Genomic DNA, 115,343 nt, shown 5'->3' with positions numbered 1-115,343 from the left:
GCCGAAGATTACCCCGAGCGACGTCAGAATCGACCGCACCTTGTGCAGAAGCAGATTGTGCAGCGAGAGCTTGAAGAGATCGCGGACGAGCATCATTTCGCCACCTCCGCCGCTTTGGCCGCTTTCTCGGCCGCCTGCCGCTCCTGTTCCCGGATCTCCCACTCGAAGAGCCGGTCGTCGATCCGGCCGTCGCGCAGCCGGATGATCGTGTCATAATGGGGACCGAGCGCGGGATTGTGCGTCACCATGACGATCGTCACGCCCTGTCCGCGGTTGAGTTCGTGGAAGAGGTCCATGATTTCATTGCTGGTTTTCTCGTCGAGGTTTCCGGTCGGCTCATCCGCGAGGATGAATGCGGGGTTGTTCGAGAGCGCCCGCGCAATCGCGATACGCTGGCACTCTCCGCCCGAGAGCTGCGTCGGCTTGTGTCCGAGGCGGTGGCCGAGTCCGACCCGCTTCGCAAGTTCAAGAGCCCGTTTGCGGCGAATCCTGCCCGGAATCCGGCCGTAAACCATCGGCACTTCGATGTTCTCCTCGACCGACAGGTGCGGGAAGAGATTGAAGCTCTGGAAGATGAAGCCGATTTTCCGGTTCCGGATCGTCGCCTGGTCGACATCGGAGAGCTGGCTGACCTCGGTATCCTCAAGAAAATATTGACCGCTGGTCGGCACATCGAGCATCCCGAGGATGTTCAGCAGCGTCGACTTGCCGGAGCCGGAGGTTCCGATGAACCCGACGAATTCCCCGCGTCTGACCGTCGCATGAATTCCCTTGAGAACCGGGACCTGGAGTTCCCCGGTGATGTAGGTTTTACGAATATCGATCAGACGGACGATATCGTCGCCCGTTATCGCCTTGTCCGCCGCCATTATTGCGAATCCTGCGTTTTCTGGTACGGGCGGTAGAGGTAGACGACGTCACCCTCTTCGAGTCCGCTCGTGATCTGCACGAAATTGTCGTTCGATTCGCCGATGGTCACGTCGGCCTCTTTGGGACCGGTGAGGCTGCTGCGGTAGACGAAGAATCGATCGTTATCCTCAAAAACCGCCTCGACCGGCACAAAGATCGTATTCGGAATCGTCTTGGTCACGATGTTGATCTGAACACTCATGCCGTTCACGAGTTTCGGCGACTGCTGGTCGAGTTTGATTTTCGACTTGTAGATTTTCGGAGACGAGGCGTCCCAGTTCACGAGATTGACCGGCAGCGTGTCGATATGCGAAATCGCACCGCCGAATTTTTCGCCGGGCAGCGAATCGGGCGAGATCACTGCGCGGTCTCCGATGTTGATCTTCGAGCGGTACTGTTCCGGCAGATCGAAGTCGACCACGAGATTCGACATCTCCGGAATCGTGATGAGCACCTGCCCCTTGTTGATATCGATACCGGGTTTCACGTCGAGATTTCCCCAGCGCCGGTCCGGATCCGCATAGATCACGACGCCGTCGACCGGAGCGCGCAGCTCCATCATGGTCATATAGTTCTTATAGCGGTTCAACTGTTCGGTCGTGCGGCGGACGCGGCGGCGGTAGTTCTCGATCGATTTGTCGGCCTGGACGATCTTCGACTCGGTCGAGATCTTGACCTTGCGCAGATTCAGTTTCGCCTGTTCGTAGGCATTGTAGAGACGGGTCAGTTTGCTCGGATTGTCGTAACGGCGGAACACCCGGAGATTGTCCTCAGCGGTGGTGAGGGCGTTCTCCTTTTCGTCGATCACGGCCTGCGCCTCTTTGAGCAGCTGCCGTTTTTTATCCTCGGCGTTCTCGTCTTTGGAAACCTCGACCTCGCTGTCGCGCGTGGTGGCGTAATCGTTTTTGGCGGTTTCGAGCGCGGCTTCCGCGTTGGAGATCGCAAGGTCGAGGCTGTCGCGCGTGCTGGAGCGCTCGAACCGGCGGTATTTGCGCATTGCGTCATCTGCCTGGAGCAGACTCTCTTCGGCGGCCTGAAGATCGGCCGCATTCGTGCTGATCTGAATCTTCTTCGACTCGATCGCGAGATCGAGCTCCTTTTTGAGGTTGTCGAGCTCGATCTCGAGATTCTCGATCTGCTCCTTGAGTTCGTCCGTCTCAAACCGGGCCAGCAGATCGCCGGCTTTGACCTTGGTGTTTTCGTCGATGACCCAGAGCAGTTTCGTCCGGTAATTGGCCTGCAGCGAGAGTTTGTGTTTCTGGCTGGCGTTCACATATCCGCCCTGAAGCAGACCGATGATGAGGTCGTCGCGCCGGACCTTGAACGTACGGTCCATGTCTTCGGCGTCCTGCGCTTTTTTCGCAGCCTCGGCTTTTTTCGCCATGAGTTTCGGGCGGAATACGCCGAACCACACGCCGGCGCCGATTCCCCCGATCACCAGGAGGACGATCAGCCATGTGAGTTTTTTCCGGCTGAGTTTCATGCTTACTCCTCTTCGGTTACGGCTTCCGCGGCCGGATCAGAGGCCGCGTCATTCTTCTCAACGTAAACTTTGACGGCCGGTTTGTCGTCGATCAGACCCGGCTCTTTCGAGGGTTCGGTGACTTCAGGACCTGCGGGGGATTCTTCAGTCGCATTGACCGTAACGGGTCTGCTTTTGAACTCCTGCCGCTTCTTCGCCTCCGCGCCCGGAAGTGCTCCAACGACCTCGTCGCGGAACCGCTTGAGCGAGCGTTCACGCATCGGGAAACTGTCGGCATTGGTGACGATTTCACCGAGCTTTTCGCTGACTTTGGCGTTGTTGTCGAAGTCGTAGTAGATTCCGTTGGCGACCTGATGATCCGGCTGAATGATGTGGATCTTCAGGAAGAACACGAGCTGCGTAACCTCCTTGGACTCGTTCTTGCCGGTGAAGAGTTCGCCGATGTACGGCAGATCCGAGAGGAACGGCACGCGCTCCTGCTGCAGCGTGGTGCGGTTGCTGTAAAGTCCGCCCATCATCACGACCTGCTTGTCCTGCATGCGGATGTAACTTTCGACGCTGCGGGCGGAGATGACCGGCACGGAGTAGTTGGCGCCGCCGCTGGAGATATTCTCGTAACGCTGGACGTTTGAGACTTTCGGATAGACGCGCAGCGTGACGTTGTCCCGGTTGATCATGCTCGGTTCGACTTCGAGCGTCACGCCGACCTCTTTGAAGCTCGTACTCATCTGGATGCTTGTTCCGGTGTTGGTCGCCTCCTGGATCGGGATTTCCTCACCGGTGACGATCCGGCTGGTTTCATTGCGGGAGATGAGGATGTTCGGGCTCGAGAGCACGGTCGCGTCTTCGGCGGTTTCGAGCCACTGGAATGCGATGTTCATCGAGTCCTTGCCCGCGTATGGCGTGAAGTTGCCGGTCGCGCCGGACGTGGAGGAGGTGGTGTTGCCCGGAACCTGGGTCTGAGCGCCCGCCTGATAGCGGTTCCCCTGGAACATGAGTGAGAGATTCCGCTGCATGCCGTCGCTGAACATGACTTCGACGACTTTCGCTTCGATCAAAATCTGCGGCGAGGGGATGTCCATCGCTTCGAGAGTATTCTGATAGCTTTTGTGCTCTTCGGTCGGAGCGTTGGTGATAAGTGCATTCTGTTCTTCGAGCGGTTCGACGTACGTTGACCCGGTGATGATGCCGTCGAGTGCCCGGTACATCGGTTTGGCCGAGGTGAAACGCGGCCGGAAGATCAGTGTGGAGCGGCCGTTTGTCCCGTCGATGATCTTGCTGTACGGCGGCAGGATCTGCCGGTTGGAAACCTGAACGACTGAAACCGGCTCGTCATTGGTGAAGAGTTCGGTGAGCTCCTCGATCACGGAACGGACGTTCTGCTTCCCACGCGCGTAATCCTCTTCCGTACGGACGATGGGCTCCTCCTCTTCCACGGCGGCAGCCGCGGGCGCAGTGAGCATCGCCAGAGCCATGACCGAGCCGCAGACGGCGGCTGCGGGTTTCACCAATCGAGTCTGCCTGAAATGCATTTTCCTCTGTAACCTTCCCTTTGCTGTTTTATTCTGAAAATCCCTGATTCGATCTGACGGTGGCGGACGACGGGAACGGCAAAAAAAACGCATTCCCCGATCCAGTTAAAAAAGTTATACCAACATTGCATAATTGCAAGTTTATTTTTGAGTATTTTCCGTTTTTTTCGTGTCTTTTCCTTACATTTTATATTTATTAAGCGAATGTTGAAAATCAAGGAGCCCGAAAAAATGTAAAAAAATCATAAAAGAGGCTTTACTTTCCTTGAAAACGTGTTATTTTCAATCAGTAGCATGAAGTTCATTCCGGAACAACTTGATCCCATCACCCGGGCGTTTGTGGAATCGCACCCCGGCGGCTCTGCCATTGAGGTTTCGAGCCGCTGGCAGCAGCTCCGCTACATTCTGATTGCGGCGGGCTTGCTGTTGCTGCTGAAATTCCGCTGGGACTACTTTTTGTTTCTGGTGACCGCGTTTTTAATGTTCTGGTATGCGGCGGCGGTGATTTTCCGGGGCGGAGCTGCGATTCTGTCGTGGTTCGGCCGCGGCGAGGAGATCGTCACGGACGAGGAGGTCGCGGCGGTGACGGATGAGGAGCTGCCGCTCTACACGGTGTTCCTGCCGCTTTATCATGAGGCGAACATCGCCGCGAAGATCGTGCGCAACATCGGCAAACTCGACTATCCGCAGGAGAAGCTCGAAGTCATGCTGCTGCTGGAGGCCGATGACGCGGAAACCCGCACCGCCCTCGAAACGAGCGGGCTGCCTCCGTATTGCCGGGTGATCACGATTCCCGATCTGCCGCCCAAGACCAAGCCGCGCGCCTGCAACTTCGGTCTTGCCCGGGCGCGCGGGGAGTTCTGCGTGATCTACGACGCGGAGGATGCGCCCGAACCGGATCAGCTCCGGAAAGCGTATGTCGTTTTCCGGCGGGACACGGAGAAAAAGGTGCTCTGCGTTCAGGGCAAGCTCAATTATTTCAACAGCCGCTACAATCTTCTGACGCGGTTGTTCACGGTCGAATACTCGACCTATTTTGATTTGACGCTGCCGGGGTATCAGCTCTTCCGTCTGCCGCTGCCGCTCGGCGGCACGAGCAATCACTTCCGCACGGAGATCCTGCGTGGAATCGGCGGGTGGGATCCGTTCAACGTGACCGAGGATTGCGACCTCGGTCTGCGGATCTACGAGTACGGCTACAAGACGAAACTCATGAACTCCACCACCTATGAGGAGGCAAATTCCCAACTCTGGAACTGGATGCGCCAGCGGTCGCGCTGGGTCAAGGGGTTTGTTCAGACGCATCTTGTTCACTACCGCAATCCGCTCCTGACGGTGAGGCGGCTCGGGTTGTATGGGGCGTTCGGGGGCTTCCTCGCGGTCGGAGGCAGTGCGATGATGATGTTGACGAACCTGATGTTCTGGGGGGTGCTGCTGCTTTACGGGGCGTTGCTGGTGCATGGCGTCTGCTCAGGAGTTTCGGTGTTCGACCTGATTGTCGGGCCGCAGCAGACGGGGAATTACGACGGTATCCGGATCGGTGGAGTGGCGCTGCGGGCGTGGCCGCTGGTTTATTACGGGACGGGGGAAGATCCGTTCTGGTCGATTTTTTCTCAGATTTTTTTTCTGGGGGCCTTGATCATGTTCTTTGCGAATTTTATATTCATCGGTATCGGGGTTGCCGCGTGTATCAAGCGGAAATTTTACCGGCTGATTCCTGTCGCGCTGCTGATGCCGTTCTACTGGCTGCTGATATCGCTGGCGGCGTGGAAAGGATTCGCCCAGATTTTCACAAAGCCGTTTTACTGGGAAAAAACCAAACACGGATTGACCGAATTCACCGACTCATGTAAGGAGGAAACCGCATGAAAAAACAATCTTTTACCCTCATCGAGCTGCTCGTCGTGATTGCGATCATCGCGATTCTGGCGGGGATGCTGCTGCCGGCCCTGAATCAGGCCCGGGAGCGGGCGAAAACCACGACCTGTCTGAACCAGTTGAAGCAACTCAGCCTCGCGTGCGAAATGTATCGCAACGACTACCGCGACCGGATGCCGCCGTGGATCTCGACACTTTACCCGAGCTACATGAGTTCGCTGGATGTTTATCACTGCCCGAAAGACGGCAACGATCCCGGCGCGGCCCTGACCGCGTGGATTGCCCGACCCGACAAGAAATATGACGAAGCCTATGACGTCCCCGGGAAAATCGGCTCCTACGGCAACCCGACCAATGACGATGTCGAAAAGATCAGTTACTTCTACGAGTTTACCGAGTCCCCCTGCGGATTTGCCGAGGAAGTCGGGGAGACCGGCACCATGACCTGGAACGAATACAAGACCCGGAATGTCAAGAGCGACACCTGCACGTTGGAGGGCCCGTTCAAGGATCGCAAATATTCGTCGTTCCTCAGCAACTTTCCGGTCGTCCGCTGTCTCTGGCACATGGGGGACAGCGACAGGCCGGTCCTGAACGTCTCCTACAACGGCAATACGTTCAACAGCATGCTGCAGTGGGAGGACGGCACCTGGTGACCGTCCCGTTCCGGAATGTGTCCCGTTCCCTCCGGTTTTGGGGAGCGGGATTTTTTTTGGTGTTCACAGAACGCGCACCCGGCCGTCGGAGATGGAGATCCTGCGGTGGAAGTCGATCGTGGCGATGGGGAGCGTATGCCCGAAAGGAAAATTCGCGAGGACCGGGCCGTTCACCTGTTCCGCCGTCCGACGCAGCAGCGCGTACAGTTCCGGGAGCGGGGCGCAATCGGAGAACTGGCCGAAGAGCACGCCCGCGCAACGCGCGAAAATGCCGTTCTGCTCGAGCATGGTCAGGGCGCGGTCGAGTTTGTAGAGCGGTTCGTTCAGATCCTCGAGGATCAGAATCCGCCCGGAGACGTCCGGCAGATAGGGCGTCCCGCACAGTGTCGCGGCGACGGTGAGGTTGCCGACCAGCGGGAGTCCGACGGCGTCTCCGGGGCGGAGGAGCTGATAGCGGCCGTATTCGGGAGCTGATTCGATTTCGTAGGAGTCCGGGCTGAATGCGAGCGCATGAAAGCGCGCGGTGAAGCTGGAGGCGGAGGATTCGGCGAGTTTGCCGAGCATCGGCCCGGCGATCGGGCGGCCCGCGCCGAAACGTTCCATCGCCCAGTGGAGTGCGGTAATGTCGCTGAATCCGGCCAGCGGCAGGTCGGCTCTGCTTTTGAGCGCCTGCCAGTCGAGCAGCGGCAGCAGATGGGCCGAGCCGAATCCGCCCCGGACTGCGAGCAGCAGTTCGACTTCTGGATCGAACCAGAGGGCGGAGAGGTCTTCCGCGCGTTCTTCGGCGCCCGCCGCGAGGTAGGCGACGGGGGAGGGGCCGTTGACGTGGCTTCCGAACTTCAACTGTTTTCCCGCCGCGCGCAGAAAAGCGACGCCGGTGTCGAATTTGTCCGGCTTGAGTTTTCCGGCCGGGGCGATGATTCCGATGGTGTGAAACGGATCGTACATGGGTGGATTCCTCCGGATTCAGACGTTGCGGCAGTTTCGGCGATAGTCGCGCGGCGTGCAGCCGTTGCGTTTCTTGAACAGGCGTGAAAAATAATTGCTGTCGGGGATTCCGCATTCGGCCGCGACATCCGCGATGGAGAGTTCCGGCTTTTCGCGCAGCAGCAGTTCCGCTCCGGAGAGCCGGAGGTCGTTGAGATAGTTCAGCGGGGATTTGCCGACGGCGCGGCGGAATGCGCGGTTCAAGGTGGCCGGCGACATGGCGGCGCGTTCGGAGAGCGCTTTCACGGAGAGCGGTTCGCGCCGGTGCTGCTCGAGGAAACTCACGACTTCGCTCAGGCGGAAGAGTTCATCGTTTTCGCGATAGAGCGCCGAGCTGCTGCAGAGACGGGAGATCCGTTCGATCAGCCGCATGAAGAGAGTGACCGCGCGAAAGTCATGACCGGAATCCTCGGATTCGAGCTCCCGGCGCAGGCGCTCGACGATGAGCGCGAGTTCGTCGAGCACGCTCTTGCCGAGGCGGAAATGCTTGCGGAAACCGAACTGCCTCCGGAGTTCCGGTTCGAGTTCAAAAAAGGCGCGGAATCCGGGCTCGTCTGTGAGATCGAAGAGCGGCAGCTTGAGTTTTTCGGGAAAATAGAGGATGTTGTAGAGGGCGAAATCGTGCTCGACCGCATAGCCGTGCGGGTTGCCGGGCTTGATGAGAAAGATGTCGCCGGCGGAGAGGGTGTAGGACTCTGCCGGCGTGATATGGCGGCACTCTCCGGCGATGACGAGCACGAGTTCGTGAAAATCGTGCTCGTGCAGTCCGACGGTATTCTGATGATCGAACTTCAGAACCTTGAGCGGGAGAGTTCCCGGCGGGAAATGGTGCTGTGATTTCATGCTGCCTCCATTCCGGGCGGGGAAGTGGAGTGATCCGCCGCCCGGACGGGGAGGGTTACCCGACGATGTCGAGGAGTTCCACTTCAAAGATCAGAGCCGCGTTCGGCGGGATCGCTTCGCCCGCGCCGCGTGCGCCGTAGGCGATGGCGGCGGGGATGTAGAGCTTGTATTTGCTGCCGACGGGCATGAGCTGAAGCGCTTCCGTCCAGCCGGCGATGACCTGGTTGACGCCGAATTCCGCGGGTTCTCCGCGGTCGACGGAGCTGTCGAACTTGGTTCCGTCGAGCAGAGTTCCCGTGTAATGGACGCGGACGACGGAGGAGGCGGCGGGTTTTGCGCCGGAGCCCTGCCTGAGAACTTCGTACTGGAGTCCGCTTGCGGTGACGGTGACGCCGGGGCGTTTGGCGTTTTCCGCCATGAAGTTCTTTTCCGCGAGGGCGTTGGCGGCTGCGGCCTGTTCCACCTGTCTGCGGGCGGCCTCCTGCATCTGCTGCTGGAGAAGCTGCATGGTTGCGACATACTCCTGGCGGGAGAGGCGCGGGTTGCCGGCGGCGAAGTCGCGCAGGCCGTCGATGGTCGCGTCGAGGTTGAGTCCGACGGGATTGCCCTTGAGGTATTCGCCGAGATTCATGCCCATGGCATAGCTCATCTTGTCGTTCTGATTGGCAAACGGTTCGCTCATGATGCTCCTTGATCGATTTGATGATGGGAAATTCCGAAATTGAGATACAGTACCGCGGGGAGGGCGGCTTTTCAAGTCGCCGGGCGGGAAAATCGCGCGGTTTTTGGCAATTTGAGGCGGAAAGCCGGTGATCCGTCACTTTTCCGTCATTTCACCTCATGGGCGATTTGGGAAAAAACGGATAAGTGACGGATAATTTTTGAAAAAAGTTCCGGAGAGCGGATTGAAAAATGGAATTCACGCTCTTATAGTAGAATCGGTGGAAAAAGGAATTTCTTTCCGAGATGGAACGAATGAGTCGTCGTTTGGGTAAAAAACTGGTTGGAATAGAGGTTATGAAAGAGAGAGGCCGTCGAAGATTCACGCTCATAGAGCTGCTCGTGGTGATGCTGCTGATGGGACTGATTATGTCTCTGATGCTGCCCGCCTTCAACAGGATGATCCGCGGGAACCGGGTCGATCAGCTGGCGTCGGGGCTGAAGCTCGGGTTGGAGCAGGCGCAGTCGCAGGCCGTCCGGAGCCGGAAGTACGTGGCGCTGGTGCTGCCGAACGACCGGAGTGCCTGGGAAGATGAGTCGCTGAGTCTGGTGCAGCCGTTCAGTCACGGCGGTTTCCGTCTCGCATATGTGAAATCCGGTACCAGCGGCTGGGAGTTTGTCCGCTGGGTGGATGGGCAGGAGTGGAAGAACGCCCCGGACGGCGCGATGCTGGTCCGCGTGATGGCGAAAGATGACAGTGATTACAATGACTATAAAATGGGCGACGGCGTCAAGGATGTGGCGAAATCCACCGAGTCCGACGATGAATTTGACGCGCTTGCCGATCTGAAGAATCTGCGTTACGGCAATCTGGACAGCAATGACGGCACCACACCGAACTCGGCGGATGTGAAGTGCTGTCTCGTGGTGTTTTCCCCCTACGGCGGGCTGGTCGGGGATCAGGATCTGCGGCTGGTGATCGCCGAGGCGGTTCCGAATGGAGACACAATTGTCTATCCCACGAAAGATGCCGACGGCAATCCGGTCAACTGGAAGATGCTTTCGATCAATAAATTCACCGGCCGGGTCGAGTATTATCCGCTTCCGGAGTGATGAAAGGGATTCGATGAAATGAAAAAGCGATTGGTCAAACACTGTTTCAATATGGTCGAAATCGCGCTTGCGCTCGCGGTGCTGGCGATCGGCATGTCGAGTATTCTCGTGCTGTTCCCGGTCGGGATCAACGCGAACAAGTCGGCGATTGCGGACAACAACCTCGCGGATATCGGCGAGTACCTGATGGGATTTCTCCGGGCGGGCTGCGCCGCCGAATGGGCGAAGATCGCGGATGACCGGAAGAGCACGGTCGAGGCGGGGGAGACTCCATCGGCTCCCTCGCAAAGTGAGTTTTTCTTCTCGAATAAGATCGCCACAAGTTACAATCAGGTCAAGGATCTCGGCGAGCCCAGGAGCGGCACGAAATACGAGGGGATCGACCCTCTCAGCGATGACTATAAGAAAGGCGGCGCCCGGAGCATTACGGACAATCTCTATCTGCTCCAGAGCAGCGGCAGTTCTTATGAGAACAGCGCGTTCCTCTACAAGCAGATGACGGGGGATATCGTCGATTTTGCGGCGGTTGTGAAAGTCTGGAGAGAAGAGTATTCGTTCTATGCGCTGGATGCCGCTGATAACGATTATACGGAAGTGACTGTGAACCCCTCCAGTTACAGCAGCGACTCGGTCAACCAGTATGCGACCGTGCTCTGCATCGAGATCAGCTGGCCGGCGCAGGCACCTTACGATCAGCGGGAGAAGCGGCTGTTCCGGCAGGAGATTTTCAATGAGGCTTACCGGTATTATGATTGATAGAGAAACAGGAGTTTGAGATGAGAAAGCAGGCAATCAATACGGCGAAGCGCCGATTCACGCTGGTGGAGCTCCTGGTCTCCATGGGAGTCCTCCTGATTATCCTCGGATTCATTCTGCAGTTCTTCGTCGGCTCCCAGCGGCTCTGGCAGTCGATGGAACAGCGGAACAGCCTTTATGCGGATGCGCGCGTCGCGATGGATGTGATGACGACGATGCTGCAGAATTCGTTTTACAGCGAGGGCGGAATTCCGTTCCGCATCAACCGGAGCAAAGAGTATCGGCACAAGATCTACTTTGCGACGCAGTCGATGCAGAATCTGCCCGGCGGACGGCTGAAGTACGTATCGTTCCAGCTCGGGGACGAGTCGAAATCTCCCTCCACCGGTCAGGATGATGAACTCAAAATCGCGGTTTTCTGCAGCGAGGAGAGTGATTTTACCAAATATTTCCCCCCGTACGGACTCGAGCCGGTTACGGATTTCAACGCGGCTCTGTCGGGGGTGGTCGACAAGCTCGACGGGCAGCTCAAGAATACGACGGAAGATCCGGACCGGTCCGAACCTTACGGTTCCGTGCTCGTGCGCAACGTGACTTCGTTTGAGATCACTCCCTACGAGCTTGATTTCGACGCCGCCACCGGGTTCAGGAAGATTTCGGACTCCACGACCAACTACGATGAGTTTCCGTTCATGGTGGAATTGAAATTGACGATGCTTTCCCCGGCGGATTTCACGATCTGGAAATCGATGAGCGGCAGTGATGACGGCAATACCGAGGAGATCGAATCGACCGACAACGCGCGCGTCCAGTTCCGGAAAACGCATGCCTACACGTTTTCACGCACGGTTTTCATCGGCGAACAGTCACGAATGAACATCAAAGAATAACAGGATTGATCGGCTATGAAAAAGAGAAGAACATACCAGCAAAATCAGCGCGGAGTTGCCCTGTTGTTCGCACTCGGGGTTCTTTCGCTGCTGCTCATCATGGGACTGGCGTTTGTGGCGAATTCGCTGCTGGCGCAGAAGATCGCGAACAACAACAGCAGCCGCAGTCAGGCGAAGATGCTTGCACAGTCGGCGATCAGCCGCATGGCGATTTCCCTGATGTATTACCAGTACAAGGCGACGAATCCGCCGACCGGAGCGGCTTATACATCTTTCATACCGGCCAACTTCATGGATGTCCGCAGTTATTACGACCTCGTCGGCACGGCGGGCGGGGAACCGAATCACTTGGACATCGCCGCTGCGGACGGTTTGCGTAACGAGGATTCCAAACTGATTCCCGGCACCTGGCTTACGACTTACGATATCGCATCCGACCTGCGGGGCGAGTGGTCCTACATCACGGCGGAGGATGAGGACGGCGAGGACAGGATCGTCGGCCGGGTTGCGTATCAGCTGATTCCCATGACCACCACGGCGCAGATCAATCTCGATCACAATCTGCGCGGCGTTTACAATCAGGGCGACCCGTCGCGGAAGCCGTGGCGGATCCGGATCGGCGCGGACATCAACGAGCTCAATCTCAACGAGACCACCGTTTTGAACGGGTGGGAGACCTCCGAGGCTCCGGCGAACGAGGATGACATGGAGGCCTCGACATTCGATGCGTTTTTCAATGCGTATAAAGATACGCTTTTCGCCACGGACAAGGAGAACAAAGAGGCGTGGTTGAGACGCTGGTTCATTGATGGAACGGTCGCAGCTGATCCCGAGTATTATCTTTACAACCCGTCCGGGCAGTCCCGGGAGTATTATCACCGTTTCAACCTCGGCGAACTCGATTCCGATGCCGGGACGATTTCCGACGAGTGGTATGACCGGTTCGACGGGCTCTCTGCGAGCGGCTGGAACTCCAAAGAGGTCGTTGAGAAACTTGCGGGGGACAGCATCGAATTCAAGATCACCGACAAATGGACCCCGGCCGGAGTCGGTCTGCCGTTTCTGAAATTCATCGGGAACTCCTCCGGCAGCTTCGAGTCGCTCGCGGTCCGCCGGCATCAGATCGCCGCGAATCTGAACGACTACTGCGACAGCGATTCGATTCCCACCTCCGACGTGAGCGCCGAATTGTGGAAAGAGAATCTCAATACTTCCGATATCTCAACCGGATGGCCGAAGTATACGGGCAATGAAAAAACTCCGTACATCAACGAGTTCGCATTCGGTTTCAACATCAATCCGACCGTGGAGAACACCACCTCCGCCACCGGCATGAAAATCAAGGCGGACGTGAACGCCGATCTCGCGGCGGAACTCATCAGCATTTACGAGGAGACCCCGTCGGATCCGTATACGCTCTACGTGAATCTCCCGGCTTCCGGGTTCACATTCAATCTGGAAGTGAAAGCGAAGATCAAGATCACATACAAGGCGACCGAGACCTCCCCGCAGGAGGAGACGACGGTGACCGCGGAAAAAACGTTCCCGATCAAACTTGCGACCGGCACGGAAGAGTCTCCGGTTTCCGACATCCGGGAGATCGTGTTCGCCACGGGTCTCTGGAAATCGGGTTATGCCGTGAATCACCTGAACCTCTCGCTTTCGGATTCCACGGTCGAGTTGTCCGGCGACGAGAATGGAGTGATTTCCGACGTCGTCACCGGGAAATACTCCTCGAGTGTCGAGCTCACGCATGTGAGTTTCGCGGTGAAGCCGTTTGACTTCAAGGTTCAGGGCATGACATTGACCAAACAGGAGAGTGTCGGAGCTGCGACGAAGGAGGTCGGTGTCGACTTTGTCCGCTGGGATAAGAGTTACACCTCCCCGGAAATTTCCCTGTTCCAGAATGTCGAGGGCTATCAGGCGAGCGGCGAGAATGCCGGTTTTATCGATATCAATGCCGGAGGAACCGGCACGTTCGCCGTGGATGTCAAGGATCAGAAGATCTATCTTGCCGGCATGCAGGCGCGCGATCCGCGCCAGAATCTGAACGTGAAAGAGAATCTCAAGGGTGATGGTTACGATGAGGATGCCAGCGACTGGCGGACGTTCAGCGACATCGCCTGGGTCGAATACGACAGTGACAAAACCACCTCCACGCCGGATGCGAATCCTTACGATGATGGTGTGCTTTCGATGAAAGTTGATTTTGCGGCAACTTCCCTCGATTCCTCCTGGGGGGACGGACTCGTGAACAAGGATGTCTCGAACCCCTCCGGACGGGAGACGGAATTGAATGAAGCCTCGGTTGAAGTCGTCGTCGGCGATTACGAGACCGTCGAAGATCCGGCCTGGCAGACGGATGCGGATACCTCCACGGACAGTCACCTCTCTACCGCGTATATCCGGAATGCGCCGATGCGTTCGCTGTGGGAGCTGGGCGTGATCCATCGTGGAAAAGCGTGGCAGACGATCAACTTGACGAACGCCATGCGTCCCGGTGCCGAGACCGAGCCGATCCGGAATGAGGATATGCGTCAGCCCGGCGACGGAGATTCGACCTGGGAGGAGAGCGGTACCTCGTTCGCCGGCGGCGACGGCGGTCTGCTGGAGCAGGTGAAAATCGCCGACGGCGCCTACTGCTACGGCAAGCTCAACGTCAATATGCTGTCGAATAATCTGACGTTGAATCCGGATTACACGACGTGGGATGACCAGATGGGCAGTGCGCTCTTCTACAACATCTACCGCGGACAGTCGATCGGAGATCTGTTCGGCGATACATTCCCCGGGGATGGTCAGCCGATCCCCGGTACGCAGATCTCGTGGGGAGCTGCCACGGATTCCGCCGTGGTGGATGCCATGAAGCAGGCGGTCGACAAGTTCAGCGCCACTTATCCGAATTACAAGGATCCGTTTGAAAACCGCGCCCAGTTCCTCGCCTGGAAAACGGATGACGAGCGCTGCCTCGCGAACGGTTTCGGGATCGTCACGAACTACGACACTCTCCCGGATGCCCAGCGTGAAGAGATCATCGGCAAGACGATCAACCTGATCAAGGGGAGCAACAGTGTCTCGAATATGATCCGGTTCGTCGTGGTCGCCCAGACGATCCGGGACCTGAAGGGGCCGATCTCCCGGATCAAGTACGACGGATCCGTCGAAACGAAGAGCGATTGTGATTACGGTCAGTTCGACGTGGAAGAGGACGACAGCACGTTCCCGGCGGATTTCCCCGCGAACGACAAGTATCTCTACTTCGACGAGATCACGGGCGAAGTCAAGCTGCTTGTGACGATGGAGAACAATCCGACGACGGGGCAGATCATCGTCCGGCAGATCGAGTATATCGAGTGACGGGAGGCATTTCCTGCGGGCGGGGGAGGCGGCTCCTCCGCCCTTTTTTCTGTCAAGGAAAGGATCAACAATCGTGAAGAATCAATTCGAGGATCTGACGCGGCGGGTGATCCGCAGCTCGATCGACTGGAGCGGTACAGGGCTGCGGCTCGACGATTATCTGGCCGCCCGTTTCACCTATCGCAGTCTCGATGAGTGGCGTGAGCGGATCGCGCGCGGCGAGATCATGGTGAACGACGCCCCCGCGCGACCGGAGCAGATTCTGGCGCTGCACGACAAACTCGAATATTTTCCGGGAGACCTGCCCGAACCGGAGGCGGAGCTCACGTATCGAGTCGCCTATGAGGATGAGGAGTTGCTGATCGTGGATAAGCCGGGGAATCTCTGTGTGCACCCCTCCGGGCCGTTTTTCCGTCATACGCTCTGGCATCTGCTCTGTACGAAGTACGGGCGGATTCACCTTGTGAACCGGCTCGACCGCGAGACCTCGGGGCTGCTGATCGCCGCGAAGAATCCGGCGGCCGCGGCGAAACTGTGCAAACCCTCGTGGCCGATGCGGAAAGAGTATCTCGCCCTGGTGTTCGGAAGTTTTTCCGAACGGGTGGAGGCATACGGTTTTCTGATCAAAGATACATCGAGCTCGGTGCGCAAGAAACGGCGTTTCGTCTTCGGGCAGCGCCCGCCGGAGGGTGCTTTGGAGATCGAGTCGGCGCGGACGGTCCTGATTCCGGAATTGTGCGGAGCGAAAGGCTCTCTCGTGCGCGCCGTGCCGGAGACGGGGAGACTGCACCAGATCCGCGCGACGCTTTTCTCGCTCGGGTATCCGCTTTTCGGCGACAAGCTCTACGGGCCGGACGATGCAATCTACTTGAAAATCCGTTCCCGGGAGGTCACGCCGGAGGATCGCGCGAAGCTGATTGTGTCGCGTCAGGCGCTGCATTCGACTCTGCTGGAGGTGCGGCATCCGGTTTCAAATGAGCTTATCCGGGTGGAATCTCCGCTCCCGGAGGAGTTGGCAGCTTGCATTCCGGGAAAAATCGGCTTATATTAACGTATCCTTTAACCTTAAGAGAGGAGGACTTGAGATGAAAAAACAATTCCTGGCCATGGCGATTCTCGCGTTTCTGGCGCTTGGAGTGTCGGCGGCTGAACCGGCACCCGCGGCGGCCGCCCCGACGCAGGTCCCGGCCGCGGCGACTAAGATGCAGCCGCAGAGTTATCCATGGACGTTCATCAATCTGCAGTTTTTCCCGGAAGTTCCGTCGGACGCCGGGGTCACGGAGACTTACGGCGTCAAGGTCGGGGCGCCGATTTCCGGAGGAGAAGCTCCGGTGAACGGGGTCGAGGCATCGGTGCTCTGGGCCGGCAGCAATGAGGTGAACGGGTTGCAGTGCAGCCTCATCACCTGCCAGGCGGAAGAGGTAACGGGGATTCAGTTTTCGCTGGTCAACATGTCCGTGAAAGTGTGCGGACTGCAGCTCGGGATCGTGAATTTCGCCGACGACGAGACGTTTCAGATCGGGCTGCTGAACTTTGTCGAGAACGGGCCGATCTTCTGTCTGCCGATTGTGAATTTCAATTTCTGAAGAGCTTCCGGAGGAGTGAACGATGAAAAAGTTTCTGGTATTTTCGCTGATGGTCGGCTGTCTGGCTGGAGTGTTCGCTGCGGAAGCGGCCTCGGTTCCTGAGCCGAAAGTGCAGGCCAAAGCGTTCGGCAATTACAACGATCCCGACACGCCGCAGCCGCTGGACAAGTGGACGTTTCTGCAGATCGTGTTTCTGCCGAACGTCCCGAATTCGACGTGGAATTCAAATGTGTACGGGCTCAAGACCGGCTGGGTCGCTTCGGGCGGCGTCGGCCGGGTGTTCGGGCTCGAGGTTTCGTGGGTCTATTCCGGTACCGACACGATCAACGGCGGGCAGGCGAGCTGGGTTGCGGTCAAGAGCCGTGATCTGAACGGGCTTCAGGCGGCGTTCGTGACGGCGCTGAACACCGGTTCATTGAACGGCCTCCAGGCGACCGGCCCCTATGCTCTGGCAGGTGATGTACAGGGGGCGCAGTTCGCGTTCATTTCGCAGGCGAAGAACTTTATCGGTATTCAGGGCGGGCTCGCGCTGGCGTTGTCGAAAGGGTTCACCGGATTTCAGGCCGGGGCCGTCAGCATTGCGGACGGGCCGTTCACCGGCGTGCAGTGCGGTTTCGTGAACAAGGCCGGTGAGGACGGCGGCGCGCTGCAGCTCGGGTTGCTGAATATGACGAACGGCAAGGGCGTGCAGTTCGGCGCGATCAATTACAACAAGGATGCCTGGATTCCGGTGTTTCCGATTCTGAACTTCAGTTTCTGAACATCCGATTCGGAGGAACTATGAGCGATCCGGAAGACGATCCCAGATTCAAAGAGCTGATGCGGCAGATCGAAGCCGTGGATATCCCTGATTATCCGGATTGGAAGCGGGGGTTGCGATGGGGGCTTTCCGCCGGGATTACGGTGGGGATTCTCGTCGCGCTCTTTCTGCTGGTCAGCGGCCGGATTGAGGAGTTCGGCCGGCGGGTGATTGAATACGGCTGGACGGTTGTGGTGATTGCCCTCGTCGTGTTTTTCACCGTCGGGGCGATCGGTGCATTCCGGCCGCAGAATCTGCGATGAAGCCGATTCTCGCCTTTGAGGCCGGGACGCTGACGCTTTCCGGTATGGATACGGCGGAGCTGCCTGAACAGCTCCGTCGTTTTCTGCGTTTTGATGAACGGACGCGGAATTTTCGGGGGCGGGGATGCGACTACGCCTCGATCGTGTTCGGACTTCAGGGGGCGGGAATCGCGTTTCGGGATGCGGCCCGGGCGTTTGCGCCGCTGGAGGATCTGGCGCTCGCGGTGGAACTTGTGCCGCGGCCGCACCAGAGAGCCGCTTTCGAGGCCTGGCGTTCAGGGCTCTTCCGCGGGGTTGCCGCGTTGCCGACGGGCAGCGGCAAGACGGTGCTTGCGGTGATGGTGACGGCTTTCCTGAAGCGGCCGGCGATCTATCTCGTGCCGACGATCGACCTGCTCGGGCAGTGGGTGGGGGTGTTGGAACACTTTTTCCAACGTGAAATCGGTATGCTCGGCGGCGGGGAGCATGAGATTCGGGACTTGACGGTCAGCACCTATGATTCGGCGGTGTTGAACATGGAGTTCATCGGCAACCGTTTCGCCCTGCTCGTGGCGGACGAGTGCCACCACCTGCCGGGGCCGGAGACGCGGCTCGCGGCGGCGATGGCGATCGCACCGTACCGGCTCGGGCTCTCGGCTACGCCGGAGCTGCCGGAGGATCGCGCCGCCGTGCTCGAGGATCTGATCGGGCCGATCGTCTGCCGGGTCGGGATCGGAGAGCTCGAGGGGAAGGTTTTGTCGCACTACCGGACGATTCCGGTTGCGGTCGAACTTGATCCGGAGGAAGCGGAGGCGTATGCGCGCAACCGCAGGGTGTACACCGATTTTCTCGCTGCGAACCGGTTGAATTTCCGGTTCAAATCGGAGTGGGGGCGGTTTCTCGGGCTGTGTGCGCGCCATCCGCACGGTCGGGAGGTGTTCCGGGCGTTTCTGGAACAGCGGCGCATCGCGCGCGGCGGCGAGGCGAAGATCCGCATGGTCTGGGAGATCGTGAGCCGGCACGCGGGCGAGAGGATCATTATTTTCACGGCGGACAACGCGACGGCTTACGATCTCGGCCGCCGGTTCTGCTGGCCGGTCATCACGCACCGGACGAAACCGGGTGAGCGCAGGGAGTTTCTGAATCTCTTTCGCGAGGGCCGGTGCACGGTGCTGGTCACGAGCAAGGTGTTGAATGAGGGGGTGGACGTTCCGGCGGTCGCGGTCGGGATCGTTCTTTCGGGGTCGGCGAGTGTGCGCGAGCATGTGCAGCGTCTCGGCCGGATTCTGCGCCCCGCTCCCGGCAAGGAGCAGGCGCTGCTGTATGAACTGGTCAGCGCGGGTACCAGCGAGGAGAGTGTGAGCGCCCGCCGCCGCGAACATGAGGCTTATTCCAAATGAAGAAGATCGGTGTGACAGACCGCCCGGAACTGCTCGCTCCGGCGGGGAATCTCGAGACCGCGCTTGCGGCGTATGATGCCGGAGCGGATGCGGTTTACTGCGGGCTCGGGAGGTTCAACGCCCGCGAACGGGCGGAGAATTTCACCCCCGATTCGCTTGCGCGGCTGCTGGAGTACGCGCATGCGCGCGGCCGGAAACTTTATCTCACGCTCAATACGCTCGTGAAAGAGCGCGAATTGCCGGAAGTGGCGGAATACCTCGCGGAACTCGCGAAACTCGGGCCCGACGCGCTGATCGTGCAGGACCTCGGGGTGCTCGCACTCGCTCGGGAATATTTTCCGTCGCTGACGTTGCACGCTTCTACGCAGATGGGAATTCATAACTCGGCTGGAGTCGCCGCCGCGGCGCGGCTCGGAATCCGGCGCGTGATCCTCGAACGACAGGTCACGCTCGACGAGCTCCGGGCGATTGCGGAACAGTCGGAGCTCGAGCTTGAGGTGTTCATTCACGGATCGCTCTGCTGTTCGCTCTCGGGGCAGTGTCTGCTCTCCTCGGCGACCGGGAGTGGCAGCGGCAACCGCGGCAAATGCAAGCAGCCGTGCCGCCGCCGGTACGAAATCGGCGGGAAGAGCGGGTTCTTCCTCTCGCCGCGCGATCTGTATGGAGTCCCGCTGCTGCCGGAGCTGCGGCGTATCGGCGTCGCTTCCCTGAAAATCGAGGGGCGGCTGCGTTCGCCCGATTATGTCTGGAAAACCGTGAAAGCGTACCGGCTGCTGCTCGACGGTCCGGTCGATTCGCCCCCCGGACTCCTTGCGGAGGCGGAGCAGCTGCTGCGCTCGACGGCGACGCGGCGCGCTTCAAACGGTTACTTCTTTGCACGGGAATACCGGACGCTGGTCGATGCGGAGCGCCTCGGGTCGTTCGGTGTCGTCGCCGGCCGGGTCGAAAAGCGGACTCCCGGCGGAATTACGGTTTCCGCTCTGGAAAAACTCCATCTCGGCGACCGGCTCCGTTCCGTTCCGCCCGAGGGGGGGGAGGGGGAGAGTTTTACGCTGATTTCGTTGCGGAGCCGGGGCGCGGAGGTGGTGAAAGTACGTCCCGGAACGCTCTGTTTCATCCCCGGCAACTACTCGGCACGTTCCGGCTGGCTGCTCTACAAGATCGGCGAAAACGGGTATGATTTCAGCCGCCAGGCGGCATCGCTGCCCGCAGGACGGCATCCGCTCAAGGTGTCACTGCAGTTGAGCGCGTCGAAATGGTGCGGTTCCATCGCGGAACTGCCTGGGGAAGAGTGGGAGCGCGAAGTCGATTTCGCCCCGGCCGGAAACCGTCCGTTTTCAATCGGGGATGCGTGTGCGGCGTTCGGTTCTGCCGTGCCGGAACCGTGGAGCGCACCCGATGTCGATGTGAAAATCGCGGGCGCCTTTTTCGTTCCGGCCAGCGTGCTCAAGTCGCTCCGACGCGAATTCTGGGCGTGGGCGGCGGAACGGTTGACGCCGGAGCTCGCCGATTCTGCGGGGGCTGCCGCGCTGGAACTTTTCGCACGCGAGTCCGCCGCACCGGTCGCCGCAGTTGCGGAGTGGCAGTCTTGCGGGGAGGAGTTCGTTCTGCCTGGTTTCGTGCCGGAGGGGGAGCTCGCCGCACTGCGGGAGAAGCTCCGGGCCGCATATGGGGAGGGAGTCCGCACGTTCCGGATCGGCGGCATATATGGATTGGAACTGTTGCGGGAGCTGCCGCCCGATTGCCGGATGGTGGCCTCGTTCCCGTTGCCCGTGTGCAACTCCCGCGCGGCGAAAGAGCTGCAGCGTTGCGGCGTTTCTGCCGTTGAACCGTTTGCCGAACTTGACGAATCAGCCTGCGAGGCGTTCCGGGCGAATTCTCCTCTGCCGTTTGCCGGGCCGTCCGCCGGAGAGACCCCGGTGCTGGTGACCCGGTTGCCGCTGCCGGATCACAGTGTCTGGGTCGACGGGCGCGGCCGCCGGTTTCACGTGAGGCGCGGAGAGGGAGTGTCGAAGCTCTATCCCGATTTCCCGCCCGACTTCCGGAAACGCGAGTGGCTGTAGCCGCTCCCCGAGGGGGTCACGCCTGGCGGCAGAATGCGATGAACTCCTCGGCAAAACGCAGATTTTCCCCCGGCAGATAGATGAAATTGAGCTCCCGTTCGATCGCTCCCTCGGTGAAACGGCCGCACTCGAGCCAGCCCGCCGCAAGCTCGTCGCGGATCGCGAGTTGCGAAATGACCGTGATGCCGATCCCCTGCCGCACGAAGAGTTTCAATGCGTCGAAGCTGTTTACTTCCAGAACATTGCCTGGATTCGGACGGGGCAGGTCATTCTGTTTCAGAAATCGCTCGAAATGGTAGCGCGTGCCGGAACCCGCTTCGCGCAATATCAGCCGTTTCCCCTCGCGCAGATACGCTTCGAGCGAAAACTCCGCCGGACATGTTCCGGGAGCGAAAGCGGGAACAAGTTCATCGCGGCAGAACGGAGTTGAGAAGAAAAATTTCTGCTCGAACGGACCCTCCACCAATGCCACATCGAGCTTCTGCGTGGTGAGCAGCTCCTCGATGCCGTGCGTATTGGCGATTTTCAGTTCGAGGCTGTTTTCCGGATGGCGTTTCATATAAGCCGACATGAGTCCCGGCAGCAGATACCCCCCCGCGGTGAGTGTTCCTCCGACGGTGAAGTTGCGGACCCCGGAGGCTGCGCACTGAACCGAGCGAACGAGCTTCTCCGCGCCGGCGAAAAGCTGTTCGCACTCCTCGGCCAGAGCTTTCCCCGCCGGAGTGAGCTTCATGCGCCGTCCGTCCCGGACGAAGAGCCGGACGTTGAGCTCTTTTTCGAGCAGAGCGAGCTGGTGCGTCACGTTCGGCTGCGTCATGCCGAGCACCGTCGCGGTCTCCGTAAAGTTCCGGAGCTGTGCCGCCATTCGGAAGATTTCCAGTTTTCGATCGATCATCGTTGCCTCCCGAATTACTTTATACCTATAATTATAATTTATCAATAGATAATCGGCAATAATTTTAAATTTTTAAAACAGTGGTTATATTATACGACAACGTTTCACCAAACCATAAGGAGCCCGGGTATGAAACCGAATCTTGAATTCCGCATCAAACAAGGGGTATTTCTGGCGCTTGCCGCCGCATTTTTCATTCTGCCGTGGGTATTCCCCCAGCTGCGGAATCACGCGCCCGGGGTGGCGGTGATCTGCGGCGTGATCTTCGCGGTGGCATGGGGGAATCCGTTTGAGGCCTTGACGGCGAAACTGACCTCTCCGCTGCTGGGAGCGGCGATCGTGGGGATGGGCTGCGGCATGAATCTTGTTGAAGTGCTCAAGGCCGGTGCGCACGGAATCATCTACACGCTCGTGGGAATTGCGATGGGACTCGGGCTCGGCGTGCTGCTCGGCAAGCGGCTCGGTTTGCAGAAGAACACGATGTATCTCATCAGCGTCGGCACCTCGATCTGCGGCGGCAGCGCGATTGCGGCTGCGGCTCCGGTTCTGAAAGCGAAAGCGCACGACATTGCGATCGCCTCGGCGGTGGTATTCACGTTGAACGCGGTGGCGCTGCTGGTGTTCCCGGCGGTTGGTCACGCACTCGGGATGAGCGAGTATCAGTTCGGTTACTGGTCGGCGCTCGGCATTCACGACACGAGTTCGGTAGTCGGCGCTTCGATGGCCTATGGACCGGAGGCGCTGGAGGTCGGCACGACCGTGAAACTCGCCCGGGCGCTCTGGATCATCCCGGTGACGATGTTCCTCTCGATGTTCGTCGCGGAGGCGGCGGAGGGGGAGAAGCGGAAGATCCGGTTCAAGGTTCCGTGGTTCATCCCCGGCTTCCTGATCGCGTCGGCGCTGGTGACCTGGATTCCGGGGACGGTCGAAGCGGGACACTTCCTCAAGGAGCTCTCGAAGTACATGATGATCGTGACGCTCTTCCTCATCGGCGCGAATCTGAACCGCGCGAAGCTCAAGGAGCTGGGTCTCAAGCCGGTGATTCACGGCGTGGTGCTCTGGATCATCCTCGCGTCGGTCTGGTGCGCGGCGATTCACTTCGGGCTCGTGAAGTAAAAGTCACTCCATGGCCGCGAGGTAGGTGTAGATCTTCGTGTCGATGCCGACACCCTGCGCTTCCTGCGCGGCCACGAACGCAGCCAGTTCCGCGCGTCTGACGCGGAACACTTCGATGTGTTCACACTCCTCGGGATGAGATTCGACGGTTTGACCGCGGTAAGCGTCACCGTCGATTTCTATTTTTACCATGCAGATGGTTTCTCCGGTGAGGCCGGGAGAACTCCAGCCGGGACGGGAACAGCCGATGACTCTGCCGCGGTAGCCGGTTTCTTCATAGAGTTCGCGGACGGCGGTCTCCTCGGGTGTTTCGCCGGGGTCGATGAGTCCGGCCGGAAATTCGAGCATGAGCCGTCCGGCGGGCGGGCGGAACTGACGGACGAACAGCAGTTCATCGTCCGGCACGATGTGCGCGAGAATAAAGGCGGCCGCCCCGTTTCCGGCGCGGTCGCAGGCCTCCCAGCGGCGGAGTTTGCCGCTGCCGTCGTTGTATTCGAGTTCGCTCAGGGTCAGGAAACGGCCCTCGCCGAGCACTCTCTTCCCAATGATTTCCGGTTTCATTTTGCTCCAATATTGTGAATTTTCTTTAAAATGCACTTGCAAAATGAATAAATCAAGTTAATTTATGATAAAACAGCGTGCTTTGTCGCTGTCGGGAGAAAGAATCTCTCCCGTTCAAAGCTCTTTATCCAGACGGGGTCGCCGGATTTTTTCGGGAGACTCTATTCAAGACAAACGGCCACCGGAAGTTGTGTTTCCGGGCTGGGGATTGACGAGACGATTTTCTATGATTCTGGGAATAACCGGTGCGTTCGGCTGCGGGAAAAGTTCCGTGCTTGCCGCGTTCGCTGCGCGCGGATGGCGGACGGCCGACGCGGATTCACTGTGCCATGGGTTGTATGCCGAGCCCGGGGGTGCGATTGCCCGCAGACTTGCGGAGCGCTGGGGTGTCGGCGTTCTGGCGTCGGATGGAACGGTCGATCGACGCCGGGTCGGAGAGATCGTCTTTGAGAAGCCGGAAGAGCTTGAGTTTCTGACCGGGCTTCTCTATCCGGAGCTGTCGCGGAAACTCGAAGAGCTGATCGACGGCTGCCGAAAGGACGGCGCGGACGGCGCTTATGAAATTCCGCTGCTCTACGAGGCCGGTTACGAGGGACATTTCGATCGTGTCGTCGCTGTCTGGGCCGCGCCGGAGATTCGCCGCGCGAGACTGCGGGAACAGCGGCATTTCTCCGACGTGGAGATCCGCCGGCGGGAGGCGCGCCAGTTGTTCGCGGATGCGAAACTCGAGCGGGCGGACATCGCCCTCATCAACAACGGCGACATTCGTGAACTGGAACTCCAGGTGGAGCGGCTGATCGAGGACTGGAAAGCCGCCACTTCCCCGCGGCTGGATGCGTAAGCGTCCGCGATTGCGATATTTATGATGAACATTCAAATTCAATAAGATGCAGGAACAGCAACATGAACGACTCCGATGAACTCATTCCGATGAACGACGAAAGCTCCGCGGGCGAGGCCGCTCCCGGTCCGAAAAAACGCGGGCGGCGTCCCGGTTCGACGAAGAAGAAATCCGTCGACGTGACGGCGGAAGCACCCTCCGCGCCGGGTTCTCCGTCTGCAGCGGACGAACATGCCGCAGCCCCGGTTCCCCGCCGCCGCGGCCGTCCTCCGCGCCGTCCGGTCGGTCCTGCAACGGAACAAGTTGTCGCAGAAGAGCTTCCACATATCGCGGAACCGACTGCGGAGGAGGTCATGCGCGAGCTTCTGATCGAGGAACTCGATTCCGCGTCAACCGGGAGAACCCCGGAGCGGCCGCTGCCGGAAGAGACTGCTGGGAATCCCCCCGCGCGACCGGAGCGGGAAGAGAGGGGGGAGAAAACCGATCGGCCCGACCGGTTTGAACGTCCCGATCGCCAGCAGCGTTTTGACCGCCAGGAGCGCGATCATCGACGCAACGGGAACGGAAACGGGAACGGGAACGGGAACCGCCGTGACCGGGATGTGCCGCGCGATCATGTGGTTTCTTCGCTGAATATCTCCGAACTGCAGGAGAAATCGATGCAGGAGCTTGCCGCGATGGGTGCGGAGCTCGGCATTGAGGGGATCGGCGCTCTCGACAAGTCGACGCTCGTGTGCGAGATTCTGCGGGCGAATGCCGAAAAGTGCGGGCAGATGTACGGATCGGGTTATCTCGAGGTGCTGCCCGACGGCTTCGGATTTCTGCGCAGTGCGAGTTACTGCTATCTGCCGTGCTCGGAGGATATTTATCTCTCGCCCTCTCAGATCAAGCGGTTTGCGCTCAAGACGGGTGACTTTGTCGCGGGACAGATCCGCACGCCGCGTGAAAAGGAGCGTTTCTTCGCGATGCTGAAAGTCGAGAGCATCAACAACGATTCGCCCGAGCGCAAGAAAGAGATCATTCCATTCAACAGCCTGACCCCTTATTTCCCGACGCAGCGGCTTGTGCTCGAGCGGGATCCGAATGATTTTTCGACGCGGATCGTCGATCTGGTGACTCCGATCGGCAAGGGACAGCGCGGACTCATCGTCGCCCCGCCGCGCACCGGCAAAACCGTGCTGCTCCAGAAAATCGCGAACAGCATCCGGGCGAACAATCCCGAGGTGAAACTCATCATCCTGCTTATCGATGAACGTCCGGAAGAGGTGACCGATATGAAGCGCAGCGTCGATGCGGAGGTTGTGAGTTCGACGTTCGACGAGCCGCCCGAGCGCCATGTGCAGGTCGCCGAGATGGTGATCGAGAAAGCGAAGCGGATGGTCGAATACAAACATGATGTTGTGATCCTGCTCGACAGCATCACGCGCCTGGCGCGCGCTTACAATACGCTCCAGCCGCACAGCGGCAAGATCCTCACCGGCGGCGTCGATGCGACTGCGCTGCACAAACCCAAGAAGATCTTCGGCGCGGCGCGCAACATCGAGAACCACGGAAGTCTGACGATCATCGCGACCGCGCTCATCGAGACCGGCAGCCGCATGGACGACGTGATCTTCGAGGAGTTCAAGGGCACGGGCAATATGGAGCTGCATCTGGACCGCAACGTCTCCGACCGGCGCATCTATCCGGCGATCAACGTCGAGAAGTCCGGTACGCGCAAGGAGGAGCTGCTGCTGCACCCGGATGAGCTGAGCAAGGTCTGGATGCTGCGCAAGGCGATCAACGGCGTCCCGGCGGCGGAGGCGATGGAGCTTCTGCTGGGACGGCTGAAGAAAGTCCGGAGCAACATCGAGTTCCTGCTGACGCTGCAGCCGAACAACAACTGATTCCCGGCCGGACGGAAGCCGGGGAGGGGGCATTCATGAGCGAGAACAGAAAAAAAAGTTCGATGTCGACCTATCTGCTGCTTTTGGTTCTGGTGCTGATTTTCGCCGGAGCAATGGTGCTGCTGCTGCCGGTTTACCGCAGCTACCGGATGAAGCAGGCTGAACTCGGAACTCTCACGGAAAAATTGAACGATCACCGCGATGAAAGTGCCCGGCTCAGTGCGGAAGTCGCCGATCTGACCCGTTCGCCCGAAGCGGTTGAAAAAGTCGCCCGGGAAAAGTTCGGACTGGTCAAGGAGGGGGAACAGGTCATCCGTTATTCGGTTCCGGCGACGGAGGAAAAATGACCGGAAACGGCGCACTGTTTCCGTTCGGATAAATAATTTGCATTTTTCCGGTTTTTTCCTGTTGATTTTGCCGGAGAGGTTTCTATATTATGGAAAGGACGTTTTTTTCAGCCGTTTTCGGCCGGAGGAAATGTCCGGATTTCGGATCGCAATACCATGGGGTTTATTTTTTTAGAAGGGAAAGAACAGTGAAAAAGAGCAAAGGCGTTGTGCTCGGAGCCGCGGCTCTGTGCGTGGGAATGTTCGGCGTTGCCGGTTGCAGCAATCAGGTAATGGCTCAGCGTGAATTCGTTCCGACGGATCAGGGAATGACCGGAGGCTATCAGGATGGCCAGGTTACTCCGATGCCGCAGGTGTCGCAGAGTGTGCCGCAGCAGAACGTTCCGCAGCAGCCGGCGGCTCCTGTGCTGCAGCGTCCCTCTGTCCCGCAGTATGTTCCGATGGAGAAACTCTCCTCTTCGCCGGTGAGCGAGGTTTCTGCCCAGGGGAGTACCGGGGCTGTGAGCACCGCCAAAGGCGGCACTACGCATGTGATCAAGGCGGGCGATACGGTCGGCCATCTTGCGAAGCGTTACGGCGTCTCGACCGCTTCGATCATGCAGGCGAACAACCTTGATGAGGCGAAAGCCCGTCGTCTGCGCATCGGCCAGAAACTTGTGATTCCCGGCTCGACCGGTGCGGTGAAAGTCTCCAGCCGGAGCGGTCGGAGCGGAGCCGCCGCGGGCATCGCCGCGACGACGAAGAAAGGCGGGCTCAATGCCGACGGCACCTATACCGTGCAACCCGGCGACTTCCCGGGGAAAATCGCCCGCAAGCTCGGCGTGAAAGAGTCGGAACTGATGAGAGCGAACAATCTGACTCAGGAATCGGCAAAGCGGCTTCAGATCGGTCAGAAACTGGTTGTTCCGGGCAAAGGCAGCGCAACTTCGGTCGCGGCGACGCCGGTGAGCCGGCCGGTCTCGACGCCGGTGTCGCAGCCGTCGACCCAGAAGAGCGAACAGGATAATGAACTCGATCGGATTCTTGCCGGCGGAGAGTCCACGGAGACTTCCGGGGCGCAGCAGGTGACGCCGAGCGCGACTTCGACGCCTGCCGTTCCTGCGGACAACGGCGCCGCGGTGGTGGAGGAGTCGGTCGACATCGTCGTCGGTGAGTCGACGCCGAAAGATGTCACGGAGGATATCACGGTTGAGGAGTTCGCCGCGAAATACAACACCACCGTTGACAAGCTCAAAGAGCTCAATGTCGGTCTGATTCCGGCTGACGGCAAGCTGACCAAGGGATTGGTGCTGTTTGTTCCGGCCCAGAAATAACGTTCCCGCAACGTATGTTTCCAAAGCGCGTCGTTGATTCGGCGCGCTTTTTTTCTGTTAACAAAAGCCCCCCGGAGAGAACCCCGGGGGGAGAACATGAATCGATCGAGTAGTTGCGTGGCTGTGGATTACGAGTGATTGTCCCGCTGCTGCTTTCTGACGTTCGCCAGGGCTTTGCGCATTTTGCGTTCCTGGCGGAGCCGGGAGAGTTCGATGGCCGCGAGCCGGCGGGTCTCCTGCAGGTCGACCGAGGGGGCGGGCAGCTTGATTTTCATCGACTCGAGCTCTTCCAGGATGATCTGCGAGACGGCGAGGTTGCGAAACCACTTGCAGTTGGCCGGGATCGCGAACCACGGGGCGATTTTGGTGGAGCACTTCATCATCGCCATTTCAAACGCCTCGGTGTATTCGTCCCAGAACTGTCGCTCCGGGTAGTCGTTGGCGGAGATCTTCCAGTGCTTTTCCGGACGTTTCAGGCGGCGGACGAAGCGGTGGAGCTGCTCCTCCTTGTCGATATGCAGAAAGAATTTCACGATGCGGGTGCCGTTGTGACTGAGCAGCTCTTCAAACTCATTGATCGCCTGATAACGATACTCGAGCTGTTCCGGCGTCGCGAATTTGTGGACGCGCTCAATCAGCACGGCCTCGTAGTAAGAGCGGTTGAAGATCACGACTTCGCCGCGGCGCGGCACGACCGGGTGGACACGCCAGAGGAAGTCGTGCGACTGTTCGAGGCTGGTCGGCGTTTTGAACGACTGGACGCGGCATCCCTGCGGATTCATCGCTGAAAAGACGTTGTTGATCGTGCCGTCCTTGCCGCCCGCATCGGGTGCCTGCAGCACGATGAGCAGCGACTGCTTCCCCTCGGAATAGAGGTCGCTCTGAAGCCGCGCGATGCGGTGATTGTTCTTCGCAAGCAGTTCGAGGGCGGCCGCCTTGTCTTTGAAATCGAACGTCTCGGACGGATTGCGCTTCGAGAGATTGACTTTCATCCCCGGTTTGATGATGAAAGCGTTGTAGAATCGGTTCATGCTGCACTCCCCGTTCAGAATTTTCTGAGCAGATTGAGATTGTGCTCGATGAGTTTGTTCAGCGTGGCGACCGAAGCCGCGGAGCGTCCCTGATCTTCCGGAGTGTTGAGGCAGTAGTCGACGAGCCGTTCAACGGTCGAAACCGCCACGTGCATGCGGGTGTCGCTCGAAGCGTAATAGAGGAATACCGTGCCGTCGTCGTCCTCGATCCAGCCGTTTGAGAAGAGCACGTTTGAAACGTCTCCCGTGCGCTCCTTGCGGACCGGGGCGAGCAGATACCCGCCGGGGCTCGCGATCTTCTTCGACGGATCTTCGAGCGAAGTCATGTACATGTAGAGCACGTAACGCAATCCGTCGGCACAGCCGCGCACGCCGTGCGCGAGGTGAAGCCACCCCTGCGGCGTTTTGATCGGGGCGGGACCCTCGCCGTTCTTGACCTCCTTGATCGTGTGATAGGCGCGCTCGTCGATGATGGTCTCGGATTTGATTTCGGCGTTTTTGATGTCGTCGACGAGTGCCCAGCCGATGCCGCCGCCGGAACCGGCGTCGATGAAGCCGTCCTGCGGGCGCGTATAGAAAGCGTATTTCCCGTTGACAAATTCAGGATGCAGCACGACGTTGCGCTGCTGGCTCTTCGATTTGAGGTCGGGAAGTCGTTCCCAGTCGGTCAGGTTTTTCGTCCGGGCGATACCGGCGGCGGCGACGGCGCTCGAGAGATCTCCCGGCTCGGCATTCGGGTCGCGCCGTTCCGTGCAGAAGATGCCGTAGATCCAGCCGTCTTCATGGCGGGTCAGGCGCATATCGTAGACGTTCGTATCGGGAACGTCGGTCTCGGGCATCGTAATCGGAAAATCCCGGAAGCGGAAATTGTCGATTCCGTTCGGACTTTCGGCCACGGCGAAGAACGATTTGCGATCTGAGCCTTCGACGCGGACGACAAGACAGTATTTTTTTCCGTACTTGATGGCGCCGGAATTCATCGTCGCATTGCAGCCGATGCGCTCGAGCAGCAGCGGATTGGTTTTCTTGTCGAGGTCGTAACGCCAGAAGACCGGCACGTGACGGGCGGTCAGGACCGGATACTTGAAGCGGTTCAGCACGCCGTTCCCGGGCAGGATTTCGTTCGGACGCGAGACCAGTTTCTCGTGTTTCCTGAACAGCAGATCGACATTCTTGTAAAAACTCATAATCACCTCCCGGTTGTTGGCTTCGGCTTGCGGGCGTTGCCGCATTGGATTTCCGCCCTCTTTCTATAATATTCTCCCGAAATTCCGAAAATACAAGAAACCAAACCGAAAAATAACATTCCGGGTTGAAAAAAACTTATGCGCGGCTATCTTTAATAAAATCTATATTCTGTGAACGACAGGGGGAGGGTTTTCCGATGGAGAGGAAAAATTCCGGTGCGGAAGCAGTCAATTCCGGCGGGTATAATTTCGGGACATTCGGGGGCGTCTATACGCCCGCACTGCTCACGATTCTCGGGCTGGTGATGTACATGCGCACGAACTTCGTGCTCGGCAGCGCGGGGTTCGTGAATACGCTCATCATCCTCGGCGTCGGAGCGAGCATTTCGCTGGCGACGACGCTGTCGATCGCGGCCATCGCGACGAACACCGAGGTGCGCGGGGGAGGGGCCTATTACCTCATCAGCCGCGTGCTCGGACCGTCGTTCGGCACGTCGATCGGGTTGACGCTTTTCGTTTCGCAGTCACTGGCGATTCCGTTCAACATCCTTGGCGCGTCGGAGTCGCTGGTGACGCAGTGGCCGGAGCTGCGCCCTTATTTCCCGCTGCTGAATCTGTCGCTCGGCGGCATACTGGCGTTTTTCGTCTGGAAAGGAGCGGACTGGGCGATCCGGGTACAATATGTCATCATGGCGGTGCTCGGGATCTCGGTGATGGTCTTTCTGCTCGGACCGATCGGAAACTTTTCTCTGGAGAATTTCGTGTCGAATCTCGGACCTGCGGAGGGAGTGGTTTCGATGATTCCGCTTTTCGCGATCTTCTTCCCGGCGGTGACGGGTATCATGGCGGGCGTGAACATGTCCGGCGACCTGAAAGAGCCGCACCGGTCGATCCCGCGCGGAACGCTCGCAGCACTCGGAACGGCGGTGGCACTCTATTTCGTGCAGATCTTCATCGCGGCAGGCTCTTTCCCGCGTGAGGAGATGATCCGTACACCGTACCAGATTCTGACTTCAAACGCGCTCTGGGGGCTCTGGTTCATGGTGCTGGCGGGCGTGCAGGCGGCGACGCTCTCGACCGCGCTCGGCTGGATGCTCGGTGCGCCGCGCGTGCTGCAGAGCCTCGGCGTGGACAATGTGTTGCCGGGAATCCGGGTCTTCCGCAAGGGGGTCGGGCCGCAGAATGAGCCCCGCCGCGCGATTGTGGTGGTGATTCTCATCGTGCTGCCGATCCTGCTCTGGGCGGGGATGCTCGGGCGCAGCGAATCGGATGTGGAGCATTCGCCGATCAATCTCATGAGCGAACTCGTATCGCTCTTCTTCCTCTTCACCTATGCGATCATCAACATTGCGGCGTTCGTGGAGTCGCACGGGGCGAATCCGTCGTTTCGGCCGCGTTTCCGTTTCTTTCACTGGACGGTGGCGGTTTACGGGGCGGTGGCCTGTTCGATCGCGGCGTTTCTGATCGACCTCTGGCTCTCGGTGGCGGCGATCGTGATCATCGGCGGACTCTACTTCTGGTCGAAATACCGGAATCTCGAGATGGAGTATGGAGATGCGCGGCGCGGATTTCTCTATTCGCGGATTCGTTCGATGCTGCTGCAGCTGCCGCGGTTGCCGCTTCACCCGAAGAATTGGCGTCCGACCATCGCAGTTCTGGTCGAAGAGCCGGAGAAACGGAGTGATCTCGTCGAGTACGCGCTGCTGTTCAGCCAGCACCGCGGCATCCTGAGCATGATTCAGATCATCGAACTGCCCGGATGCCTCGAATTCGGAGAATTGCGCACGAAGCGGCTGCGCGCTCTGCGCGAACTCTGCCGTGAACGCGAGTGGCAGGTGTTTCCGACTGTGGTCGTCGCGCCGGAATTCGATGTGGCGTTGCACACGGTGCTGCAGAGCCATTCACTCGATCCGATCCGGCCGAACATCATCATGATGGGGTGGCCGCACCAGAAAGAGCGGGTTCGGCCGTTTTTCACGCATCTGCAGATGATCGTGAACGACTTCAACCGCAGTGCGCTGCTGCTGGCGAACGGGTCGGATGCTTCGGCGCCGAAGCGGTTCGACGGCGGTACGATCGACATCTGGTGGCAGAGCCAGAAAGGGGGATCGCTCATCACGATTCTCGCATATCTCGTGCAGCTCGACCGGAACTGGCGCAAGAGTGTATTGCGCATCTTCCTGATGGACTCGAAAGCGGAGGAGAAACGAATCCGGCAAATGCTCGAACGGGCCCGGATTCCGGCGGAGATCGTCCGTATTGCGCCGGGGACGAAACTGCACGTGGTTCTGCCGCGTTTCTCATTCAACGCGGAACTGGTATTTATAGAATTTCCGGATTACAATGCGCGTGACGAGCGCAGACAGCGCGTGAACCACTATCTGATCGAGCGTGAACTTAAGAACATGCCGCCGTGTTTCCTCGTGGTCTCCAACGGCGAGGCGGATCTGCTCGCATGAGTTCCCCGCCGGAACAGAGCGCCTGGATGTGTGCCGCGCACGCGCTGCTTGCGGGCGACGCCGCCGCGCTTGAGGCGGCGTGTTCCCGGCTGCCGGGAGCCGCGGCGCGGGCGCTCCGGACACTTGCGACTCTTTCGGGAAGTGGCCGTGGCGTCCCTCCCGCCGCTCTGCCGGCGCAGGTGGAGTGGGTCGGGGACGAACGGTTTGCGGCGTTCTTTGCGCGCGACGGTGTCGTGTTCGGCTGTGAGACGCCCGGGCGTGAACTTTTGACGGGGTGCTACATCGCTCCGGGCGGCCGGGCGGAGTTCCGGCTTGAGGCCGGGGAGTGCCGCTTTGTGATTCTCCGGATGGAGGCGGAGCGTGCGTAAGATCATCCACATCGACATGGATGCGTTCTTCGCGTCGATCGAACAGCGCGACCGGCCGGAACTGCGCGGACGGCCGGTGGTGGTCGGCGGATCACCCGAGCGGCGCGGCGTGGTCTCCACGTGTTCATACGAAGCCCGCGTGTTCGGGCTGCACTCCGCGATGCCGATGAAAACCGCATTGCGGCTCTGTCCGCAGGCGGTGCTGCTCGACGTGGATATGAAGAAATACCGGCGCGAATCCGCGAAGATCCGGGAGATTTTTCACCGTTACACCGACCTGGTCGAACCGGTTTCGATCGATGAGGCGTATCTCGACGTGACGGAGAACCGGTTCGGCGAAGCGAGCGCGACGAAACTTGCGCGTGCGATTCAGCAGGAGATCTTCGCAGTGACCGGTCTGACCGCGTCGGCGGGAGTCTCATTCAACAAGTTTCTTGCGAAGATCGCGTCGGACGCGCGCAAGCCCGCCGGTCTCACGGTGATTCCCCCGGAAAAGGCGCTGGCCTATCTCGACACGCTTCCGGTGGGGAAGTTTCACGGGATCGGCCGGGTTTCCGCCGCGAAGCTGACCGGCATGAACATCCGGACCGGGCACGATCTCCGGCAGCTCGACGCCTCGACACTGCAGGCGCTTTTCGGCAAGACGGGGCTCTTCTATTACAACATTGTGCGCGGAATCGACAACCGGCCCGTGGAGGTTGAGGAGGAGCCGAAGTCGGTCGGACACGAGATCACGCTCGCCGAGGATTGCACGGATCTGCGCGCGCTCCGGATCATGCTGCGGCAGCTCGCGCACCGCGTTGCGCACCGGCTTCAGGCGAAGAATCTCGCGGGCAAGACGGTGACGATCAAAGTTCGTTATGGCAATTTTGAAACGGTAACGCGGTCATTTTCGGCGCATGCTCCGGTTTGTGACGGGGCTGAGATCGGTGAGATTGCGATTGGACTGGCCGCGAAGACGGAATGGACAACGCGGCCGATCCGGCTGCTCGGCGTCACGGTCGGGAATTTCGTCGGACCGGAGATCGAGCCGGGGTATGAGCAGCTTCTGCTTCCGTTTCCGTGAGCTCTCCGCTCAGGTCGCCGCGACGCGGTGGAGAAAGCAAACCGGTGCGCAGCCGAAACCTCGCGTTTCATCGGGTTTTCCCGCCATCGGGGCAGTGCTGCGGATGGTGTCGCCCGTACGTCACTTCAGTGTGCCATCCGTCGCGCGATGTCGCCAGCCGGTCCGGATAAGCCATTCGCGATATCCCTGTCGATGGCGTTCGAGAAACGCCGGGTCCGGTGTGAACTCCTGATTTTTCCGGAAGTGTTCGGTCGCCTCCGCGAGCGACTCCATGCCGAGTTCGCGGCGGCGGCGGTCGACCTCGGCAACCGGATCGTGCAGCACGGGGGAGAGTTTTCCGTCGTCATCCCAGTCGAACTGCGTGCCGTACCGCTGCGGCAGCCCCTCGTACATGCGGATACGGTCCTCGAGGCGGGCGAGGTTGCGTGGATCGATTTCACCAGCGGGGAGCTTTTGCAGGATTTTCAGCATCCGGCGCATGAATTCCGGACGGCTGATCGCGTGCTGGATCACGAGCCACGCCGCATCGGCCGCTTCGCTCCCGACTTTCGAGACGGAGGGATAGCCGAATTCTGCGATGATTTTCTCCAGTTCCGCCGCATTTTCGAGATGAACTTGTTCCATCTCGGGGCAGTATCCCTCGAAAAGCCGCCCCGCTTTGAGCAGATGGCGGCGCATTTCCTCATCGTGGTCGCGGAGCGCGACAAGACGCGCCGCAACCGTTTCCCCTTTCGGTGCAGGATCGCTCATTTCCCCTCCGGAAAGAGCTCCAGCGCCTTGCGTGCGACACGCTCCCCGAAGATGCGGAACAGCGCTTTGCTCTCCTCGAAATTCTCCCGCAGCGCGACTGCTCCGAGGTGCGTGTAGGGCGAACCGCAGGCGCCGCCTCCCGAATAGACCAGCATCCCCTTGACCAGCATATGACAGAGCAGCGTCTGGAGCGCAATGTCCGCACCGCCCTGCGCGAAATTCGCCGTGGCGAAGACCGCTCCGAGTTTGCCGCCGAGCGGACAGGGGGCGGGTTCGTCGAACCACTTCTTCCACTGCCAGCAGGTGCTGGCCAGGTAGGTCGGCGTGCCGAAAAAGACCGCCTTGCTCGCGTCGAGAAACTCCTTGTCGATCGCATCGAGCGGGAAGAGACCGACTTCGACGCCGGGCACGGCGCGCGCTCCCTCCGCAACGATCTCCGCCATGGTGCGGGTGTTGCCGGTCTGGCTGAAGTAGAGAATGGAAATTTTCATGATGACTTTCTCCTTTGATTCCGCTTCGTGTTGTATAGTGTACCACATTTTCGCGAAAAAGCAAAGGAGAAAAGTGTTCATCGATTGTGGAATCTGCTTTTGAGCGAGCGCGAGTTTCCCGGTTTCTCCATCGGGACATGGCCCGGGTCCCAGCCCGGATTGTAGACGGCCGCGTCGAGTGTCCCGAACACACGCTCGACCTCGGAGAACAGTGTCTCGACCCCCGCTCCCGTGCCGAGGCCGCTGCGGCAGCATGCTGCGCCTTGCCCGTCCCGCCCGGGCGCGTCCCCCGCGTTTTTCCGGAATTCTTGCCCTCGCAATCACCGGAAAAGATCATTTTTTATTTTGGATTCGGTCTGTGGTAGTATGAATTTTATAAATCGCTGGCCGGAAACGGGAAAACGAAAGAAATGGGATCTCCTCTTTCCGGCGATTTCGGGGAGAGAAAAACGGACCGGGGGAGGTGCTTGGAACATCCTCTCCCGGTCCGCGGCCCGGACCGGCCGGGGCGTCAGCCCTTGAGCACCGCCAGCGGCGTCAGGCGGACCTGCGGCTCGATGAGATCGAGTTCGGCAGCGATCACCTCGTCGATCGCCTTGTACGCCTGCGGTGCTTCGGAGAGATCGAGCACGCCTTTCGCTTTCCCGTGTTTCCGGTACGGTTTCCACCGTTCGCAGACGATGCCGGCCATCGCGCGGTCGCACTCCTCCGCGCTGAGGCCGGTACAGGCGGCGATGCGGCTCATGCGGCGGCCCGCCCCGTGAGAGCAGCTCATGAACGATTCGGGATTCCCGAGTCCGCGCACGATGTAGCTCGCCGTTCCCATCGAGCCCGGGATGATGCCGAGCTCTCCGGACTTTGCACTGGTCGCGCCTTTGCGGTGGATGCAGAGCTTTTCACCGAAGTGCTCCTCGAACGCCGCGTAGTTGTGGTGGATGTCGATCTCGCGCAGGAAAGCGGTTTCCGGAACGAATTCCAGAAACGTCGATTTCATGATATTCATCATCCTGCGGCGGTTTTCCCGGGCATAGCGCAGTGCGAAGAGCATGTCGCGGAAGTAGTTGTGCCCCGCCTCCTCCTGGATCGGCAGAAACGCCAGTTCGGGATCGGCGAGTTTCACGTGGTAACGCTCATTGAGTTTCCTTGCCTTATTGTGATAAAACTCCTCGATCCGTTTCCCGAGGTTGCGGCTGCCGGAGTGGATCATGAGCCAGACTTTCCCGGCGTCGGATTTCTGGATTTCGATGAAATGGTTTCCGCCGCCGAGCGTCCCGAGGTTGCGGCGGTCGAGAGTATTCGCGAAATCCGCCGTCTTCCCGTACTCTTCAAGATACGATTCAAACCCCTCCCAATTCTGCGGCCGGTCGTGCGAAACTCCCTCGCCGATCCGTGGGATTTCGAGGAGGTCTACGCGAAACTCTACGACTTCAGCCGTTCGCACGACTTCAACCCGGAGGAGAACGACTGCTTCATCCACATCACCACCGGCACGCACGTTGCACAGATCTGCCTCTTTCTGCTGACCGAGTCGCGCCATCTGCCGGGAAAACTCGTGCAGACCCAGCCCTCCCGCCGGAATCCCGCCCGCGGTTCCTGCACGGTGATCGATCTCGACCTCTCGCGTTATGATCTGATTGCGAAGCGGTTTGCGTCGGAACGGCGCAGCGGTCTTGAATTCCTGAAGTCGGGTATCGCGACGCGGAACGCGCGATTCAATGCGCTCATCGAAACGATCGAGCGCGTCGCGATCCGTTCCGGAGATCCGATTCTGCTCTCCGGTCCGACCGGCGCAGGAAAGTCCCAGCTTGCGCGGCGGATCTACGAACTGAAAAAACAGAACGGGCAGATCAAAGGGGCGTTCGTCGACGTGAACTGCGCGACGCTGCGGGGAGATCAGGCGATGAGCGCGCTCTTCGGCCACCGGAAAGGAGCGTTCACCGGAGCGGTCGCGGACCGCCCCGGGCTGCTGAAAAGCGCCGACGGCGGAATCCTGTTTCTCGACGAAATCGGGGAGCTCGGGCTTGATGAGCAGGCGATGCTGCTGCGGGCGGTCGAGGAGAAGAGCTTTCTGCCGCTCGGATCCGACCGGGAGGAGTCGAGCTCGTTTCAGCTGATCTGCGGGACGAACCGGGAGTTGCGCACGGAGGTGGCGGCGGGCCGTTTCCGCGCCGACCTGCTTGCGCGCATTGACCTGTGGAGCTTTGAACTGCCGGGGCTCGCGGAGCGGCGCGAGGATATCGAGCCGAATCTCGATTACGAGTTGAACCGCTTCTCCGAAAAGAGCGGCAAACACGTGACTTTCAACAAGGAAGCGCGGGTGAGATTCCTGGAATTCGCGCTCGGCTCTTCCCATCCGTGGAGCGGCAACTTCCGGGAGTTGAACGCGATGGTGACGCGCATGGCGACACTCGCGCCCGACGGCCGGATCGACCTTGAGACCGTGCGGGCGGAGATCGGGCGCTCCTCCGCCGCGGCCCGGAGTTCCGGCGGGGACGACGCGGAACTCGCCGCGCTGCTGGGGGAGGATTACGCGGAAAAATTCGACCTCTTTGAGCTCGCCCGGCTGAAAACGGTCGTCGAAATCTGCCGCCGGTCGAAAACGATGGCGGAAGCGGGGCGCAGGCTGTTTGCGGTCTCTCGTCGCGGGAAGAGTTCCGCGAACGACACGGACCGGCTGAGCAAATACCTCGCCCGCTTCGGTCTCGAATTCCGGAGTCTCGCCCGGATGGAGCCGTAGCCGGAGTTTTTTTCCGGCCCGGCTTGCAATTACTTCGCGAGGATGCTATTTTTCTCTGAAAAGTGCAGCGTTGGAGAACGTTCGGATGAGAAACAAGATGCCCTCGCTGTTCGCATTCGGTCTGGGTATGATGCTGTTCTACGACGGCACAGGACTATTATGGGGCGCGGAAAAAGAGATGGAGCAGTGTGAGACGGTTCAGAAAGACCGCATTGCAGCGGAGCAGGGCGATGCCGACGCGCAGAACCGGCTCGGAACGGCGTATATCGACGGCTCAGGAGTCAAACAGGATTTCGCCGAAGCGGTGAAATGGTTCTGTCTTGCGGCGGAGCAGGGAAATCCCCGTGCCCAGTGCAATCTCGGAGTGGCTTACGCGAACGGCGACGGCGTGGAACAGAGTTTCACGGAGGCGGTGAAATGGTTCCGTCTTGCGGCGGAGCAGGGGGATCCGGGCGGTCAACTGAATCTCGGCAACGCTTATTGGTATGGCGAGGGAGTCGGGAAGAGTTTTGTGGAAGCGGTGAAATGGTTCCGTCTTGCGGCAGAGCAGGGAAATGCCCGGGCACAGTGCAGCCTCGGGGTCGCTTATGCGAACGGCGACGGCGTGGAACAGAGTTTTGCGGAGGCGGCGAAATGGTATCATCTTGCTGCGGAGCAGGGAAACGCCCCCGCCCGGCGCAATCTCGGCAGAATGCGGGAATACGGTCAGGGGATGGCGCAGGATCTCCCCGAAGCTGTGAAGTGGTATCGATTGGCAGCGGAACAGGGCGATTCCGAGGCCCAATTTTGTCTTGGCAGGTTGCATTCCTGGGGAAAAGGGGTGAAACAGGATTACTCGGAAGCGGTCAAATGGTTTCGCCTGTCTGCGGAGCAGGGGCATTCCGGCGGTCAGTGTGGTCTCGGTTTGGCTTACGCGAACGGGGATGGCGTGGAACAGAGTCTCGTGGAGGCGGCGAAGTGGTATCGGCTTTCGGCAGAGAAGGGCAATGCGCAGGCGCAATGCAATCTCGGTGCATCTTACGCGAACGGGGATGGTGTGGAACAGAGTTTCGCGGAAGCGGCGAAGTGGTATCGACGTGCTGCGGAACAGGGGAACGCCGGAGCGCAATATCGGCTCGGTATGGCGTATATCTCCGGAGACGGCGTGGAACAGAGTTTTTCGGAGGCAGTGAAGTGGTTTCGCCTGTCTGCGGAGCTGGGCCACCCGACCGCGCAATACAATCTCGGTGTCGCTTACGCGAACGGGGAGGGCGTTGAAACGGATGACGCAGAGGCGGTCAAATGGTTCCGTCTTGCGGCGGAACAGGGAGAAGTCCCGGCGCAGCTCGCTCTCGGGGAGTTGTATTTTTACGGGAACGGGGTTGAACGGAATGTCACAGAAGCGTTGAACTGGTATCGCCTTGCGGCGGAACAGGGCGATGCGTCGGCACAATGCAATCTCGGACTCGCATATCATTTCGGAATGGATGGAAAGACGGATTTCACGGAGGCGGCGAAATGGTATCGTCTTGCTGCGGAGCAGGGCAATTCCGAGGCGCAATGCAATCTCGGTGTGCTGTATGCCGAAGGGAAAGGTGTCAAGCAGAGTTATCTGGAGGCGGAAGCGTGGTATCGCCGGTCTGCGGCTCAGGGCTATGCCGCGGCCCGGTACAATCTGGGTACCATGTACCTGCATGGCCAGGGGGTCCCGGAGAACGCTGCCGAGGCGGCAAGATGGTATCGTCTTGCTGCGGAACAGGGATATGCCGATGCACAGGAGGTGCTCGGTATCCTGTATCTCAACGGCAATGGAGTCCCGTTCGATTGTGCGGAAGCGGTCAAGTGGCTGCGCAAGGCCGCCGGGCAGGGCAGCGAATCGGCGAAGGAGGTTTTGGCACAGCTCTGAAAAGAGCAAAGGAAGCAGCATCGAAGCAGGTATTCAAACTCTTCCAAAACAGGAGACGGCAGAATGAAAACGTCGGAATTCGTTGTCGGTAAGAGAAATCAATCATCTTGCACTCCGTATTTTTTGTATGGTTTCCGGAGGTGGCTTCCCGGTGCGACGGCCTTGCTTGTGCTGTCGCTCTGTGCCGGAACTCCATGTTTTGCGGAGGAGATCATGGCGGAAGCGGTCGAGCGGCAGGTCAATCTGACTCCCGCGCAGAGACTTCAGACGGGGGTGGCCGGATTCCGGGAACGGGTCGACTCCCGAGGCCGCATCGTTCGGAGAATGTTCATCGGTCCGGACGGCAGGCCCTGTTTTGACTACTCCGGCGTGGCGGGATGGGAGGCCGATTACAACGACCGGGGGCAGCAGACTCGGATCTCGTATCTGTCCACTGACGGCAAGTCGTTGATGTTGAGCAAAGAGGGTGTGGCCGAGATCCGGAATTCCTACGACTCCCGCGGCTTTCCGGTCCGCTCTCTCTTTTTCGGCGTTGACAGGAAGCCGTGCTACGCGGCCAATGGCATCGCCGGTTGGGAGGCCGAGTACGACAGCAACGGATTCCAGACGCGGAACGCCTGTCTGGACAAAGACGGCAACTCTTTGATGATGAGTCGGGAGGGGGTTGCCGAGTATCGGAATTCCTATGATGAGAAAGGGCGCCTCGCCGGGAAAGCGTTCTTCGACACCACGGGGAAACCGTGTCTCGCGGTAAACGGCGCCGCCGGGTGGACGGTCGAATATGACGGGAGCAACTGTCCCGTCCGAACCTCCTATTTCGGGCTCGACGGGCACTCGCCGATTTTGACCGTGGAAAAGGTGGCAGGATTCCGCGACTCGTATGACGCGGCGGGCCGCCTGGTCCGGCGTGAATTCTTCGGACTCGACGGGAAGCCGTGTCTCCATTCCGCAGGCTGTGCCGGATGGACTGCTGCCTACGACGTACAGGGACGGCAGACCGCCCTCACGTATTTCGATCTGAGCGGGAAATCCGTGAAATAACGTTTCCCCGCCGCAAGCCGGTTTCTTGAAAAAAAAACACCCGGTGCGCGAAAAAATCGAATTTTTTTCGTTCCGGATGTTGATTTTGCTGTTTTGACGTTTATTATAACTGTATACACTTTTATCCCGCAACCAGACAAAAGAGGTGGAAAATGGTCAATGTGATGCCGAAAATCGGGATCCGCCCGGCAATCGACGGGCGCCGCAAGGGAATCCGTGAATCGCTCGAAGTCCAGACGATGAACATGGCGAAAGCCGCTGCGGAACTCATTGGAACCCTGAAATATCCGAACGGCAAACCGGTCGAGTGCGTGATCGCCGATACGACCATCGGCGGCGTGAACGAGGCCGCCGCCTGCGCAGCGAAGTTCGCGCACGAAAACGTCACCGCCACGCTGACCGTCACCCCGTGCTGGTGCTACGGCTCCGAGACGATGGATATGGACCCCCTGACCCAGAAAGCGGTCTGGGGATTCAACGGCACAGAGCGTCCCGGCGCGGTCTATCTTGCGGCGGTGCTCGCCGCCCATGCGCAGAAAGGGCTCCCCGCGTTCGGCATCTACGGGCGCGACGTGCAGGATGCCACTGACACTTCGATCCCCGATGATGTGCGCGAGAAAATCCTCCGTTTCGCCCGGGCCGCCGTCGCGGTCGGCATGATGCGCGGAAAATCCTACCTCTCGATGGGCAGCGTCGCGATGGGCATCGCCGGTTCGATCGTCGAGCCGGACTTCTTTGAAGAGTACCTCAACATGCGCTGCGAATCGGTCGACATGTGTGAATTCATCCGCCGCGTGAACGAGAAGATCTATGATGAAGAGGAGTTTGAGCGCGCCCTGGCCTGGACGAAAGCCCATTGCAGACAGTATCGTGATGTCTACAACGGCGCGAACGGCAAGACCCCCGAACAGCAGGAACAGGTCTGGGAGTACGTCGTCAAGATGGCGATGATCGGTCGCGACCTCATGGTTGGAAATCCGAAACTCGCCGAGAAAGGTTTCCGGGAGGAAGCCGAGGGGCACAATGCGATCGCGGGCGGTTTCCAGGGGCAGCGGCAGTGGACCGACCACATGCCGAACGGAGATTTCATGGAGACGATTCTGAACTCCTCGTTCGACTGGAACGGTATCCGCGAGGCGTTCGTCCTCGCAACCGAAAACGATGCGCTCAACGGCACGGCGATGCTCTTCGGTCACCTGCTCTCGAACAGCGCCTCCGGGTTCAGCGATGTGCGCACCCACTGGAGCCCCGAGGCTGTGAAGAAAGCGACCGGTTACGATCTTGAAGTGCCGGGGCTGATTCACCTCATCAATTCCGGAGCGACCACGATGGACGCGACCGGCTGCGCGACGGCCGGCGGCCGGCCGGCGATGAAGCCGTTCTGGGAACTCTCCGAAGCCGAAGCGGAGGCGTGTCTCGATGCGACTTCCTGGGTTCCGGCGAACCTCGGTTACTTCCGCGGCGGCGGTTTCTCAAGTCGTTTCCTGTCGAAAGGCGGCATGCCGATCACCATGTCGCGCCTGAACCGCGTGAAAGGACTCGGCCCCGTGCTGCAGATCGCCGAGGGCTACACGTACGAACTGCCGGAAAATGTCCATAAGATTATCGACGACCGCACCGATCCGGGCTGGCCGACCACCTGGTTTGTTCCGAACCTGACCGGCAAGGGCGCGTTCAAGGATGTGTACAGCGTCATGGCGAACTGGGGCGCGAACCACGGCGCGTTCAACTACGGACACATCGGGGCGGATCTCATCACGCTCGCGTCGATGCTGCGCATTCCGGTCTGCATGCACAACGTCCCGGAGGAGAAGATCTTCCGCCCGGCGGCGTGGAATGCGTTCGGCATGGACAAGGAGGGCGCCGACTACCGCGCCTGCGCGAACTTCGGACCGCTCTACCGCTGATTTTGCGCGACGATCGGGGAGGGGGAATTCTCTCCTCTTCCCGGTCTTTCCCGGAGTCAAGCCTCATCGCAGAGATTGCGCTTTGCGGTGAGGCTCGTTTCCGCATAATCCGAAACCGCAACCGCGACGATACAGCCGACTGCAACTACATTCCGGCAGGCTCTTTTCTGTATGGTCCGCAGTTGCGTTGCGAGTTCAGCGGCGTTCTTCCCGGATGTCGACTGCAAGTTGTCCGGCATTGGTGTCAAACGGGATTTCCACCAGAAACACGGTGCCCGGTTCGACCCGGGAGACGGATCTGAGACCGTGGGCGAATGTGATCAATTTGGCAAACTGACTTTCCCCGGCAGCGAGGCGGATCAAAAACCGATACTCTCCTCCGGTTTTCCGCTCGAGCCGGAAGAGAAAACGCAGTGCACGCTCAGTCATCTGCAGTCGCACGGAGAATGCTTCTGAATCGAACTTGAGCGGGATTCCGATTTTTTCATACTCTTTTTCCGGCATATCCAGCAGGAACGGCAGAGGTGGAGGCGGAACGGGAGACGGCAGGTTGCGGAATACGACGAATTCGTACCCGTACCAGTTCGCAAACGTGACCGGGGCCACCGCCGGATTCTCCTGAAGTGTTTTGTGAATCCGCTCACTCTCCGCTCCCGGTTGTGCTTCCAGCAGATAAAATGCTCCGGGTTCGGCCGGCTCCTCCGGTGCGCGGGTCGGATGATCGAACAGCAGCTGCGCCCGCAGACGTTGCGTGGCGTGCACCGTCACGCCGGGCGGCAGGGAGGATTTCAGATAATCGATGACCTCGCCGCTCTCCGGTCGTTCGGCAATGACGGAAAAAGGATACTTCCCGAGAATGGCGCTCCTGCCGGTCAGCAGATAAAGTGCGAAAACTCCGAAAATCGCTGCGGCAAACGCACCGAACAACCGGCGTCGGTCTTTCGCTGCAAACAGCTTTCCCGCCCCGAAAACCGCCGCCGTCACTGTCAGGCAGTTCAACTCGACTCCATACTGCAGAACCGTGTTCTGCAGATCGCGGCTCGATTGCAGGCAGACTCCGGCCAGCAGCGGCAGCCCCGCAAGCAGCAACTTCGGAGAGCGACGCAGAAAAAAGAGGAACGGTAAAGTCAGAAACAGTACAAATTCCAGATTGTTCGGCGCCAGCAGGGTACGCCAGAACGCTCCGGGGCGGAGAATCGGCGAAAGCAGCACCTCCAGAGGCGTGTTTCCGAGCTGGGTGTAATGGAACATCTGCGTGTAATTTTCTCCCGAGGCCGCCGCTTCCGCCGGGATCACCCAGTGGCTGAGGCAGTAGAAGAGCAGCACCATCGCACCGGCGAGCAAAAATGCCCGCAGAAACTTCCGCTCCGCCGCGAGCACAAGTGCATAACCGAACCAGAATATCGTCGCCGTCTCCTGAATGCAGAGCGTGAGAAGTGCGATCAGCACTGCCGCCAGATGTCGCTTCTGCTCCCGGAACAGGAAGAAAAGCAGAAAACAACTTGGCAGCAGATTGATCGGATGAAATCCGTAAAACAGCGACAACGATTGATTGCTCACGACCGGAGTGAAGAAAAATAAAACGGAAAATGCCGCCGCCGCAGCGGGAGGCAGCTTCAACTCTCTGCCCAGCAGATAGATCAGCGGAACGGCCGAATAGATCATGGCGCTGTTCAGAAGAAATACGGTTTCCGGAGCGGGAAAGAGACGGAGTGCGGCCGTCATCAACAGAGTCACCGCTCCATTCCAGTGTCCTCCCGCCACAAGCCAGTCATGCAGCGTCGCGGTTCCGGAAAACGCGAGTTTCAAATAGTGTTCCGCGTAAATCCCCCAGTCGGAATAGTAGAGAAAGAAGCGCTCATAAGCGCATTTCTGCATGTGAAATCCCCAGAGACAGCCTGCCGCCGCCAGGAGAAGCGAAAAGATCAATCCGCCCCTCGACGAGAGAGCGGGACGACGCTCCCCCGCGGAAGCCGGACAAGACGCGACTCCTGCACCGTGACGGTAAAATCCCCAGAGGGTGAAGCCCGTCGCGGCAAGAAGAGGCAACACGGTCGAACTGACCGGAATCAGCAGCAACACTCCCGCTCCGATGAGCGGAATCCACTCTTCGGCGCTGCGCCGGAGCTCCTCCGCGCCTCCGTTCCGGAACGGCAGTGCGATCAGCAGAAGAAATGCCGCCGCTGCCGCCAGAATCGTCCCCCAGACCGGAACCGGCCGGTGGTAAAGTACCCGGTAAATCGGGTCATAAACGGCGAGACTCCAGACAAAATAGCGAATCGCCACGGCCGCGGCAGCCGTTTCCGCCAGGAGAATCGCGACGACTCCGGTTTTGCCGAATCTGCTCAAAGTCCGCTTCCTCCGTGGCGCAGTGGCCGTTCCGATCAGTTGATTCCGCGCAGGAAGTAACGTTTGAAGAACCGTTCCGGGTCGAGTGAACGTTTCGCATGGCGCAGTGATTCCTCGTTCATATCCTGTTCGCGGTTCATGAATTTCGCCTTGTTGCGCAGTTTGATTGCGAGCTGCCACGTGAGGGTCTGCGGCGCACCTTTCGCACTGTGGTCGGCTTTTTCAAAGTGGATGTCCACCGTATCCGGCGAAAGCATGCTGTAAACCGAAAATCCGGCCGCATATCCCGGCTCCGCGTAGAGAATGATTCCTCCGAGCTTGAGCTCCTCGAAATGCTCCCAGGCGCGGTTCATCGCCAGATCCTCTTCCTCGAGGAATTCACACGGAGGAAGCCGCGAGTTCAGCTCTTTCGCAAGTCGCGCTGCAATCGGAATTTCCTCTTTCGTGATCGGGCGCACCGCGGCGTAAGGCCAGTTGGTCTGGAACTGCTTGACCAGATTGTGCTTCTTCCGGAGTTTCGGGCCGGAGAACGTCGCGATTTTCTCGATCGAATAGAGATAATCGATCGCCCCCTCATCGTATTCCAGTTCAAAAAAGCGGTCGCAGTCGGGATGACGGTCGAGGAATTCCTCCGGTACGTCATAGATTCCACCCTCCGTGAGCCCCGCTTCCACGAATGCGTCGGAGATTTTTCTGAGTTCTTCCGGTTCGGTCCACGGCCCGATCGGATAGTGGATCGTCCGGCTCACCTGTTCGTAGACGACGATGCGCCCGTTCAACTCGATGAACTCAATGCCGTAAGGCTGTTGATACATGTAGAGATTTGCAAAACTGCATTCACAACTCTGAGACGGCTGTTCTGCGAGTTTCGACTCGAAATAATCCCGGTCGGAAAGTTCTACCGGACGGAGAGATTTCAGATTGATTTTCATTCTTACGATGACCAGATGCTGTCTTCCTGGAGCATGACGCCGGTCCCCTTGGCCACCGCATTGAGCGGCTCTTCGGAGACAAACACGGGCAACCCCGTTTCTTCCGTTAAAAGTTTGTCGAGACCGCTCAACAGCGCGCCGCCTCCGGCGAGCATGATTCCGCGGTCAATAAGATCAGCCGCCAGATCCGGCGGACACCGCTCCAGCGTTGCCCGGACCGCCTCAATGATCGTCGTCACGGGCTCCTGAAGCGCCATTCGGATTTCCGCTGCGGTGATCCGGACGGTTTTCGGTACGCGGGAGACAAGGTCGAGACCCTTGACTTCCAGACTCTCGTCGTCTTTCACCGGATAAGCGCTGCCGATCCGGATCTTGATCTCTTCCGCGGTCAGTTCGCCGATCATGAGATTGTAGACTTTTCTGAGGTGCTGGGTGATTGCGCTGTCGAGCTCGTCACCGCCGACCCGTACGCTCTTTGCTCCGACGATTCCCGAGAGCGAAATAACCGCGACTTCGGTCGTCCCGCCGCCGATGTCGACGATCATGCTGCCCGCCGGTTCCGCAACGGGCAGCCCGACGCCGACAGCCGCGGCCATCGGCTCCTCAATGAGCACGACTTCTCCCGCTCCGGCCCGTTTTGCCGAGTCCTTGACTGCCCGCTTCTCAACCTCGGTGATCCCGGAAGGCACGGCCACGAGCACACGCGGGCTCAGCAGCCGTTTCCGCCAGGGAACGTAACGGATCGCTTTCTGGATGAAGTAGCGGAGCATCTCTTCGGTAATCTCGAAATCCGCAATGACGCCGTCTTTCATCGGGCGGATCGCCCGGATGTTGCCCGGGCATTTGCCGAGCATGCTCTTGGCTTCGCTGCCGACGTTCAGCACTTCGTGGGTGCTTTCCTTGATGGCGACGACCGACGGTTCGTTCAGAACAATCCCGAGGTCCCGCACGTAGACCAGACAGTTCGCTGTCCCGAGGTCAATTCCGATGTGGGTCGAGAAAAGTTTTGCCACGCATTGAGTGCTCATCGAACCTGAATCCTGAATTGTATGGATTTGATACACAAAAATTCTTAATTGATATAATAAACCTTGTTTTGCTCGAAAATGCAAGCACAAACTCGGATTTTCTTGCAAAAGTGCGCAGATTTTCGGCCGGGAGATTGAAAATCACTCCGTTTCATGATATTTTACCCGGACAAAACAAATGTTGTTTTCTTTTTCTATTGTGGTAAGGAGATCGCGCAATTATGGAGGCGCGCCCGGTTCATTTTCTGGATATCCGGCGGGAGTTCCCGTCGCCGCAGTTCGAGGTGATTCCGCTCCGTCACGACATGTGGCGCAACGGAATGGTCGTGCGTATGCCGAACCATCTCGGCGACGCGGTGATGGCTCTGCCGGCGCTCGGACAGCTGCGGAAGATCGTTCCCGCGAACTGCGCCCTTTTCTGCATTGCTCCGGCCGGGCAGAGGGCGCTTTATCATGCGCTGCCGTTTGTGGACGGCGTGCTCGGTCTGGAACAGGTGCACAAGGCGTGGAGTCGGGAAGAGTTCCTTGCGTTGCGGCAGCAGCGCTTCGGGATCGGGGTGCTGTTCAACAACTCGTTCCGGGATGCGTTGACCATGTATCTGGCCGGAGTCTCGAATCTTTACGGAGCGAAGGCCCGCTGCCGATCGTTTCTGCTGCGGCGTGCTTTCGCGTTTCCACCCCGGCCGGATCGGGCGCCGGCGGAGATCCACCATGCGAACCGCTATCTTGCAATCGCTTCCGCTCTCGGCGCCCCCGCCTGGGACGGCGCACTGCCGGAGTTCCGGCTGACGCCCGAGGCTGACGAATTGCCCGCTCAGATCACGGCGCTTTGCGCTCACCCGAAATTGCTGACGATCGCCTCCGGCGCAGCTTATGGCGCGGCGAAACGGTGGCCGGGCGAGTGTTTCCGGGAAGTGGCCGCGCACTGGATCGCACAGGGGGGAATCGCCGTGGTGCTCGGTTCGGAGTCCGAGCGTGCGATCGGTGACGAGGTCATTGCCGGACTTGACGCGCGCAAGGCATATAACCTGTCCGGGCGGACTTCCCTGATCGAACTCATGCATCTTTTGAAAAATTCGGTGCTCTGCGTGGCGAACGATTCGGGAATCATGCATCTTGCCGCCGCACTGGGACGCCCCGGCGTCGCGGTATTCGGACCGACTGACTACACCGCGACCGGTCCGATCGGCGCAAACTGGCATCTGCTTTACGAGAAACTGGAGTGTTCTCCCTGCTTCCGGCGCGAGTGCCCCTCCGGGGATCAGAAGTGCATCCGGGCGATCACGCCCGCGATGGCGATCGCCGAGATGGATGCGATTGTTGCGGAACGAACCTGCCGGGTGCGGAAAACCGCGGCGCAGTAGCGCCGACTGCGGGAGGCTCAAGTGGATCGGCTCGGGTGCATGCTGTTTTATATCAGTGGCGGCAGCGGGGCGGATGCGGAGATGGTTTTCACCCTCTGCGGCGAAGAGCCGTTCCACTGGAACGCCTTGAAACCCGTGACGGTCTATGGTTTCCCGAACGGGTTCGGATATGAATCCGGGAATCCGCCGCTGCTGCGGCTGCGGGTCGATGCGGCGGGAATCTGGCTTGAGGCGTGCCGCTGCACGTTTCCCGATCCTCCTCTCGACCGGGTGCGGGTATTCACGCGGGAGGAGGCGGGGAGGCGTTTCCGCTGTTTCCGTTTTGTCTGGGCGCCGGACGGCAGACGGGTCCGGCTCGAGGCCGACGGCGAAATCGTGGCGGCAGCCGACCTTGTGAAGAAAAAACTCATCGTGCGCGGCGGCGATGGTCGCGCCGCCTCTTCCGGCGGCTGGTCTCCGCAGGGGCACGACTGGGACGACTCTCTGCTGGAAGAGTTCGACCGGAGTCCGGAGAAGCCGCTGTGCAAGCCGCTCTGGCGTCCTGTGCGGAAGCTCACGGCGCCGGTTCGGCTCTATTTGTTTCTGACGACTTACTTCGGGCTGGTCACTTTCTGGATCGCGGTCGGTCTGGCGGGCGCGCGTTACGTGACATTCGCTCAGGCGCTGTTCGGCTGGATCGCGCTGCGTTCCGCAAACCGGATTGTGCAGTGTTTCGCCAATCCGTGGAAGATCCGGATGGAGGCGGCGATCCCGAACCCCGGAGAGCCGTCTCCGCAGGAGCGGGATGCTGCCGTAGCCGCACGCAACCGGTTGGTGACGAAGTATCTGCTTTATCTGCTTCCGGCTGTGACCGGGTTGTGCGGATTGCTCCCCGAGTGGATCCCATGGGCGGCGATCGTGGCGGTTTATTCCTCCAGGTATGTTTCGACTCTGCTTGATCTGCTCGGACTCCGGAGTCCTGAGCGCAGAAGTTTCGACCGGCTTCTGGAGATGAACGGTTACCAGTGGGAGGTGAGACGCCAGCTTCTGCGCAGCCATGTGCCGAAAATCCCGTTTCTCGTTCAGGTTATGAAGAAGCATTGCGCCGGGAAACGGGTCATCATCGGGGTTTCGGAGCGTTTCGGCCGTACGGCGGAATATGACGAGGCGGCGGAGATTGTGACCGGGCCGCTCCGGGAACAGGCCGAGGCCGCCGGCGTGACGCCGATCTTTGTCGCGGATGGCCTGACTTCCGCCGCACTGGATGCTTCGTTCGGAAAAATCGGGGACGCGGCTGCATTCTTTTCGTTCAGCGCAGGCTGGAAAGCATGGACCGGTACCGCGTTATGGCAGCGCCCGAAAGAGGAGCGGCCTGCGATTTTCGTGACGGAGATCACTGCGATGGAGTTCCGCGAGGCGTTCGAGGCGATCCGCGACGGGAGGCTGCTCGGGGCCGGGATTGCCGCGCTCAAACGCGACCATCTTGATCTCGCCTCGCTGCTTCCGGAAGAGCTCCGGCAGCCGGGGGACGACGCTGTGAGAATCGCGCGGGTGAAAACGGCGAATCTTCTCCCCGTCGACCGCGACAATCTCGATGCTGTTCTTGAAATGCTTGTAAAGAGCGGACTTGAGACGTTCCGGCCGCTGTTGCCTCCGGGGAGGCGCGGATCGTAGTCGATCCGCTCTATTGCCGCCGCCGCCGGGAGAGCTCCGCCGTTTCGTCCGCTCCGAGATAGACGGGCGGCACCACTGGAATCCGGGCGGGGGAGGGGCGGCATTGGTTGTCGAGGCGCTCGGCCACTGCCGTGATGTTTGCGACATAGTCGTTCCGGCATGCCGGGCAGTGCAGGATTTCGACTTCAAGGTAGCTGTTTCCGCTGCGCAGCGGGAGGGTTTCAAAACGGGTGAAGTCGCCGCGCCTGAACTCGTCCCGGAGCTGCGGCAACTCCGCGGGGAGATCCCGCTGTCGCAGGGTGAAAAGCCGTTTGAGTTCCCTCCCGCATTCCGGGCAGAGCAGTTTCCCGCGGCGCGGTTTCCGGACGATGAGGAGCGGAGTGAGAATCAGAACGAGCGCTTCGAGCGTCCAGTAGGTGTACCACTCCCACGCGCCGACGATCCGGTCGCCCATGCTGCGGATACCGTCCTCGGCGAGAAATCCGATCACGCGCCCGAGTCGCAGCGGATCGAAGATGAGCCCGAGACTCCAGAACTCATTGAGGATCCACACCCATCCGACCCAGGCGAGATAAAGCGACCAGATTCCGAGTGCGAGCGCCGTGAGAATCCGGACTCTCTGCGAACGGCAGCCGCACCATTTCGCGAGCAGCGCGATGCCGCACCCGTTCACTGCCGCCAGCAGGAAGAGCGCGGCAATGACGACCGAGATATATGGGACGAAGAAGTTCACCAGCGCGTAGAGAAAACTTCCCGCGGGAATCGCGAAGAGCGCCCACGCCAGCGCGGCGACGGGAAAGGCTTTTCCACATTTCCCCTCCGGCGGGCGATACGGCGTTCCATGGCGATGGCGGGTGACAGTCGCCACGGAAAGTGGTGGCGGCGGCGTTTCGGAAATCTGCGCATTGGCGGCGATTTCTGTTTCATTCCTTTCGGCCGTTTCGACGAGATTCAACCACTCCGGCGAGTGACCGGGTTTCTCCAGAAGTTTCCGGGCGGCGAGGGTTCCCGGCAGAATCGTGAACGGCCAGAGCAGATTGGCCGGGAGCAGACTTCTCCAGAGATGGCGGTTCAATTCGCGCCTCAGGCACTCCGGACACCCTGTCAGCAGCAGTTCCCGCCATTCGACGGCGATGAACAGGCAGGTGATCCGGAGAATTTTACAGACTTTTATATTGTCGCGCCGTGCGCCGCAGCGCGGGCAGCGATTGAGCCATTCGGCATCGGGCATGTTTCATTCTCCGCGGTTGTTGTCCGCATAAGATACCGCGGATGAGGAGGAAAGTCAACGGAGTTTCCCGGAATTCCCTGTTTTTTCCGGGAAACTCCGTTGCCGGGTGCTTCCATCCCTGTCCGTCCTCACGGCCTTGTGTTGCGCTTGAAATATTTGAGCAGGACTTTCTTGCGTGCGGTCTCTCCGTCGACCCGGCCGGTGACCCTCGGATCCTCGGAATGTTCGACGCTCCAGCCGGACCATTCGCGGAAAGCGTGATAGCTCCAATCCCATCCATACTCTTCAAAGATCGAGATGCAGTCCTCGAGATACCGATCCGCGCCCGGCGCCCAGCGCACGGCTGAAAACTCCCCGACATAGATTCTCGCACCGTACTTCAACTGGAAATCCCGCACCGGCTGCAGATAGTTTTTGAGCGCTTCCCGATGATAGGTCCGGTCCGGGTAGGCGGTCAGCTTCTCCCGGCTGTCCACTCCCCAGGTGTTTCCGACCTGCTGGTGCGTGTATCCTCCGGGCCAATACATATGCACCTGATAAATGATATTTTTCAACGGCAGCGGTGCGAGGTAACGGAATGCCGGGGCGGAGCACCAGTCATTTGATTCGATGATGATCGGAGTTTCCGGATCAATCTCCCGGATGGCCTCCGCCGCGAGGCGCTGCGCTGTCAGGTAATCGACCCTGGCGGGCTGCGACTGCATCGGCTCATTGAGAAGATCATATCCCCACAGGGCTCTGCGTCCCCGAAACCGTCCGGCGATCTTCCGCCAGGTCTCGATGAAGAGATCCAGATAGGGTTTCTGGTGGAAGAGCATGACCTCAGGGGAACGTCCGCCGGGAGGGGAGTGCAGGTCGATGATGACTTTCAAACCGACCCGTTCGGCGTGTTCGAGTACGCGGTCGAGTTCCTCGATTTTGGAATCGATCCAGCGTCGGTATTCCTCGATTTCGCGGTCTGAATTCTGTTTTCCCCAGTTGCGCACGAGCTGCCAGCGGATCACATTGGCTCCCCAGGACGCCAGCTCATCGAGGTCCTCCGCCCGGTATCTGGCGGGGGACATCGTGCCGCGCAGCGGCGGTTGCCGTCTCACCCGCTCCGAATATGCGGCGCGGAAACCATCCGGCAATTCCGGGACCGGAAAGAGGGTTTCGATCTTTTCGACTTCGATCTTCAGATCGCGGAACCATACCCGGCCGGAGCTGTTCTCCAGCCCCAGCATGAGTTTTCCCCCCTCGACTCCCTCCGGCACCACAAAGGAGATTTCCAGAACTTTCCAGTCGAAACTCCCGTACAATCCTGACGGGGAACGCCAGACCGGCCTCCCGTCCTTTTTGTAGTGGAGCATGAATTTGATGCCATTCCACTCCTCCGGCGGACGGGAGACCTTCTCCGCCCGGCACTGGACGGTCAGCCGCATCGGGCAGCCGCGATAACTGCTCAGGTCGAACGGCAGTTCCGCCGTCACCCTCCCTTTCGTCTGACGGTCGCCGGGGACTGCCGCTTCCAGTGCGGCGCGTCCCGCTTCTTCCACCCAGGCGGTACCGGCCGGCAGAGTCCAGCCCTGCCGTCCCTCTCCGCGAAAGTCGGTCTCATAAACGACTTCCGCGCTGAGAGCAGCGGCTAGAAACAGCCCCGCTGCACAGCCGATGATTTTCCCGATCATTCCGCGATATCCTATTTGTTGGCGCGACACCAGAATTTCCCGAGACTGCCGGAGGTGGATTCCAGACGATTCACCGGAATTTCCTCCCACCGCATCCCCTTGACATGACCGTCCACGAACAGAATATTCGATCCGTTCTGACCGTAATGACGCATCTTCTGATTCAAATTGACCATCTCCGCCCGGTTTTGCGCGACCGCAACCGACATGCTGCCCATGGAGCTCGGAACCGCACTCTGATTCACGTCAAACACCATTGCCCGGCCGGAGGGATTTTCCACTTTGGCGCTGCTGTAGTCCGTCGTCTGTGTGGAATTCCACTCCGCACACGCTTTGGTCAGCCGGTAATTCAGTCCGTAATGGCGCCGGAATGCGTCCCCCGTTTCCGTGGTCTTTGACGAGGGGCAGGCGAAGACGCTGACCGGTCTGGTCTGATCTTCGTTCAGATAGCACAAATGCGTGACTTCCATCCCCGATTGATGAAAGCGCATGAGCATATCCTGCCACGTTCCCTTGTTTCCGGAGAGATTGCCGTAGGCGTTGGGGAACAGATTCCGGTTGGAATCCAGATACAGTGTCATGTAAGTTCCGATCTGTTTCAGATTGGAGGTGCAGCTGATGGTGTAACTGCGTTCCCGCGCCTGATTCAGCGCCGGAAGCAGCATCCCGGCCAGAATCGCGATGATCGCAATCACGACCAGGAGCTCTATCAAGGTAAACGATCTTCTTTTCATGCTCTGCTCCTTTCGAGTTGTTTGAAATCTAAGTAAACGTGTTACCTTACGGGCCAAAAAATTTTTTCAATCGGAAAATGAGAAGCTGACAGGGACTTTGATCTGAATGGGATCCTCGCTGCCTTCGATGCGGGCGATGAGTTTTTCCAACGCTGCTTTCCCGATCTCGAAGTCGTTCGTGCAGACCGAGATGAAGTTGTCCTCCGCGCGGCGGGTCGAGCTCTGCCCGTCGAAACAGCCGATCTGCACCGGCATCGGATTCTGTTCGAGAAACCGCGCCGCGCCGCGTGCCAGCTGCGGTGCCGTCGCAAGAACGGCGTCGTATTGCGAGCCGGAACCGAGAAGTTCCGCGGCAAGCTGTTCCCCCGCCTCTTCCGTGTAGTCGCTGTAACGGATCGCCGTTTCCGGCAGTTCGACTCCTGCCCGGCTGATTCCGGTGCGGAGCTGCGGGATGATCGAAGTGTCCTCCTTGCCCGCAAGCCAGCAGAACCGGCGGCAGCCGGTGCGCTGCAGTTCCGCGACGATTCCCGCTGCGGCCTGCTCGTAATCGCTTGCGACGAACGGCAGCGGCATATCCGTATCCGAATCCGGTACGGAAGTCAGGAAGATCCGGGGCCGCGAAAGCGCCGCGAGATTTTTCCAGTACGCCTCCGACCGGCGCACCCCCCACACCAGCAGTCCGTCCAGAAAACCGGAGTGGAACATCCCCTCATACCGGTTGTTCTCCTTGTACTCGGGCCGATTGAAGAGCAACAGCAGATTGTAGCCGGTCGGAATCAGCGCCTTTTCGATTCCCGAGAGGATCTCGACGAAGTGCGTATCGTGGAACGCATTGTGCCCCATCTCCTCCTGCGGCGGCACCAGCAGCCCGATCACATAGCTGCGCCGTTTGAAGAAGCGCTGCGCATTTACGTTCGGAACGTAGTTCAGCTCCCGTGCCGCGTCGCGGATCCGTTTCTGCGTCTTTTCCGGGATCGGCAATTCGCCGCCGCGATGGTTCAGCACGCGCGACACCGTGCAGGTCGACAGCCCGACGTAACGGGCGAGTTCGCGTATTGTGCAGCTTTTTCCAATCGATCGCGTCATAAGATTCCTGTTAGAATAACACGTTTACGTAACACGTTATTCATTATACCGGATTTGCATGAAAATGTCAAGAGCTCAACGAAAAAAAAGATTGTTTTTTTTGCTTTAAATTTCACGGCATCGCGAGTTCGAGCACTATTCCCCCTCCAAATGGAGCGGTTGCGCAGGTAGCGCAAGATTGCGGAATCTTTTGCTTGGTTGAAGTTCAGAATAATACCGGATTTTTGCGTCGGATGACAGCTTCGCGATCGAACGCAGCCAGGCTGGCTGTGAAAGGTCATTCGTTTGAAAGGACAGCCCGAGTTCCTATTCCGGGTTTAAAACAATATCGTTGACGGTGATGATGTTTCCTTTCACTGCGCGAATGTCGGAGAAACTCTCATTGCTGTCGGCTTCTGGAAGAATCTGCGCGTTTTTCCCCGTTATTGTTTTCCGCCTCTCATACAGGCGTTGCCATTTGTTCGCCAGAAAGAGAAGTTCTTCCGTGATTGTCGACAATACTGCCGGATTTCCCGGAATTTCCTGTGGCGATTCAACACGGATTTCAAAGTTGTTCAGGGAGCTCCCTTTTGCCGGTTTCCGGCATCGGCCGCACTTTGCATGTGAAAACAGAAATCACTCTCTGATGCGTCGCGGATTTTCCCCTCCGCATGATATTGCTTCTCTCCGGAAATTCGTCCGCCGAAACCGCCCGGAAACGAACGCCGGATAAAACCGGATACTGCTTCCGGCGATGTCGACTGCCGGACTTGTAATCGGCAAACAATGGAATATAGTAACTCAAAGACTTTTACACCAATCTTTCAATAAAATGTTGTCCAGGCGGGGGGAGACGCGCAAAGTCGTTCAACCGGGGGCGGCGCGAGGCACATATCATTTTTAAAGCGGGAGTTGAGAAAATGAAATATCAGTTGCTGTTCTGCATTTTAATGATATTGTTGTGCGGATGTGGAAATGAAAAAAAAGGTAAAATTATGTCTTACACTCAGAGTGTCGATTTTCAAGATGGATGTTATTGGATAACCGGTGCCGTGCGTGATGACGATTTAGCTGTAATTGTAATCAGGGAGAAACGTGATTTGTTAAACCAGAGAATTTTTTTGACATACATTGCTCCCAGTCAAAATGATAACATTGTGTTGCGCACTGAATCAGTACCGGATATCACCATAAAACCGGGAATGGGTGGTATTTATTATATCAAAGAAAATGGGATTGAATTTTATAAAAAAGATATGACTCCGGAATTTTTATCTTTATTTTTCCGTGACCTTGAGAGAGATCAAACTCATGATAAATTTAAGATAGCTGAATTTTGCAGTATGGTTGGAGCTGATTTGACTCCGATACAAATGAAATTCTCCGATTTGCAATAGCCTGCGTCCGATGTTTTGTGCGCCTCTCCGGTAGTGTCCTGTATTTTGGGTCTTTTCGCCGGAATCATCTGACGATTTGTGATACAGGGATTTCCGCCGCGTCATTTCCCGGCTTGCAATTCGGTGGAGGAGGGGTATTGTAATTCGGGAATATCGATGCGGCCGATCCTACCGCGACAACGTTGCGTGACTGACGGGAGAGGAAAAATGAGAAAAATATTGTTGACTGCCTGGTTCATGTTTCTCGCCGCGACGCTGTTTTCTGCTGACATCGACTACTGGCTCGTCGCAGGTTTTGACCTTGCCACGGGGGAATTTGTCCTGGACAAGCGTTCCGGAGCCGACAATCGGCTGATCTCCCGGGAACGAATGCCGGGCCATCGGGATTTGTACGAGAAGTATCAGCTTTCCTGTCCGGAACCGGTCATCGTGTTTATCAACACAACCGGCTACCGGTTTGAATGGTGCAGAATTGTGACCGCTCATCATGGGTGGAAGTTCTGGAAGTGGCGTTATTACATCCTGAGAGACCGCCCCGTCATGTGCGGAGACGGCCTCGCCGTCGAACTCATGTTTCCCGATATTCTTCAGACGTGCGATCCGAGTGTGGAGAAAGCGCAGAGGATTTTTGCCGAGACGATCCGGCTGCACAAGGCTGGAGATCGGGAGGCGGTCGGAGAGTATCTTCAGGAGAGTTATGACCGCCTGAAAGCGGAGGAGTACCTCAGAATCGCGGAAGATGATCTGAACAAGCCGGATCGTCCGACTTCCCGGCTCGGGGAAAGAGACCGGGAAGCCATATTGCGTCAGCTGGTTCGGGAACGCGACAAATATCCCGATCCTCTGCCGAAATATTTTTATGAGGAAGCGTTGCGTTCGGACTACGGCATTGCCGTTTTTGAACCGTTCTTCCTTGCCGAATTCGAGCGCGCGCCGATGCCGCTGAACGCCTTGATGCTGGCATTGACGATCCGGCAGCCTGAGCCGGTTTTCAAGGAGCTGTATGAGAAGAAATTGCTCGATTCGTTTGTCCAACTTTCTTATCCGGAAAAACTTCCGCCGCTTCCGCCGCCACTGCCCGACGGCAGCATGGTCAGAATCCTGCCGGATACGGACGGCAGCGGCTATATGGAGAATGAATATCAGAGTCTCCCGTACCGGGAGCGGCTTTTGCAGTGGCGCTGTTTCCGGGGAACTTTGCTCAGGCATTTCCGGGAAAGGCTCGAACAGCTCTGGAATACGGATATCACTGTCACCTCCGGGATCGACTTGAATACCGGAGCCGAATATGTGGAGAAGATCTGGCGGATTCCCGGTGCGCCGTTCAAGGAAATACAGGAAACCAAAGGACGTTTTTACGAGCTGCACCGCAAATACGGGTTGGCGCAATGGAAAGCGCGGGGGATTCCGCACCGGATTGTTGTTGAAACATTTGTGACTGATCTTTTCGGCAATCGCAGAGCGAATCCGCCCGGGGCATCGATCCGGAATCCGGCGATGAAGTTTTATGAGATTCTGGAAAACGCTCCTCTTTCCCCGTCGCAGGCCGAGACGATCTGGCTGCGGGTCATGGAGCTCTGGAACACTCCGGAGCAACTGGAACGCTGCCTGAACAGGAAATCGGAGCGCGGTTCCGCAACTCCCGGCGGACGATAGCCGATTGCCGCCCGCTGTTTTTCCCCGGCCCGGTTCCCGGGCGGAGCGTTTGATGATTCTTCCTCCTTTTACGGTCGTACAAACGCTGCAAGGCGTTTACATAGCGACACCGCAGACTTTCCTCTTTGCCATAATCAGACTTACGAAGAGCTGCTCCGGTTATCCGGATACATATCACGACTCGCCATTCATGGCGGCAAACTGCTTTTCATAATGCCGGCGCATGATCTGCCCGAAAACAATCCCCTTGACCAGTTCAATGTCCGCTTTGTATTCGGCAAGGCTCTCCCGCAGTTTCTGTTCGGAGGCCATTTCCCAGACGAATGGAATGTAAACGTACATGGTGTTCCCGGTGAAACTCATGAGGCTGTAAGGTTTCCCGCGCAGCGGGGCATAACAGCTTTCCGCAAAGGAACACTCCTCCCGAATCGCGGCGGAGGCTTCCTGTTCCGTGCCTGCGGTCGAGTAGATCCAGAGCGCATCGTTTTCATTTCTGAACAAACTGAAATTCGGAGGCAGGGGCGCCTTGGCAAGGTCTGTCAGAAAAAATCTCACAGGAGTTATTTTTTCAAGATGTTTTCCCCATTTTTTCGGTAAAAGAAGCCAGCTGTCAGAAAAATAGCACGGAAAAAAACAACGAAATAAAAGGCCTGTGGACATTATATAGAAGTTCATGCTTCTGCCGTGTACCACATATCGTTTCCCGACTTTTTCAACTTTTGAACTTACCGTGCCGTAACTCACATGGCTGCACTGTAAAATCGCGCCTTGTTTTTCCAAAGTGAAAACTTGATGTGGAATATCACGTTCCAGATAAAAGGCATCGACACTCGGCTCAAAGAGCAGAGAGGCTTTGCATTTTTTATTATCCCATAATCGAGGATCTTCGCATTGCATTTCAAATTCGCGGGCAACTTGCTTTGTTACTTCACGAATTACCACTTGTTTTTTTTCACTGAGATTCAACTGACATTGCCAGAGAATAAAGAACAGAACAAATGGTTCCCAAAACAACAATGTCTGTATAAAATCACCCCAGGATATCGGCTTGAGCACCAATTTTACGAAAACAGCGACAATGACAGCCGCAATTATCATAATGATGTATGATTTCTTTTTGACGGAAAGATAGTTTGACAGGCTCGTAGTCATCGTGTCGATTCTCCGCTTCGTTTTCTGCAGGAACACTTTTGATGTTGTTTTGACTCCCGTTTCTCCTGACTCGCCCCCTTTGTTTCCGGCTCGTTGTCTCCCCTGTGGTAAGATAGCATGGAATGTTCTGATTGCCAGCAGAAAATCACGAATCCGGCATGAAAGTGCGTGGAAGTCAAAGATGGTCTGCGGGATTTGCTGCCTCTGCCGGAATGGAACATCGCCGGGGAGCGGTTCGGCGCATGGAATCGCACCTGACGGAGAAACTTGACAGAATGGGAAACTCATGCTAACTTTTATCCCGAGTCAAAAAGAAGCGGCAGGCGGGAGGGAAACACGATGGCTTTGTGGATGGTCCGGGCGGGACGGCGCGGCGAATATGCGGAAAAATTCATCAAGGACCACTGTTTTTATATCACGTGGAGCGATTTGAACTGCGATCTCGCCGGTTTCCATTCGCGGGATGAGATCAAAGAAAAGTTGAGGGAAATTTATCCGGACGTGAAAACCAATACCATCCGCATCTGGGCTTCCCAGATCTGGATGGGGTCCCATGAAATCAGCGCCGGAGATTGGGTGATTCTCCCCCTGAAATCGCAACCCTCGATCTGGATCGGGGAAGTGGTGCAGGGATATCAATTCGACCCGGCCGCGGCAAGCCCTTATTTTCACCGGATTTCCGTGAAATGGATCGGCGAAAATATTCCCCGGTCGAACTTTGCGCAGGATCTGCTCTTTTCGTTCGGATCGGCCCTGACCATTTGCCGGATATCGCGGAACAATGCGGAGGAGCGGTTGAGGAATATGGAAAAGAACCGCTGGACCGCCGGGAGCGACGGCTATGTGACGGTGGATCTCCCCTCCGATGAGACCGAAGAAACCTTTCAGGACGTCGAAGAACTCGCCCGCGATCAGATCATCCGGCTGATCGGCTCGAGATTCAAGGGACATGAGCTTGCCCGTCTCGTGAACGGAATTCTGGCGGCGCAGGGCTATCACACGTTCATGAGCCCTCCCGGGCCGGACGGCGGGGTCGATATTCTGGCGGGAACCGGGCCGCTCGGATTCGGAGAGCCGCGCCTGTGTGTTCAGGTGAAGTCGCAGGATACTCCTGTGGAACTCAAAGAGATCAAGGCGCTGAAAGGGGCAATGCAGGATTCGCAGGCGACGCAGGGGTTGTTCGTCTCCTGGGGCGGATACAAGAGTTCCGTCAAAGAGCAGAGCTCTTTCTTCAGCGTCCGGCTCTGGGGAAAGAACGAACTGCTCGCGGCGCTTTTTCAGACCTATGAAAAACTCGATCCGGAATTGAGAGCCGATCTGCCGTTGAAACAGATCTGGACTCTCACGGATGAGGAGTGAGTGCCCGCCGTCTTTGCGGCGCGTCTTGCTGTCCGATGACGACGGATTGCTTATGTAAATCCGGGATTGGCTCAATGGAAATGGTCTATCGGTGGTGGTTGCCGCTGTTGCGCCCGCCGGCAGTTCCCACGAAACAATCCGGTCAAGTGAGCCGTTCCATCGAGGGGGATGGCGCGCTGGTGGAAATCGAAGTCCGCAATCCGTTTGGCAAGGCAGCCGGACTTCATTTCGGAGTCGGTTAAAACGATTCCGCCGCACTGCCGCTGAAGCGGCTCGGGATCGCCGACAAACCCGGTACGCTCTTCCGGTTCGCGTTTCTGGTCAACGAGAATGACGGCAAGGGCCGGATCCGCTGGATGGAGTGGATGGGCGGCATCGGCCGCGCCAAGAATCCGGATGAATTCGGCTGGGGATGTCTGGAATAGCGGAGCAACCAACCCGGAAAGATCTTCCCGGCCCTGCTGTCGGGAGGATCTTTTTTTATGTCTCATTTAAAGACTTCAAACGGTTCCGACCGGAACGGAAACCAGTATGCGCGTGAGTGATACGTGTTGTTCTCGATCCGGTAGACGAGGACGACTCCCCGGGCGTCGTTGTAGAACGTAAACATGATGCGCTCAAAGAGGACGTCTTCCACCGGAGAGTCGATGTACTGCGCAAGCTCTCCGCCTTTTTGGCGGATGAGGAAGAGCCCGGCTTCCGCCAGCAGCCACAAGCAGAGCAATATGCCGATGAGGATGAGGGCCGCCATGAGTTTTCCGCGTTTCACCGGGAGGCGGAGAGCCGCAACATTCCGCCATCCTGGAAAAAGCGGGGAGCGCGGATTCCCGGCGTGCTGTGAGCGGCATTCGGAGACGACCTGCGGTTTCACTGCGGAACTCTTTCCCATATCGATCTTTTCTCCCGTGTGACGAAGTTGGGACACTGCGGTGTAAGATAGCATTCCTGCATCGACATTGCAAGAGACTCTCTGATTTGCAATCCGCAGAATCGGGGGTATTGTAAAGAACAGCGGGACATGGCGTTTCGGAACGAAAACCGGAGGAAGAACATGGTTGGAAATGTTGTAAGCATTCTGGTCTGGCTGGTGATTCCGGCGGTTCTCTGGGCGATCCCGCGCACCCGGCGCATGACCGGAAACTGGATCGTCGCCTTGAAAAGCGTCCCCGTCGGATGTTCGACGGCGCTCTTCGTGATATTTCTGCTGGCCGGGCTGGCGGGCTTGAATTCGGAGTTGTGGGTTCTGATTGTCGTTCCGGTGGCGTTTGCCGCTGCGATCGGCGCGATTGTCGGCTGTGCCCGCTTCATCCGGAAGAAATACCGCGCGGAAAACCGGAGTGAGATCCCGCCTTTTGTGGTTCTGTTTCTGTTGTTCGTCTGTATCCCCGGGGTCTGTTCCATCGCGTACTCTCTGATTCATTTCGCGATTGTTCAAGGCGACTGGCGCAGCTTTGAACTGCCTCCCGAGCAGGGGGTGGAACTCGCATTCGAGGAGCGTCCCATCCACCCGTTCCAGGCGGAGTACGAATACCGGCTGCGTTTCGGCAAGGCGGACGGGGCCGTTTACCGTTATCTCCGGGTCAACACGGGCGGACGAACCGCGTTCAATGTCTACCGGCTGAAAGACGGGTGGCTCTTCCTGCGCGACAAGGACGGCGAATATCTGGTCGACGCTGCGGCGCGGCGGCTTCTGGTACGGTTCGAGTACGGCGGGAAAGAGTATGTCGCGGCGTGCCCGGACCGGGTGTTCCATGACTACGGCTGGATCACGCAGGAGGGGGAAACCGTTTTTTATGCGTTTGACGATCAGAAAGTCGAGGCGCAGCCGCTCCCGCCGGATCTGTTCGACGGCTGGAGTTTCTACGGCAGCATTTCCAACAAATTCTTCCCCGCCGCCGAACGCGGAGAGCTGGCATTTCCGAAGAAGCCGTCTCCCGTCCCGCCCGTTCAGACCGCTCCCTCTGCCGGAGATTGAAATGGCATGCGGCGAATCCACAATGTTCGACGGGAGGGTGGCCTCTCTGGTGAGAGGCTGCCTGCATGACGGGCCGGCGCCCGATGGAATCCCTGATTCCTGGCGTAAATTCGAGATCATTCAGCACACGTCAGCGTCTCATCCGTTCTTCGATTTCGATATGAGCATCGACATCGTTCAGGGGCTGGCGGACTTTTTTGCCCCGTGTTTCTGCGTGATGGAGACGGACGGCGGCGTCCTGTGCGGGACGGTGGACGAATACCGGCAATACATGCTCCGGCAGAAAAAGCCGGAGGAAGAACTCGGCGACGATTCCAGCCCGGACTCGCTTCACGAAATGACCATCCGGGATTCCGGCGGGCGGCCGCTCATGCGTCTCCTGTTGCGGAACTGGAATACCTGGGGCGGAATCGACCCTTATTGTGATTCATACGCCTATGAGTGTTATCTTTCCGATGATTGCGCGGTTGCGCTGCAAAATCACTTCCTCGGCATTTTCGCGGAAAAAGGATCCTGGCTGACCGGATTCTCTGCGGCAGCGAAACGTGCCGCAGGGAAAAGGGAGGAGGCTTTTTCCGATGGTTTCGGAAATGGTTCGGCGGCGGGGCTCATTCCGGTTGAAGCGGGGCGCATTTTCTTCCGTGCCGCCGCGCCGGATCGATTCGGCGCATTTGCAATCCGTCGGAACGGGGATTATTGTAACGTGCGGCGGAAGAGGGGCTCCGCCTGGGTAACCGGAGTTGAAATATGGGTTCAGATATTGTTGCCGCTCTTCTGCTGCTGGTGATTCCGGCGGTTCTCTGGGCGATCCCGCGCACCCGGCGCATGACCGGAAACTGGATCGTCGCCTTGAAAAGCGTCCCCGTCGGATGTTCGACGGCGCTCTTCGTGATATTTCTGCTGGCCGGGCTGGCGGGCTTGAATTCGGAGTTGTGGGTTCTGATTGTCGTTCCGGTGGCGTTTGCCGCTGCGATCGGCGCGATTGTCGGCTGTGCCCGCTTCATCCGGAAGAAATACCGCGCGGAAAACCGGAGTGAGATCCCGCCTTTTGTGGTTCTGTTTCTGTTGTTCGTGTGTATCCCCGGGGTCTGTTCCGTCGCGTACTCTCTGATTCATTTCGCGATTGTTCAAGGCGACTGGCGCAGTTTTGAACTGCCGCCGGAACAGGGGGTGGAACTCGCATTCGAGGAGCGTCCCATCCACCCGTTCCAGGCGGAGTACGAATACCGGCTGTGTTTCGGCAAGGCGGACGGGGCCGTTTACCGCTATCTCCGGGTCAACACGGGTGGACGAACCGCGTTCAATGTCTACCGGCTGAAAGACGGGCGGCTTCTCCTGCGTGACAAGGACGGCAACTATCTGGCGGACGCGGCGGCGCGGCAGCTTCTGGTATTGTTCGAGTACGACGGGAAAGAGTATGTCGCGGCGTGCCCGGACCGGGTGTTCCATGACTACGGCTGGATCACGCAGGAGGGGGAAACCGTTTTTTATGCGTTTGACGATCAGAAAGTCGAGGCGCAGCCGCTCCCGCCGGATCTGTTCGACGGCTGGAGTTTCTACGGCAGCATTTCCAACCAATTCTTCCCCTCCGCCGAACGCGGAGAGCTGGAATTCAGATAGAAAACGCGGGGAAAGCCGGGGCGCTGAAATTCCCCGCTGAACATGAAAAACGGCTCCCCGGAAAACGGGGAGCCGCCGGATAAGCGCCGTGGACTCAGATCGACCACTCCGGCTTTTTGCTGAAGATCGGCTTCAGACTGCCGTCCGGAACTTTCGGGGTGCGGTCGTAGCAGTAGACGCCGTTCTCCTCCTGCTCGACGTCCGTGAGCTGCGTGTAGCAGTAGCCCGCGATGCCGGGATCGTTGATCATCACGTCGACCTGTTCCTCGATTTTCGCGCAGAGTTCCTGCGGGGTTTTGAGGTCGATCCCGTGGTATCCCCAGCCTTCCTGCGTCGTCGCGCGGCGCGACTCCGGGATGAACTTGAAGCCGCCCCATTCATCGATCACATACGGCTGCCCCGAGTAGGCGCACTCGTATTTCGGCGCGTGAATCATCACCTCGGAGTCTGCCGGGCGGATTGCCGCTTTCAGATCCGCCGCCGTCGCCCGGTAGGGATGCACCGTCCAGAGATCGGTTTTCGCGTGGATGTAACCGCTCGAGTCGTTGACCGGACGGGTCGGATCGAGCGCTTTCGTGCGGTCGTAGATGTTCCGGATGAACGTCCGGTACAGCTCGAGCGACCCGGGCGCGGAGAACGCCACGGCGAGACACTCATCGCTCGGATGCACGCTCTCGTTGAGCGGACTCCATGCCACGATCGACGGATGATTCCGGTCGCGTTCGACGATTTCGAGCCACTCGTCAAGGTAACGGTAACGCGCTTCCGGAAGAGCCCAGCTCATCCCCCAGCTCGGATATTCGTTCCAGGTGAGGTAGCCGAGTTTGTCCGCCCAGTAGAAGAAACGCTCTTCAAACACTTTCTGGTGAAGACGCGCGCCGTTGAATCCCGCCGCCATCGAGAGTTCGATGTCATGGCGCAGCGCCTCGTCGGAGGGCGCGGTCCAGATCCCGTCCGGGTAGAAGCCCTGATCGAGCACGAGCCGCTGGAAGATCGGCTGATTGTTCAGGTAGACGCGATTCCCCTCGATGTGCACTCTGCGCAGCCCCGCGTAGCTCTCGACCCGGTCGACCAGCGCGCCGGTTTCGTCGCACAGTTCAAACGTGAGGTCGTAGAGATACGGATCCGCCGGAGACCAGAGTCGAGGCGAGGGCACCGCGATCTCCATCGGGAATCCGGTCGTCGCCGGGCCGCTCACGCGGTTCAGTTCCTTGCCGTCCGCCTTGAGAATGACGGTGAACGTGTATCCGCGCCGGTCGAGCCGGAAACGGGGTTCGACCGAGAATTTTCCGGATTCGATCGCGGAAGTGATGCGGCAGGAGGCGAGCGCCGCCGGATGGACAGCCTCCATCCAGACCGTCTGCCAGATTCCGGTCACGCGAGTGTAGTTGCAGCCGGCGGAGTAGGGCGCGTAGGACTGTTTGCCGCCGCCCTGGCAGCCGGAACGAAGTTCGTCGAGAACGTGGACGACCAGTTCCTGTTCGACGCCCGGCTTTACGAATTCGGTCACGTCAAGTGTGAAACTCGCGGATCCGCCCTGATGACGTCCGGCCTCGACTCCGTCGATCCAGACCGTCGCGGCGTATTCGACCGCGCCGAAGTGAAGCAGGATGGTTTTGCCTTCCCACGCTTCCGGAACGGTCAGGCGCCGGGCGTAGAAAAGCGATTCGACGAAGTCCGTGTAGCCGATTCCGGAGAGCGAACTCTCCACGCAGAACGGCACGATGATCTCGCGGTCAAATGCGTCGGTTTTGGTCTGCCAGCTCCGCTCGACGCCGGTTTTGCCGAAATCGAACCGGCAACGCCAGCTCCCGTTCAGATTGATCCAGGAATCCTCTCGACGAAATTGCATACGGGGATATTCCGGACGCGGAATCGCACTCATGTTCACATCCTCCTTTTTATGAAAAGTTGCGCTTTCTCATACAATATACAGCAATTTTTTTAATTTGGAATGTGAAATATCGGCGAATCAATGCGAAAAATCGCTTTTTTTCAAGAAATCCTGCCCGGATTCGGATCGACAGCGGATCGTCTCTCCGGATCGCACATCCAGCCGGAGACGTTCTCCGATCCTGTCATCCGCAAGGTCGAGATAGAGAAATTTCCCGGACGCATCCGCTTCGAGATTCCGGATCGTCAATCCGGGATGTTGTTTCATGAGTTCGGGAGTCTTGCCGGTCTGCCATGCGGAGAGGTGAACGATCCGATCTTCTCCCTGCGGGGTACAGCTCATGAGTTCCCGATCTCCCGCCAGATACACGCGCCCGCCGCAGAGCGCCACCGCCCGGATCGCGAACGGAAACCGGCGCACTTCGGTCAGAATGCCGCCCGATCCGGTGTAGAGGTGAACGGAATTGGTCACGGCAAACCGTTTCCCGTCGCAGGAGAGCTGCCAGATCCGGCGGCCGGAGGGGAGGCGTGGAGGCGGATCCTGATACCCGCGCGGGAAAGTCGCCATTTCGGTCTCCTTTCCGGATTTCTCCCGCTTCACGATCCGGTAGTCGAAGTCGTCGAACGTCAGAATGTACCGTTCGTCCGGTTCCGGCCCCCGGCAGGAGGCCAGTTCGTTCCTCCCGGCTTCTCCGGTGGTCACGGGTACGGGAGGCTGCGGAGATTGGGCCGGGCCTGCGGCAAAATCGGAGTGGAGCTTTTTGACCGCTTCGACCATTCCCGGATAGGGTTCGAGTTTCTGCCGATCGAAGAATTCGCACTCCTCCGGCAGTCCGGCATTCTCTTCGCGTGCCAGATGGAAGTATTCCCGGAAGAGTGCCAGAACCTTTTCATCGCTGTAATCCGGCGAGTAGAGCAGGGCGTTGGCTGCCAGAATCCGGCTGAGCGGCCGCAGCGGCCCGCCGATTTCATCGAGGGTGCGGCAGGTTGAGCGCGTCCACTCCGGCAGTGTGCGGCGGGGCAGGGCGTTTTGCAGGAGGAACAGCTGTCCGGTCAGATCGTAAACCCGTCTGCAAAGAATCTGCTGCCATTGAGCGGGGGTGAGTTCGCGCGGTTTTCCGGCTCGCAGAAAGACGAGAAGTTTCCGCCAGGATTCCGCGAGTGCCGCCTGATAGTCGCGGGGGGAGTCATAGAGTTCCGGGACGATTTTCGGGAAACGGTTCAACTCCCGCTCGACGGCGCACGCAGGACGCTCCTCCGTGAACACCGCGTCGAGAAAACAGTCGCGGTTTCGATCGAGGAACTCCCGGAAACTCCGCCGCTGCTCCGGCTCAAGTCCGGCACGTCGACTCCGAATGACGCCGCAGAGCCTTATGGCGGCACTGTGCCGCGCAAAGTCGTCGAGCAGTTCGGGATGCGCAGCCAGATAATCGAGCGCGGCGCGGTAATAGGGATAGACGGCGCGGATCTCCTGAGCCGAATGGTTCACGATGCCGTTCAGATATCGGATATTGGAGTTGGAGAGCGCGAACGCGGCGAAATCGAGTCGTGTCGCCTTTTCGTGATCGTGTCTGGCGCGGGCGGCTTCGGCCTCCCGATGAAACCGGGCCGCCTCGGCTTCGGCCGAGCCGCGTTTCGGAGCGGAGGCTTTGCGCCAGTGAGCTTCGAGCTCCTCGAACAGCCGGGGCAGCTGGTCGGCGCTCTCGATTTCGCGTCGGAATGTGATTGTGTCGTCGACGTCGGTCAGGCAGGCGTCGATGACGAAACGATCCGGCGACGAGCCGGGATTCAGCTCGAAGTGCAGCGTCTCCGTGGCGAAGAGAGCCTTGGCCCACTGTCCGGTCAATTCGCGTTCGCGCAGCAGCTCGACCAGGTAGTCGCGCTCAAGAAAGACCGCGTCGAGCGCGCGGGTGCGGGCTGTGAGTTCAGCGGCGATGCTCCGGGCCTGCTCCCGCAGCGAGGCGTGCAAATTGTTGCGAATCGCCACGAGGGAGATGAAACGGGTCGTCTCCGGTGAGCGGATGCTCTTCGATGCGGTTTCGAGGAGTCGTTCGAGCCCCCGGGGATCGTCCTCCGGGAGGACAGCCGTCTTGAGCCGCAGTCCGTATTGTGTCTCGAATATGGCGGCTTCCACCTTGTTTCCCGGCCGTTCCCGCAACGTCACGTAGAGCGTCGCCCCGACGAGCCGCATGCGGCGGGAATGCGCCTCCGTCCCGAACCGGAGCAGACGCTGTTCGTGTTCCAGCTCCGGAATTCGTGAACGGTCGACGAATTCATACCGCTCGCCGCAGTCCGCAAGGAAGAGATCTGCGAGCGATTCGGCGTTTCCGCCGTAAGCGCCGAGAGCGATTTTTTCCGCGGCTCCGGCGCAGAGGCCGAGCGTGAACGTGAGTATCAGGACGGGGAGCGCGAACCGCCGTACGGATGACAGGAGAGCGGATGAATTCATTGTGTTCTACCCATCCATCGAATTTTGAGCTCGAAGTTTTTCCGTGTCGGAGCGATGTTGATCCGGACCCGCTCCGGGCGTGCTTTCCAGCAGGTTTCATTGACGCAGCAGCGACTTCGTGAACCGTCGGGTCGGACGAGATCGATCCAGACCTCATTGCTCGGCAGCGAAGTCATGGAGTGAACCGAGAATTCAAAGAACTTTTCCCCCGGAACCGGTTTCAGCGCAATATCCAGATAGTTGGGCTGATCGCACGGCAGAACCGTGACTTTCAGGAGCTTGTGACCCTCGAGTTCGATCCATTCGGCGCGGGCGGACTCCGGACGGGCGATGCGGAGAGCCGCTTCGGTCTCCATCCCCGCTTCCCGCCCGAACTCGCGGTCGAACTCCTCCTTCGCCTCGGGCAGAACCGCCGCGAGAAGCCGCAGCTCCTTCATATACTCCTCTCCGGATAGATTGAATCTCCAGGTCTGAAGCTGCCGGTATGCTTCCCGGTAACACGCCTCGGAAGTGGCGGCGCCGGGGAGCCGCACGCCGAATTTTCCGGCCAGATAGCAGTAGTGGCTCCGCTTCCGCGCTTCCCCCGTTTCGAGCAGAAAGCGGATCGCGCCGGCGCTGCCCGCTTCCGCAATTCGTTCGAGTTCCGGGCGCAGTTCGGCTCTTTTGCGGGGGGCGTCCAGCTGCGGCAGCAGCCGGTAGAATGCGCATTCGACATGGTCGTTGCGTTTCCCGATCTCGTCAGCGAGAGCGGCATTGAGCAGCAGATCGGGGTGGCGGCTGCTTTGATTGCGCAGCAGATCCTCGAGCAGACCGACCGTGCTTTTCGAGAAGTCCGGCACGGCATGCAGCATCGTGCGAACCTTTTTGAGTTCGGCTTCGGCATGGGTACAGCCCGCCTCCCGGCATGCGAGGAGTTCCTGTTCCGCCCGTCTCAGGAGTTCGCTCGCGCGCCGGTGATCGACGGGGCGTCCGAATCCGTTTTTCTGACAGATCCCGGCCAGTTCGATCATGCTCGGGACATGGCCGAGTTCGACGGCTTTTTCGAGCGTATCGACCTTTGCTGCGAATTTCTGCGCAGCGGGATTTTCGTTCGGAACCGGTTGATAAAGCCAGGCGGAAGCACTGCCCATCTCACGGGCGATGCGGAGTGTTTCCATTTTCAGTTTTCCGGCGTCGAGTCCGACCAGGAAAATCGCTCTCGGAATGACGCCGCCGACGTTGCGAATCCGCTCCCGATAACAATTCCGGAGCGGATGGGTGCCGGTGAGCTCTTTCCGGTATTCTCCATACTCGTTCCGCAGAACCACGCTCGTGACCTCTCCCGCCGGCGGAAAACTGTTCACCCCCCAGAACCGCATCAGCTCCCGGGCATAGAACTCCGAGGGGTACAACGAATTGAACCAGCGGATCGCTTTCGGATAGTCGACCGCTTTCCCGCAATAACCGCGGCTGTAAATCAAATAGAGCGCGGCTGCGGCGAACTTGTTGCGAGGAGCGATTTGTTCGAGTGCGGCGATCCCCGCCGCACCGTCGCCGGAGTGAACCATCCGGGCCGGCGGCAGAAACTCCTCCAGATCGGCCTGCGTCACCGCCGCTTTGAGCGCGCCGCTGCCGGGCAGAAGCATGAAAACCGCGACTGCCACACAAAGAAAAAGGGATGGTTTCATTTCGTCGTTCCTTTCCGTTGCGATTTGACGGGTGCAATGCTTTCGAGTTTCAACCGGCGCGACTCCTGCTGCTTCTGGAGTTCCACATGCAGCAGCGCGGTGTCGCAGCTGATCCGCAGCGTCTGCGGGTCGATCCAGGAACACTCGACCGCTTCGCCGTCCGCCCTCTCCGCCGTGAAATGGAATCCTGTCCGGACGGGCGAATCGAAGCGGAGAAGATACGATTCGCAGTCGGACGTAAGCGCAAGCCGCAGTCGGACAGCCGTTGCCGCCGCGGCCGGGCGGTTGAGAAAGATGATCTTCCCGTCCTGTTTTTCCGCGCGGAAGAGCGCGGGGGAATCGGACTCGATCTCCGTGACGAGTTCCGCCGGTGCGGGGAGTTCCGGCGCAGTCCGGATCTCCAGCCGAAACGCGGGCATTTCCGGCAGCTGTTTCGGCCGGATCTCGTAAACCCCGTCCGGCATTACGGCCAGAAGCGCTGTTCCGTCCTCATTCAAACCGAGATTCAGCCGCTGTTCCAGCCCGAAGAAACGCAGCGATTCCGCCGGGTTGACGAGATTGAGCCAGATCAGCCCATGTTCGTCGGTCACGTCCGCCACGGCATAGACTCCGAGTCGCAGCGATTTCCGCAGCGCTTTCGCCTGCCGGGCGGTGATTCCGAGTCGCGGGAGTGTCACTCCGGTCTCCTCCGGCAAAGGCGGCGCGTCCCGGAGCATGGCCAGCGGCTGCCCTTTGCCGGGGTCGAAGAGAGTTCCGATTCCCGAGAGGAAGCTCCAGTTGTTTTCCTGGATCTGCAAGCTGTAATTCCCCGCGATGGCCGGAAGTTTCGGCGTGAGCGTGAGAGTGGCGGCGTCGAGCTCCATCAGCACCGGAGTTGCGTTGTTCGGCAGAAATGCCGTGTACTCCACGAGCAGTCGTTCTCTGTCCGCGCATGGGTAGAGGTTGCGGATCTCGACCGCCCTTGCCCCGGAAATTTGCGGCAGCGGCAGTTCCAGCGGCTGCGGGTTCGAGAAGTCGGCCGCTCCGACGAGCAGAGCCTGCCGCTCCGGGGCGATCTGGAATGTTCGTTTCCCCGTCGTCGCATACTGGTGCCGCGAACGGGCGGGCAGCTTCACTTCACTGTAATCGGAGAGGCTGCGGGCCGTATTGTTTTCGATGAAAATCTCACCTGCCGCATCGGGGAAGGTTTTGACCGGGCGGTGTCTCCACTCGTCCGACAGATACTCCCATTTCGCCTCGCCCGGATTCCAGCGCGCGAGCTGATACGGTGCGCAGCCATAGAGAACGCCCGCGCGCTGAAACACCCGGTTCACGTTCTCGAACCCGGCGATTTCCGGGAAGATCTGCCAGTAGACATCCTCCTGATAAAAGTTCCATCCCGCAAGTTTCTTCACCTGAAAGAGCGGATTGAGCCGCTGCAATTCCGCTTCAGTAAAGTAACGATAGACCGCGTCGGGCGGCAACCCTCGACTGTATGAATTCTTCCCGCCGGGATAGGCCGACGCATCGAATCGATTCTCTGTCGGATAACGTTTCAGAATGGCAAGATGCTCCTGTTGCCAGCGGTCAAACCGCTTTTGCTCTTTCGCGATCTCAGCCGTCAGACCTGCCGGCTGCAGTTGGGCGGCGAGGGGCGAGGTCGCGGTCAGCCGGATTTCCGCGAGGTCGAATCCCCACTCATCCGGGTTGACTCTCGGCGGCAGTTTGTCGATGGTGAGCGAGAATGTGACATGACAATGATTCAGGGGTTTGCCGCATCCCAGGCAGAGCAGTTTCTGCGGGTCGAGCTGAAAAGGGAATTCCGCAACCCCCTGCTGATCGGCCGGAAGCCGGAGCTGGAATTGAAACTTGTTTTGTCTCCGGGAACTTGTCTGGCTGCACTCTCCCCCGACCGGGTGCAGACCGAATGCGGTGAGCGTGACGGTGGCGCTGCTCTCCGGGGAGAACGCCCGCCCCGTGAAGCGCAAACGCTGCTCGCCCGGCGTCAGCTCCGAGAGGCAGAACAGCGACTGGATCTGGAGTCCGGGGACTTTGCCGATCCGGATCGCGTTTCCCCGGTACGAGATCACGGACTGCGTATAATATTTGCCGTACGGCACGGACACATCCAGCGCATTCGGCGGAATCGCAAGTTCCGCCGCTCCCGCGGACAGAGCCAGAATCATCGCTGCCAGCCAACTCATCGCTTTTCCCATCGAAACTCCTCCATATCGCGTATTGGAATTCGCGGAATGCCTCCGTTGCGACCTCGGCCGAAGTGCATCCCGTCTGATTACGCCAATAAGACGTCGCCCGTTTCCCGATTCTTAGCGGGATCCGCAACTTCCGGGTGCAGAAAAAAAGCCGGAGTCACGACGACTCCGGCTCTTTCCGGCATTGATCCCGATTACTTCGCGCGGCGGATGCCGAGCGCGTCGGTGATCTCAATGTATTTCGCGATGTTCTCGCGCATCAGGTAGGCAAGCAGCTTCTTGCGGAGGCTCACCATCGCGAGCAGACCGCGGCGGGTGCTGTGGTCTTTCTTGTTCGCTTTCAGGTGCTCGGTGAGCTCAAGAATGCGGGCGCTCAGCAGAGCAATCTGGACTTCCGGAGAACCGGTGTCGCCCTCTTTGCGGCCGTACTTGCTGATGATTTCACTTCTCTTCGCCTTGTCCATCTTTCTCTTCCTTTCAGAATTGCGTGTTCGGCAGCCTCCCGCCCGGACAAAGAGCGGAAACCACCTGAACCGTTGTCAGATTTGATTAAAATATCCCCACCTCCGCAGTTTTTCAAGTCGGGCAGGGCCTTTTTACAAAGAAAAACGCCGGATTTTTCGCAAACCCGGCGTCGAGCGTCAGCTTCAATCCTTATTTGGACTTCAGATCGGATTTCAGGCTGATCGCCTTGTTGAAGTTGTTGTAAAGGCTGATCGAGGCGGCGACTTCGATCGCGGCGGTGATCTCCTCATCGGTCACGCCGGCCGCGAGAGCTGCCGAACGGTGCGCATCGAGGCAGTATTCACAGCCGTTGACCGCGCTGACCGCGATGATGATGAGCTCCTTGGTCTTGGGGTCGAGTCCCTTGCCGGCGGCTTCGGCGATGCGCATGGCCAGATCGAGGAAATCCCCGTTGCGCCCCATCGCCTGAAACACCTCCGGAACGAAACCGAACTTCTTCTCGATCCCTTCCTGAATCTTGGCCGCTTTCGCGTCCCCGGTCTTGTTGTAAAGTTTGACTCCGGCCATTTCCCTGTCTCCTTGTTTCAACTGCGGAAGTCGTTATTCTGTGAGGAATTTGTAGCCGGCCGCCACTTTTTCCGCGCCCTCTCCGCTCACTTTCGGGTAATAGCGTTTGTTGAGGTCGGCCTCCTGAATGCTCTCGGCATGTCCGTCGAGATAGAACACGTTGCTGAAATTGCCGTGGATTTTGTAAAGATTGCCGGCAGTTGCGCTCGCATCCCCGGAGAGATTCAGCAAATGAACGGGTTTGTTCGCGCTGCTGACCGTGCAGCCGCCGAGAATGAGCTGAGTCGGCGAAACCTGCACCTTGTTGGTGGAGTCGTAGAGATAAGCGGTTCCGCGGAAATCAAATCCCTTGTCGTTGTAGACCGCGCCGTAGATTTCCCCGACCTCATTGGTGAACTGGGCGGGGTCGCCGCTGTTCTGAGAGTAGTTCAAGATGGCCGGACAGCGCAGCACTCTCACGTCGGAGACGAGATTGCGGCGGTTCAACGTGTACCCCCAGTTGTGCCAGTCGCCGCCCGTTGCGGACATGAAATATTGATCGGAGTCGTTCATGTAGGCGCGGATGAACGAAGTTACCTGCTTCTGGTTGCTGAGGCAGGCGGCGGTTTTGGCGCGGACACGTGCTCCGTTGATCGCGGGGAGCAGCAATCCGGCGAGGATCGCGATGATCGCGATGACCGCGAGCAGTTCTGTGAGCGTAAAGTTGTAACGCTGCTGTTTCATGGTTGTCCCTTCCGTATGGCAAAAGTATCGTATTTCAAATGGATTCACAAGGATTCCCGACGAATAACCTAATCGGCCAAATGCAATTTGTCAAGCCGTTTCCGCTGTTTCCTGCGATTTTTCGCCAAAAAAAAGCGATTGTGATTTGAAAAATCACGAAAAAGAACTTACTATAACAATAAAGGACGTGTACCTGCAATCGGTGTCCTGACAAATAGAAGCTGGTAAATACGGGAATTCTGAATCATGAGAACACGAAATTCGTTCACTTTGACGGAACTGTTGGTGGTGATCGCCATCATCGCGATTCTGGCCGGTCTGCTGATCCCCGCGGTCATGCTCGGTCAGCAGAAAGGACGCGAAACCCAGGCCAGGGCCGACATGACTTCGATCATGACCGCTCTGAAAGGCGTCGAAAACACCTACCAGCAGATGATGAAAAAAGGCAGCGCCGACATGCCCTCTCCGGAAAGCGGGAAAACTTTCGTCAAAATCGGCGGTCTCAATCATAACGTCGACGCCTATGACAAGTACATCGTCGAATTGACCGACCCGAAGAACAGAATGTTCAACGACTCTTCTGATTTGAACATCAACAAGCGGCGGATTCAGTTCCTCGATCCGAAGCCCAGCTACGATCCCGCCCAGAATGGAACCGACGATGTCAATCTGCCCTATCTCTGGCGCGACCCCTGGGGGCATCGTTATGTCATCATGATCGACGTCGATTTCGCCGACCAGATCGAAATGCCGTATGACAGTGACAAATCCATCGCCGGAAAAGTCGCCATCTATTCGCTCGGCCCGAATGGCGTCGATGATGATGGGCGGAATGCGGCGGACGGTACCGGCTCCGACAACCAGGACGATATCGTCAGCTGGAAGTGATTCCGGGCTGCATCGACATTCACGGCGCGGATTCCCGCGCCGTTTTTTTTGTCCTCCGACTGGAAAAAAATCCCCCCCGCGTGTATATTTCCGCCGTTCAAACTCATGATGAAAGGGGTGCGCAATGCGCTTTTTTACAAAACTGCGGGACTTTCTGGTCTATCTCGCGATTCTGATTCCTTATAAACTCCTGCGGATCATGCCCTATTGCGCCGTTAAGGGGGTCGCGTGGATTTGCGGCTGTGCGATGAACCTCATCCCCTCGATCCGCAAACTCGTGCGCGCGAACATCCGAACCGCGTTCCCCGAATATTCCGCCGCTGAAGTCGCCGCCGTCGCCCGGCGGTCGCTGCACAACCTCGCGCTGAACATGGCCGAATTCGTCTGGCTCAACGGACGCTCCGACCGCATCGAACGGTGTTACGTTCTGCCGGAAGATATCACCGAACGGCTCAAGGGGCACGTCGCCCGGCATGAACGGATCATCTTCGTGAACCCCCACCTCGGCAGCTGGGAGGCCTCCGGCGTCATGGCTCCCTATTACGCCGGAGTCGATATGGTCGCCATCGCGAAACCCGTCCGCAACCCCTATCTGAACCGGTTGCTCAACAGCGGCAACCGCGAAAAGGTCAAAGGCCTTGAAATCATCTTTTCCAACGGGGCGATCCGCGCCGCGACCCGGGCACTGCGCGACGGCCGCGGCGTCGGCACGCTGATCGACCAGAACACCCGCGTCCGCGACGGCGGCAGTTTCGTCGAGTTTTTCGGACTGCCGGTTCCGAGCAGCACAGCCCCGGCGCACCTCATGAAATACTGCCTTGCGCACGACATCCCGGCGGTCATCGTCTACGGCACGAGCGTGCGCCATGAGGACGGACGAGTTTACGCCCACTCCGATTATCTGCCGAAGCCGTTCAGCGAGTATCGGGACGAGACGGAGGTTCTGCAGGATTTGATGCGCATCTCCGAATCGTACATCCGCCGTTATCCGGATCAATATCTCTGGTTCTATCGCCGATTCCAGAATATCGAACCGGATTGCCCGGAAGAACTTAAAAAGCGCTATCCCTACTACGCGAAAGTCGTCGGTCCCCACTTCTATCGCAGAACCATGCACGATATCCGCGCGGAACAGCAGAAAAACGCCGGGGCGCGGCAATAAGAGGCGAGTCCCGACTCAGCCGCGTTCGGCGAGCAGACAGTCACGGACGTCGTCGATGACCTCTTCGAGCGTGTGTTCCGGCTGCCAGCCGGTCAGTTTGCGAATCGCTTCGGTGTTCGGCATCCGGCGCATCATGTCCTCGAATCCTTTCGCATACGCCTTGTCGTAGGAGAGGTATTCAATTTTCGAGCTGCTCCCGGTGCGGTCGATCACAAGCTGCGCGAGTTCGGCGATCGTGATCGAGCGTCTGCCGCCGATGTTGTAGATCTGACCATGTGATTCCGGACAGTCGACGAGCAGCCGCAGCGCGCGCACCACATCCGCGACGTGACAGAAACAGCGCGACTGCTTCCCGTTTCCGTAGACCTGCAGCGGCTCTCCGGCGAGCGCCCGCCCGACAAAACGCGGAATCACCATGCCGTACATGCCGGTCTGCCGCGGTCCGACCGTATTGAAGAAGCGCACCACCGTCCCCGGCAGATTCACCGCGCGGTGAAAGGCCATGACGTAGAATTCATCCAGCAGTTTGCTGCAGGCGTAGGACCAGCGCGAATGATAAGGCGAGCCGATCAGCAGATCGTCCGTCTCCGTAAATTCCGGGAGAGTCGACTTGCCGTAAACCTCGCTCGTGGAGGCGACGATGATGCGGCGGCCGTATTTCGCCGCCGGCTTCAGCACATTTTCGGTTCCGTGCACATTTGTGGTGATCGTGCGGACCGGATCCTTGACCACCAGTTCGACACCGACGGCGGCGGCGAGATGGAACACTGCGTCACACGCGGCGATCTCGGCGTCGAGCAGTTCGGCGCTTTCAAGGATGTCCGCCTCGATGATCCGCAGCTTCGGATGAGCCGCGACGTTCGCGAGATTGCGCGGTGATCCGGTCGAATAGTCGTCCACGACGACCACTTCATGGCCGTCCGCAAGCAGAGATTCGACCAGATGGCCGCCGATGAACCCGGCTCCGCCGGTAATGAGATAACGCATGAATCAACCCGCCTTTCCCGCCGGATTCGCCGTCCGGGTCGTTTCCTCCGTTTCGCGGCGGAACAGAATCCGGAACAGCGCGAGCGCCGGCCCGCCGAAGATGTAAAGCGTCACGAGCACTGCCAGCCCCGCAAACCGGAAGAACACCACCACCAGCAGCATCGCCGCCAGCAGCAGTTCCCGTTTCCGGTTGCGGCGCACGGAGAGCAGCCACTTTGCGGCGTGCGTGTAGGGGATCGGGCTGACCATCAGCAGTCCGAGGAACGCCGCATAGGCCGGCAGCAGAAACGCATATTTCGTGAGATCGATGTCGCAGGACCATGCGTAAGCCACGACCACGCAGATTCCGATCGCCGCGCCGGGGGAGGGCAGTCCGCTGAATTTATCGCCGGACTTCTTTTCGAGCATCGCATGGACATTGTAAGTCGCCAGGCGCAGAGCCGCTCCGCCGACGTAGACCGAGCAGAGCAGATAGATGATGATCTCTTCCGTGCGTCCGATGTGGTTCGGAGTCCGCAGCGAATGGGTCATGACCGCGACCAGCGTCGCCGGTGCGACGCCGAATGTCACCATGTCCGCGAGCGAATCCATCTGAATTCCGTGCATGCTCGCGGCGTTGAAGATCCGCGCCGCGAGTCCGTCGAGCGAATCGAAGATCATCGCGCAGCAGATGATGACCGCGCTCCAGAAAAAGACGTCGAGCCGGTCCATCCCCCGCTCGTACGCCCGCAGCGTGATGAGAATCGCGAGAAAACCGCAGAGCGAATTGCACAGCGTCAGCGAGTTCGGCACATATTTGAGCCATTTGTTGGTTTTCAGCAGGTTGCGGAACCGCTGCTTCATTTGCTGCCCCCGCCGTTGGCGGCGACCGCCATGACGGTTTCTCCGCCGCGGACCTTGTCGCCGACTTTCACTTTGACGTCGAACTCGCCGACCGGCAGATAGAGTTCGGTGCGTGAGCCGAATTTGATCATCCCGTAAACTTCACCGCGCCGCAGTTTGCGGCCGGGATCGACCGGGCAGACGATTCTGCGGGCGATTTTCCCGGAGATCTGGCGGACGGCCATCGGGAAGCTCTTTCCGCCGGCGTTCGCGGTCCCGGAGATGGTCATCGCCTCGTTGCGTTTGTCACACTCGGGGTGGCGTGCATCGAGGTATTCGCCCTCCCGGTAAAATTTTCCGGTCACATTGAATTCGGCAGGAGCCCGGTTCACATGGACGTTCAGCACCGAGAGGAAAATCCCGATCCGCAGTGCGCGCCCCTCGAACGGCGGAACATTGAAGTCATCCACCTCGCCGATATCGCGCACCACGCCGTCCGCGGGGGCGACGAGCAGTTCCGGATCTTCCGGAATCGTCCGCTTCGGATTCCGGAAGAACGCCGCGAACGCGACAAACACCACAATCGCAACCGCACCGACTCCGCACCCCCAGCCGGGATGAACGTATCTGCCCAGAAAATAACAGCCGACCAGCACCACCGCCGTAATCAGCAGCGCGCTGCCCCATTCCCGAAATCCGTATCTGGTCAAAGTCATCATTACGCCGTTTGAATCCTTATCATTGAGTGATCTGCCTGAAATCGTAACATAATATAACCGTCCGCGCCGTTTTTACAACTTTTTTCCAGTGGCTTTTGCCCGTCTTTTCGCGCGTTCCGCCCGGAAGCGGAGGACCAGACGAACCGTGAGGCGGTAGCCGGGAATCGCTGTGAGCAATCCGAAGAAGAGCCCTCCGGCAAAGAACGAGAGCACCAGCGGCGTCCCCAGCTCAAAGAATGCCTTGAGCGATGGTTCGTTGACCAGGGAGTGCAGCTGTTCCGTCAGCATCCGCCAGCGCAGCGGATGAAACAGCAGCCAGCTTCCCACATAACACTGCACCGGGTAGAAGAAGAACGATGTGACGTAATTGCTGTGAAACGTCAGCAGAAACGCCGGAATTTTCGCCCCCTTGAGCAGCCAGGCCAGCGCGATCGCCGGCAGAGATTGAAATCCGATCGGCAGAAAGAAACCAATGAAAATCCCCACCGCAACCCCGCGTGCGATATACTCCGGAGAGCCGTTGTTCCGCATGATTTTCAAATAGTAGAAGCGGAGGCGTCTCCGGAGTTTTTCCGCCGTTCCGCGTCGTTTTCCGGACATTTCTGTTCCCCTTTGCGACCCGAATATGAAATTTTTTCACTATACAGGCGCAATAAGGATTTTTCAAACGGGGAAAACGTTGCTTTTTTTCTTTTTCTGTGGTATTTTAAGTAATACGATGAATTTCATCCGCAAGAGGAGTTTTTCTGAAATGGAAACCGCACCGCGCTCCATGCGCCTCCAGATCGCCGTTGCCGGACGCACGAACTCCGGCAAATCCAGCTTCATGAATCTCATCGCCGGGCAGGACGTCGCAATCACTTCGCCCGTTCCCGGCACCACCACCGACGTGGTCGAAAAAGCGATGGAACTGCGCCCGCTCGGGCCCGTTCTCTTCCTCGATACCGCCGGAATCGACGATGAAACCGAACTCGGCAACCGCCGGATCGAGCGTTCCGGCCGCGCGTTCGACCGGGCCGATGTGATTCTGCTCGTGACCGGCGCGGGCATTTGGGGCGCTCCCGAGGAACGCATGCTCGCAGTCGCGAAAGATCATCACGTCAGCCTCATCCCCGTGGTCAACAAGTGCGATCTTGCCGCGCCAGAGCCGGAGTTTCTGGCAAAACTGCGCGAGGCGACCGGATTCGAGCCGCTCTGCGTCTCCTCAAACGGAGGCGCGGCCGAGCGCGAACGTGTTCTGCCGCTGCTCAAAGATGTGCTGCTCGCGGGATGCCCGGAGGATTTCCTCACGCCGCCGCCGCTGCTCGGCGACCTCGTGAAGCCGGGCGATACCGTTGTCCTCATTGTCCCGGTCGACATTCAGGCTCCGAAAGGGAGACTGATTCTGCCGCAGGTGCAGGCGATCCGTGACGCGCTCGATTCCGATGCGCTCTGCTATGTGGTCAAGGAGAGCGCCTATCAGGACGCCCTCGCGAATCTGCGTGAAAAACCGGCTCTCGTGGTCTGCGACTCGCAGGTGGTCGATCTCATGGTGCGGGAAACCCCGCCGGATGTGCCGTGCACGACTTTCTCGATTCTCTTTGCGCGGCTTAAAGGGGATATGCCGGTGTTCGCGGCCGGGGCGGGACGGATTCGCTCGCTCAAACCCGGAGACCGGGTTTTCATCGCCGAGGCGTGCACGCATCACGCGAGCTACGACGATATCGGCCGCGTCAAGATTCCGCGCTGGCTTGCGAAGTTCGTCGGCGGAGAGCTGCGTGTCACGGTCGGGGCAGGGCGCGACTATCCCTCCGACCTCTCGGAGTATCAGCTCGTCATTCACTGCGGGAGCTGCATGTTGAACCGGCGCGAAACCCTGCGCCGGATCGAAAACGCCCGCCGCAGCGGTGTGCCGATCACGAATTACGGTATGGCGATCTCCACCTGCCACGGCGTGATTGAGCGGGTGCTCTCGCCGTTTCCGGAGGCGCTGGAGGCGTTCCGGAACGGCTGAGCTTCTGTCGCACTCCGGTCTGACTCGTCACTCCCGGGAGTCGTCCCCCTCATCGTCATCGATGTCGTAATCGGGAGTGGGGTTCAGCAGCGTCACCTTTTCTCCGAGGCGGAACACGGTGTTGGCAAGCTGTTTATGACTCATCTCCGGCAGGATTTTCACCGGGAAACTCGAATCGAGCGTGACGTCGAGAGAGCCATCCTCCTGCACCGCCCACTTGACTTTCAGCCGCCCGCGTGCCATTGGGAAGACCGACTCTGCCCAGTCAACCTGATGGAACGCCGGGTTGAAGTAGATGACGGAGTGCCCCGCCTCGGCAATGCGGATTCCGAGGATCTCACGCACGAGGAAGATGTTCGGCGAGACGCAGCTCCCCTCGGAGAATTTCGTCGGCGCCGGATCGGCATGGTCAAAATCGACCCGCCACGCATTCGCCTCCGGACACATCCGTTTCGACCAGTAGTCGCGGAAGTAGCGGAACGGCCACTCTTTCTGCCCCAGCGCGAACATCATCTCCATGAAGAGGAAATGAAAGTACGGATGGCGCGATTCGTCGCTGCGGTCGAACGGCGGATCGTAGTTGAAGAAACTGTAGAAGAAATACTCGAATGACGAGAGCGGCAGCACTCCTCCGAACATCGCGCAGAAGTTCGCGAAGAGATTGTGGTCCGGCATGCGTTCGCTTTCCAGCGACCAGCGGCAGAAGAGGCTGCAGGCCGGATCGAAGTTGCGGTTGCGCAGCTCCTCGGCCACCTTGCCGGCGAGTTCGTAGCAGTGATTCGCTTTCCCCTCATCTTCGATGGTCCGGTAGATTTCGGCGGCCGAAAGCAGGAAGCGGCAGAAGAGCGCATTGATGTAGGTCGGGATCTCTCCCGCACGGAATTCTCCGCTGCTGATCCGGCTGTCGAAGCTGAACCGGGTCTCCGTGTCGACGAGCAGCCCGGTATTTTCGTCGATCATCGCCTCGAAATATTCGAGCGTCAGATCGAGGTTCGGAATCGTCTCTTTGAGACGGGTGATGTTCGCGGTGAACCGGTAGTTGTAATAGATCCAGACCGGCAGGAAGAAAAGCTGATGCACCTGCGACGCATGCCGTGACCCGAACGTCAGCGCCGGAATGTCGCCGTTTTCGAGCTGGGCGTCGAGGAACTGCCGCAGCCGCGCGGAGGCGTACTCGTAATCGCCGAACGTCACGCTCATGTTGACCGCATCGATGTAGGCGTCGAGCATGTAACAGTCGTTGTCGGCGCGGGATTCGGCCAGCGGAACGAATGCGGCGGAACGGCGCAGCGTCTGCTTGCCGATCTCCCAGAATTGATTCAGCAGTTCGTCCGAGCAGCGGAACGTGGTCTCCTGCCGTTCGTTCCGCGTGAGCTCCTCGAAGCTGATCCCGAGCACTTTGATGCTGCTCGAGGCATGACGGACCGAGATCATGATATAGAAGCAGTCCGTCGGAATGAACGTCAGATAGACGTTTCGCGCATTGCGGCAGCGGATGGTTCCGGTCCCGCGCACTCCTTTCCCGGCGGAGATGAAGCCGTTTCCGGTGCGGCGGCAGCCGATGGTGATGTCGACCAGGTCGCCAGCCGTCGCTTCGAGGGTCACCCGCACGAAGCCGTAGCGAACCATATCGAGCCGGTAGAGGACGTAGTCGCCGGTCCGGAGCGGACGGCTCCAGGCGAGTTTCGCCTCCTCTTCGTCGGCGGGGAGTGTTTCCTCTTCAAAGCGGCTCTGCGAGAGATAGGCGTCCGGATCGGTGAGGTATTCGAGTTCCGGAACGTAGTTGTCCTGAACGAGCCGCTCGAATTTCAGGGAGGGAGTCGCCTCTTCGAGCGACAGCTTCAGCGGCCCGACGATGTTCCACCCCTCCGCAGCCTTTTGCTCCGGGGCGCGCCCGAACCAGAACTCGCGGCCATCGTCAGAGGGAATCATCATGACCATGCCCATCGCATGCCGCCCCGGATTCTGGACGAGCAGCAGGCGGTTCCAGCCGGCCCTGAGCGGCAGTTTTACTTCGGTACCCATCGCTTCTGCGGCATTGAGTACGAGCCGGTTGTTGCAGAAGAACTTCATCGGGTCGTCCGAGTAGATGAGCGCCGGGAGCTCCTCGTCCACTTCGCTGAACAAAAAGGTGTTGGCCGCGTAGGTCTCAAGACCGTTGCCGTCGGCCTCCTCAAACGTGACCTGCGTCCAGTTCGGCGGCAGAACGAGTCTGCCGCGCGCGAACGGCAGCGGAACCGGGTTTTCCACCGCGATTCCGGGAGGTGCGAGCGGATGGGGTTCGAGTTTGCTGCCGAAGTCGTCTCCGACGATCGTGGAGTAGTCCGGATGTTTCCACTGGGCGTCGGTCAGGAAGACGGGGGTGGTCCAGTTCAGCGGGGAGTCGTCCGCATTGAAGAACTGGCTCAATCCCTGATCTTTGGAAAGCCGCGCGCGCGGTGCGCAGTAGCAGTTCCCCTCGCGCACGACCCAGGTCTGATCGCTGCACAGAAGCAGTTTCCCCTGCGCCTCCATCTGACACCAGAGACCGGGCGAGTGTTTGTTGTGGCCGCCCTGATCGGCGTTGTAATAGACGAGTGCGGCAATGACGTTGATTCCGGATTCGAGGTAGTAGGTCACCTCGTGCATGTCGACATAGCTGACCCCGCAGTTCTGGTGGGCGCGCGGGCCGAAGCCGACAAAACGGCCGTTGATGAAGAGCTGATAGGCGCAGTTCGCGCTGATCCAGAGGGTCGTGTCGAGATTGACCGTGGAACAGACGAACTCCTTGCGCATCAGGAGGAAGCTGTCGGGGTGGTTCAGAAGTGAGTTCTTCCAGATCCATTCTCCCTGAATCCGGGTCGGCATTTTGGTCTCCGTCATAAGCGCACCTCCCTGTCGTATCGGGTGCCCCGCGGTCGCCGCGGTCGCACGTCGGCTTTTGGTTTCCTCAACACTCGTCCTTATGTATTATGACGCCAAAAACCGCGGAAGTCAACCCGTAAAGGAAAAAATTTACGAATAATCGCATCCGGGGATGGTGATTTCACGCCGAATACGGCCGATCAGCCGGAAAAATGAAATGGAATTCAGACAAAAAAAGTGGCGAGAGAGACGGGGCTCGAACCCGCAACATCCACCGTGACAGGGTGGTACTCTAACCAATTGAGCTACTCCCCCGCATATCTGCGGCGCGCGACTACTTCCGGATGCCTCGCACTTTTAAGAAAAAGTGGCGAGAGAGACGGGGCTCGAACCCGCAACATCCACCGTGACAGGGTGGTACTCTAACCAATTGAGCTACTCCCCCGCATCCGTTGGTTTTCGCAACGTCTCTTACAATATCACCATTCCGGCGGAATGCAAATCGTCAACCGAAGAAAATTCCGAAAAAGTTGCATATTTCTCCCGCGAGTGCTACATTATCTGCCGAATTCAGCCGTGGAGGAGCATGATGAAACTCGAACCCATACTTGCCGCCGCCGTCGCCGGAGAGAGCCTCGACGACGCGACGCTCGCATATCTGCTCGGACTTGAGACGCCGGGCGAACTTGAGGCGCTTTTCCGCGCCGCCTACACCGTCAAACTCCGTTATGTCGGGAACCAGGTCCATCTGCGCGGACTTGTGGAAATCTCCAACATCTGCCGGAAGAACTGTTATTACTGCGGCATCCGCCGCGGAAACACGAATGTTGCCCGTTTCGCCATGAATCGCGAAGAGATTCTCGAGGCCGCCCGGCTCACCGCCCGCTTCCGCTACGGTTCGATCGTGCTTCAGGCGGGGGAACGGAATGATCCCGGCTGGGTCGATTTCATCGAGGAGATTGTCCGGGAGATCAAGGCGATCGACGGCGGAAAACTCGGAATCACCCTCTCGCTCGGAGAACAGACGCTTGAGACGTACCGCCGCTGGTTCGCCGCGGGCGCTCACCGGTATCTGCTGCGGATCGAGAGTTCCGATCCGGAGTTTTACGCAACGCTCCACCCTGCGGATCACCGTCATGACGAGCGGGTCGCCGCGCTCGGATTTCTGCGCGAGGCGGGTTATCAGGTCGGTACGGGCGTGATGATCGGCTTGCCGGGGCAGACTGTGGAGCATCTCGTGCGCGACCTCCGCTTTTTCCAGAAGCTCGATGTCGACATGATCGGGATGGGGCCTTATATCGTTCACCACGATACGCCGCTCGGACGGAGATTTCCGGAGACCGGCAGCGATGCGAAGCGGCAGCTCGAGGCGGGGCTCAAGATGATCGCCGTCACCCGGCTTCTGCTGCGCAACGTGAATATCGCAAGCACGACCGCGCTGCAGGCGCTCGCGCCGGACGGACGGGAGCGCGGTCTGCTCGCCGGGGCGAACGTCATCATGCCGAACGTCGGAGATCTCGCATACCGCAAAGGGTATCTGCTCTACGAGAACAAGCCCGGAGTCGACGAGAACGCCGATTCCGCGCGGATCGCGCTCGAACGTGCGGTCGGCTCCATCGGGGAGAGCATCGCCTATGAGGTCTGGGGGGATTCGCCCCATTTCGCCGCCCGCGCGGGAAACCGTTGAGGGGAACGCGGAAAATGTCCGCGGGGGAACTTGTATTCCGATGCACAGAGGGTTAGATTATGTGGTCGTACCTGTCGGTCTATCTGAAAGCAATTTGACGGAAAGTGGATGAAAATGAATGTGAAAACGCTCTGGGCCGCACTGCCGGCGCTCATCTGTGCCGCGTTTTTCGCGGGCTGCACGACTTATGACAACAACTATCTCCGCCCGGAGGATTTTGCGGTTTATCTCGAACGCGAGGGGGTGAAGGTCGAGGGGGTCCGGCCGCTGCCGGGCGAACCGTTCCGCGCCACGAGCGGCTGTGCCGTGAAAGTCGCGGACTGCGAAGTCGGCGTCTACAAATACGACCGTTCCTCGACTGTGCAGGATAAGCGGGTGAAAAAGATCGCGGAGGAGGGGAGAACTTACATCCAGGGAATTCCGTTTCCGGTGGAGGTGCGCGGCTCTTTCATGTTTCTCGGACTCGAGAAAAACCCGCAGAAGCATCAGATCATCAAAGTGATCGACAAATTCTACTGAAACACATCGGCGAGACGGCCGCATCCGGACGTTGCGGCCTCGTATTGAAGAACACTTATCGACAACAGCAGAAATACGGAGGAAGAGGGAAGAATGGCGGAAAAGAAGTATGTGTATTCGTTCGGAGGCGGGGATTCCGAGGGGTCCGGTTCGATGAAAGAGCTGCTCGGCGGCAAGGGTGCGAATCTGGCTGAGATGGCCTCGCTCGGGCTGCCGGTACCTCCGGGATTCACAATCACGACCGAGTGCTGTGTCGATTACTTCCGGGAGGGCGGCCGCCTGCCCGCATGTCTCGAGGAACAAGTTAAGACGGCGCTCGCCCGGGTCGAATCGGTCATGGGCATGAAGTTCGGTGATCCGGTCGATCCGCTGCTGGTCTCCTGCCGTTCCGGCGCGCGCAGTTCGATGCCCGGCATGATGGAGACTGTGCTGAACGTCGGGTTGGCGACGTCGACGATTCCGGGACTCATCGCCAGGACCGGCAACGAACGGTTCGTCTATGACGCCTACCGGCGGCTGATCATGATGTATTCGGACGTGGTGATGGAGAAAGCCGAGGGCATCGAGCCCGGGGAGGGCAAAGCGATCCGCAAACAGCTCGACGACATGCTCGACGAACTCAAACGTGCAAAACATTACGCGAGCGACACCGACCTCACGGTTGAAGATCTGAAACAGCTCTGCACGGCATTCAAGGCGAAAGTTCGAGAGACGCTCGGCGCGGAATTCCCCGACGATCCGGTCCGGCAGCTCTGGGGTGGAATCTGCGCTGTGCTGAAGAGCTGGAACGGCAAAAAAGCGGTCTCCTACCGCCGCATCGAGGGAATTCCGGATGACTGGGGCACTGCGGTGAACGTGCAGAGCATGGTTTTCGGGAACATGGGGGAGACCTCTGCGACCGGCGTGGCTTTCACGCGCAACCCGGCCACGGGCGAGAACAAGTTTTACGGCGAGTGGCTCATCAACGCCCAGGGGGAGGACGTCGTCGCCGGAACCCGCACCCCGAATCCGCTCAACAAGGACACCTGCAACGAGCAGAACAAGCACTTGAAGTCGCTTGAAGAACTCTATCCGGCTCTGTATGAACAGCTTTATGGAATTCGGAATAAACTTGAAGCGCATTATCGTGACATGCTCGACATCGAGTTCACGATTCAGGAGGGAGTGCTCTACATGCTGCAGTGCCGCGTCGGCAAACGGACCGGCACGGCCGCTCTGAACATGGCGATGGATATGCTCGAAGAGGGGATGATCGACGAGAAAACCGCCGTGATGCGCGTCTCACCGGCGCAGCTCGACGAACTGCTGCACCCGATTCTCGACCCGAAAGCCGAAAAGAACGCGCAGATCATCGCGAAAGGACTTCCGGCCGGGCCGGGCGGTGCGGTCGGGCGGATCGTTTTCTCCAGCGCCGAGGCGGTCGCTGCGGCGGCGAAAGGGGAAGCTGTGGTCATGGTGCGTGAGGAGACCAATCCCGAGGATGTCGAGGGTATGCGCGCCGCAACCGGAATTCTCACCGCCCGCGGCGGCATGACCAGCCATGCGGCACTCGTCTGCCGGGGCTGGGGCAAGTGCTGCATCGTCGGCGCGGGTTCGCTCGTGATCGACGAGGCGAACCGAACGATGACGGTCGGCGGCGTGACTTATACCGACCGCGATGTTCTGAGCATCAATGGCAGCCGCGGCTACGTCTATGCCGGGGCGCTCGCGACGATCGACTCGAGCGAAAATCCGCAGCTGAAACACTTTATGACGCTTGTCGATAAATTCCGCAAACTCGGTGTCCGCGCGAATGCCGACACGCCGGACGACGCGCGGGTCGCGCGCAGCTTCGGCGCGGAGGGGATCGGCCTCTTCCGGACGGAGCACATGTTCTACGGCAAAAACAGTGAGAAGCCGCTCTTCGCGCTGCGGCGGATGATTCTTGCGCACACCCGTGAGGAGCGGGTCGCGGCGATTGCGGATCTCTTCGGGTTTGTGAAGAACGACGTGAAGAACACGCTCAAGGCGATGGCGGGGCTGCCGGTCACGTTCCGGCTGCTCGATCCGCCGCTGCACGAGTTCGTCCCGAGCGCTCCGGCGGCGCGGGCGGAACTTGCGGCGGCGCTCGGCATCACGGTCGAGGAGATCGCCAGGCGCGCGGAGAATCTGCACGAGGTGAACCCGATGATGGGTCACCGCGGCGTGCGTCTCGGGATCACCTGTCCGGAGGTCTCCGAAATGCAGATGCGCGCGATTCTCGAGGCGGCCGTCGAGCTGGAGAGAGAGGGAACGGCATGCCATCCGGAGATCATGATTCCGGTGACCTGCGACGCCTCCGAACTCCGCTTCCAGAAGAAGATTCTCTCCCGTGTCGCCTCGGAGGTCGCCGCGAAATTCGGGCTCGATGCGGTTGAATACAAGGTCGGGACGATGATCGAGATTCCGCGCGCCTGTCTGCTCGCGGACGAGATGGCTGCGGAGGCGGACTTCTTCAGCTTCGGGACGAACGACCTGACCCAGATGACTTTCGGTTTCAGCCGCGACGACATCGGCGGATTCCTCGGGGACTATCTCGAGAAGAAGCTGCTCGCGGCCGATCCGTTCCAGACGATCGACCAGGCGGGCGTCGGCAAGCTGATTCAATTCGCGGTCGAAAACGGCCGCCGCGTGAAGCCGGAGCTGAAGATCGGCATCTGCGGCGAGCAGGGTGGCGAGGCGAAATCGGTCGAATTCTGCAACCGGGCGGGGTTGAATTACGTTTCGTGCAGTCCGTTCCGGGTGCCGATCGCGCGGCTGGCCGCGGCGCAGGCGGCGATCGCGGACGGGAAGTAACTCCCGGGAGAGTGCATGGGGGAGCGCAGATACGCGGAACTCACTGACGACCGGGGAACGATCAGCCGGATCGCCTGGTACGACAGCGGCGGAGAGGGTAATCCGGTTCTGCTGATCCACGGTTTTGCCGAATACGGCTGCACCTGGGAGGCGCTTCTCGACTTCCTGCCGGAGAATTTCCGTTACATCCGGATCGACGCGAAAGGGTTCGGTTACTCCTCAAAGAACGATCCGGAGCATTTGACGCTGTACGATCAGGCGGCATGCGTCGCGGCGTTCATCCGCCGCCTCGATCTGCGGAATCTCGTGCTGATCGGGCACTCGATGGGGGGGGCGATCTCCTGTCTGCTGCTGGAGGACGAGGAGATCCGTGAACGGGTGGAGAAACTCGTGCTGCTCGATCCGGCCGGGATGTTCACGGAGGTTCCGGAATTCATCGCCACGCTGGCGCTGGTTTCGCCGCGCAATCCGCTGCTGCGGTTTGCGAACGAGGAGCTCATGGTCTATCTGGTCATGAGCCGCGCCTATTTCCGGGAGGAGAAGATTTCGCAGGAGCTGATCCGACAGTACGCCGAAGCGATGCGGCTGCCGGGCGCGCGCGACTGCGTGATCGCGGCGGCACGCCACTTCCGCATTCCGAATGTCGCCGGTTTTCAGGCGGGTTTGAAAAAACGGACGCTGCCCGCGTTGATCATCTGGGGAGCCGAAGACCGGATCATCTCGATCGATGACGCCGAAAAATTCCGCCGTTGCCTCCGGAACTCCCGGCTCGTCGTGCTGCCGGAGTGCGGACACTCCCCCCAGGAGGAGATGCCGGAGGAGACTGCCGCCCTGATCGCGGAGTTTCTGAACGAATCCGGAGTTCCCGTTCCGGCGCCACCGGCGGCAGAGACGCTCCAGTTGCCGCGCCGGTCGTCTGCACCGTTCGGCAGCCAGTTGCGCCAGCTGACCGGGACATACAAGCTGCGCATGACCCGGCTTGTGGACAGGTGGAGTTTCGGTACGGTTTTTCTGTTGATTTTCATCAAGATTCTGCAGCTGCTCAAGAAACTCGGCATGCACGCCGAGGAGAACGGCTGGCGCAAGGCGACCGGGATCTTTCTGCGCAACGAATATTCCAAATTCGTGCTTTCCTGTTTCCGGCTGCGCTACTGCCGGGAGACGGTCGTACCGCAGGATTTCCCCGCGGCGCGCCGGGAGCTGGCGAGGAATCTGGCGGAGTACATCCGGGGACACAGTGCGTTGCACTGGACGGCGGCGCCGGGGAGATTCCGGCTCGGACGGCGGAAGATCGACTTCACTGACATCGCCGAGGCGTTCTACGACAAGAGCGGGGAACTGCTCTGGATCGAGATGCACTTCGACACGAGCCGCGAAAATTTCCAGCTGCTCACGCCCGATCATATCCGCGAGGCGCTGCGCTGCATGGTGGTCAACGTGAATCGCCTCCGCCCGAACGAGGGGAACGATCAGGTGCGGATTCTCGCCGGGCGGATGCGGCGCTGGGCACGGCGCGTGCCGGGATTCAGTTACGGGGCGCGACATGAACTCAAGAGTCTCGTCGAACGGCTGCTGACTGCGACGTTCCTCCACTGCGAACTGCTGCCGAAAGAGCCGGAACTGCAGCTTGCGCGCCGGATCGCGAGTCCGAATCTGCGCAAATATCGGAATCCGGGCTGGGGGTTGCTGAACGTGGTTGCGCGGTTCACTCCGGATTTCACCGAGGCTGATCTCTGGATGCAGTTCCACCACGTTCCGGTTGACGGCATGCCGATGCAGGAGAGTCTCGCGGGCTTGAAGACGAGCTGGGGATGTGCGGGGGTTCTGCCGTACCCGGCGCTCTCGTCGCCGGTGGCGCGGCCGGAGATTCTCTACGCGGGGAACCGGCTGTTCCGCAACCGGTTTTTTCTCGACTTCGGGCCGATGTTGAAACTGCGGCACGAATTGAACGCGAAGTATGCGACGCTGATGGAGGGACCCGCGACGGTGGCGGGGATGATGATCTGGGGATTGGCGCACCATCGTTTTTTCCGCAACTGCAAGATGTTGTTTCCGGTTGACACGGAGCCGAAGAGCGGGAATCCTGCTGAGCGGGAGTTGAGTCTGGTCTTCATCCGGGCGGGGGAGTACATGGATCCGGGCAATCCGCTGTCGGGGTTTCTGAACTTTCAGAAAGAGTTCAACCGCAGGCTCTGGCGTACGCGGAACGGCACGAGTGAGAGTTACGAACTTCTGGAACTCTATTCGATGATCCACCCGCTCTTTTACCGGCTCGCGCAGCGATGGATGCCGGAGTCGATGGGGGAGTTCGTCGGCTCGATGGGGCTGTCGATCCTGCGTGACGCGGACATCTTCATCTGTCCTTTGAGCGATCTTCAGGTCAACGGTTTCATGACGATCGGCGACCTGGCGCACCCGACGGCGGACGGGGGAACGGCGGGGGCGGTCTCCTCCTGCGGCACGCGCGACCAGATCCGCTTCTACCAGGAGGCGATGACCGACCTCGCGAAAAACTATCGCCGTTTTCTCGAGCCGCAGGAGTGAATCTTCTACGGGGGTGAGGGGGGCGACATGCCGTTTCCTGCAGCCCGACAGCAAGCCGGTCATTTCCGTAGAACCCGCAAGCGGACAGAGAACTTCCATCTCGGAATCGTATTGCCGGCCGTTCAAAACGGTTCGGAAAACGGACTCTTCATTCTGGCTGATGTCACGTGGCCGCGTGCCATTCCGGCAGGAGATTCCCGGCAGAAAGGTTGTGATTTTTTCCGCCGGAAAGTCGACAACGTCCGACGGCCGGAGGGCTTTCGGCGTGTTTCGGGAAAAATCTGCGGAAGCTGCTTCGGAATGGATTTCATCCCGTGGAGCGCTGCGAGTCCGACTCAGAAGAGTTCGCCCTGTTCCATTACCGGCGCGGCTGCGGATTCCGTCCCGGGGGGCTCGGCCGCAAAGTCGAAGAGATCGGATTCCTTTTCTGACTCTTCCTTGCGGATTTCCGGCAGTTCCCGGAGCAGACTCTTGAGCTCCATCGCTTCACAGATGGCGCGAATTTTCGCCCAGTCCGGCGCGGCACGGCGCAGATGCGGCGCCGGAGGATCGAACCGGGCCGGCAGAGCTTCCCTCAACTGAATGAGTTTGCGATTCTTACGGATGAGTTCCAGGTGCGGTTCGAGTTTTGTCCGGAACTTCGGATCGGAAATCCGCGCGGGATCGTCAAGCCATTTTTCCGCCGGACCGCAGCTGTTCAGAATCGCCGCGGCGGTTTTCGGGCCGACGCCCGGTACGCCCGGAATGTTGTCGGAGCTGTCCCCGAGCAGCGCGAGATAATCGACGATGAGTTCAGGCGGAACGGCGAATTTTTCCCGCACTTTTTCCGCATCGCGCAATTCAAAGCCGTTTTTCTGGGCCGGAACAAGCATCTTCACCTGTTCCGTCACAAGTTGCGAGAGGTCTTTGTCGGAACTTACGATAAGCACCGCGCCCGCCGCGCTGCGGGCGAAAGCGGCAATCAGATCATCGGCCTCGTACTCCGGCTCCTCAAGCAGAGGCCAGCCGAAAGCGGCGGCAAGTTCCCGGATTACGGGCATCTGAAGTTTGAGCTCTTCCGGCATCGGCGGGCGGTTGGCCTTGTAATCCGGAGCCAGTTCAAGTCGAAACTGCACCTTGCCGCAGTCGAACAGCATCGCTCCCGGACCTGCCGGATACTCTTCCTGGAGTTTCAGCAGCAGCCGGGCAAAGACAAAGATGGCATTCGTCGGCTCCCCTTTCGAGTTCGAGAGGTGGCGGATCGCGTAATATGCGCGGAAAATCTGACTGTAGGCGTCAATGAGGATCAGCGGTTGATTGTTCATGGTTTCTCCCTGGTTTCTGTTAAGGTACACCCGCAAATCGCGCTTGTCAACAGAAAAGAAAACGACGCCTGAGAAAACTCTTTCTCCGCGTCGCCCGGAAACAGAAAAGGTTCGAGGTTTGACTTTTCAGACGCTTAGAGGAGTAATTATGAAGAGGAGAAATTGCGTATAGGAGCCTGAATTGTTCAAACCTCGAACAATATTACTATATGCCGAAAAAAAAGAAAATCAAACTTTTTCAAGCAAAAATACGGAAAAAAAACGTTTTTTTCTGTTAATTTTCTGTTATTTTTTTTCACCAGACATGCCGGATTCAGTCCGGGTGATGTTCGGCGTCCGGACCCGGATTCCGGTTTTATTTTACGGCGAGCAGTTTGAGCCCGACGATTCCGGTTACAATCAGGATCAGACAGAGAATGCGCAGCACGGCGGTTGATTCTCCGAAAAGTATCATCCCCGCGATCGCCGTGCCGACCGTCCCGATTCCCGTCCAGACCGCATAGGCGGTTCCCAGCGGCAGAGTCCGCATGGCCAGCGCCAGAAACCCCAGACTCGCAAGCATGGTCACTACACAGAATATGGCCGGCGTGAGTCGGGTCAGACCGTGCGAATATTTCATTCCCACCGCCCAGCAGATCTCTAAGAGACCCGCGATACACAGCCAGATCCAGTTCATGAAATCTCCCCCCGTCAACGCGAATGTCACGAAGCAGATAATATAGTGTGGAACACCGCTCTTTTCAAGCGATGACTCAGAGATTCCGACAGTCGTATGCCCAGTGGAGCAGGGCCTGGCGTTGTTTTCTGCGGCAGTTCCAGTCGCCGGGGAGGGGGCAGTTGCGCAGTTGCGCCAGATGGCGCGTCATTGCTTTCCACCGCCGGATCTGGCGTTCATCGTCTTCGGAGCGCCGCCCCTGATAGTAACGGCAATACCATTGAAACCAGCCGCGCGGATCGTCCGGATGAATCCACCCTTTCGCACGCCAGACTGCGAGCGGCTGCGAGGCGTTGACCTTGAAGAGGTTCAGCTCCGGATCGTGCCGTTCCGGACAGAACCGCGCGTGCTCAAACCACTCGGCGGGGAATTCCGCTGTACAATCCGTCATGTACCGGCCGCCGAACACCCCCAGCCGCAGCATCTGTTCCGGCGTCAGCTGCGGCTCGAATCCGGCGTGGAAATTCCTCCCCGGCGGTTCGGTCAGGGTATAGACGAAATCATGTTGCATCCGGTCGTTGACGACAACTTCCCGCGGTTTCATCGGGCCGGGTCCTGAATCGGAAACTCCAGATTCTCCACCGGAAATCCGAGATTTCGGGCATATTCGATGAGTTCCTTCTTCTCGGCTTCCGGCAGTTGCGGAGTTCTCGCAAGGATCCAGAGATATTCCATCGTCCCGCTTGTGACCACTGCGTAACGGTAGTCCGGTGCGAGCCGGATGATTCGGTAATCCCCGTAAAACGGCCGGAAAAACGAGACCTCAAGCTCCCCGACCGTACGCTCTCCCTTGAATCGGGCGACGCCGATGGCTTCCCGCCGTTCTCCATCCCGCTCGCCGCTGTTGACGACCCGGAGCGTTCCGTTTGAATCGACCGTGTATTCGGCCTTGACCCGGTTCAAATCCCGCTCGAACCGGTGCGGCAGCCGGGCGATCTCATACCAGACGCCGAGATAGCGCTGCACTTCAAAATCGGTCACGGCGGGAATTTCTTCCGTACCTTTCCCGGAAAAGCAGCCCCCGGTCAGCAGTGCTGTTCCGAGCAGAATGGCGGAACGCAGAATCGAACGTGCTTTCATGATGTTTCTCCTCTCCTGACTGTGCATGTGAATTCAAAAAAACGTTTCTCCCCGTGCCGGTTCAAAAGTGAACCCTCCTGCTTTCAATATGCCTCTCGATCGCTTTTATTGCAAGGGGATTATTATGTTTTTTTTTAAAAAATAATTTCGTATGAGTCTGGAGAATGATGCACTGCAATATCAGAATTTTAACAGATTAGACTTGACAAACCAGAGAAGAAAGGTTACTTTATCAGAATGACGATTTTCAGTTTACAGATTATACGGGAACGGTTCGCGGAGGTGCTGAATCTTCCCGGATTTGACGTGCAGTTCGCCCGGCCGGAGTCGGGGGAGAATTTCTCCTGCTCATTGCGGTCGGAGTCCAGTTTTTTTCTGGATCGCACGGGTCGGGCGCTCGTTATTCCGCCCGGCTGCGGAATCCGGGAAGTGCCGGATTCGGTTTTGGTTTCACTTTCCGGGCAATCGATCATGCTCGCATATTTCGGAGAGTCTGTCGCCGAGCCGGAGGCCTGGTATCGAACGCGGGAGGGCGCCGGTCCGATTCTCGAGGATCTGTTCCGCACTCTGTGCACGCTTTCCCCGGAGTCGCGCGGGGCGTCGCCGCTGCTGCGTTCGATTTGCGAACTGGTTTTTGAACGACTGGAGACGGAGATCGAACAGGAGCTCTCCGAAGAAGAGCAGCTCTGGCAGCGAATCCGGATCTGGCTCGGACGCTGCTTCCGGGAAGATCTCTCCCGCGAGGCGATTGCGAAGATGCTCCGGATTCATCCGGCCAGACTTTCGCGGGTGGTGCGCAAATTCGCCGGAACCGGCGTCTGTGACTATATCCGGGATCTCCGACTCGGGTATGCCGAGGAACTTCTGATGGCCCGGGAGGTGATGCCGATCGAAGAGATTTCCCGTCGATGCGGTTTCAACTCCGCGAGCTATTTCATCTCGATTTTCCGGCAGCGCTATGGTGTCTCTCCCGGAAGCTTTCGGCGCGGCAAGATCAATCTCTGAACTGCTGCGGAGCGAATTCAGTTTTTCCGACAACGGCTGATGGCGACGCGGCCGGAACGGGCCATTTCCACGATCCCGAAGTCGCGTACCATTTCGATGAAGTTGTCGAGACGATCGGAACGGCCGGCGATCTCAACGCCGATCTCCTCCCGGCTGACCGAGACGATCGTCCCGTCGAAGATCTCGATGAGCTGCAACAGACGCGACTGCTTTTCCGGCGACTCGGTGCGGATCTTGATGAGCGCCATCTCACGCTCGACAAAGTGGCTGCCCGTCAGGTTCTTGACGCTGATGACATCGATGAGCTTGCGCAGCTGTTTGTCAATCTGTTCAAGAATGGCGGCGTCTCCAGTCGTGACGATGGTCATTTTGGAATATTTCGGATCTTCGGTTTCGTGGACGGTCAGGCTCGAAATGTTATAGCCGCGTCCGCTGAAAAGTCCCGCCACGCGGGCGAGAACTCCGAACTTGTTTTCCACGAGAACGGATATCGTATGTTTTTCCGGCGTTTCCATGTGAACGGTTTCTCCTTGCAAAATGTTTTTGATATAAAATAAGCCCGATCGCCGGTTTGTCAACTTCCCGCCCCGAAAAAAATGCGGATCGCTCATTCGGAATCGACGAAATCCTCCAGCGCTTCCAGCAGCAGTACCGCGTTCCAGTCATTCTTTTTGAGTTTTTTCAGGGCATTGATCACTTCGATTCTGACCTGGGCGTTACGCAGCAGCGCTGCCCGATTTCCGGAATGGAACATGTCGAGCAGTCTGCGGCAGCGATCGCGCGAGTCCAGAAAGAGCGCGCCGATTTCCCGCCCGAGCCGCGCAAGTTCCGGATCGTGCAGTTTGCCGAAAAAACCGGAGAAAAATGTGAGCGCCGCATTGCCGCGCAACTCTGCGAGTTGCTCGAAAAAACGGAGCATATGAGCGGCACAACGATCGAGTTTCTCCCTGTCCGCAGCCGCGAAGAACGTTTCGTCCTGCAGCAGCTCGATGCAGCGGTCGAACGCGGCCAGGCCGGTGACGCACTCTCGGCAGTCGGGTTCGATCAGCAGTTCCCGCAGGCGGGAGAACTCTTCGCGGTCCGGCACGCGGGCAGGGCAGTCGCCGGTGACGACCAGCAGCCGCGTTCCCTGTCGTACCCACTCTTTGCTCGTAAATTCGCCCCCGTGCAGAGTGTCGGGGCGGTTTTCGGGAGAATCCCACTCCTGCGGAAAGTAGAACCCCGAGATGCTTTTCCCGTCGTCGTCGCACCCTGTGATGAGACACCAGTCGTCCCCCGCGGCGCGGCAGGCCGGCACCGGCACATTCCGGGAGAGTGATTCGTTCACCGCCCGGAAAAACGCTTCCGGCGGAAGCGCTTCCACCATCCGGTACTCAAATCCGGCGAACGCCATCGCCCGTTCGATCGGATCGTCATCGGTCGTTTCAAGCAGAAGATCGGTCAGAAACTGCGGACGAAACTCCGGATCCCAGTGCGTGCGGCAGTTCAATCCCGAAAGCGTCAGCAGTTCAAAATAGACCTGTTCGTGCATTCTTCTGAGCCGATCGTGATTGCCGCACTGTCCGCAATCGTCGCACAGCTCTCCCGAGTGCGGGCAGAAAAGCAGCTCTTCCCGCTTGTCCGGCTGTTTTAAATACACATAGAGGGAACTCAGACAGGAGATGAACCGGATCGACTCCGGCCCTCCCCACGGCGCCCCTATGGGCAGAACTCCACGTATGAACTGTTTCACTTCGATTTCCTGTCAATCTGTCCGGCGCAATGGCGGCCGGGTTTTCTATTTGGAGCGTGAAACGATCTCGCCCGGCAAAGTTACGCTGCCTGCGGAGAGGCTGCGTCCCGGGTAGATCGCCGTATGAATTCCGGTGTGAACATTTTCGCCGATGATCGCTCCGAACTTGCGTCGTCCCGTATCGACGAACGCCTGATTTTCAAGCCAGCGGTGGTTCCGGCCATCGTGCCGCAGGTTCGAGATGATCGTCCCCGCGCCGAAATTCACGTTGTCCGAGATGACCGAATCGCCCGCGTAACTCAGGTGGCCGATGCTGACTTTTGTCCCGATCAGCGAATTCTTGATCTCCACCGCCTGACCGATATGGCAACGGTCGCCGATCGACGTATTGCCGCGGATATAGCAGTTCGGGCCGATTTTGCAATCTTCCCCGATGATGACGTTGCCCTCAATATAGACTCCGGGCAGAATCACGCTGCCGCGCCCGAGGTGAACGAAGCCGTCCAGCGTCGCTCCCGCCCGGACTGTCCCGACGATGCGGTTTTCATCGAGTTCGCCGACGAGTTTTTCATTCATCGCCAGCAGATCCCAGGGATGGCGGATGCGGAATGACCCCGGATCGAGCGCAAGAATCGCCGGCGCACCGGTCCATCCGGTGATCGAGAGTTGCATGACATCCACCCCGTCGGATGGATCGCGTACGACGCAGTTCCCCGTTCCGGAGGCGATGAGCCGGGCAAATTCCGGCGTCGGGAGAAAATCCGCCCGGATCGAGAGACGGCGATCGTCCGGCAGCTCCGGAATCCGCTCGAGAATCAGGTCGCGGATCAGCCGCCCCGCGACCCGGATCGACCCGACTTCGCGTGTGACCGGCCAGAGACCGGGAACATTGGCGGGAATGATGTCAACTGGCATGATGAACCTCCACTTCGACTCGGATTGATGCGTTTTCATCAATATATCATCGATTGAGGCGGGATGCAACCCCGGGAGCGGAACGGAAGCCGGATATTTGCGATTTCACCACGTCCAGGCGTCGAGGCTGATGGTCCCGGAAAGCTGCGTCCGGAGATCCCCGTCGACCGATGTGAAGAATTCCAGACCGGTTGCGGACTCGACCTGGTCGACGGTCACAGCGAACTCCTGCAGATCGCGGCTGCTGCCCGCGTTCGGCAGAATGAAGCCGATCATGGCAGGCGGTTTCGCCTTCGGCGCATAGAGCACCTTGTAATAGGCCTGCGGGACGGCGACTTTGTTGCGGCCGATGAATCTGCCGCTGTTCAGGAAGAGCGGACCGGTCACGACCTGCAGCTCCCCTTTGTCGACAGCCCAGTCGCGGACTTTCGCTTCGAGTTTCCGCCAGATGCCGCGGTTGAAATCGGGTTCCTGCGGGGACATGTTCGAGAAGTAGAAACTTTCGGACATCGCTTTTTCCGACCAGGCCATGTCGGCGGCGGGAGCGAGATGCCCGCGGTCAAAGCCGCTCCCGGCATAATCCTCCGCCCGCGCGGACCCGGTTGAAATATAGGGGTCGATCCGGAAGTCGTCGCTGCGTTTCGCCGTCCCTCCGTCGGCCTCTGCCGCGGAGAGACGGTAGGTGACCCAGAGCGGCTGCTCATGTTTTTCGGAGTAGCCGAGCGCGTAGCCGCGCCGGTCGATGACGACATCGGTCATGGCGGGAATTCCGAGTTTCAAATTGTCGTACGGGGAGCTTTGTGCATCTTCCGGAGAATCGATCGGAATCGTCCGGTCCGACGGCATGAGCAGCCGATCCCTCGTGAAATAGAGCCAGGCACGGCCTTTCTGGTAAAACGGCAGACTGTCGGCGTATTTTTCGCCGATCTCGAAGAATCCCGCTCCACCGATCCCGATGAGGAACAGCAGAAACGTGAAGAGCTTCAGCAGAGGATATCTCCGCTTCGCCTGTTTTTTTCCGGTGGAACCTTTTTTTCCGGGCGCGGGTCTTTTTTTCCGTTTTGCGGTCGCGCCGGAGCGTCCCGGCGCGGAGCGTCTGCCTGCCGCCATCGTCTTCTCCGGTTACTTTTTCCCGACGGGACGGTGCAGGGGCAGCTTCCAGAGATCCGCCATCGCCGAGGGGATGTTGGTGTTGTCGAGAATCCCGGCGAACCGTTCCGAGCCGGGGCCGAACGCATAGACCGGAACCGGCGCGTCCGTGTGGCTTTTCGTCGTGTAGAGAATGTACGGCCTCTTCGGATTCTGCGGATTCGGCGCGCAGTAGATCCCGCCGGTTTCGTGGTCGGCGGTGACCACGATGAGCGTGTCGGGATTCTGTTTCGCGAAATCAAGCGCGGCCTTGACGGTGAAATCGACCATGAGCGGACCGTTCACGCTGTACTCGGGATTGTTGCCGTGGCCGCCGTGATCGGGGAAATGACCCTCGATCATGAGGAAGAATCCTTTCGGATTTGCGGCCAGACGGTTCATCGCTTCGGCCGAGATCTGCGAGAGCAGCTTCGTATCCTGCGCCCAGTCTCCGATGAACCCGAAGACGGGGCGTTTTTCCGCCTTGCGGAACTCTTCGAGACTGCCGATGCGGATGTATCCGTCTTTCTGCAGTTCGTCGACGAGGTTGCGGTCATCCTTGCGGGTCCCTTTTTCCGATTTGGGCAGGAACGGTTTCGCCCCGTTGCCGATGAGAATCTGATATCCGGTTTTCGCCTGCTGTTCCGCGATCTCCTGCGCCATGCCGCGGTGCGGAACGTGGGCGGAGAACGCCGCCGGGGTCGCCCCGGTGAGCTGGTCGGTCGTGATGATTCCAACCGAACGGCCGGAGTCGCGAGCCTCCTCGGCGATGGAACGCATCGGCTGTTTTTCCGGCGTCACGCCGATGTAGCCGTTGTTGGTCTTGTAGCCGCTCGAGAGTGCGGTTCCGCTGGCCGCGGAATCGGTGACGCTGCTGCTTGCTGAGGCCGTTTTCACCATGCCGTTGACCGGGAGCTGTTCCATCACGAGCGATTGCGGTCTGCCGTGGGCGTGGAGTCCGGCGAGTTTCACCGCGCCCTGGCCCATCCCGTCGCCGATGATGAGGATGATATTCTTCGGAGTTCCGGTGCGCGGAGTTTTCGCAAGTTCCGCCGGATCGACCGGTTCGGGTGCGGGATAGTCGTGCTTGAGCCTGGTTTGTTCCGGCAGTGGTTTGAGGTCGACGGCGTCTCCGACCGAGGCTGCCGCGACCATCCAGACACCGTCGGCGCCTGCGTGGAAGCGGAGCGCTTTGACCGGTTTCTCCTCCAGCGGGAATTTCGACGCGTAGAGTGAGACCTGCGAATTGTTGTTGTAGACGCTCCAGGCCCGCACCGCGTTTGCCGCACCCCGGTTTTCCTGCCAGTCTGCGAGGTCGCGCCCGGCGTGGAGGACGAATGACCGCATGGAGCCGTCGGCGTATTCGACGGTCAGTCGGCCGGCGGGCTCTTTCTTCGGATTCAACCAGGCTCCGGCGTGCAGCAGATAGAGCATTTTTCCGGTAGCCGGCTTCTCGAGTTCGACCCGGGCGAGTTCGGGCAGGTAGTTTCGTTTTTCGCAGCCGGAAACGACTACGCACGATTTGCCTTTTGTCGTCCGGTCGTCGAGAATCGTGAACGGCACCCCCGAAAGCGAGACGTCGCCGGACTTCAGCAGCCGCAGATCATTGGAGCCCTGATCGGTCCAGCCGCCGCTCCGGTCGTCCGGTGTTTCGTCCGCGAAAGCGGTGTTGGCTCCGGGAGCGAGATTCAGCGGCTTGATCTCCGCCGCCCCGATGCAGCCGGCGGCCAGAACCCCGGCAAAAAATCCGTACAGAAAACGCATTTATATCCTCCTGATCATGTTTCGTGACGGTTTTGTGACACTGGGGAAAGTATACCACAACTTACGGAAAAATCCACGATTTTGGAATTATTTTTCCGTAAGTTTTTCGTTGGCATCCGGTGAAATGCCGGGAATCTGCGCCTCATCCGGTTTTTTTTTCTTGAAAAAGGCAGCCTCCTGTGGCATATTATAAAGTTGTACTTGGATGAAATACGGATCCCGAAAGCGGAAGCGGCCTTGTCCGCCGTTCGCGGGAGGTTGTGAACAGACAAATCGAGAGCGAAAAGGAGGATTCCCGATGAATGAGAGTCCCGGATATGTGATTCTTAACGTAGAGGGCAGGCAGATTCAGCTGCCGGTTGTGGTCGGCACCGAGGGGGAAAAGGCGATTGACATCGCGAACCTGCGCCGCCAGACCGGGTATGTGACGCTCGACCCGAGCTTCATGAACACGGCGGCCTGTTACAGCCAGATCACGTTTGTCGACGGCGACAAGGGGATTCTGCGCTACCGCGGCATTCCGGTAGAGGAGCTCGTCAAGAAAACGATGTTCGTGGAGGTCGCATATCTGCTTGTGCACGGCGAACTGCCGACCGAGGACGATCGGCAGAAGTTTTCCGAGCTGCTGAACGTGAACTCGATGCTGCACGAGGATATGCGTCATTTCTTCGACCACTTCCCGGCCGGTGCGCACCCGATGCACATTCTCTCGACGATGATCAATGCGCTTGCGGCGTTCTATCCGAACGTCGACCTCAAGTCGATGGCCGATGATATCGACGTTTCGACTGCGCGGCTGATCTCGATCGTGCGGACGATGGCGGCGTTCGCCTACAAGAAATCGATCGGCGAACCGGTGGTCTATCCGCGTCACGACCTCTCGTACTGCGCGAACTTCCTGAACATGATGTTCGATTCGCCCGTGCGTCCCTACCAGATTCATCCTGAAGCGGTGCGGATTCTGAACATCCTCTTCATTCTGCACGCGGACCACGAGCAGAACTGCTCGACGACGACCGTCCGCACGGTCGGCAGCGCGCAGGTGAATCTCTATGCTACGATCTCCGCCGGAATCTCGGCGCTCTCCGGCCCGCTGCATGGCGGCGCGAACCAGAAGGTGATCGAGATGCTCAAGATGATCCAGGCCGACGGCAACGTCCGCAAATTCATCGACATGGCCAAGGACCGCAACAATCCGTTCCGGCTGATGGGATTCGGACACCGGGTCTACAAAACCTACGATCCGCGCGCCGCGATCATCAAGGAAGAGTGTCACGCCTATCTCGAAAAGACGAACTACAAGGATCCGCTGCTCGACGTGGCGCGCCAGGTCGAGGAGGCGGCGTTGACCGATCCTTACTTCATCGAGCGGAATCTCTACCCGAACGTCGACTTCTACACCGGTATTCTTTACCGCGCGCTGGGCATCCCCGAGAACATGTTCACCGTGATGTTCGCGCTCGCGCGCCTGCCCGGATGGGTCGCGCACTGGAAAGAGATGATCGGCGCGGCGACGAAGATCGTCCGCCCGCGGCAGATCTACATCGGCAAGACCCCGAGTGAAACCGCCGACGTCATGGCGAACCGCGATCTGCTGTGATCCGGTGATTCGTCGGGGAACAGAGGGAAAGGGAGGCTGCGGCCTCCCTTTTTTTCTGTCGCGGCGGGGAATTCCGGACACAAATCGTGCGGACCGCTTGATTTTTTGCGGAAACGGAGTATTGTGTTCTACATCCCGACAACCACTTATTACAGAGGAGAGGTTATCATGTCTGAAATCAGAGAGATTTTCGGCCGGGAGATTCTGGATTCACGCGGCAATCCGACCGTCGAAGTCGAAGTCGTTCTGGAGTCCGGTGCGACCGGTACGGCGGCGGTTCCCTCCGGCGCCTCCACGGGTGAAAACGAGGCGCTCGAACTGCGGGACGGCGATAAGAAGCGTTACGGCGGCAAAGGGGTTCTCAAAGCCGTCAGCAACGTCAACGATAAGATTTTCCCCGAACTCGAGGGGATGGAAGCATTCGACCAGATCGGCATCGATCAGGCGATGATCGAACTTGACGGCACGCCGACCAAGGAGAAGCTCGGTGCAAATGCGATTCTCGGCGTTTCGCTCGCGGTTGCGCATGCGGCGGCGGCCGAGCTCGATCTGCCGCTTTTCCGCTACATCGGCGGCGTGAACGGCAAGGTCCTGCCGGTTCCGATGATGAACATCATCAACGGTGGATCGCACTCCGACGCGCCGATCGCATTCCAGGAGTTCATGATCCGTCCGGTTGGCGCGGATCGTTTTTCCGAGGGGTTGCGCATGGGTGCGGAAGTGTTCCACGCCCTCAAGCAGATCCTGAAGAAGAAGGGACTTTCCACGGCGGTCGGCGACGAGGGCGGCTTTGCTCCGAACTTCCAGGGAGGAACGGAAGAGGCGCTTGATTCGATTCTGAAAGCGATCGATCTGGCCGGGTATCAGCCGGGCCGGGATGTCCGGATTGCGCTCGATTGCGCGTCGAGCGAATTTTTCCAGGACGGCATCTATAAATACAGCAAGTTCGAGGGGGACAAGGGGTGCGAACGTAACTCCGCCGCTCAGGTCGAGTATCTGGAAGAACTCATCAAGAACTATCCGATCGATTCGATCGAGGACGGCATGGCAGAGAACGACTGGGATGGCTGGAAACTCCTGACCGACCGGATCGGTGACCGCTGCCAGCTCGTCGGCGATGATCTTTTCGTCACGAATGTGAAGTATCTTGCGAAAGGGATCGAACTCGGTTGCGGCAACGCGATTCTGGTGAAAGTCAACCAGATCGGGACGCTGACCGAAACGCTCGACGCGATCGAGATGGCACACCGGGCCGGCTATGCGGCGGTCATCAGTCACCGTTCCGGCGAAACCGAAGATACCACCATTGCGGATATCGCGGTCGCGACCAACGCCGGACAGATTAAAACCGGCTCGCTCTCTCGTACCGACCGTATCTGCAAGTACAATCAGCTTCTCCGCATCGAGGAGCTGCTCGGGGATCTGGCGCGCTACGGCAACTGAGTGCGTGCAGTTCGTCCCTGAAAAAAGCGCCCGGAGATTTGCTCTGCCGGGCGCTTTTTTTCTCAGCGATTTTCGAGGAACGCATCCATGCGTTTGTTGACGGGCCAGTTGATATCGCGGGGGCAGCGGGCGATTTCGCGCTCGAGTCCGTCGTAAAGTTTCGTGAGTTCCGACTGCTTCATGCCGGTGGCGTTGAGAATTGCGGAGTTGTCGATGATCCGGTCGAAGAGCCGGTCGTATTCGAGTTGCCAGCGTGCTCCGGGCCAGTACGGATTGGGGGAGAGAATTTTCAGGTAATCTTCCTTGTCGATCCAGACGCAGTCAAGGTTGCAGATCGCCTTGTAGTATTCCGCGATTTCTCCCCAGGTATGGTGTTCGGCTGTGGCGACGGTGAACGTCTTTCCAAATGCCCGGTCGTTGAAGAGAAGTCCGGCGATCATCTTCGCGACATCTCCGGCCCAGCTCATGGTCGCTTGAATGTTCCGTGCCTGTTCCGGCAGTGCGGCGACTTTTCCCGCGAATGCACGACCGACGGTGTCGGGCGCCTCGAGCGTGACGAGCTGATACCGCAGAAGCGAGTAGGTGATCGCCGGCCGGATGATCGTCCAGTTGCTCCGGGCCCGGCTGCGGACGATGTTTTCCCCGCGCGCCTTGTAGATGCAGTAGTCGTCGGTGTTGCGCAGCAGAACGTCTTCGGAGGAGTCGAGCAGCCGCGGCGAACTCTCCCGGATCGGATGCTCCTTGTTGTCGTAGATCCGGTAGCTCGAGAGATAGATGTAGTGATCTGTGTTGTCAAGAAGCAGCGGCAGATACGTGGCGAGCTCCCCGGTCGGATAGATCATGAAGTCGACGATCCCGTCATACCGGTTCTCCAGCAGTTTACAAAGATTGGACCACTCTTTCGCATCGCTCTTGATGTAGTTCACCCCCGGAAACGGCTCGCGCGGCGTGTCAAGAGATACCGCGTCAACCAGGAACCCTTTCTCCGCGAGAACGGGAACAAGATACTGCCCCATGGCGCCGGTTGCGCCGAGTACGAGAAGTTTTTTCCCGGACAGATTCATGTCGCACCTCCTTTTCTGTAACGACTGATGAAAGGTATTTCCCGGCTCCGTTTTTTTCAACTGATTTGCCGGGATTCCTGTGAAAAGGATCGTGCAATCTTCTCATCGTTTTCTGAAAAATCGTTCCGAACTCTGCAACTTTGTCAATCGCGGGCAAAAAAAAGGAGAAAGCATCGTGCTTTCTCCGTTCGGTGTTGCGATCACAGCTCGAGCAGTTTTCTGACCAGCTGATCCCCTTTGAGAAATCCGAGTTTCCCGGTGGGTGCGAGTCTTTCACTGAACTGCTCGACATCGTCCGGCTCGATCTCCGGACCGCAGACAGCGACCGGAACCGGAGTGCGCGTATGTTTGCGCAGTTTGATCGGAACCGGATGATCCGGCAGCACGGCGAAGTTGATCGGCTTCCCCTCGAGAGCTTTCAGTACCGGCGCGACGATCTTGGAATCGAAATCGGAAATCGCCCGCATCTTGAGTTTCAGATCTCCGAGGTGCGAACACTCGTCGATCGCCTCGACGTGCAGATAGACCAGATCATGATCGACGAGCGCGGCGAGAGCGGCGCTGACTTTGCCCGCATAGTTCGTATCGATGAAACCGGTTGCTCCCGGCACCTCGACCACGGTCATATTCGAGCATTTCCCGATCCCCTTGATGACGTCCACCGCACTGATGATCGCGCCGCGCCGCCCCGCATAGACGTCGCTGAATTTCGGGAGATTCGGGCGGCGGCCGGGACTCCACGGCCAGATGCGGTTCGCCGGAGACGCTTTGCCCGCATTGAGTTCATGCGAAGCGAGAAACGCCGCCGCGAGCGCGCCGAGCCGGTTCAGAAAGTCGACCGTATAGGCCGCTTCCGGCGAATCGTCCGCCGGAGTGAGCGGCAGTTCGGAGAGCGGAATATCCTGCGAGGAGTCCGGCTTGAAGTAATTGACCTTGTCGGAGAATTTCTTCCCGTGCAGCACAAGCAGATTCCGGTAGCTCACACCGGAGTGAAACGTGACATCGTCGTTGCCGAATTTCTCCTGCAGCGCCGCCATCAGTTTCGCGGCGGTATCGTTGTCGATATGCCCGGCCGAGTAATCCCGCAGCACCCCGTCCGGCGAGGCGTAGACGAGATTGCACCGGAACGCCACATCGTCGTCCGCCAGCCGGATTCCCTGGCTCACCGCCTCGATCGGTCCGCGCCCGGGGTAGTTCTTCTCCGGATAGTAGCCTAGTACCGACATGTTCGCAACATCGGAAGAGGTCGGCAACCCCTCCGGCAGCGTCAGAAACGTCCCGGAGACGCCGCGTTTCGCGATGGAATCCATCGCCGGGGTATCGACCGCTTCGAGCGGGGTTTTGCCGCCGAGCTCCTCAAGCGGCTCGTCCGCCATGCCGTCGGCGAGAAAAATAACTGCTTTGCGATTCATTTTGCTTCTTCCTCAGATAATAAACTCCGGAGCGCCTCCGGAGAGATTCCTGTGATTTTAACGACTTTGCTGCGGCCGGTCCGGCCGGAGATGAGTTCCACCGCGCTTTTCGGTACGCCGCACTGTTCGGCGAGCATCCGGCAGAGTTCCTGGTTGGCCTTGCCGTCGACCGGCGGCGAGGAGAGCGCGATCTTCACCGCCTCTTCGCCGTACCCTCCCGCGACACCGCTGCGCGATGCGCCGGGTTGAACCCGGCACACGAGCAGCGTTCCATCGCTCGAGGACTTAAAGGCCTTGCTCGGCAGTTCCATCATCTTCGGTGGGCCGCAGCGTTTGTTCCGGTCGGCCGAGCGCGTCCGGTTCCGGATCACGGCCGAGCAGGACGTTGATCTCGTCGATCGAGAGTGTCTCGCGTTCGAGCAGCGCTTTCGCGAGTTTCTCGAGCTCGTCACGATGACGGGTCAGGCAGTCGCGCGCCGATTCCAGCGCATTCTGCGACAGCCGGCGGATCTCCAGATCGATCTCGCGCGCCGTCTCCGGACTGACCCGCTCTTCAGGCTGTGCGTCGAACGGCATGTGCGGATGAGCCGGGAAGTTTCCGTACTTGATCGTCCCGAGTTTGTCGCTCATGCCGTACAGACAGACCATCAGCCGTGCCGTGTGGGTCAACTGATTGATGTCGCCTGAAGCTCCGGTCGTGATGTCGCCGAAGATGATCTCCTCGGCGGCGCGCCCGCCCATGGTCATCTCCATGTCGGCTTCAAGTTCGAGCTTGCTGCGCGTGTAGGCGTCTTCTTTCGGCATCGAGAACGTCGCGCCGAGATAAGCCGTTCCGCGCGGGATGATTGTCACCTTGTGCAGCGGCGTGGCGTATTTGTTGTGCAGCGCCACGAGCGCATGACCAGCTTCATGATAGGCGGTGAGTTTGCGTTCGCGGTCGGTGATCCGGCGGCTGCGCCGTTCACGGCCGTAGCTGACCTTGTCGCGAGCCTCCTCCATATCGGCCTGGGTGACCGCTTCACGGTTGTAGCGGGCTGCGAGCAGCGCGGCTTCGTTGCAGAGATTCGCGAGGTCCGCGCCGCTGAATCCCGGCGTGGTGCGCGCCATCACGTCGAGGTTGACCGAGCTGTCCACCTTGATCTTCTTCACGTGCACGTCGAGGATCTGCCGCCGTCCGACGATGTCCGGGAGGTCCATCACGACCTGGCGGTCGAACCGGCCGGGCCGCAGCAGCGCCGGATCGAGCACGTCCGGACGGTTCGTCGCGGCCAGAACGATCACGCCGTTGCGGCTTTCCAATCCATCCATTTCGACGAGCATCGCGTTGAGTGTCTGTTCACGCTCATCGTGGCCGCCGCCCCAGCCCGAGAAGCGGGAGCGCCCGACCGCGTCGATCTCATCGATGAAAATCAGGCACGGCGTATTTTTGCGCGCCTGCTCGAACATGTCGCGCACGCGGCTCGCGCCGACGCCGACGAACATCTCCACAAAATCCGAGCCGCTGATCGAGAAGAACGGCACTCCCGCTTCGCAGGCGACCGCCTTGGCGATCAACGTCTTGCCGGTACCGGGTTCGCCGACAATGAGACACCCTTTCGGAATCTGTCCGCCGACAAGCTGGAAACGAAGCGGATCTTTCAGATACTCCACGATTTCCCGGATCTCCTCTTTGGCCTCGTCGGCTCCGGCGATGTCGTCGAAGTGAACGTTGAGCTCATCCGGCGGAATCATGCGCGCCTTGCTGCGGCCGAAATCCATCGCGCCGCGTCCCGATGCCCGCATCTGCCGCATCGAGAAGAAGTAGATGAATCCGATCACGACCACCAGCGGCAGCACACCGATCAGGATGAAATTCCAGAATCCGGAATTGTTCGGTTTGACGACCACATTGGCGCCGCTCTTCTGCAGCAGGCGGGCGAGATCATCGGTATAGACGACCCGGGTTTTATACGTTTCATCGGCATTCGGCCTGATTTCAGCGTCTCCCGAACGCGGCGACTGCACCGGGGTGGTCGTCACCGGCACGGACGAAAGCCCCTGACGGCGGAATTTCCCTTCGCAGACCATGACATTGCCGTTTTCCCAGGTCATTTCGACCGATACGATCTGCATTGCGGCAAGTTTTTCCTCGAATTCGCTTTGAGAAAACTCCACCGCCCGGGCCGGGCCATACCCCTTGAACAGCAGCAGCCCGGCAAGCACCAGAAACAAAATCAGCCAGACAATCGCCGCTTTGCTGGAACGCTGCGGTTTCCTGCGGTCTGCACCAAGAGGGCTGCGCCCGCCGCCGGCTGGGCTGCGGCCCGATTTGTCATCCCCGGCCATCTTCTGGATCGTTCTGCCGGGGTGCCCCGACCGGACTGCGGCGGGGGTCATAACATTATTTTCCATAGAATCTCTTTCATTCTGGACGCGGGATCTTCCTGCCGTCCTCTTCACTTTCATACAGGCAATCCGCCGGATACTCCCCGCATCCGGCGGATTCCGAAACTCCTCCCGGCCGGGAAACGCCTACAGCTTGTTCGCAATGGTGTAGATCAGATATCCGACCACGGCGACAATGCCGAGCGCGAGCAGAATGTAAACCCCGAGCATCAGCCGCTGAAGCATCACGCTCTTCCGGTCGACCGTATCCGCGAACGGATCGAGGCTGGTCATTTTCGGAACTGTCGAGGTATTGCTGTCGAGCTGCGAGATGTCGATCGTCACCGTGGTGCTCCCCACCTGGGCTTCCGAACCGTCGTTGCTGTCAAACAGAACCTCAACTCCTCCGAACAGAATGATGTCGGAATTTTTCAATTCCTGCTCTTTCACCGGAACATTGTTGACCCGCGTACCGTTGGTGCTGTCGTTGTCCCGGATGATATAGACCGTTTTCCCGTCCCGCGTGGTCCGGATAATGTCCGCATGGTGACCGCTCAAGCTCGAATCCTTGATGACAATATCGTTGCCGTCACGGCGGCCCACGGTCATCTGATCTTTGTTCAGTTCGAATACTTTGCCACGAAGTTTTTCGTACAGAACCGTCAATTTCGGATAATCCGCCATCTTTCCGCCCGTTTCTCTGAGTTTCTGTTGTTGACAATCTTTAAACGAGAATATACTCCAGCGTGAGGAATTTGCAACATATTTTCCAAGTTTTTTGCGATAAAAAACGCTTGCGGCGGGTCAATGTGCATAGAAACAGCCGCACAGACGCCCGCTCCCGTCCGGAGATACCAGCGGCGGAAGTGCGATCCGGCACTGTTCCCTGGCCTCCGGACAGCGCGGATGGAACGGGCACCCCGTCGGCGGATCGAGCGGCGACGGAACGTCGCCCGGCAGCACGATCCGTTTCCGCCCCGTCTGGTCGATGGTCGGCACCGCCGAGAGCAGCGCCTTCGTATACGGATGGTACGGGCGCCGCACAAGTTCGCGCGCCGGTGCGGACTCCACCACTTTCCCGAGATACATCACGAGAATGCGCGACGAAATATGCTCGACCACGGCAAGATCGTGCGCGATGAAGAGAAATGCCGTCCCGGTTTCGCTGCGGATCTCCTCAAGCAGATTGATGATGGAGGCCTGCACGCTGACATCCAGCGCCGAGACCGGCTCGTCCGCGACGATGAGCGCCGGTTCCGCCGCCAGCGCCCGCGCAATCCCGATTCTCTGTCGCTGACCGCCGGAAAATTCATGCGGATAGCGGTCGAGCGCTTCAGCGGAGAGTCCGACCCGGTCCAGCAGACGCGCCGCCCGTTCCCGTCGTTCCCCCCGCGGCAGTTTAAAGTGCAGTGCCAGCACCTCGTCGAGAGCGGAAAAAACCGTCAACCGCGGATTCAGCGACCCGTAGGGATCCTGAAAAATCATCTGAAAATGTTTCCGCTCCCGCCGCAGCGCCTGCCCCTTGAGCGAACCCAGCTCCCGGCCGTTCAGCAGCACCCGTCCCGCAACGGGCTTTTCAAGTCGGACTAGAGCGCGGCCTAGCGTACTCTTCCCGCAGCCCGACTCGCCGACCAGACCGACGATCTCCCCGGCTTCGATCGAAAATGAGACTCCGTCGACCGCCCGGACGAATCGTTTCGGGCGGAACCAGCCGCCGCGGACCGGATAGTAGACTTTCAGATTTTCAACTTCCAGCAGCGCCATCGTTCATGCCTCCTGCGGATCGGGGAAAACCGCGATCGCGGTGATGTTGTCCCGGGCGCCGGCCATGAGCACATCCCGGAGAATCCGGTCGACCGCCTGGCGCGGAGTGGCCGCCTCGGCCATGATCGTCTGAAGCGTTTCTCTCGAGAGCGTCCCGGAGGCGCCATCCGAGCAGAGCAGATACCGGCTGCCCGGACGGCGCGGCAGCGCATGAAGTTCCGGTTCGAGTTCCGAGCGCGGCCCCACCGCCCTGGCGATCAGATTTTTCATCGTCGCCAGACCCGGAGGAAGAAAACCGTGTTCCCGCGCGAACTCCGCGGAAAACGAGTGGTCCGTCGAAAGCTGCACGAGCCCGTCGGAGGGGTGAAATTCGTACATCCGGCTGTCCCCCGCACTCGCGAGCAGCACCGTCCGCCGCAGAAACACCGCTGCGACGATCGTGCTGGACATCGGTCGTCGGACCTGTTCAAAATAATTGCGCTCAAATACCTTGCGGTTGATCTCCCGGATCGTGTCCCGCAGGAACGCTGCCGCATCCTCCTCCCGCAACGGCCGCTCTTTCGGCAGTGTCCGGAATTTTTCGGCGAGATCGCGGCAGCAGATCAGACTTGCCAGCGCCCCGTTGGAGTGGCCGCCGACGCCGTCGGCCACGATGGCCAGCGCATGGTCGCGTTCCGGCGGGGCGTAACAGCAGAAGTTGTCCTCGTTGCGTTTCCGATGCAGCCCGAGATTACTTTCTCCGGCCATGATGATTCCGGCGCGATTCCGCATGAATTCCTCAAGAAGATAAATAAAATACCGGGAATCCCCCTTGCAAAGATTCCGTTTTTCATGTCTATTATAATAATGTTGCATCGTGATCTTTTCAAGTCCGACTCGGAGAAAGTGGAATGAAAACATACTCGCTTTTATGTGCCGCGGCGTTTCTTGCGGTGATTCTGGCCGGCTGTGCCGGGGTGGATGCCAGGCGGGAGCAGCGGTGGGCGGCGTTCGATCCGCTCCGCCCGGATCCGGAGTTCCGGCTGCTGCCGGACCGCCCGCTTCTGAAATTCAGCCGTTCCGGGAACCGCTCCGCCGCCGGGGAGCGTGCGGAGGAGGCTGCTCCGCTGGTCTGGAAGAGTGCGGAGCTCGATTCCCGCGGTCTCGAGGGGACCGCGTCCCGTTTCTGCCGGGAGAAGTTTGAACTTTACATGATCGCCAGAACCGGATTCCGGGGGAAGCTTCGCGCCCGCGCTCTGAATGAACGTCGGGAGGAGGTCGGCCGGGCCGTCACCACTCTGGAACGGAACCCGGATGAAGCGGGCTGGGTCGAATTCCGGTTCCCGGAGCGTTTCGCCCCGGAGGAGGTCAAAGTGATTGCCGTGGAGCTTGCGGAGTAGAAAATGCGTGCGGTTTTGTCAACCATCGGACTGCTGATCCTCTCGAACGTCTTTATGACATTCGCCTGGTACGGGCATTTGAAAAATCTGTCGAACCGGGCGTGGTACGTCGCCGCGGTCGCGAGTTGGGGCGTGGCGTTTTTCGAGTATATGCTGCAGGTGCCCGCGAATCGGATCGGTCATACGACGCTCTCGCTCGGACAGTTGAAGATTCTTCAGGAAGTGATTGCGCTTTCGGTATTTGTGCCGTTCTCCGTCTTTTACATGAAAGAGTCGCTCTCGTGGAACTATCTCTACGCGGCGATCTGCATCGCGGGGGCGGTATTCTTCATCTTCCGCGGGTAGGGGGGGCGCCATGGGCGAACTGGCCGGGGTGGTTCTCAGGACGGCGCTCGACGCGGGATATCTGCTCGCCGCGGGGGTGCTCCCTCCGCTGATCGCCGGGATTGTGCTGCAGTTCGTCACTTCGCTGTTCGGGGTGTGTTGCATCGAGGTGTTCGGGATTCGTTTCTGCGTCTGGGCGACGGCGCCCGGTGTGATGATGCATGAGTTCAGCCATGCGCTGGCGTGTCTGGTGTTTCGACACCGGATCAGGGAACTTGTGCTGTTTTCTCCGCAGAAAAACGGAACTCTGGGTTGGGTTATTCATGAGTGGGATACGCACAGCCTCTGGCAGAGGATTGGCTGTTTCTTCATCGGGGTGGCTCCGCTCGGATTCGGGCTGGGGGCGATTCTTTTTCTGACACTGCAGCTGCTCCCCTACGAGGCGCTCCCGTTTCCGGATCTTCCGGACGGAGGGGCGGCCGGCTTCAAGGAGCAGTTCCGGGCGACGTTTCTCGGGCTTTGCGGGGTGTGGATCAATCCCGGGATTCTTTCCGGCTGGCGGTTCTGGGTCTGGCTCTACGCGATGATCGCGATCGGCTCGCAGATCTCGTTGAGCGGTGCCGATCTCGAGGGGGCGAAAAGCGGAGCGGCGGCTCTCACGTTGGTTCTGGTTGTCGGGGCGGTGGTGCTTGCGCTGCTGTTCCCGGACGGGATGCCGCTTCCTGTGGCAGCGATCCGCTTTTCCGCGACGATCTGCGGTCTGCTGTTTTATCTGCTTTTGCTGTTCGGCGGGTTGGCGTTGCTGTTGATGGCCTGCCGTGCCGGATATCGCGCCCGGAGGCGGCGGAACTGATGGCCGGTTACCGTACCCATGTGTTCTGCGGCGGGTTGTGGGGACTCTGTGCCGGAGCCGCCGCATTCCTGACCGGCTGGTGTACGCCGGTGCAGTCCGCGATACTCGGGGTCTTCGGCATGATCGGCGCCGGGTTGCCGGATATCGACGGGAAAACTTCCCGTCCCCGCCGCCTGCTGCTCGGAGTGCTCGGCGTGGGTGTTCCGGTTCTGCTGGTCGGACGGTATCTGCCGCGCGGGGCGACCAACGAGATCTACTTCTGCTGGATCACCGGGAGTTATCTGGTCATCTGTTTCGGTCTGGATTTTCTGCTGAGTCATTTTTCCCGACATCGCGGGGCGTTCCACTCGATTCCGGCGGCGATTCTGGCGGGGGAGGGGGCGTTTCTGGTGTTTGCGGGATCGACGCTTCAGGCGCGTTTTGCGTTTGCGCTGGCGGTTGCGGGCGGATACCTGTCGCATCTGCTGCTCGACGAACTCTGGTCGGTGAACCTCTTCGGAATCGCGGAAAAAAAGAGTGCGGGCAGTGCTTTTACCTGGAAGACCGACTCCCCCTCCGGAACCGTTCTGCTCTATCTGGCGGTGGCGCTTCTCGGCGGATTCTGCGTATTTTGAAGTGCACGGCGGTTGTTTCTGAAACCGTTCCCCTCCATCCATAGAGGATTTTCTGCTCCGCGGAAGTGCTGGACGCCCTGCCAAAGTGAGCTCCATTCCACAATACAGGCTCTTTCCGGAAAGCTCTTTTTCAGTTGACAAAATGAGAAATCTGTGCTAATTTTACTAAAATATCAGCTTTCTGACTCCGATTTTTTCCCCAGGAGAAAGAACCGGCCGGCAACATATCCCTCTCCACGCACAGGGATCTGTTCAAGCAACAAGAGAGAATCATGAAAAAGAATCAGACGAATACCGGATTTAACGGAAGACAATTTGCACTCTGGATGGCCGCTCTGGTGCTGGGCGGAATCCTGGGAACGCTCAACATCGGCTGGCTGAATGATTTTTTCAATTTCATCGCGTCCGTCTATACCCGGCTGTTTCAATTTGTGGCCGTTCCGACGATTGCACTGGCCGTGACGACGACGCTGGCCCTGCTCGGCACCCGGAAAAACACCGGCCGGATCTTTCTGCATACGATCGTCTACACGCTGCTCACCACCGCCGCCGCCGCCCTGGTGGGACTCCTGCTGTTCAAGGTGATCGAGCCCGGAAATCTTCCGGCGGATGTCATTCAGCAGGGAAATGCAACCGTTCCGGAAAATCTGGGGTCGATTTCCTATTATTCTCATATTCTTTCCGTGATTCCGAATAACATACTCGCCCCGTTCTCCTCCGGGAACGTGCTGAGCATTCTGCTGGTGGCCGTCGCTGTCGGCCTCGTTCTGGCCCTGAAGAAAGAGTCCGAAAACATTCAGGTGCTGCTGAAAGGCATCCTCGGCATGCAGGAGGTGCTGTTCGCTCTGATCCGCGCGCTGGTCTGGACTCTGCCGCTCGGAATTGTGGCTTTCGCCGCGCAGCTTTCCGCACAGGTTTCCGCCGGATTCATCATCGGATCTCTGGGGAAGTATGTGGCGGTTGTTCTGGGAGGGAACCTCATTCAGTCCCTGATCGTGCTGCCGCTGTTTCTGCTGATTCGCGGGATCAATCCGCTCCGGGTTTTCCGCTGCATGCTGCCGGCGGTGCTGATGGCCCTCTTCACCAAGAGTTCAGCGGCGACTCTGCCGGTGACCGTGGCATCCGCGGAAAACAATCTGAAAGCGAAAGAAGAAGTGGCGCGGTTTGTACTGCCGATCTGCTGTACGATCAATATGAACGGCTGCGCCGCATTTATCCTGGTGACTTCGCTTTTCGTCATGCAGAACGGCGGCTGGACGCTGAGTCTGCCGACTGTGGCGCTCTGGTTTTTCATTTCCATCATCTCCGCGATCGGCAATGCGGGGGTGCCGATGGGGTGTTATTTCCTGACGCTCTCCCTGATGTCCGGCATTCATGCCCCGATCGGAATTCTCGGAATCATCCTGCCGATCTACACGATCATCGACATGATCGAAACGGCGGAAAATGTCTGGTCCGACTCCTGCGTCTGCGCAATGGTGAATAAAACCATGACCGCCGCAGATCCGACCCCCGACGCCAGATAACCGTTCCCCCACTCCCACCGCCTTGAACGGGAGAGTCCGCGATTTCTCTTTCCGGAAGATAAGGAACTTCCCGCCTGCGACTGAAAGCAAAAACCGCCCCGGGAAAATCCTCCGGAGCGGTTCACCGACAAAAAAATGGTGCGCTCACGGGGACTCGAACCCAGGACCCAGTGATTAAGAGTCACTTGCTCTACCAACTGAGCTA

100 protein-coding genes and 2 tRNA genes (1 of these 102 running past the window's edge) are annotated in these 115,343 nt (G+C 59.0%); 47 read left to right on the top strand and 55 right to left on the bottom strand.

Going from position 1 to position 115,343, the window contains the following annotated elements:
- The 4 genes in view from Q0J85_RS02595 to Q0J85_RS02580 are tightly spaced (at most 2 nt apart) and all read right to left on the bottom strand, a layout consistent with a single transcriptional unit that may run on beyond the window.
- A protein-coding gene (locus tag Q0J85_RS02595) for an ABC transporter permease (protein ID WP_294477990.1) crosses the window boundary here: on the bottom strand, positions 1–96 show its 5' end (the start). The gene continues 1,176 nt to the left of window position 1, outside the view; the window shows 96 of its 1,272 coding nt (coding positions 1–96); it begins with the start codon at positions 94–96; the stop codon falls past the left edge of the window.
- Complete coding sequence (locus Q0J85_RS02590) at positions 93–869, bottom strand: ABC transporter ATP-binding protein (protein ID WP_294477987.1); 777 nt, start codon at positions 867–869, stop codon at positions 93–95. The genes Q0J85_RS02595 and Q0J85_RS02590 overlap by 4 nt, the downstream gene beginning before the upstream one ends.
- Positions 869–2,392 (bottom strand): efflux RND transporter periplasmic adaptor subunit, encoded by a 1,524-nt coding sequence (locus Q0J85_RS02585; protein WP_294477986.1) that lies wholly within the window; start codon positions 2,390–2,392, stop codon positions 869–871. Before Q0J85_RS02585 ends, Q0J85_RS02590 begins: the two co-directional genes overlap by 1 nt.
- 2 nt (positions 2,393–2,394) lie before the next feature.
- Positions 2,395–3,924 (bottom strand): hypothetical protein, encoded by a 1,530-nt coding sequence (locus tag Q0J85_RS02580; protein WP_294477983.1) that lies wholly within the window; start codon positions 3,922–3,924, stop codon positions 2,395–2,397.
- A 294-nt stretch (positions 3,925–4,218) separates the two neighbouring features.
- On the opposite strand from Q0J85_RS02580, the gene Q0J85_RS02575 reads away from it, so the two are divergent.
- Positions 4,219–5,793, top strand: a complete 1,575-nt coding sequence (locus Q0J85_RS02575) for a glycosyltransferase family 2 protein (protein WP_294477981.1) — start codon at positions 4,219–4,221, stop codon at positions 5,791–5,793.
- Complete coding sequence (locus Q0J85_RS02570) at positions 5,790–6,458, top strand: type II secretion system protein (protein ID WP_294477979.1); 669 nt, start codon at positions 5,790–5,792, stop codon at positions 6,456–6,458. The genes Q0J85_RS02575 and Q0J85_RS02570 overlap by 4 nt, the downstream gene beginning before the upstream one ends.
- Positions 6,459–6,521: 63 nt before the next feature.
- Here Q0J85_RS02570 and Q0J85_RS02565 read toward each other — a convergent pair whose 3' ends face one another.
- Genes Q0J85_RS02565 through Q0J85_RS02555 form a run of 3 tightly spaced genes read right to left on the bottom strand, consistent with a single transcriptional unit; the run spans position 6,522 to position 8,970 of the window.
- Entirely contained in the window at positions 6,522–7,406 is an 885-nt protein-coding gene (locus Q0J85_RS02565; protein ID WP_294477977.1) for an LD-carboxypeptidase, read from the bottom strand.
- Between the two features lie 18 nt (positions 7,407–7,424).
- On the bottom strand, positions 7,425–8,288 hold the full coding sequence (locus Q0J85_RS02560) for a helix-turn-helix domain-containing protein (protein WP_294477975.1): 864 nt from the start codon (positions 8,286–8,288) through the stop codon (positions 7,425–7,427).
- Between the two features lie 55 nt (positions 8,289–8,343).
- Positions 8,344–8,970, bottom strand: a complete 627-nt coding sequence (locus tag Q0J85_RS02555; RefSeq protein ID WP_294477973.1) for an FKBP-type peptidyl-prolyl cis-trans isomerase — start codon at positions 8,968–8,970, stop codon at positions 8,344–8,346.
- A 335-nt stretch (positions 8,971–9,305) separates the two neighbouring features.
- Here Q0J85_RS02555 and Q0J85_RS02550 point away from each other — a divergent pair, with 335 nt between their 5' ends.
- The 10 genes from Q0J85_RS02550 (at position 9,306) to Q0J85_RS02505 (ending at position 21,154) form a co-directional block, all read left to right on the top strand.
- Positions 9,306–10,061 (top strand): hypothetical protein, encoded by a 756-nt coding sequence (locus Q0J85_RS02550; protein WP_294477970.1) that lies wholly within the window; start codon positions 9,306–9,308, stop codon positions 10,059–10,061.
- An 18-nt stretch (positions 10,062–10,079) separates the two neighbouring features.
- Positions 10,080–10,817 carry a hypothetical protein gene (locus tag Q0J85_RS02545; protein WP_294477968.1) on the top strand — a complete coding sequence of 246 codons (738 nt, stop codon included), beginning with the start codon at positions 10,080–10,082 and terminating at the stop codon, positions 10,815–10,817.
- Positions 10,818–10,837: 20 nt separating this feature from the next.
- On the top strand, positions 10,838–11,707 hold the full coding sequence (locus Q0J85_RS02540) for a hypothetical protein (RefSeq protein WP_294477966.1): 870 nt from the start codon (positions 10,838–10,840) through the stop codon (positions 11,705–11,707).
- Positions 11,708–11,722: 15 nt separating this feature from the next.
- On the top strand, positions 11,723–15,064 hold the full coding sequence (locus Q0J85_RS02535; protein ID WP_294477964.1) for a hypothetical protein: 3,342 nt from the start codon (positions 11,723–11,725) through the stop codon (positions 15,062–15,064).
- A 73-nt stretch (positions 15,065–15,137) separates the two neighbouring features.
- On the top strand, positions 15,138–16,115 hold the full coding sequence (locus Q0J85_RS02530; protein WP_294477963.1) for an RluA family pseudouridine synthase: 978 nt from the start codon (positions 15,138–15,140) through the stop codon (positions 16,113–16,115).
- Positions 16,116–16,149: 34 nt separating this feature from the next.
- The gene (locus tag Q0J85_RS02525) at positions 16,150–16,650 is read left to right on the top strand and encodes a hypothetical protein (RefSeq protein ID WP_294477961.1); all 501 of its coding nucleotides are present in this window, start codon (positions 16,150–16,152) and stop codon (positions 16,648–16,650) included.
- A gap of 22 nt (positions 16,651–16,672) precedes the next feature.
- Complete coding sequence (locus Q0J85_RS02520; protein WP_294477958.1) at positions 16,673–17,410, top strand: hypothetical protein; 738 nt, start codon at positions 16,673–16,675, stop codon at positions 17,408–17,410.
- A gap of 20 nt (positions 17,411–17,430) precedes the next feature.
- The gene (locus Q0J85_RS02515; RefSeq protein WP_294477956.1) at positions 17,431–17,712 is read left to right on the top strand and encodes a hypothetical protein; all 282 of its coding nucleotides are present in this window, start codon (positions 17,431–17,433) and stop codon (positions 17,710–17,712) included.
- On the top strand, positions 17,709–19,091 hold the full coding sequence (locus tag Q0J85_RS02510; RefSeq protein WP_294477955.1) for a DEAD/DEAH box helicase: 1,383 nt from the start codon (positions 17,709–17,711) through the stop codon (positions 19,089–19,091). Before Q0J85_RS02515 ends, Q0J85_RS02510 begins: the two co-directional genes overlap by 4 nt.
- The gene (locus Q0J85_RS02505) at positions 19,088–21,154 is read left to right on the top strand and encodes a U32 family peptidase (RefSeq protein WP_294477953.1); all 2,067 of its coding nucleotides are present in this window, start codon (positions 19,088–19,090) and stop codon (positions 21,152–21,154) included. The genes Q0J85_RS02510 and Q0J85_RS02505 overlap by 4 nt, the downstream gene beginning before the upstream one ends.
- Before the next feature lie 16 nt (positions 21,155–21,170).
- Here Q0J85_RS02505 and Q0J85_RS02500 read toward each other — a convergent pair whose 3' ends face one another.
- Positions 21,171–22,049 (bottom strand): LysR family transcriptional regulator, encoded by an 879-nt coding sequence (locus Q0J85_RS02500; RefSeq protein WP_294477952.1) that lies wholly within the window; start codon positions 22,047–22,049, stop codon positions 21,171–21,173.
- A gap of 129 nt (positions 22,050–22,178) precedes the next feature.
- Here Q0J85_RS02500 and Q0J85_RS02495 point away from each other — a divergent pair, with 129 nt between their 5' ends.
- Positions 22,179–23,165 (top strand): putative sulfate exporter family transporter, encoded by a 987-nt coding sequence (locus tag Q0J85_RS02495; RefSeq protein WP_294477950.1) that lies wholly within the window; start codon positions 22,179–22,181, stop codon positions 23,163–23,165.
- Between the two features lie 3 nt (positions 23,166–23,168).
- Here Q0J85_RS02495 and Q0J85_RS02490 read toward each other — a convergent pair whose 3' ends face one another.
- On the bottom strand, positions 23,169–23,726 hold the full coding sequence (locus tag Q0J85_RS02490) for an NUDIX hydrolase (RefSeq protein WP_294477949.1): 558 nt from the start codon (positions 23,724–23,726) through the stop codon (positions 23,169–23,171).
- 226 nt (positions 23,727–23,952) lie between these two features.
- On the opposite strand from Q0J85_RS02490, the gene coaE reads away from it, so the two are divergent.
- The 4 genes from coaE to Q0J85_RS02470 all read left to right on the top strand — a co-directional run bounded on the left by coaE (position 23,953) and on the right by Q0J85_RS02470 (position 28,113).
- A complete protein-coding gene (coaE, locus tag Q0J85_RS02485) occupies positions 23,953–24,567 on the top strand; it encodes a dephospho-CoA kinase (protein WP_294477948.1) in 615 nt (204 codons plus the stop codon).
- A gap of 62 nt (positions 24,568–24,629) precedes the next feature.
- On the top strand, positions 24,630–26,453 hold the full coding sequence (gene rho / locus Q0J85_RS02480) for a transcription termination factor Rho (RefSeq protein ID WP_367274574.1): 1,824 nt from the start codon (positions 24,630–24,632) through the stop codon (positions 26,451–26,453).
- A 35-nt stretch (positions 26,454–26,488) separates the two neighbouring features.
- On the top strand, positions 26,489–26,800 hold the full coding sequence (locus tag Q0J85_RS02475) for a septum formation initiator family protein (protein ID WP_294477946.1): 312 nt from the start codon (positions 26,489–26,491) through the stop codon (positions 26,798–26,800).
- Positions 26,801–26,988: 188 nt separating this feature from the next.
- Entirely contained in the window at positions 26,989–28,113 is a 1,125-nt protein-coding gene (locus Q0J85_RS02470; RefSeq protein ID WP_294477944.1) for a LysM peptidoglycan-binding domain-containing protein, read from the top strand.
- Positions 28,114–28,241: 128 nt separating this feature from the next.
- Here Q0J85_RS02470 and Q0J85_RS02465 read toward each other — a convergent pair whose 3' ends face one another.
- Positions 28,242–29,144, bottom strand: a complete 903-nt coding sequence (locus Q0J85_RS02465) for a PPK2 family polyphosphate kinase (RefSeq protein WP_294477941.1) — start codon at positions 29,142–29,144, stop codon at positions 28,242–28,244.
- 14 nt (positions 29,145–29,158) lie between these two features.
- Positions 29,159–30,334 (bottom strand): glycosidase, encoded by a 1,176-nt coding sequence (locus Q0J85_RS02460; RefSeq protein ID WP_367274578.1) that lies wholly within the window; start codon positions 30,332–30,334, stop codon positions 29,159–29,161.
- A 194-nt stretch (positions 30,335–30,528) separates the two neighbouring features.
- On the opposite strand from Q0J85_RS02460, the gene Q0J85_RS02455 reads away from it, so the two are divergent.
- From Q0J85_RS02455 to dinB, 3 genes are read left to right on the top strand one after another with little or no spacing between them, the layout of a single operon-like run.
- Entirely contained in the window at positions 30,529–32,790 is a 2,262-nt protein-coding gene (locus tag Q0J85_RS02455; protein WP_294477937.1) for a hypothetical protein, read from the top strand.
- Complete coding sequence (locus tag Q0J85_RS02450; RefSeq protein ID WP_294477935.1) at positions 32,787–33,158, top strand: hypothetical protein; 372 nt, start codon at positions 32,787–32,789, stop codon at positions 33,156–33,158. Before Q0J85_RS02455 ends, Q0J85_RS02450 begins: the two co-directional genes overlap by 4 nt.
- A complete protein-coding gene (gene dinB, locus Q0J85_RS02445; protein ID WP_294477934.1) occupies positions 33,151–34,224 on the top strand; it encodes a DNA polymerase IV in 1,074 nt (357 codons plus the stop codon). Before Q0J85_RS02450 ends, dinB begins: the two co-directional genes overlap by 8 nt.
- Before the next feature lie 120 nt (positions 34,225–34,344).
- On the opposite strand, the gene Q0J85_RS02440 is transcribed toward dinB, so the two are convergent.
- From Q0J85_RS02440 to Q0J85_RS02425, 4 genes are all read right to left on the bottom strand, one after another.
- Positions 34,345–34,974 carry a DUF6624 domain-containing protein gene (locus Q0J85_RS02440; RefSeq protein ID WP_294477932.1) on the bottom strand — a complete coding sequence of 210 codons (630 nt, stop codon included), beginning with the start codon at positions 34,972–34,974 and terminating at the stop codon, positions 34,345–34,347.
- Entirely contained in the window at positions 34,971–35,465 is a 495-nt protein-coding gene (locus tag Q0J85_RS02435; protein ID WP_294477930.1) for a flavodoxin domain-containing protein, read from the bottom strand. The genes Q0J85_RS02440 and Q0J85_RS02435 overlap by 4 nt, the downstream gene beginning before the upstream one ends.
- Positions 35,466–35,542: 77 nt before the next feature.
- A complete protein-coding gene (locus Q0J85_RS02430) occupies positions 35,543–35,785 on the bottom strand; it encodes a hypothetical protein (protein WP_294477928.1) in 243 nt (80 codons plus the stop codon).
- 191 nt (positions 35,786–35,976) lie between these two features.
- Entirely contained in the window at positions 35,977–36,906 is a 930-nt protein-coding gene (locus Q0J85_RS02425; RefSeq protein ID WP_294477925.1) for an RtcB family protein, read from the bottom strand.
- On the opposite strand from Q0J85_RS02425, the gene rtcR reads away from it, so the two are divergent.
- The 4 genes from rtcR (at position 36,832) to Q0J85_RS02405 (ending at position 43,035) form a co-directional block, all read left to right on the top strand.
- The gene (gene rtcR, locus Q0J85_RS02420) at positions 36,832–38,202 is read left to right on the top strand and encodes an RNA repair transcriptional activator RtcR (protein WP_294477923.1); all 1,371 of its coding nucleotides are present in this window, start codon (positions 36,832–36,834) and stop codon (positions 38,200–38,202) included. The genes Q0J85_RS02425 and rtcR overlap by 75 nt on opposite strands.
- An 85-nt stretch (positions 38,203–38,287) precedes the next feature.
- On the top strand, positions 38,288–40,087 hold the full coding sequence (locus Q0J85_RS02415) for an SEL1-like repeat protein (RefSeq protein WP_294477922.1): 1,800 nt from the start codon (positions 38,288–38,290) through the stop codon (positions 40,085–40,087).
- Between the two features lie 213 nt (positions 40,088–40,300).
- Positions 40,301–41,128, top strand: a complete 828-nt coding sequence (locus Q0J85_RS02410; RefSeq protein WP_294477920.1) for a hypothetical protein — start codon at positions 40,301–40,303, stop codon at positions 41,126–41,128.
- 152 nt (positions 41,129–41,280) lie between these two features.
- Complete coding sequence (locus tag Q0J85_RS02405) at positions 41,281–43,035, top strand: L-fucose isomerase (RefSeq protein WP_294477918.1); 1,755 nt, start codon at positions 41,281–41,283, stop codon at positions 43,033–43,035.
- Positions 43,036–43,230: 195 nt separating this feature from the next.
- On the opposite strand, the gene Q0J85_RS02400 is transcribed toward Q0J85_RS02405, so the two are convergent.
- Genes Q0J85_RS02400 through Q0J85_RS02390 form a run of 3 tightly spaced genes read right to left on the bottom strand, consistent with a single transcriptional unit; the run spans position 43,231 to position 47,344 of the window.
- Positions 43,231–45,384 carry a DUF2079 domain-containing protein gene (locus Q0J85_RS02400; protein ID WP_294477916.1) on the bottom strand — a complete coding sequence of 718 codons (2,154 nt, stop codon included), beginning with the start codon at positions 45,382–45,384 and terminating at the stop codon, positions 43,231–43,233.
- Between the two features lie 35 nt (positions 45,385–45,419).
- Positions 45,420–46,316, bottom strand: coding sequence for a phosphatidylglycerol lysyltransferase domain-containing protein (locus Q0J85_RS02395; RefSeq protein WP_294477914.1), 897 nt, complete (start codon positions 46,314–46,316; stop codon positions 45,420–45,422).
- Positions 46,317–46,318: 2 nt separating this feature from the next.
- On the bottom strand, positions 46,319–47,344 hold the full coding sequence (locus tag Q0J85_RS02390) for a rod shape-determining protein (RefSeq protein ID WP_294477912.1): 1,026 nt from the start codon (positions 47,342–47,344) through the stop codon (positions 46,319–46,321).
- A 221-nt stretch (positions 47,345–47,565) separates the two neighbouring features.
- Between Q0J85_RS02390 and waaF the strand changes: the two genes are divergently transcribed.
- Together waaF and Q0J85_RS02380 are read left to right on the top strand one after the other, a co-directional pair.
- Entirely contained in the window at positions 47,566–48,708 is a 1,143-nt protein-coding gene (gene waaF / locus Q0J85_RS02385; protein ID WP_294477911.1) for a lipopolysaccharide heptosyltransferase II, read from the top strand.
- Positions 48,709–48,729: 21 nt separating this feature from the next.
- Positions 48,730–50,361: a hypothetical protein gene (locus Q0J85_RS02380; protein ID WP_294477908.1), complete on the top strand. Its 1,632-nt coding sequence runs from the start codon at positions 48,730–48,732 to the stop codon at positions 50,359–50,361.
- A 10-nt stretch (positions 50,362–50,371) separates the two neighbouring features.
- Here Q0J85_RS02380 and Q0J85_RS02375 read toward each other — a convergent pair whose 3' ends face one another.
- The 4 genes from Q0J85_RS02375 to Q0J85_RS02360 all read right to left on the bottom strand — a co-directional run bounded on the left by Q0J85_RS02375 (position 50,372) and on the right by Q0J85_RS02360 (position 55,079).
- Positions 50,372–51,592 (bottom strand): hypothetical protein, encoded by a 1,221-nt coding sequence (locus Q0J85_RS02375; RefSeq protein ID WP_294477907.1) that lies wholly within the window; start codon positions 51,590–51,592, stop codon positions 50,372–50,374.
- A gap of 128 nt (positions 51,593–51,720) precedes the next feature.
- Positions 51,721–53,259, bottom strand: coding sequence for a cellulase family glycosylhydrolase (locus tag Q0J85_RS02370; protein WP_294477905.1), 1,539 nt, complete (start codon positions 53,257–53,259; stop codon positions 51,721–51,723).
- An 11-nt stretch (positions 53,260–53,270) separates the two neighbouring features.
- Entirely contained in the window at positions 53,271–53,993 is a 723-nt protein-coding gene (locus Q0J85_RS02365; RefSeq protein ID WP_294477903.1) for a prepilin-type N-terminal cleavage/methylation domain-containing protein, read from the bottom strand.
- A gap of 66 nt (positions 53,994–54,059) precedes the next feature.
- Complete coding sequence (locus Q0J85_RS02360; RefSeq protein WP_294477901.1) at positions 54,060–55,079, bottom strand: LacI family DNA-binding transcriptional regulator; 1,020 nt, start codon at positions 55,077–55,079, stop codon at positions 54,060–54,062.
- Between the two features lie 899 nt (positions 55,080–55,978).
- Here Q0J85_RS02360 and Q0J85_RS02355 point away from each other — a divergent pair.
- Together Q0J85_RS02355 and Q0J85_RS02350 are read left to right on the top strand one after the other, a co-directional pair.
- Positions 55,979–56,455 (top strand): hypothetical protein, encoded by a 477-nt coding sequence (locus tag Q0J85_RS02355; RefSeq protein ID WP_294477899.1) that lies wholly within the window; start codon positions 55,979–55,981, stop codon positions 56,453–56,455.
- 207 nt (positions 56,456–56,662) lie between these two features.
- On the top strand, positions 56,663–58,111 hold the full coding sequence (locus tag Q0J85_RS02350; protein WP_294477897.1) for a hypothetical protein: 1,449 nt from the start codon (positions 56,663–56,665) through the stop codon (positions 58,109–58,111).
- 174 nt (positions 58,112–58,285) lie between these two features.
- Here the strand turns inward: Q0J85_RS02350 and Q0J85_RS02345 are convergent, their stop codons facing one another.
- Positions 58,286–59,551 carry a hypothetical protein gene (locus Q0J85_RS02345; protein ID WP_294477895.1) on the bottom strand — a complete coding sequence of 422 codons (1,266 nt, stop codon included), beginning with the start codon at positions 59,549–59,551 and terminating at the stop codon, positions 58,286–58,288.
- Between the two features lie 51 nt (positions 59,552–59,602).
- Here Q0J85_RS02345 and Q0J85_RS02340 point away from each other — a divergent pair, with 51 nt between their 5' ends.
- On the top strand, positions 59,603–60,622 hold the full coding sequence (locus tag Q0J85_RS02340; protein ID WP_294477892.1) for a restriction endonuclease: 1,020 nt from the start codon (positions 59,603–59,605) through the stop codon (positions 60,620–60,622).
- A gap of 71 nt (positions 60,623–60,693) precedes the next feature.
- On the opposite strand, the gene Q0J85_RS02335 is transcribed toward Q0J85_RS02340, so the two are convergent.
- Together Q0J85_RS02335 and Q0J85_RS02330 are read right to left on the bottom strand one after the other, a co-directional pair.
- Entirely contained in the window at positions 60,694–61,059 is a 366-nt protein-coding gene (locus Q0J85_RS02335) for a hypothetical protein (RefSeq protein WP_294477891.1), read from the bottom strand.
- Positions 61,060–61,109: 50 nt separating this feature from the next.
- Entirely contained in the window at positions 61,110–61,511 is a 402-nt protein-coding gene (locus Q0J85_RS02330; RefSeq protein ID WP_294477889.1) for a hypothetical protein, read from the bottom strand.
- Between the two features lie 162 nt (positions 61,512–61,673).
- On the opposite strand from Q0J85_RS02330, the gene Q0J85_RS02325 reads away from it, so the two are divergent.
- The 3 genes from Q0J85_RS02325 to Q0J85_RS02315 are packed head-to-tail and all read left to right on the top strand — an operon-like array spanning position 61,674 to position 64,217.
- On the top strand, positions 61,674–62,597 hold the full coding sequence (locus tag Q0J85_RS02325) for a hypothetical protein (RefSeq protein ID WP_294477886.1): 924 nt from the start codon (positions 61,674–61,676) through the stop codon (positions 62,595–62,597).
- Position 62,598: 1 nt separating this feature from the next.
- Positions 62,599–63,384, top strand: a complete 786-nt coding sequence (locus tag Q0J85_RS02320) for a hypothetical protein (protein WP_294477883.1) — start codon at positions 62,599–62,601, stop codon at positions 63,382–63,384.
- Positions 63,345–64,217, top strand: coding sequence for a hypothetical protein (locus tag Q0J85_RS02315; protein ID WP_294477881.1), 873 nt, complete (start codon positions 63,345–63,347; stop codon positions 64,215–64,217). The genes Q0J85_RS02320 and Q0J85_RS02315 overlap by 40 nt, the downstream gene beginning before the upstream one ends.
- A 94-nt stretch (positions 64,218–64,311) precedes the next feature.
- Here Q0J85_RS02315 and Q0J85_RS02310 read toward each other — a convergent pair whose 3' ends face one another.
- From Q0J85_RS02310 to Q0J85_RS02280, 7 genes are all read right to left on the bottom strand, one after another.
- Positions 64,312–66,069: a glycoside hydrolase family 2 protein gene (locus Q0J85_RS02310; RefSeq protein ID WP_294477879.1), complete on the bottom strand. Its 1,758-nt coding sequence runs from the start codon at positions 66,067–66,069 to the stop codon at positions 64,312–64,314.
- A 120-nt stretch (positions 66,070–66,189) separates the two neighbouring features.
- Positions 66,190–68,559: a hypothetical protein gene (locus Q0J85_RS02305; RefSeq protein WP_294477877.1), complete on the bottom strand. Its 2,370-nt coding sequence runs from the start codon at positions 68,557–68,559 to the stop codon at positions 66,190–66,192.
- A complete protein-coding gene (locus tag Q0J85_RS02300) occupies positions 68,556–70,226 on the bottom strand; it encodes a hypothetical protein (RefSeq protein ID WP_294477876.1) in 1,671 nt (556 codons plus the stop codon). The genes Q0J85_RS02305 and Q0J85_RS02300 overlap by 4 nt, the downstream gene beginning before the upstream one ends.
- Entirely contained in the window at positions 70,223–72,421 is a 2,199-nt protein-coding gene (locus tag Q0J85_RS02295) for a hypothetical protein (RefSeq protein ID WP_294477874.1), read from the bottom strand. Before Q0J85_RS02295 ends, Q0J85_RS02300 begins: the two co-directional genes overlap by 4 nt.
- 191 nt (positions 72,422–72,612) lie before the next feature.
- A complete protein-coding gene (gene rpsO, locus Q0J85_RS02290) occupies positions 72,613–72,882 on the bottom strand; it encodes a 30S ribosomal protein S15 (protein WP_294477872.1) in 270 nt (89 codons plus the stop codon).
- A gap of 190 nt (positions 72,883–73,072) precedes the next feature.
- Positions 73,073–73,450 carry a carboxymuconolactone decarboxylase family protein gene (locus Q0J85_RS02285; RefSeq protein ID WP_294477870.1) on the bottom strand — a complete coding sequence of 126 codons (378 nt, stop codon included), beginning with the start codon at positions 73,448–73,450 and terminating at the stop codon, positions 73,073–73,075.
- A gap of 33 nt (positions 73,451–73,483) precedes the next feature.
- Entirely contained in the window at positions 73,484–74,173 is a 690-nt protein-coding gene (locus Q0J85_RS02280) for a prepilin-type N-terminal cleavage/methylation domain-containing protein (RefSeq protein ID WP_294477868.1), read from the bottom strand.
- Between the two features lie 246 nt (positions 74,174–74,419).
- On the opposite strand from Q0J85_RS02280, the gene Q0J85_RS02275 reads away from it, so the two are divergent.
- Positions 74,420–75,061: a prepilin-type N-terminal cleavage/methylation domain-containing protein gene (locus Q0J85_RS02275; RefSeq protein ID WP_294477867.1), complete on the top strand. Its 642-nt coding sequence runs from the start codon at positions 74,420–74,422 to the stop codon at positions 75,059–75,061.
- A 124-nt stretch (positions 75,062–75,185) separates the two neighbouring features.
- Complete coding sequence (locus tag Q0J85_RS02270) at positions 75,186–76,223, top strand: hypothetical protein (RefSeq protein WP_294477865.1); 1,038 nt, start codon at positions 75,186–75,188, stop codon at positions 76,221–76,223.
- Positions 76,224–76,238: 15 nt separating this feature from the next.
- On the opposite strand, the gene Q0J85_RS02265 is transcribed toward Q0J85_RS02270, so the two are convergent.
- From Q0J85_RS02265 to Q0J85_RS02250, 4 genes are all read right to left on the bottom strand, one after another.
- Positions 76,239–77,210 (bottom strand): NAD(P)-dependent oxidoreductase, encoded by a 972-nt coding sequence (locus tag Q0J85_RS02265; protein ID WP_294477863.1) that lies wholly within the window; start codon positions 77,208–77,210, stop codon positions 76,239–76,241.
- 3 nt (positions 77,211–77,213) lie between these two features.
- Positions 77,214–78,053, bottom strand: a complete 840-nt coding sequence (locus tag Q0J85_RS02260; protein WP_294477861.1) for a CDP-alcohol phosphatidyltransferase family protein — start codon at positions 78,051–78,053, stop codon at positions 77,214–77,216.
- Complete coding sequence (locus tag Q0J85_RS02255; RefSeq protein WP_294477859.1) at positions 78,050–78,751, bottom strand: phosphatidylserine decarboxylase; 702 nt, start codon at positions 78,749–78,751, stop codon at positions 78,050–78,052. Before Q0J85_RS02255 ends, Q0J85_RS02260 begins: the two co-directional genes overlap by 4 nt.
- A gap of 72 nt (positions 78,752–78,823) precedes the next feature.
- A complete protein-coding gene (locus Q0J85_RS02250) occupies positions 78,824–79,351 on the bottom strand; it encodes a DUF2062 domain-containing protein (RefSeq protein ID WP_294477857.1) in 528 nt (175 codons plus the stop codon).
- A gap of 151 nt (positions 79,352–79,502) precedes the next feature.
- Between Q0J85_RS02250 and hydF the strand changes: the two genes are divergently transcribed.
- On the top strand, positions 79,503–80,744 hold the full coding sequence (gene hydF, locus Q0J85_RS02245; RefSeq protein ID WP_294477854.1) for a [FeFe] hydrogenase H-cluster maturation GTPase HydF: 1,242 nt from the start codon (positions 79,503–79,505) through the stop codon (positions 80,742–80,744).
- A gap of 27 nt (positions 80,745–80,771) precedes the next feature.
- Here hydF and Q0J85_RS02240 read toward each other — a convergent pair whose 3' ends face one another.
- The 3 genes from Q0J85_RS02240 to Q0J85_RS02230 all read right to left on the bottom strand — a co-directional run bounded on the left by Q0J85_RS02240 (position 80,772) and on the right by Q0J85_RS02230 (position 84,033).
- Positions 80,772–83,606: an alpha-L-rhamnosidase C-terminal domain-containing protein gene (locus tag Q0J85_RS02240; RefSeq protein WP_294477852.1), complete on the bottom strand. Its 2,835-nt coding sequence runs from the start codon at positions 83,604–83,606 to the stop codon at positions 80,772–80,774.
- A 220-nt stretch (positions 83,607–83,826) separates the two neighbouring features.
- Positions 83,827–83,903, bottom strand: a tRNA-Asp gene (locus tag Q0J85_RS02235).
- Positions 83,904–83,956: 53 nt separating this feature from the next.
- Positions 83,957–84,033, bottom strand: a tRNA-Asp gene (locus tag Q0J85_RS02230).
- Positions 84,034–84,174: 141 nt separating this feature from the next.
- Here Q0J85_RS02230 and hydE point away from each other — a divergent pair.
- From hydE to Q0J85_RS02210, 4 genes are all read left to right on the top strand, one after another.
- Positions 84,175–85,275, top strand: coding sequence for a [FeFe] hydrogenase H-cluster radical SAM maturase HydE (hydE, locus tag Q0J85_RS02225; RefSeq protein WP_294477849.1), 1,101 nt, complete (start codon positions 84,175–84,177; stop codon positions 85,273–85,275).
- A gap of 114 nt (positions 85,276–85,389) precedes the next feature.
- Positions 85,390–85,794: a hypothetical protein gene (locus Q0J85_RS02220; RefSeq protein ID WP_294477847.1), complete on the top strand. Its 405-nt coding sequence runs from the start codon at positions 85,390–85,392 to the stop codon at positions 85,792–85,794.
- Positions 85,795–85,887: 93 nt separating this feature from the next.
- Positions 85,888–88,608, top strand: a complete 2,721-nt coding sequence (ppdK, locus tag Q0J85_RS02215; RefSeq protein ID WP_294477845.1) for a pyruvate, phosphate dikinase — start codon at positions 85,888–85,890, stop codon at positions 88,606–88,608.
- 15 nt (positions 88,609–88,623) lie between these two features.
- Positions 88,624–91,152, top strand: a complete 2,529-nt coding sequence (locus Q0J85_RS02210; protein ID WP_294477843.1) for an alpha/beta hydrolase — start codon at positions 88,624–88,626, stop codon at positions 91,150–91,152.
- A 335-nt stretch (positions 91,153–91,487) separates the two neighbouring features.
- Here the strand turns inward: Q0J85_RS02210 and Q0J85_RS02205 are convergent, their stop codons facing one another.
- The 4 genes from Q0J85_RS02205 to Q0J85_RS02190 form a co-directional block, all read right to left on the bottom strand.
- Positions 91,488–92,456, bottom strand: a complete 969-nt coding sequence (locus Q0J85_RS02205; RefSeq protein ID WP_294477841.1) for a 5'-3' exonuclease H3TH domain-containing protein — start codon at positions 92,454–92,456, stop codon at positions 91,488–91,490.
- A gap of 355 nt (positions 92,457–92,811) precedes the next feature.
- Positions 92,812–93,132, bottom strand: a complete 321-nt coding sequence (gene sugE / locus Q0J85_RS02200) for a quaternary ammonium compound efflux SMR transporter SugE (RefSeq protein WP_294477839.1) — start codon at positions 93,130–93,132, stop codon at positions 92,812–92,814.
- 76 nt (positions 93,133–93,208) lie between these two features.
- On the bottom strand, positions 93,209–93,715 hold the full coding sequence (locus tag Q0J85_RS02195) for a hypothetical protein (RefSeq protein WP_294477838.1): 507 nt from the start codon (positions 93,713–93,715) through the stop codon (positions 93,209–93,211).
- Complete coding sequence (locus Q0J85_RS02190; protein WP_294477834.1) at positions 93,712–94,251, bottom strand: lipocalin family protein; 540 nt, start codon at positions 94,249–94,251, stop codon at positions 93,712–93,714. Before Q0J85_RS02190 ends, Q0J85_RS02195 begins: the two co-directional genes overlap by 4 nt.
- Before the next feature lie 237 nt (positions 94,252–94,488).
- Between Q0J85_RS02190 and Q0J85_RS02185 the strand changes: the two genes are divergently transcribed.
- Positions 94,489–95,256 (top strand): helix-turn-helix transcriptional regulator, encoded by a 768-nt coding sequence (locus Q0J85_RS02185; protein ID WP_294477832.1) that lies wholly within the window; start codon positions 94,489–94,491, stop codon positions 95,254–95,256.
- A gap of 17 nt (positions 95,257–95,273) precedes the next feature.
- Here the strand turns inward: Q0J85_RS02185 and ilvN are convergent, their stop codons facing one another.
- From ilvN to Q0J85_RS02160, 5 genes are all read right to left on the bottom strand, one after another.
- Positions 95,274–95,771, bottom strand: coding sequence for an acetolactate synthase small subunit (gene ilvN / locus Q0J85_RS02180; protein WP_294477830.1), 498 nt, complete (start codon positions 95,769–95,771; stop codon positions 95,274–95,276).
- A 92-nt stretch (positions 95,772–95,863) separates the two neighbouring features.
- On the bottom strand, positions 95,864–96,988 hold the full coding sequence (locus Q0J85_RS02175; protein ID WP_294477828.1) for a hypothetical protein: 1,125 nt from the start codon (positions 96,986–96,988) through the stop codon (positions 95,864–95,866).
- Positions 96,989–97,033: 45 nt separating this feature from the next.
- Positions 97,034–97,903 (bottom strand): hypothetical protein, encoded by an 870-nt coding sequence (locus Q0J85_RS02170; RefSeq protein ID WP_294477826.1) that lies wholly within the window; start codon positions 97,901–97,903, stop codon positions 97,034–97,036.
- Positions 97,904–98,008: 105 nt separating this feature from the next.
- Positions 98,009–99,013 carry a DNA/RNA non-specific endonuclease gene (locus Q0J85_RS02165; RefSeq protein WP_294477825.1) on the bottom strand — a complete coding sequence of 335 codons (1,005 nt, stop codon included), beginning with the start codon at positions 99,011–99,013 and terminating at the stop codon, positions 98,009–98,011.
- 12 nt (positions 99,014–99,025) lie between these two features.
- The gene (locus tag Q0J85_RS02160; RefSeq protein WP_294477823.1) at positions 99,026–100,795 is read right to left on the bottom strand and encodes an alkaline phosphatase; all 1,770 of its coding nucleotides are present in this window, start codon (positions 100,793–100,795) and stop codon (positions 99,026–99,028) included.
- 298 nt (positions 100,796–101,093) lie between these two features.
- On the opposite strand from Q0J85_RS02160, the gene Q0J85_RS02155 reads away from it, so the two are divergent.
- Together Q0J85_RS02155 and eno are read left to right on the top strand one after the other, a co-directional pair.
- Complete coding sequence (locus Q0J85_RS02155) at positions 101,094–102,395, top strand: citrate synthase (RefSeq protein ID WP_294477821.1); 1,302 nt, start codon at positions 101,094–101,096, stop codon at positions 102,393–102,395.
- Between the two features lie 168 nt (positions 102,396–102,563).
- Complete coding sequence (eno, locus tag Q0J85_RS02150) at positions 102,564–103,838, top strand: phosphopyruvate hydratase (protein WP_294477819.1); 1,275 nt, start codon at positions 102,564–102,566, stop codon at positions 103,836–103,838.
- Between the two features lie 62 nt (positions 103,839–103,900).
- Here the strand turns inward: eno and Q0J85_RS02145 are convergent, their stop codons facing one another.
- The 7 genes from Q0J85_RS02145 to Q0J85_RS02115 form a co-directional block, all read right to left on the bottom strand.
- Positions 103,901–104,902, bottom strand: coding sequence for a hypothetical protein (locus Q0J85_RS02145; RefSeq protein WP_294477816.1), 1,002 nt, complete (start codon positions 104,900–104,902; stop codon positions 103,901–103,903).
- 200 nt (positions 104,903–105,102) lie between these two features.
- Complete coding sequence (locus Q0J85_RS02140; RefSeq protein ID WP_294477814.1) at positions 105,103–106,314, bottom strand: cofactor-independent phosphoglycerate mutase; 1,212 nt, start codon at positions 106,312–106,314, stop codon at positions 105,103–105,105.
- Positions 106,311–106,625, bottom strand: a complete 315-nt coding sequence (locus Q0J85_RS02135) for a DUF167 domain-containing protein (protein WP_367274576.1) — start codon at positions 106,623–106,625, stop codon at positions 106,311–106,313. The genes Q0J85_RS02140 and Q0J85_RS02135 overlap by 4 nt, the downstream gene beginning before the upstream one ends.
- On the bottom strand, positions 106,600–108,705 hold the full coding sequence (ftsH, locus tag Q0J85_RS02130; RefSeq protein ID WP_294477809.1) for an ATP-dependent zinc metalloprotease FtsH: 2,106 nt from the start codon (positions 108,703–108,705) through the stop codon (positions 106,600–106,602). The genes Q0J85_RS02135 and ftsH overlap by 26 nt, the downstream gene beginning before the upstream one ends.
- Before the next feature lie 120 nt (positions 108,706–108,825).
- Positions 108,826–109,362: an FHA domain-containing protein gene (locus tag Q0J85_RS02125; protein WP_294477806.1), complete on the bottom strand. Its 537-nt coding sequence runs from the start codon at positions 109,360–109,362 to the stop codon at positions 108,826–108,828.
- A 120-nt stretch (positions 109,363–109,482) separates the two neighbouring features.
- The gene (locus Q0J85_RS02120) at positions 109,483–110,442 is read right to left on the bottom strand and encodes an ABC transporter ATP-binding protein (RefSeq protein WP_294477804.1); all 960 of its coding nucleotides are present in this window, start codon (positions 110,440–110,442) and stop codon (positions 109,483–109,485) included.
- A gap of 3 nt (positions 110,443–110,445) precedes the next feature.
- The gene (locus tag Q0J85_RS02115; protein WP_294477802.1) at positions 110,446–111,213 is read right to left on the bottom strand and encodes a protein phosphatase 2C domain-containing protein; all 768 of its coding nucleotides are present in this window, start codon (positions 111,211–111,213) and stop codon (positions 110,446–110,448) included.
- Positions 111,214–111,332: 119 nt separating this feature from the next.
- Here Q0J85_RS02115 and Q0J85_RS02110 point away from each other — a divergent pair, with 119 nt between their 5' ends.
- The 5 genes from Q0J85_RS02110 (at position 111,333) to Q0J85_RS02090 (ending at position 115,138) form a co-directional block, all read left to right on the top strand.
- Complete coding sequence (locus Q0J85_RS02110) at positions 111,333–111,821, top strand: hypothetical protein (RefSeq protein ID WP_294477800.1); 489 nt, start codon at positions 111,333–111,335, stop codon at positions 111,819–111,821.
- A 3-nt stretch (positions 111,822–111,824) separates the two neighbouring features.
- Positions 111,825–112,166, top strand: a complete 342-nt coding sequence (locus tag Q0J85_RS02105; RefSeq protein WP_294477799.1) for a DMT family protein — start codon at positions 111,825–111,827, stop codon at positions 112,164–112,166.
- Between the two features lie 10 nt (positions 112,167–112,176).
- Complete coding sequence (locus tag Q0J85_RS02100; protein ID WP_294477797.1) at positions 112,177–112,998, top strand: hypothetical protein; 822 nt, start codon at positions 112,177–112,179, stop codon at positions 112,996–112,998.
- The gene (locus Q0J85_RS02095) at positions 112,998–113,612 is read left to right on the top strand and encodes a metal-dependent hydrolase (RefSeq protein ID WP_294477795.1); all 615 of its coding nucleotides are present in this window, start codon (positions 112,998–113,000) and stop codon (positions 113,610–113,612) included. Before Q0J85_RS02100 ends, Q0J85_RS02095 begins: the two co-directional genes overlap by 1 nt.
- A gap of 272 nt (positions 113,613–113,884) precedes the next feature.
- Positions 113,885–115,138 (top strand): dicarboxylate/amino acid:cation symporter, encoded by a 1,254-nt coding sequence (locus tag Q0J85_RS02090; RefSeq protein WP_294477793.1) that lies wholly within the window; start codon positions 113,885–113,887, stop codon positions 115,136–115,138.
- Positions 115,139–115,343: the final 205 nt, after the last annotated feature.

Origin of the sequence: uncultured Victivallis sp. (assembly GCA_944389935.1) — a bacterium.
GTDB lineage: Bacteria > Verrucomicrobiota > Lentisphaeria > Victivallales > Victivallaceae > Victivallis.
This window is presented reverse-complemented; position numbering and strand designations above follow the sequence as displayed.

Coding starts and splice junctions, on each gene's coding strand:
- Q0J85_RS02495 (WP_294477950.1), top strand. CDS start 22,179: ATGAAACCGAATCTTGAATTCCGCATCAAACAAGGGGTATTTCTGGCG.
- waaF (WP_294477911.1), top strand. CDS start 47,566: ATGGAGGCGCGCCCGGTTCATTTTCTGGATATCCGGCGGGAGTTCCCG.
- Q0J85_RS02490 (WP_294477949.1), bottom strand. CDS start 23,726: ATGAAACCGGAAATCATTGGGAAGAGAGTGCTCGGCGAGGGCCGTTTC.
- Q0J85_RS02465 (WP_294477941.1), bottom strand. CDS start 29,144: ATGAACCGATTCTACAACGCTTTCATCATCAAACCGGGGATGAAAGTC.
- Q0J85_RS02575 (WP_294477981.1), top strand. CDS start 4,219: ATGAAGTTCATTCCGGAACAACTTGATCCCATCACCCGGGCGTTTGTG.
- Q0J85_RS02550 (WP_294477970.1), top strand. CDS start 9,306: ATGAAAGAGAGAGGCCGTCGAAGATTCACGCTCATAGAGCTGCTCGTG.
- Q0J85_RS02405 (WP_294477918.1), top strand. CDS start 41,281: ATGGTCAATGTGATGCCGAAAATCGGGATCCGCCCGGCAATCGACGGG.
- Q0J85_RS02320 (WP_294477883.1), top strand. CDS start 62,599: ATGGCATGCGGCGAATCCACAATGTTCGACGGGAGGGTGGCCTCTCTG.
- Q0J85_RS02190 (WP_294477834.1), bottom strand. CDS start 94,251: ATGAAAGCACGTTCGATTCTGCGTTCCGCCATTCTGCTCGGAACAGCA.
- Q0J85_RS02140 (WP_294477814.1), bottom strand. CDS start 106,314: ATGAATCGCAAAGCAGTTATTTTTCTCGCCGACGGCATGGCGGACGAG.
- Q0J85_RS02330 (WP_294477889.1), bottom strand. CDS start 61,511: ATGGGAAAGAGTTCCGCAGTGAAACCGCAGGTCGTCTCCGAATGCCGC.
- Q0J85_RS02310 (WP_294477879.1), bottom strand. CDS start 66,069: ATGCAATTTCGTCGAGAGGATTCCTGGATCAATCTGAACGGGAGCTGG.
- Q0J85_RS02515 (WP_294477956.1), top strand. CDS start 17,431: ATGAGCGATCCGGAAGACGATCCCAGATTCAAAGAGCTGATGCGGCAG.
- Q0J85_RS02505 (WP_294477953.1), top strand. CDS start 19,088: ATGAAGAAGATCGGTGTGACAGACCGCCCGGAACTGCTCGCTCCGGCG.
- Q0J85_RS02410 (WP_294477920.1), top strand. CDS start 40,301: ATGGCGGAAGCGGTCGAGCGGCAGGTCAATCTGACTCCCGCGCAGAGA.
- rho (WP_367274574.1), top strand. CDS start 24,630: ATGAACGACTCCGATGAACTCATTCCGATGAACGACGAAAGCTCCGCG.
- Q0J85_RS02315 (WP_294477881.1), top strand. CDS start 63,345: ATGGGTTCAGATATTGTTGCCGCTCTTCTGCTGCTGGTGATTCCGGCG.
- Q0J85_RS02170 (WP_294477826.1), bottom strand. CDS start 97,903: ATGCCAGTTGACATCATTCCCGCCAATGTTCCCGGTCTCTGGCCGGTC.
- ilvN (WP_294477830.1), bottom strand. CDS start 95,771: ATGGAAACGCCGGAAAAACATACGATATCCGTTCTCGTGGAAAACAAG.
- Q0J85_RS02435 (WP_294477930.1), bottom strand. CDS start 35,465: ATGAAAATTTCCATTCTCTACTTCAGCCAGACCGGCAACACCCGCACC.
- Q0J85_RS02415 (WP_294477922.1), top strand. CDS start 38,288: ATGAGAAACAAGATGCCCTCGCTGTTCGCATTCGGTCTGGGTATGATG.
- Q0J85_RS02590 (WP_294477987.1), bottom strand. CDS start 869: ATGGCGGCGGACAAGGCGATAACGGGCGACGATATCGTCCGTCTGATC.
- Q0J85_RS02350 (WP_294477897.1), top strand. CDS start 56,663: ATGAGAAAAATATTGTTGACTGCCTGGTTCATGTTTCTCGCCGCGACG.
- Q0J85_RS02535 (WP_294477964.1), top strand. CDS start 11,723: ATGAAAAAGAGAAGAACATACCAGCAAAATCAGCGCGGAGTTGCCCTG.
- Q0J85_RS02360 (WP_294477901.1), bottom strand. CDS start 55,079: ATGACGCGATCGATTGGAAAAAGCTGCACAATACGCGAACTCGCCCGT.
- Q0J85_RS02305 (WP_294477877.1), bottom strand. CDS start 68,559: ATGAATTCATCCGCTCTCCTGTCATCCGTACGGCGGTTCGCGCTCCCC.
- Q0J85_RS02355 (WP_294477899.1), top strand. CDS start 55,979: ATGAAATATCAGTTGCTGTTCTGCATTTTAATGATATTGTTGTGCGGA.
- Q0J85_RS02275 (WP_294477867.1), top strand. CDS start 74,420: ATGAGAACACGAAATTCGTTCACTTTGACGGAACTGTTGGTGGTGATC.
- Q0J85_RS02260 (WP_294477861.1), bottom strand. CDS start 78,053: ATGAAGCAGCGGTTCCGCAACCTGCTGAAAACCAACAAATGGCTCAAA.
- ftsH (WP_294477809.1), bottom strand. CDS start 108,705: ATGGAAAATAATGTTATGACCCCCGCCGCAGTCCGGTCGGGGCACCCC.
- Q0J85_RS02165 (WP_294477825.1), bottom strand. CDS start 99,013: ATGGCGGCAGGCAGACGCTCCGCGCCGGGACGCTCCGGCGCGACCGCA.
- Q0J85_RS02375 (WP_294477907.1), bottom strand. CDS start 51,592: ATGCCCGATGCCGAATGGCTCAATCGCTGCCCGCGCTGCGGCGCACGG.
- Q0J85_RS02370 (WP_294477905.1), bottom strand. CDS start 53,259: ATGATCGGGAAAATCATCGGCTGTGCAGCGGGGCTGTTTCTAGCCGCT.
- rpsO (WP_294477872.1), bottom strand. CDS start 72,882: ATGGACAAGGCGAAGAGAAGTGAAATCATCAGCAAGTACGGCCGCAAA.
- Q0J85_RS02210 (WP_294477843.1), top strand. CDS start 88,624: ATGGGGGAGCGCAGATACGCGGAACTCACTGACGACCGGGGAACGATC.
- Q0J85_RS02120 (WP_294477804.1), bottom strand. CDS start 110,442: ATGGCGCTGCTGGAAGTTGAAAATCTGAAAGTCTACTATCCGGTCCGC.
- Q0J85_RS02115 (WP_294477802.1), bottom strand. CDS start 111,213: ATGCGGAATCGCGCCGGAATCATCATGGCCGGAGAAAGTAATCTCGGG.
- Q0J85_RS02555 (WP_294477973.1), bottom strand. CDS start 8,970: ATGAGCGAACCGTTTGCCAATCAGAACGACAAGATGAGCTATGCCATG.
- Q0J85_RS02270 (WP_294477865.1), top strand. CDS start 75,186: ATGCGCTTTTTTACAAAACTGCGGGACTTTCTGGTCTATCTCGCGATT.
- sugE (WP_294477839.1), bottom strand. CDS start 93,132: ATGAACTGGATCTGGCTGTGTATCGCGGGTCTCTTAGAGATCTGCTGG.
- Q0J85_RS02570 (WP_294477979.1), top strand. CDS start 5,790: ATGAAAAAACAATCTTTTACCCTCATCGAGCTGCTCGTCGTGATTGCG.
- Q0J85_RS02580 (WP_294477983.1), bottom strand. CDS start 3,924: ATGCATTTCAGGCAGACTCGATTGGTGAAACCCGCAGCCGCCGTCTGC.
- Q0J85_RS02390 (WP_294477912.1), bottom strand. CDS start 47,344: ATGAGCACTCAATGCGTGGCAAAACTTTTCTCGACCCACATCGGAATT.
- Q0J85_RS02280 (WP_294477868.1), bottom strand. CDS start 74,173: ATGAAACAGCAGCGTTACAACTTTACGCTCACAGAACTGCTCGCGGTC.
- Q0J85_RS02340 (WP_294477892.1), top strand. CDS start 59,603: ATGGCTTTGTGGATGGTCCGGGCGGGACGGCGCGGCGAATATGCGGAA.
- Q0J85_RS02110 (WP_294477800.1), top strand. CDS start 111,333: ATGAAAACATACTCGCTTTTATGTGCCGCGGCGTTTCTTGCGGTGATT.
- Q0J85_RS02095 (WP_294477795.1), top strand. CDS start 112,998: ATGGCCGGTTACCGTACCCATGTGTTCTGCGGCGGGTTGTGGGGACTC.
- Q0J85_RS02220 (WP_294477847.1), top strand. CDS start 85,390: ATGAATGTGAAAACGCTCTGGGCCGCACTGCCGGCGCTCATCTGTGCC.
- Q0J85_RS02345 (WP_294477895.1), bottom strand. CDS start 59,551: ATGAGTTTCCCATTCTGTCAAGTTTCTCCGTCAGGTGCGATTCCATGC.
- Q0J85_RS02300 (WP_294477876.1), bottom strand. CDS start 70,226: ATGAAACCATCCCTTTTTCTTTGTGTGGCAGTCGCGGTTTTCATGCTT.
- Q0J85_RS02250 (WP_294477857.1), bottom strand. CDS start 79,351: ATGTCCGGAAAACGACGCGGAACGGCGGAAAAACTCCGGAGACGCCTC.
- Q0J85_RS02255 (WP_294477859.1), bottom strand. CDS start 78,751: ATGATGACTTTGACCAGATACGGATTTCGGGAATGGGGCAGCGCGCTG.
- ppdK (WP_294477845.1), top strand. CDS start 85,888: ATGGCGGAAAAGAAGTATGTGTATTCGTTCGGAGGCGGGGATTCCGAG.
- Q0J85_RS02205 (WP_294477841.1), bottom strand. CDS start 92,456: ATGAACAATCAACCGCTGATCCTCATTGACGCCTACAGTCAGATTTTC.
- Q0J85_RS02285 (WP_294477870.1), bottom strand. CDS start 73,450: ATGGCCGGAGTCAAACTTTACAACAAGACCGGGGACGCGAAAGCGGCC.
- coaE (WP_294477948.1), top strand. CDS start 23,953: ATGATTCTGGGAATAACCGGTGCGTTCGGCTGCGGGAAAAGTTCCGTG.
- Q0J85_RS02145 (WP_294477816.1), bottom strand. CDS start 104,902: ATGAATCTGTCCGGGAAAAAACTTCTCGTACTCGGCGCAACCGGCGCC.
- Q0J85_RS02450 (WP_294477935.1), top strand. CDS start 32,787: ATGAGTTCCCCGCCGGAACAGAGCGCCTGGATGTGTGCCGCGCACGCG.
- eno (WP_294477819.1), top strand. CDS start 102,564: ATGTCTGAAATCAGAGAGATTTTCGGCCGGGAGATTCTGGATTCACGC.
- Q0J85_RS02365 (WP_294477903.1), bottom strand. CDS start 53,993: ATGAAAAGAAGATCGTTTACCTTGATAGAGCTCCTGGTCGTGATTGCG.
- Q0J85_RS02265 (WP_294477863.1), bottom strand. CDS start 77,210: ATGCGTTATCTCATTACCGGCGGAGCCGGGTTCATCGGCGGCCATCTG.
- Q0J85_RS02100 (WP_294477797.1), top strand. CDS start 112,177: ATGGGCGAACTGGCCGGGGTGGTTCTCAGGACGGCGCTCGACGCGGGA.
- Q0J85_RS02520 (WP_294477958.1), top strand. CDS start 16,673: ATGAAAAAGTTTCTGGTATTTTCGCTGATGGTCGGCTGTCTGGCTGGA.
- Q0J85_RS02455 (WP_294477937.1), top strand. CDS start 30,529: ATGGAGAGGAAAAATTCCGGTGCGGAAGCAGTCAATTCCGGCGGGTAT.
- Q0J85_RS02540 (WP_294477966.1), top strand. CDS start 10,838: ATGAGAAAGCAGGCAATCAATACGGCGAAGCGCCGATTCACGCTGGTG.
- Q0J85_RS02560 (WP_294477975.1), bottom strand. CDS start 8,288: ATGAAATCACAGCACCATTTCCCGCCGGGAACTCTCCCGCTCAAGGTT.
- Q0J85_RS02125 (WP_294477806.1), bottom strand. CDS start 109,362: ATGGCGGATTATCCGAAATTGACGGTTCTGTACGAAAAACTTCGTGGC.
- Q0J85_RS02325 (WP_294477886.1), top strand. CDS start 61,674: ATGGTTGGAAATGTTGTAAGCATTCTGGTCTGGCTGGTGATTCCGGCG.
- Q0J85_RS02565 (WP_294477977.1), bottom strand. CDS start 7,406: ATGTACGATCCGTTTCACACCATCGGAATCATCGCCCCGGCCGGAAAA.
- Q0J85_RS02240 (WP_294477852.1), bottom strand. CDS start 83,606: ATGACGGAGACCAAAATGCCGACCCGGATTCAGGGAGAATGGATCTGG.
- Q0J85_RS02195 (WP_294477838.1), bottom strand. CDS start 93,715: ATGAAACCGCGGGAAGTTGTCGTCAACGACCGGATGCAACATGATTTC.
- Q0J85_RS02155 (WP_294477821.1), top strand. CDS start 101,094: ATGAATGAGAGTCCCGGATATGTGATTCTTAACGTAGAGGGCAGGCAG.
- Q0J85_RS02500 (WP_294477952.1), bottom strand. CDS start 22,049: ATGATCGATCGAAAACTGGAAATCTTCCGAATGGCGGCACAGCTCCGG.
- Q0J85_RS02510 (WP_294477955.1), top strand. CDS start 17,709: ATGAAGCCGATTCTCGCCTTTGAGGCCGGGACGCTGACGCTTTCCGGT.
- Q0J85_RS02475 (WP_294477946.1), top strand. CDS start 26,489: ATGAGCGAGAACAGAAAAAAAAGTTCGATGTCGACCTATCTGCTGCTT.
- Q0J85_RS02525 (WP_294477961.1), top strand. CDS start 16,150: ATGAAAAAACAATTCCTGGCCATGGCGATTCTCGCGTTTCTGGCGCTT.
- Q0J85_RS02295 (WP_294477874.1), bottom strand. CDS start 72,421: ATGGGAAAAGCGATGAGTTGGCTGGCAGCGATGATTCTGGCTCTGTCC.
- Q0J85_RS02135 (WP_367274576.1), bottom strand. CDS start 106,625: ATGGAACTGCCGAGCAAGGCCTTTAAGTCCTCGAGCGATGGAACGCTG.
- Q0J85_RS02160 (WP_294477823.1), bottom strand. CDS start 100,795: ATGCGTTTTCTGTACGGATTTTTTGCCGGGGTTCTGGCCGCCGGCTGC.
- Q0J85_RS02185 (WP_294477832.1), top strand. CDS start 94,489: ATGACGATTTTCAGTTTACAGATTATACGGGAACGGTTCGCGGAGGTG.
- Q0J85_RS02105 (WP_294477799.1), top strand. CDS start 111,825: ATGCGTGCGGTTTTGTCAACCATCGGACTGCTGATCCTCTCGAACGTC.
- Q0J85_RS02585 (WP_294477986.1), bottom strand. CDS start 2,392: ATGAAACTCAGCCGGAAAAAACTCACATGGCTGATCGTCCTCCTGGTG.
- Q0J85_RS02090 (WP_294477793.1), top strand. CDS start 113,885: ATGAAAAAGAATCAGACGAATACCGGATTTAACGGAAGACAATTTGCA.
- Q0J85_RS02545 (WP_294477968.1), top strand. CDS start 10,080: ATGAAAAAGCGATTGGTCAAACACTGTTTCAATATGGTCGAAATCGCG.
- hydE (WP_294477849.1), top strand. CDS start 84,175: ATGATGAAACTCGAACCCATACTTGCCGCCGCCGTCGCCGGAGAGAGC.
- Q0J85_RS02440 (WP_294477932.1), bottom strand. CDS start 34,974: ATGAGCGATCCTGCACCGAAAGGGGAAACGGTTGCGGCGCGTCTTGTC.
- Q0J85_RS02395 (WP_294477914.1), bottom strand. CDS start 46,316: ATGAAAATCAATCTGAAATCTCTCCGTCCGGTAGAACTTTCCGACCGG.
- hydF (WP_294477854.1), top strand. CDS start 79,503: ATGGAAACCGCACCGCGCTCCATGCGCCTCCAGATCGCCGTTGCCGGA.